Origin of the sequence: Streptomyces naganishii JCM 4654 (assembly GCF_014650575.1) — a bacterium.
Lineage (GTDB): Bacteria > Actinomycetota > Actinomycetes > Streptomycetales > Streptomycetaceae > Streptomyces > Streptomyces naganishii.
Map to the genome: position 1 here is coordinate 1 of NZ_BMVF01000012.1, position 115,343 is coordinate 115,343.

At 72.7% G+C, this 115,343-nt stretch carries 97 protein-coding genes, 2 tRNA genes and 1 pseudogene (1 of these 100 running past the window's edge); 63 read left to right on the forward strand and 37 right to left on the reverse strand.

All coding sequences use genetic code 11. The annotated features are described in order from the left end of the window. Window positions 1-257: 257 nt before the first annotated feature. Window positions 258-2,570 (reverse strand): bifunctional glycosyltransferase/CDP-glycerol:glycerophosphate glycerophosphotransferase, encoded by a 2,313-nt coding sequence (locus tag IE217_RS21730; RefSeq protein WP_190179591.1) that lies wholly within the window; start codon window positions 2,568-2,570, stop codon window positions 258-260. A gap of 622 nt (window positions 2,571-3,192) precedes the next feature. Between IE217_RS21730 and proB the strand changes: the two genes are divergently transcribed. The 5 genes from proB (at window position 3,193) to IE217_RS21755 (ending at window position 8,195) form a co-directional block, all read left to right on the forward strand. Continuing rightward, window positions 3,193-4,374 (forward strand): glutamate 5-kinase, encoded by a 1,182-nt coding sequence (gene proB / locus IE217_RS21735; protein ID WP_190179592.1) that lies wholly within the window; start codon window positions 3,193-3,195, stop codon window positions 4,372-4,374. Between the two features lie 133 nt (window positions 4,375-4,507). Next, window positions 4,508-4,936 (forward strand): DUF8830 family protein, encoded by a 429-nt coding sequence (locus IE217_RS21740; protein WP_190179593.1) that lies wholly within the window; start codon window positions 4,508-4,510, stop codon window positions 4,934-4,936. 89 nt (window positions 4,937-5,025) lie between these two features. Further along, the gene (locus IE217_RS21745) at window positions 5,026-6,312 is read left to right on the forward strand and encodes a glutamate-5-semialdehyde dehydrogenase (RefSeq protein WP_190179594.1); all 1,287 of its coding nucleotides are present in this window, start codon (window positions 5,026-5,028) and stop codon (window positions 6,310-6,312) included. 104 nt (window positions 6,313-6,416) lie between these two features. Beyond that, window positions 6,417-6,989 carry an SCO2584 family spore wall biosynthesis protein gene (locus IE217_RS21750; RefSeq protein WP_229865484.1) on the forward strand — a complete coding sequence of 191 codons (573 nt, stop codon included), beginning with the start codon at window positions 6,417-6,419 and terminating at the stop codon, window positions 6,987-6,989. A gap of 135 nt (window positions 6,990-7,124) precedes the next feature. Next, on the forward strand, window positions 7,125-8,195 hold the full coding sequence (locus tag IE217_RS21755; RefSeq protein ID WP_190179596.1) for an SCO2583 family membrane protein: 1,071 nt from the start codon (window positions 7,125-7,127) through the stop codon (window positions 8,193-8,195). Window positions 8,196-8,220: 25 nt separating this feature from the next. On the opposite strand, the gene IE217_RS21760 is transcribed toward IE217_RS21755, so the two are convergent. Further along, window positions 8,221-9,381 (reverse strand): M48 family metallopeptidase, encoded by a 1,161-nt coding sequence (locus tag IE217_RS21760; RefSeq protein WP_190179597.1) that lies wholly within the window; start codon window positions 9,379-9,381, stop codon window positions 8,221-8,223. 128 nt (window positions 9,382-9,509) lie between these two features. Between IE217_RS21760 and IE217_RS21765 the strand changes: the two genes are divergently transcribed. From IE217_RS21765 to IE217_RS21810, 10 genes are all read left to right on the forward strand, one after another. Beyond that, entirely contained in the window at window positions 9,510-9,674 is a 165-nt protein-coding gene (locus IE217_RS21765; RefSeq protein WP_189702699.1) for a hypothetical protein, read from the forward strand. A gap of 156 nt (window positions 9,675-9,830) precedes the next feature. After that, complete coding sequence (locus IE217_RS21770) at window positions 9,831-9,986, forward strand: hypothetical protein (protein ID WP_189702700.1); 156 nt, start codon at window positions 9,831-9,833, stop codon at window positions 9,984-9,986. Between the two features lie 79 nt (window positions 9,987-10,065). Further along, window positions 10,066-10,740, forward strand: coding sequence for a nicotinate-nucleotide adenylyltransferase (nadD, locus tag IE217_RS21775; protein WP_190179598.1), 675 nt, complete (start codon window positions 10,066-10,068; stop codon window positions 10,738-10,740). 16 nt (window positions 10,741-10,756) lie between these two features. Further along, window positions 10,757-12,535, forward strand: a complete 1,779-nt coding sequence (locus tag IE217_RS21780) for an LCP family protein (protein ID WP_190179599.1) — start codon at window positions 10,757-10,759, stop codon at window positions 12,533-12,535. 77 nt (window positions 12,536-12,612) lie between these two features. After that, entirely contained in the window at window positions 12,613-13,059 is a 447-nt protein-coding gene (gene rsfS, locus IE217_RS21785; protein WP_190179600.1) for a ribosome silencing factor, read from the forward strand. Beyond that, window positions 13,050-13,727: a histidine phosphatase family protein gene (locus IE217_RS21790; RefSeq protein WP_190179601.1), complete on the forward strand. Its 678-nt coding sequence runs from the start codon at window positions 13,050-13,052 to the stop codon at window positions 13,725-13,727. The genes rsfS and IE217_RS21790 overlap by 10 nt, the downstream gene beginning before the upstream one ends. A 136-nt stretch (window positions 13,728-13,863) precedes the next feature. Next, a tRNA-Ala gene (locus IE217_RS21795) sits at window positions 13,864-13,936 on the forward strand. A 289-nt stretch (window positions 13,937-14,225) separates the two neighbouring features. Further along, entirely contained in the window at window positions 14,226-14,399 is a 174-nt protein-coding gene (locus tag IE217_RS21800) for a hypothetical protein (protein WP_190179602.1), read from the forward strand. A 3-nt stretch (window positions 14,400-14,402) separates the two neighbouring features. Further along, the gene (locus tag IE217_RS21805; protein WP_006136074.1) at window positions 14,403-14,636 is read left to right on the forward strand and encodes a hypothetical protein; all 234 of its coding nucleotides are present in this window, start codon (window positions 14,403-14,405) and stop codon (window positions 14,634-14,636) included. A 137-nt stretch (window positions 14,637-14,773) separates the two neighbouring features. Then, window positions 14,774-14,846 (forward strand) — tRNA-Ala (locus tag IE217_RS21810). A gap of 137 nt (window positions 14,847-14,983) precedes the next feature. On the opposite strand, the gene IE217_RS21815 is transcribed toward IE217_RS21810, so the two are convergent. Then, on the reverse strand, window positions 14,984-16,597 hold the full coding sequence (locus IE217_RS21815; RefSeq protein ID WP_190179603.1) for an NADH-quinone oxidoreductase subunit NuoF family protein: 1,614 nt from the start codon (window positions 16,595-16,597) through the stop codon (window positions 14,984-14,986). Beyond that, window positions 16,594-17,856, reverse strand: coding sequence for a ferric reductase-like transmembrane domain-containing protein (locus tag IE217_RS21820; protein WP_229865485.1), 1,263 nt, complete (start codon window positions 17,854-17,856; stop codon window positions 16,594-16,596). Before IE217_RS21820 ends, IE217_RS21815 begins: the two co-directional genes overlap by 4 nt. A gap of 504 nt (window positions 17,857-18,360) precedes the next feature. Between IE217_RS21820 and leuS the strand changes: the two genes are divergently transcribed. The 8 genes from leuS (at window position 18,361) to holA (ending at window position 29,064) form a co-directional block, all read left to right on the forward strand. Continuing rightward, the gene (gene leuS, locus IE217_RS21825; RefSeq protein ID WP_190179605.1) at window positions 18,361-21,240 is read left to right on the forward strand and encodes a leucine--tRNA ligase; all 2,880 of its coding nucleotides are present in this window, start codon (window positions 18,361-18,363) and stop codon (window positions 21,238-21,240) included. A 152-nt stretch (window positions 21,241-21,392) separates the two neighbouring features. Then, a complete protein-coding gene (locus IE217_RS21830; RefSeq protein WP_190179606.1) occupies window positions 21,393-22,172 on the forward strand; it encodes a hypothetical protein in 780 nt (259 codons plus the stop codon). 72 nt (window positions 22,173-22,244) lie between these two features. Next, entirely contained in the window at window positions 22,245-23,090 is an 846-nt protein-coding gene (locus IE217_RS21835; protein ID WP_190179607.1) for a DegV family protein, read from the forward strand. A 492-nt stretch (window positions 23,091-23,582) separates the two neighbouring features. Next, window positions 23,583-24,380, forward strand: a complete 798-nt coding sequence (locus IE217_RS21840; RefSeq protein WP_308432756.1) for a ComEA family DNA-binding protein — start codon at window positions 23,583-23,585, stop codon at window positions 24,378-24,380. Further along, the gene (locus tag IE217_RS21845) at window positions 24,377-26,923 is read left to right on the forward strand and encodes a ComEC/Rec2 family competence protein (RefSeq protein WP_190179609.1); all 2,547 of its coding nucleotides are present in this window, start codon (window positions 24,377-24,379) and stop codon (window positions 26,921-26,923) included. The genes IE217_RS21840 and IE217_RS21845 overlap by 4 nt, the downstream gene beginning before the upstream one ends. 16 nt (window positions 26,924-26,939) lie before the next feature. Beyond that, entirely contained in the window at window positions 26,940-27,764 is an 825-nt protein-coding gene (locus IE217_RS21850) for an arylamine N-acetyltransferase family protein (protein ID WP_190179610.1), read from the forward strand. Between the two features lie 4 nt (window positions 27,765-27,768). Next, on the forward strand, window positions 27,769-28,014 hold the full coding sequence (locus IE217_RS21855; RefSeq protein WP_190179611.1) for a hypothetical protein: 246 nt from the start codon (window positions 27,769-27,771) through the stop codon (window positions 28,012-28,014). Window positions 28,015-28,074: 60 nt separating this feature from the next. Next, the gene (holA, locus tag IE217_RS21860; RefSeq protein ID WP_190179612.1) at window positions 28,075-29,064 is read left to right on the forward strand and encodes a DNA polymerase III subunit delta; all 990 of its coding nucleotides are present in this window, start codon (window positions 28,075-28,077) and stop codon (window positions 29,062-29,064) included. 194 nt (window positions 29,065-29,258) lie between these two features. Here the strand turns inward: holA and rpsT are convergent, their stop codons facing one another. After that, window positions 29,259-29,525 (reverse strand): 30S ribosomal protein S20, encoded by a 267-nt coding sequence (rpsT, locus tag IE217_RS21865; RefSeq protein WP_030042978.1) that lies wholly within the window; start codon window positions 29,523-29,525, stop codon window positions 29,259-29,261. Between the two features lie 209 nt (window positions 29,526-29,734). Between rpsT and lepA the strand changes: the two genes are divergently transcribed. From lepA to hemW, 4 genes are all read left to right on the forward strand, one after another. After that, window positions 29,735-31,603, forward strand: a complete 1,869-nt coding sequence (lepA, locus tag IE217_RS21870) for a translation elongation factor 4 (protein ID WP_190179613.1) — start codon at window positions 29,735-29,737, stop codon at window positions 31,601-31,603. Window positions 31,604-31,867: 264 nt separating this feature from the next. Further along, window positions 31,868-33,742 carry an AMP-dependent synthetase/ligase gene (locus IE217_RS21875; protein ID WP_190179614.1) on the forward strand — a complete coding sequence of 625 codons (1,875 nt, stop codon included), beginning with the start codon at window positions 31,868-31,870 and terminating at the stop codon, window positions 33,740-33,742. Window positions 33,743-33,974: 232 nt separating this feature from the next. Then, a complete protein-coding gene (locus tag IE217_RS21880) occupies window positions 33,975-35,927 on the forward strand; it encodes an ATP-binding SpoIIE family protein phosphatase (RefSeq protein WP_190179615.1) in 1,953 nt (650 codons plus the stop codon). 41 nt (window positions 35,928-35,968) lie between these two features. Continuing rightward, window positions 35,969-37,201, forward strand: a complete 1,233-nt coding sequence (gene hemW, locus IE217_RS21885) for a radical SAM family heme chaperone HemW (protein WP_190179616.1) — start codon at window positions 35,969-35,971, stop codon at window positions 37,199-37,201. 52 nt (window positions 37,202-37,253) lie between these two features. Here the strand turns inward: hemW and IE217_RS21890 are convergent, their stop codons facing one another. Continuing rightward, entirely contained in the window at window positions 37,254-38,057 is an 804-nt protein-coding gene (locus IE217_RS21890; protein ID WP_190179617.1) for a DUF3097 domain-containing protein, read from the reverse strand. A gap of 32 nt (window positions 38,058-38,089) precedes the next feature. Next, entirely contained in the window at window positions 38,090-38,830 is a 741-nt protein-coding gene (locus tag IE217_RS21895; RefSeq protein WP_190179618.1) for an MBL fold metallo-hydrolase, read from the reverse strand. A 146-nt stretch (window positions 38,831-38,976) separates the two neighbouring features. On the opposite strand from IE217_RS21895, the gene hrcA reads away from it, so the two are divergent. From hrcA to IE217_RS21945, 10 genes are all read left to right on the forward strand, one after another. Continuing rightward, window positions 38,977-39,993, forward strand: coding sequence for a heat-inducible transcriptional repressor HrcA (gene hrcA / locus IE217_RS21900; protein ID WP_190179619.1), 1,017 nt, complete (start codon window positions 38,977-38,979; stop codon window positions 39,991-39,993). Next, a complete protein-coding gene (dnaJ, locus tag IE217_RS21905; protein ID WP_190179620.1) occupies window positions 39,994-41,130 on the forward strand; it encodes a molecular chaperone DnaJ in 1,137 nt (378 codons plus the stop codon). It begins immediately after the preceding gene. A gap of 134 nt (window positions 41,131-41,264) precedes the next feature. After that, on the forward strand, window positions 41,265-42,353 hold the full coding sequence (locus tag IE217_RS21910) for a nitronate monooxygenase (protein ID WP_190179621.1): 1,089 nt from the start codon (window positions 41,265-41,267) through the stop codon (window positions 42,351-42,353). Continuing rightward, on the forward strand, window positions 42,350-43,090 hold the full coding sequence (locus IE217_RS21915) for a 16S rRNA (uracil(1498)-N(3))-methyltransferase (RefSeq protein WP_190179622.1): 741 nt from the start codon (window positions 42,350-42,352) through the stop codon (window positions 43,088-43,090). Before IE217_RS21910 ends, IE217_RS21915 begins: the two co-directional genes overlap by 4 nt. Before the next feature lie 31 nt (window positions 43,091-43,121). Further along, window positions 43,122-43,514 carry a VOC family protein gene (locus tag IE217_RS21920; protein WP_190179623.1) on the forward strand — a complete coding sequence of 131 codons (393 nt, stop codon included), beginning with the start codon at window positions 43,122-43,124 and terminating at the stop codon, window positions 43,512-43,514. Between the two features lie 754 nt (window positions 43,515-44,268). After that, window positions 44,269-44,817 (forward strand): hypothetical protein, encoded by a 549-nt coding sequence (locus tag IE217_RS21925; RefSeq protein ID WP_190179624.1) that lies wholly within the window; start codon window positions 44,269-44,271, stop codon window positions 44,815-44,817. A gap of 194 nt (window positions 44,818-45,011) precedes the next feature. Continuing rightward, window positions 45,012-48,203 carry a S41 family peptidase gene (locus IE217_RS21930; protein WP_190179764.1) on the forward strand — a complete coding sequence of 1,064 codons (3,192 nt, stop codon included), beginning with the start codon at window positions 45,012-45,014 and terminating at the stop codon, window positions 48,201-48,203. 68 nt (window positions 48,204-48,271) lie between these two features. Continuing rightward, window positions 48,272-48,625, forward strand: coding sequence for a histidine triad nucleotide-binding protein (locus IE217_RS21935; RefSeq protein WP_190179625.1), 354 nt, complete (start codon window positions 48,272-48,274; stop codon window positions 48,623-48,625). Between the two features lie 6 nt (window positions 48,626-48,631). After that, window positions 48,632-49,537, forward strand: a complete 906-nt coding sequence (locus IE217_RS21940; RefSeq protein WP_190179626.1) for a ribonuclease Z — start codon at window positions 48,632-48,634, stop codon at window positions 49,535-49,537. Window positions 49,538-49,557: 20 nt separating this feature from the next. Further along, window positions 49,558-50,550, forward strand: coding sequence for an adenosine deaminase (locus tag IE217_RS21945; protein WP_190179627.1), 993 nt, complete (start codon window positions 49,558-49,560; stop codon window positions 50,548-50,550). A gap of 17 nt (window positions 50,551-50,567) precedes the next feature. Here the strand turns inward: IE217_RS21945 and IE217_RS21950 are convergent, their stop codons facing one another. After that, the gene (locus tag IE217_RS21950) at window positions 50,568-51,818 is read right to left on the reverse strand and encodes an MFS transporter (RefSeq protein WP_190179628.1); all 1,251 of its coding nucleotides are present in this window, start codon (window positions 51,816-51,818) and stop codon (window positions 50,568-50,570) included. 328 nt (window positions 51,819-52,146) lie between these two features. On the opposite strand from IE217_RS21950, the gene IE217_RS21955 reads away from it, so the two are divergent. From IE217_RS21955 to IE217_RS21965, 3 genes are all read left to right on the forward strand, one after another. Further along, a complete protein-coding gene (locus tag IE217_RS21955; RefSeq protein WP_190179629.1) occupies window positions 52,147-53,436 on the forward strand; it encodes a glucarate dehydratase family protein in 1,290 nt (429 codons plus the stop codon). 287 nt (window positions 53,437-53,723) lie between these two features. Then, the gene (locus IE217_RS21960; protein ID WP_229865507.1) at window positions 53,724-54,845 is read left to right on the forward strand and encodes a carbohydrate kinase family protein; all 1,122 of its coding nucleotides are present in this window, start codon (window positions 53,724-53,726) and stop codon (window positions 54,843-54,845) included. 158 nt (window positions 54,846-55,003) lie between these two features. Next, window positions 55,004-57,115 (forward strand): glycoside hydrolase family 31 protein, encoded by a 2,112-nt coding sequence (locus IE217_RS21965; protein WP_229865486.1) that lies wholly within the window; start codon window positions 55,004-55,006, stop codon window positions 57,113-57,115. Window positions 57,116-57,774: 659 nt separating this feature from the next. On the opposite strand, the gene era is transcribed toward IE217_RS21965, so the two are convergent. Further along, a complete protein-coding gene (gene era, locus IE217_RS21970) occupies window positions 57,775-58,728 on the reverse strand; it encodes a GTPase Era (protein ID WP_190179631.1) in 954 nt (317 codons plus the stop codon). A 215-nt stretch (window positions 58,729-58,943) separates the two neighbouring features. On the opposite strand from era, the gene IE217_RS21975 reads away from it, so the two are divergent. Beyond that, window positions 58,944-60,269, forward strand: coding sequence for an ammonium transporter (locus IE217_RS21975; RefSeq protein ID WP_190179632.1), 1,326 nt, complete (start codon window positions 58,944-58,946; stop codon window positions 60,267-60,269). Next, window positions 60,266-60,604 carry a P-II family nitrogen regulator gene (locus IE217_RS21980; RefSeq protein WP_189702730.1) on the forward strand — a complete coding sequence of 113 codons (339 nt, stop codon included), beginning with the start codon at window positions 60,266-60,268 and terminating at the stop codon, window positions 60,602-60,604. The genes IE217_RS21975 and IE217_RS21980 overlap by 4 nt, the downstream gene beginning before the upstream one ends. 18 nt (window positions 60,605-60,622) lie before the next feature. On the opposite strand, the gene IE217_RS21985 is transcribed toward IE217_RS21980, so the two are convergent. Next, window positions 60,623-60,985 carry a cytidine deaminase gene (locus tag IE217_RS21985; protein ID WP_190179633.1) on the reverse strand — a complete coding sequence of 121 codons (363 nt, stop codon included), beginning with the start codon at window positions 60,983-60,985 and terminating at the stop codon, window positions 60,623-60,625. Between the two features lie 57 nt (window positions 60,986-61,042). Next, entirely contained in the window at window positions 61,043-61,864 is an 822-nt protein-coding gene (locus IE217_RS21990) for a helix-turn-helix transcriptional regulator (RefSeq protein ID WP_229865509.1), read from the reverse strand. A gap of 148 nt (window positions 61,865-62,012) precedes the next feature. Here IE217_RS21990 and IE217_RS21995 point away from each other — a divergent pair, with 148 nt between their 5' ends. After that, the gene (locus tag IE217_RS21995) at window positions 62,013-63,488 is read left to right on the forward strand and encodes an MFS transporter (protein ID WP_190179635.1); all 1,476 of its coding nucleotides are present in this window, start codon (window positions 62,013-62,015) and stop codon (window positions 63,486-63,488) included. Here the strand turns inward: IE217_RS21995 and IE217_RS22000 are convergent. The 8 genes from IE217_RS22000 to IE217_RS22035 form a co-directional block, all read right to left on the reverse strand. Continuing rightward, window positions 63,468-63,827 (reverse strand): MmcQ/YjbR family DNA-binding protein, encoded by a 360-nt coding sequence (locus IE217_RS22000; RefSeq protein ID WP_190179636.1) that lies wholly within the window; start codon window positions 63,825-63,827, stop codon window positions 63,468-63,470. The two genes, IE217_RS21995 and IE217_RS22000, sit on opposite strands and share 21 nt — an antisense overlap. Beyond that, complete coding sequence (locus IE217_RS22005) at window positions 63,824-65,134, reverse strand: hemolysin family protein (protein WP_190179637.1); 1,311 nt, start codon at window positions 65,132-65,134, stop codon at window positions 63,824-63,826. Before IE217_RS22005 ends, IE217_RS22000 begins: the two co-directional genes overlap by 4 nt. A 7-nt stretch (window positions 65,135-65,141) precedes the next feature. Beyond that, window positions 65,142-65,639 (reverse strand): rRNA maturation RNase YbeY, encoded by a 498-nt coding sequence (ybeY, locus tag IE217_RS22010; protein ID WP_190179638.1) that lies wholly within the window; start codon window positions 65,637-65,639, stop codon window positions 65,142-65,144. A 12-nt stretch (window positions 65,640-65,651) separates the two neighbouring features. Continuing rightward, on the reverse strand, window positions 65,652-66,734 hold the full coding sequence (locus tag IE217_RS22015) for a PhoH family protein (RefSeq protein ID WP_190179639.1): 1,083 nt from the start codon (window positions 66,732-66,734) through the stop codon (window positions 65,652-65,654). Window positions 66,735-66,889: 155 nt separating this feature from the next. After that, the gene (locus IE217_RS22020; protein WP_190179640.1) at window positions 66,890-68,146 is read right to left on the reverse strand and encodes an MFS transporter; all 1,257 of its coding nucleotides are present in this window, start codon (window positions 68,144-68,146) and stop codon (window positions 66,890-66,892) included. After that, complete coding sequence (locus IE217_RS22025; RefSeq protein ID WP_190179641.1) at window positions 68,143-69,477, reverse strand: GH1 family beta-glucosidase; 1,335 nt, start codon at window positions 69,475-69,477, stop codon at window positions 68,143-68,145. Before IE217_RS22025 ends, IE217_RS22020 begins: the two co-directional genes overlap by 4 nt. Before the next feature lie 69 nt (window positions 69,478-69,546). Beyond that, window positions 69,547-69,813 carry a protealysin inhibitor emfourin gene (locus IE217_RS22030; RefSeq protein WP_190179642.1) on the reverse strand — a complete coding sequence of 89 codons (267 nt, stop codon included), beginning with the start codon at window positions 69,811-69,813 and terminating at the stop codon, window positions 69,547-69,549. Between the two features lie 82 nt (window positions 69,814-69,895). After that, window positions 69,896-70,966 (reverse strand): M4 family metallopeptidase, encoded by a 1,071-nt coding sequence (locus tag IE217_RS22035; protein WP_190179643.1) that lies wholly within the window; start codon window positions 70,964-70,966, stop codon window positions 69,896-69,898. Between the two features lie 342 nt (window positions 70,967-71,308). Between IE217_RS22035 and leuA the strand changes: the two genes are divergently transcribed. Both leuA and IE217_RS22045 read left to right on the forward strand, forming a co-directional pair. Next, window positions 71,309-73,030 (forward strand): 2-isopropylmalate synthase, encoded by a 1,722-nt coding sequence (leuA, locus tag IE217_RS22040; RefSeq protein WP_190179644.1) that lies wholly within the window; start codon window positions 71,309-71,311, stop codon window positions 73,028-73,030. Window positions 73,031-73,237: 207 nt separating this feature from the next. Further along, window positions 73,238-73,942 (forward strand): tellurite resistance TerB family protein, encoded by a 705-nt coding sequence (locus IE217_RS22045; protein WP_190179645.1) that lies wholly within the window; start codon window positions 73,238-73,240, stop codon window positions 73,940-73,942. Window positions 73,943-73,972: 30 nt separating this feature from the next. Here IE217_RS22045 and IE217_RS22050 read toward each other — a convergent pair whose 3' ends face one another. Continuing rightward, a complete protein-coding gene (locus IE217_RS22050; protein WP_190179646.1) occupies window positions 73,973-74,911 on the reverse strand; it encodes a dihydrodipicolinate synthase family protein in 939 nt (312 codons plus the stop codon). 192 nt (window positions 74,912-75,103) lie between these two features. Between IE217_RS22050 and IE217_RS22055 the strand changes: the two genes are divergently transcribed. Next, complete coding sequence (locus tag IE217_RS22055) at window positions 75,104-76,225, forward strand: MFS transporter (protein WP_229865487.1); 1,122 nt, start codon at window positions 75,104-75,106, stop codon at window positions 76,223-76,225. Here the strand turns inward: IE217_RS22055 and IE217_RS22060 are convergent. Together IE217_RS22060 and IE217_RS22065 are read right to left on the reverse strand one after the other, a co-directional pair. Next, a complete protein-coding gene (locus IE217_RS22060; RefSeq protein ID WP_190179647.1) occupies window positions 76,222-76,503 on the reverse strand; it encodes a DUF397 domain-containing protein in 282 nt (93 codons plus the stop codon). The two genes, IE217_RS22055 and IE217_RS22060, sit on opposite strands and share 4 nt — an antisense overlap. Then, window positions 76,485-77,318, reverse strand: coding sequence for a helix-turn-helix domain-containing protein (locus IE217_RS22065; protein WP_190179648.1), 834 nt, complete (start codon window positions 77,316-77,318; stop codon window positions 76,485-76,487). The genes IE217_RS22060 and IE217_RS22065 overlap by 19 nt, the downstream gene beginning before the upstream one ends. 109 nt (window positions 77,319-77,427) lie before the next feature. Between IE217_RS22065 and IE217_RS22070 the strand changes: the two genes are divergently transcribed. Both IE217_RS22070 and IE217_RS22075 read left to right on the forward strand, forming a co-directional pair. Next, window positions 77,428-77,643 (forward strand): hypothetical protein, encoded by a 216-nt coding sequence (locus tag IE217_RS22070; protein WP_229865488.1) that lies wholly within the window; start codon window positions 77,428-77,430, stop codon window positions 77,641-77,643. Continuing rightward, window positions 77,640-77,867 (forward strand): hypothetical protein, encoded by a 228-nt coding sequence (locus IE217_RS22075; protein ID WP_190179649.1) that lies wholly within the window; start codon window positions 77,640-77,642, stop codon window positions 77,865-77,867. Before IE217_RS22070 ends, IE217_RS22075 begins: the two co-directional genes overlap by 4 nt. Window positions 77,868-77,900: 33 nt before the next feature. Here IE217_RS22075 and bla read toward each other — a convergent pair whose 3' ends face one another. Next, complete coding sequence (bla, locus tag IE217_RS22080; RefSeq protein ID WP_190179650.1) at window positions 77,901-78,767, reverse strand: class A beta-lactamase; 867 nt, start codon at window positions 78,765-78,767, stop codon at window positions 77,901-77,903. A gap of 302 nt (window positions 78,768-79,069) precedes the next feature. On the opposite strand from bla, the gene IE217_RS22085 reads away from it, so the two are divergent. From IE217_RS22085 to IE217_RS22105, 5 genes are all read left to right on the forward strand, one after another. Beyond that, window positions 79,070-80,293: a sensor histidine kinase gene (locus IE217_RS22085; protein ID WP_190179651.1), complete on the forward strand. Its 1,224-nt coding sequence runs from the start codon at window positions 79,070-79,072 to the stop codon at window positions 80,291-80,293. Next, window positions 80,293-80,979, forward strand: coding sequence for a response regulator (locus IE217_RS22090; RefSeq protein ID WP_190179652.1), 687 nt, complete (start codon window positions 80,293-80,295; stop codon window positions 80,977-80,979). Before IE217_RS22085 ends, IE217_RS22090 begins: the two co-directional genes overlap by 1 nt. Before the next feature lie 68 nt (window positions 80,980-81,047). Beyond that, complete coding sequence (locus tag IE217_RS22095; protein ID WP_190179653.1) at window positions 81,048-81,179, forward strand: recombination protein O N-terminal domain-containing protein; 132 nt, start codon at window positions 81,048-81,050, stop codon at window positions 81,177-81,179. Beyond that, window positions 81,176-81,925, forward strand: a complete 750-nt coding sequence (gene recO / locus IE217_RS22100; protein ID WP_190179654.1) for a DNA repair protein RecO — start codon at window positions 81,176-81,178, stop codon at window positions 81,923-81,925. The genes IE217_RS22095 and recO overlap by 4 nt, the downstream gene beginning before the upstream one ends. A 36-nt stretch (window positions 81,926-81,961) precedes the next feature. Beyond that, window positions 81,962-82,801 carry an isoprenyl transferase gene (locus IE217_RS22105; RefSeq protein WP_190179655.1) on the forward strand — a complete coding sequence of 280 codons (840 nt, stop codon included), beginning with the start codon at window positions 81,962-81,964 and terminating at the stop codon, window positions 82,799-82,801. 46 nt (window positions 82,802-82,847) lie between these two features. Here IE217_RS22105 and IE217_RS22110 read toward each other — a convergent pair whose 3' ends face one another. From IE217_RS22110 to IE217_RS22125, 4 genes are all read right to left on the reverse strand, one after another. Beyond that, complete coding sequence (locus IE217_RS22110) at window positions 82,848-83,264, reverse strand: Fur family transcriptional regulator (RefSeq protein WP_190179656.1); 417 nt, start codon at window positions 83,262-83,264, stop codon at window positions 82,848-82,850. A gap of 63 nt (window positions 83,265-83,327) precedes the next feature. After that, entirely contained in the window at window positions 83,328-84,230 is a 903-nt protein-coding gene (locus tag IE217_RS22115) for a metal ABC transporter permease (RefSeq protein ID WP_190179657.1), read from the reverse strand. Further along, window positions 84,230-85,027, reverse strand: coding sequence for a metal ABC transporter ATP-binding protein (locus IE217_RS22120; RefSeq protein ID WP_190179768.1), 798 nt, complete (start codon window positions 85,025-85,027; stop codon window positions 84,230-84,232). Before IE217_RS22120 ends, IE217_RS22115 begins: the two co-directional genes overlap by 1 nt. A gap of 17 nt (window positions 85,028-85,044) precedes the next feature. After that, a complete protein-coding gene (locus IE217_RS22125; protein ID WP_190179658.1) occupies window positions 85,045-86,010 on the reverse strand; it encodes a metal ABC transporter substrate-binding protein in 966 nt (321 codons plus the stop codon). 179 nt (window positions 86,011-86,189) lie between these two features. On the opposite strand from IE217_RS22125, the gene IE217_RS22130 reads away from it, so the two are divergent. The 3 genes from IE217_RS22130 (at window position 86,190) to IE217_RS22140 (ending at window position 89,356) form a co-directional block, all read left to right on the forward strand. After that, the gene (locus tag IE217_RS22130; protein WP_190179659.1) at window positions 86,190-87,572 is read left to right on the forward strand and encodes a glycine--tRNA ligase; all 1,383 of its coding nucleotides are present in this window, start codon (window positions 86,190-86,192) and stop codon (window positions 87,570-87,572) included. Between the two features lie 148 nt (window positions 87,573-87,720). Beyond that, a complete protein-coding gene (locus tag IE217_RS22135) occupies window positions 87,721-88,731 on the forward strand; it encodes an aldo/keto reductase (protein WP_373298095.1) in 1,011 nt (336 codons plus the stop codon). 25 nt (window positions 88,732-88,756) lie between these two features. Beyond that, window positions 88,757-89,356, forward strand: coding sequence for a TetR/AcrR family transcriptional regulator (locus IE217_RS22140; protein WP_190179660.1), 600 nt, complete (start codon window positions 88,757-88,759; stop codon window positions 89,354-89,356). On the opposite strand, the gene IE217_RS22145 is transcribed toward IE217_RS22140, so the two are convergent. Next, window positions 89,349-89,795: a hypothetical protein gene (locus IE217_RS22145; protein WP_190179661.1), complete on the reverse strand. Its 447-nt coding sequence runs from the start codon at window positions 89,793-89,795 to the stop codon at window positions 89,349-89,351. The genes IE217_RS22140 and IE217_RS22145 overlap by 8 nt on opposite strands. Before the next feature lie 230 nt (window positions 89,796-90,025). Continuing rightward, window positions 90,026-91,459 (reverse strand): MFS transporter, encoded by a 1,434-nt coding sequence (locus IE217_RS22150; protein WP_190179662.1) that lies wholly within the window; start codon window positions 91,457-91,459, stop codon window positions 90,026-90,028. A 101-nt stretch (window positions 91,460-91,560) separates the two neighbouring features. Between IE217_RS22150 and IE217_RS22155 the strand changes: the two genes are divergently transcribed. Continuing rightward, window positions 91,561-92,472 (forward strand): helix-turn-helix transcriptional regulator, encoded by a 912-nt coding sequence (locus IE217_RS22155; RefSeq protein ID WP_190179663.1) that lies wholly within the window; start codon window positions 91,561-91,563, stop codon window positions 92,470-92,472. A gap of 54 nt (window positions 92,473-92,526) precedes the next feature. Here IE217_RS22155 and IE217_RS22160 read toward each other — a convergent pair whose 3' ends face one another. Then, window positions 92,527-93,972 carry an MFS transporter gene (locus IE217_RS22160; RefSeq protein WP_190179664.1) on the reverse strand — a complete coding sequence of 482 codons (1,446 nt, stop codon included), beginning with the start codon at window positions 93,970-93,972 and terminating at the stop codon, window positions 92,527-92,529. Window positions 93,973-94,053: 81 nt separating this feature from the next. On the opposite strand from IE217_RS22160, the gene dusB reads away from it, so the two are divergent. Further along, window positions 94,054-95,196 (forward strand): tRNA dihydrouridine synthase DusB, encoded by a 1,143-nt coding sequence (dusB, locus tag IE217_RS22165; protein ID WP_190179665.1) that lies wholly within the window; start codon window positions 94,054-94,056, stop codon window positions 95,194-95,196. A gap of 29 nt (window positions 95,197-95,225) precedes the next feature. On the opposite strand, the gene IE217_RS22170 is transcribed toward dusB, so the two are convergent. The 3 genes from IE217_RS22170 to IE217_RS22180 all read right to left on the reverse strand — a co-directional run bounded on the left by IE217_RS22170 (window position 95,226) and on the right by IE217_RS22180 (window position 101,006). After that, window positions 95,226-97,043: an alkaline phosphatase family protein gene (locus IE217_RS22170; protein WP_373298104.1), complete on the reverse strand. Its 1,818-nt coding sequence runs from the start codon at window positions 97,041-97,043 to the stop codon at window positions 95,226-95,228. A gap of 613 nt (window positions 97,044-97,656) precedes the next feature. Beyond that, on the reverse strand, window positions 97,657-99,594 hold the full coding sequence (locus IE217_RS22175; RefSeq protein ID WP_190179666.1) for an amylo-alpha-1,6-glucosidase: 1,938 nt from the start codon (window positions 99,592-99,594) through the stop codon (window positions 97,657-97,659). After that, entirely contained in the window at window positions 99,591-101,006 is a 1,416-nt protein-coding gene (locus IE217_RS22180; RefSeq protein ID WP_190179667.1) for an MGH1-like glycoside hydrolase domain-containing protein, read from the reverse strand. Before IE217_RS22180 ends, IE217_RS22175 begins: the two co-directional genes overlap by 4 nt. A 121-nt stretch (window positions 101,007-101,127) precedes the next feature. Here IE217_RS22180 and IE217_RS22185 point away from each other — a divergent pair, with 121 nt between their 5' ends. The 3 genes and pseudogenes from IE217_RS22185 to IE217_RS22195 all read left to right on the forward strand — a co-directional run. Then, on the forward strand, window positions 101,128-102,357 hold the full coding sequence (locus IE217_RS22185; protein ID WP_190179668.1) for an ROK family protein: 1,230 nt from the start codon (window positions 101,128-101,130) through the stop codon (window positions 102,355-102,357). A 443-nt stretch (window positions 102,358-102,800) separates the two neighbouring features. Then, window positions 102,801-105,521 carry a pyruvate, phosphate dikinase gene (ppdK, locus tag IE217_RS22190; protein WP_190179669.1) on the forward strand — a complete coding sequence of 907 codons (2,721 nt, stop codon included), beginning with the start codon at window positions 102,801-102,803 and terminating at the stop codon, window positions 105,519-105,521. 259 nt (window positions 105,522-105,780) lie between these two features. Next, window positions 105,781-106,219: pseudogene (locus IE217_RS22195) on the forward strand (transposase); the annotation flags it as partial. A gap of 99 nt (window positions 106,220-106,318) precedes the next feature. Here IE217_RS22195 and IE217_RS22200 read toward each other — a convergent pair. Both IE217_RS22200 and IE217_RS22205 read right to left on the reverse strand, forming a co-directional pair. After that, complete coding sequence (locus IE217_RS22200; RefSeq protein WP_190179670.1) at window positions 106,319-106,897, reverse strand: hypothetical protein; 579 nt, start codon at window positions 106,895-106,897, stop codon at window positions 106,319-106,321. A 4-nt stretch (window positions 106,898-106,901) separates the two neighbouring features. Next, window positions 106,902-110,486: an ALF repeat-containing protein gene (locus tag IE217_RS22205; RefSeq protein WP_268249164.1), complete on the reverse strand. Its 3,585-nt coding sequence runs from the start codon at window positions 110,484-110,486 to the stop codon at window positions 106,902-106,904. 248 nt (window positions 110,487-110,734) lie between these two features. On the opposite strand from IE217_RS22205, the gene IE217_RS22210 reads away from it, so the two are divergent. Both IE217_RS22210 and IE217_RS22215 read left to right on the forward strand, forming a co-directional pair. Then, window positions 110,735-111,667 carry an oxidoreductase gene (locus IE217_RS22210; RefSeq protein WP_190179671.1) on the forward strand — a complete coding sequence of 311 codons (933 nt, stop codon included), beginning with the start codon at window positions 110,735-110,737 and terminating at the stop codon, window positions 111,665-111,667. 114 nt (window positions 111,668-111,781) lie between these two features. Beyond that, window positions 111,782-112,870, forward strand: a complete 1,089-nt coding sequence (locus IE217_RS22215) for a trypsin-like serine peptidase (protein WP_190179672.1) — start codon at window positions 111,782-111,784, stop codon at window positions 112,868-112,870. A gap of 16 nt (window positions 112,871-112,886) precedes the next feature. Here the strand turns inward: IE217_RS22215 and nirD are convergent, their stop codons facing one another. Both nirD and nirB read right to left on the reverse strand, forming a co-directional pair. Then, a complete protein-coding gene (nirD, locus tag IE217_RS22220) occupies window positions 112,887-113,237 on the reverse strand; it encodes a nitrite reductase small subunit NirD (RefSeq protein ID WP_190179673.1) in 351 nt (116 codons plus the stop codon). Next, window positions 113,234-115,343, reverse strand: partial view of a nitrite reductase large subunit NirB gene (gene nirB / locus IE217_RS22225; protein ID WP_190179674.1) — the 3' portion only. 500 nt of this gene lie beyond the right edge of the window; the window shows 2,110 of its 2,610 coding nt (coding positions 501-2,610); the start codon falls outside the window, past its right edge; the stop codon is at window positions 113,234-113,236. Before nirB ends, nirD begins: the two co-directional genes overlap by 4 nt.

The following is a 115,343-nucleotide window of genomic DNA, read 5'->3' on the forward strand; positions in this document are numbered from 1 at the left end:
CATCTCCTTGGGCGTGGCCTTCGTGGCCGGCAGGAACCGGGTACCGAGACCGGCCGCGGGGATGACAGCCTTGGTGAGTCGCTTGGCCATGGTGTGCGTGGATCTTCCTACGGGACGTCGTTGGGGACGGAGCGGCAGCGGACCGGCGCACCGGTCCGCTGCCGCTCGGACGAAGGACGGGGTCGGACGGAGGACGAGCCCGGACGGAAGGCCGGCCCAGGCCGGCCCAGGCCCAGTCAGGCCTGATCCAGACCTGGTCAGGCCTGGATCAGGCCGCGCTCATTCTCGCTCTCGCCGGTGCGCTGCCGCACGATGCGGGCCTTGAGCGCGGACGGGGCCGGCGCCGGGGTGCGCTCGTCCAGCGGCACCACCGCGGGGCTCGGCTCCTGTCCGAGGAACAGCCGGCGCACCACGCGCTCGGCGGCGTGGCCGTCGTCGAACTGCACGAACCGCTCCCGGAAGGCGGCCCGCAGCTCGGCCGCGCGGCCGCTGTTCCAGGCGCCGGAACGGAACACCTCGATGAGCTCGTCCTCGCTGGTCGCGGTCGCGCCCGGGGTCTCGCCCGGCTGCCCGGAGAGGATGTCGAAGTACACGCCGCGGGCCCGGCTGTAGACCTCCCAGTCGTCCGCGTAGGTGACGATCGGGCGGTCCAGGCAGGCGTAGTCGAACATGATCGACGAGTAGTCCGTGATCAGCGCGTCGGCGGCGAGGCACAGGTCCTCCACCACCGGGTAGCGCGACACGTCCTTGATCAGGCCGCGCTCCTGGAGCGCCTCCAGCTCGGGGTCGCCGCCGTAGAAGTAGTGGGTGCGGACCAGGACGACGTAGTCCGGGCCGAGTTCACGGCAGAAGCGCTCCAGGTCGATCCGGGGCACGTAGCCCTTCTGGTAGTCGCGCACCGTGGGGCAGTACAGGACGGCGGTCTTGCCCTCCTCGATGCCCAGCTCGCCGCGGATGCGCAGGACGTCCTCGGCGGTGGCCTTGAAGTAGACGTCGTTGCGCGGGTAGCCGTACTCGACCGCCTCGAAGGCGCAGGGGTAGACCCGCTCCCAGATCTCCGTGGAGTGCTGGTTGGAGGTGAGGCTCAGGTCCCACTTGTCGGCGCGCTCCAGCATCTTGCCGAAACTCATGTTTTTCGCGGCCGCGGGGAACCTCTGCTGGTCGATTCCCATCTGCTTGAGTGGAGTGCCGTGGTGGGTCTGGAGGTGCACCTGCTCCGGGCGCTTCACGAAGTCGTTCGGGAAGTTGACGTTGTTGACGAGGTACTTGGCGCGGGCCATGACCTCCCAGTAGCGAGGGGAGTTCGCCACGACGTAGTCCACACCCGCGGGGACGGTGTCCACCGCGTCGCGCTTGACGACCCACACGCCGTGCACGTTCGGCGCGAGTTCCTTCGCCTTGTGGTAGATGGCCGCGGGGTTGCAGGCCACGCCGCGGTTCCAGTAGGCGGCGTAGACCGCGAGGTTCTCGTCGACCGGGCGGCGCAGGTGCAGCCGGTAGAGCCGGTTGTAGGCCGTCTTGCCGAGCTTGGTCTTGGCCTTCCTGGCCCGCTGGATCACATCGCGGCGGGTGCTGGTGGCGTACGTCACCGCCGCGTAGGCGGTGTAGGAGCCGCGGTCGAGGAGCTGGAAGCGGATGCCCTGGGAGCCCTCGGGGACGACGAAGTTGCGCGGCTTGAGCCGCTTGTACTGCGCGGCCGACAGCTTGAAGAACTCGGCCCGGTCCTTGGGGACGATGCGGTCCTCGCGGGCCAGCGTGAACAGGAAGTGGCTGGCCATGCGCTCGAACAGCAGCGCGCGGACCGGCTCGAGGTGGGGACGCTCGTCGAGGAAGTCGAACAGGCGTGCGTACTGCTGGAAGATGCCGAAGTGCTTGCGCCCGGGGGTGCGCATGGAGTTGCCCTGGCGGCGCTGGCGGTACTCGACGCAGACGTGGTCGGTGGCGGCGATGCGCTCGGCGGTCAGCATGGTCTTGTAGACCATGAGGGCATCCTCGTAGATGCCGTCGGTGAAGGTGAAGTTGTGCTCGTCGACGTAGAACGCGCGGCGGTAGGCGCGGTTCCACACCACGGCGAACATGTTGAGGTACTCGGGGCGCTCCAGCGCCGTGAAGACGTCCGTGCCGGCCGCGGCGAGCATCTCGCCGGCCGCGCTCGCCTGGACGCGGTTGTTCCAGTACGTGCGGACGTGGTTGAGGAGCAGGATGTCCGGGTCGCCCGTGGCCTGGAGGCGGTCGGCGATCGCCTGGAGCGCGCCCTCGGCGAGGGTGTCGTCGCTGTCCAGGAAGAGGATGTACTCACCGCGGGACTTCAGCGCGCCGGCGTCGCGCGCCTTGCCTATGCCCTGGTTCTCCTCCAAGTGCAGGGGTATGACGCGGCTGTCCTGGGCGGCGTACTCGTCGAGGATGCGGCCGCAGGCGTCGGGCGAGCAGTCGTCGACGGCCACGATCTCGAAGTCGCCGTACGACTGGGACAGGATGGAATCCAAGCACGCGCGCAGATAACCCTGGACTTTGAATACGGGGACCACAACGCTGATTTTCGGCGAAGCGCTTCCATTCGCGACGGGCATGCTTGGGGCTCCTGGACTGGGTGGCAAGACTCGACCGCGTCCCGCGGCGGCGGGCCGGAGCGGGACGCGAGAGGCACAAGGAGTGCAGGTTAACGTTTGGGTAAGCGTAGCGCACGTGTTCGTGCCGTAACCGGGTCGAGTCGTTGCCCACTGCACCGACTTGCCCGGCTGCTCTCCGTAAACGGTGCTGGGCAGACGCCCCTTCGGGAACTCGGCCGGTGATCCGTGATCCGGCGGCGAGGCTGCTTCGTCCGATTCTGACGTTCTTGCCCGGTTCTTAACCGTGACGCAGGTGTTGCAGTCGGCCGGGCGGTCCGCCGCTCCCCGGACGCCCGTGGCGGCTGCTCCGGCGCGTGGGTCCGCCGGCTGCCGGGCGGCCCCGCGGCGGCGGCCGCCGGGAATGCTCAAGTTCGCGAACGGGTAATCCGCCGGTAAATCGCCGAAACAAATGCGTGGCATGATCACGCTTCATTTCCGCCGCGAATGCATTCCGGAATTCCTCTCGCCCCGCGTCCGGCTCCGGCAGGCCGTCCCGCCGGTCGGACGGGCGGGCGTGCGGTGAACGTCTTCGCGTAGATTCGTCGCCGGGCAGCGAACCTACGCAGAGGGGACGGACAGCAAGGTGGCAGGGGCAAGGCAGGCCGTGCGCGAGGCCCGCAGGATCGTCGTCAAGGTGGGTTCCTCCTCGCTGACCACCGCGGCGGGCGGCCTGGACGCCGACCGCGTGGACGCGCTCGTGGACGTACTGGCCAAGAGCCGGGAGGCGGGGGCGGCCCGCAGTGCCTCCGCCGAGGGCAGTGGCGGGAGACGGGCGGGCGGGGGAGAGCGCGAGGTCGTGCTCGTCTCCTCCGGCGCCATCGCCGCCGGGCTGGCCCCGCTCGGCCTGCGCCGCCGCCCCAAGGACCTGGCCCGCCAGCAGGCCGCCGCGAGCGTCGGCCAGGGACTGCTCGTGGCCCGCTACACCGCCTCCTTCGCCCGCTACGGCGTCCGCGTCGGCCAGATCCTGCTGACCGGGGACGACACCAGCCGCCGCGCCCACCACCGCAACGCCTCCCGCACCCTCGACAAACTGCTCGCGATGGGCGCCCTCCCCATCGTCAACGAGAACGACACCGTCGCCACCGACGAGATCCGCTTCGGCGACAACGACCGCCTCGCCGCCCTCGTCGCCCACCTCGTCCGCGCCGACCTGCTGGTGCTCCTGTCCGACGTGGACGGCGTCTACGACGGCGACCCGAGCCGGCCCGGCACCTCCCGGATAGCTGAGGTCCGCGGCCCCGGGGACCTGGCGCACGTCGACATCGGCAGCGCGGGCAAGGCCGGCGTCGGCACCGGCGGCATGGTCACCAAGGTGGAGGCGGCCCGGATCGCGGCCGCCGCCGGCATCCCCGTCGTCCTCACCAGCGCGGTGCACGCGGCCGACGCGCTGTCCGGCGCCGACACCGGCACCTACTTCCACCCCACCGGCAAGCGCTCCGCCGACCGGCTGCTGTGGCTCCAGCACGCCTCCGCGCCGCAGGGCTCGCTCACCCTCGACGACGGGGCCGTGCGCGCGGTCGTCGACCGCCGCAAGTCGCTGCTGCCGGCCGGGATCGCGGCCGTCGAGGGCGAGTTCACCGCGGGCGACCCGGTCGAACTGCGCGACGTGACCGGCCGCGCCGTGGCGCGCGGGCTCGTCAACTTCGACGCCAAGGAGATCCCCCGGCTGATCGGCCGCTCCACCCGCGAGCTCGCCCGCGAACTGGGACCGGCGTACGAACGCGAGGTCGTACACAGGGACGACCTGGTGATCCTGGAGCCGTAATGGGCCGAAACGTCCGTCCGCCCGTGCCGTGAAGGTGGGGGACGTTCCGCAAAACCGCCCCACGGAGCCGTGCGGCCTGCTCCACTTTGACTCAGGGACATGGGCGCGCGACCACTGGGAGAAGGAGGCCGTCGTGAGACGAGTACGCCCCGGGGCGGCGGCGTCCCGCGGTGGCCTGACGAGTGTCGCGGCCGGAGACGGCTACGAGGAGCCGAAGGACCTGCCCCGGCTCTGGCACATCACGCTGAGCGTCTCCGGGGCGCGGGCCCCGCTGGGCGAGGTGCGGCGCGGCCTCGAACAGCTCGCCCACGACCACCCCTTCCTGCTGACCAGCCGCTACGCCGACGACCACGCGGAGATCCGGTACTGGGAGGAGGCCCGCGACCTGCACGACGCGGCCGCCGTCGCGCTGCGGCTGTGGGGCGAGCACCGGCAGAGCGCCAAGCTGCCGCCGTGGGAGATCGTCGGCCTGGAGGTCATCGACCGCGCGACCTACCACCAGCGCCTCGCCGAGGGCTACGGCCCGCCGCCCGCCACACCGGTCGGTGTCCACCCCTTCTGACCGCGTCCGCCCCTTCTGTGCGACTTCGTCCCGTCTCGCGGTGTGGAACACGCCCCGGACGGGCCCGTACGGCGCACTACCCTTCCCCCATGACCACGCTCTCGCCGTACGACTCGATGTCCCCGGTCGCCCGGGCCGCCTACCGCGCCAAGGCCGCCGCCGCCGACCTCGCGCCGCTGCCGCGCGTCGAGAAGGACGACGCGCTGCTGGCCGTCGCGGACGCCCTCGAGGTGCGCACCGGCGAGATCGTCGAGGCCAACGCCAAGGACGTCGCCAAGGCCCGCGAGGCCGGCACCAGCGAGGCCATCGTCGACCGGCTCACGCTCACCCCGGAGCGGGTCCGCGCGATCGCCTCCGACGTGCGCGACGTGGTGGCGCTGCCCGACCCGGTCGGCGAGGTGGTGCGCGGCAGCACGCTGCCCAACGGCCTCGACCTGCGCCAGGTCCGCGTCCCCCTCGGCGTGGTCGGGATCATCTACGAGGCCCGCCCCAACGTCACCGTGGACGCCGCCGCCCTCTGCCTGAAGTCGGGCAACGCGGTCCTGCTGCGCGGCTCGGCCTCCGCCTACGAGTCCAACACCGCCCTGGTCCGCGTCATCCGCGACGCGGTCGGCGGGGCCGGGCTGCCCGCCGACGCCGTCCAGCTGGTGCCCGGCGAGAGCCGCGACAGCGTGCGCGAGCTGATGCGCGCCCGCGGCCTGGTCGACGTGCTGATCCCGCGCGGCGGCGCCTCCCTCATCCGCACCGTGGTCAACGAGTCGACCGTCCCGGTCATCGAGACCGGCACCGGCAACTGCCACGTCTACGTCGACGCCGAGGCCGACCTCGACATGGCCGTCGCCATCCTGGTCAACTCCAAGGCGCAGCGGCCCAGCGTGTGCAACGCCGCCGAGACGCTCCTGGTCCACCAGGACATCGCCGCCGACTTCCTGCCGCGCGCCCTGGACGCGCTCGCCGAGGCCGGGGTGACCGTGCACGCCGACGAGCGGGTCATGGCCTTCGCCAAGGGCTCCAAGGCCACCGTCGTCGAGGCCACCCCGGAGGACTGGGACACCGAGTACCTCTCCTACGACATCGCCGCGGCCGTCGTCGACTCCCTGGACAAGGCCGTCGCGCACATCCGGCTGTGGAGCTCGGGCCACACCGAGGCGATCGTCACCACCTCGCAGCAGGCCGCCCGCCGTTTCACCCAGCTGGTCGACTCCACCACGGTGGCCGTCAACGCCTCCACCCGCTTCACGGACGGCGGCCAGTTCGGCTTCGGCGCGGAGATCGGCATCTCCACGCAGAAGCTGCACGCCCGCGGACCCATGGGCCTGCCCGAGCTGACCAGCACCAAGTACATCCTCACCGGCGACGGCCACATCCGCCGCTGAGCCGGCCGGGCACGGCGGGCAGGTGGCCGAAACGGCCGTCTCACCAGGCGGATGAATTTCCATACCGTCTGCCCAAATTGACCCCCCAGGTCTACTCTGGACCCGTGCCGGAGGACGTGGGGGGCACGCCGTTCCCTGACGGCTGGGAGCCCGACGACGACCACGACCGCGGGGTGTCGGACGAAGAGTTCGCCTCCGTGGTCTTCGACGAGGCCTTCGTACGGGCGGCCGTGATCCACGAGCCGACCGCCGTCGAGCGCCTCCTGGCCGCCGCGCAGGCCAGAGCCGAGGCCTCCGAGGCCGAGGCCCGCCGCGCCCGCACCAGAGGCGACCGCTACGACGAGGGGTACGGCCCCGACGGCCCGGGCTTCGGTCCCGGCGACGAGTACGACGACCTGGACGACCCCGAGGTCCCCGACGGCCGCCACGGCGTCTTCGGCACCTTCGGCAAGCAGGTGCGCTGGCACCGGCCCGTGGCCTGGGTGCTCGCCCTCGTGATGGGCGTCGGCATGGTCGCGCTGGCCTTCGCGGCGGTCTACCGGGGCGGGTCCTCGGGCAGCCGCGACCAGGTGCCGCCGCCCGCCTCGACCGGACTGGAGCAGGGCAGCGCCGCGGCCCCCTCCGCGTCCGCCGACTACTCCCACCCGCCGGTTCCGGCGGCCCCGCGCACGCCCTGACGGACGGCGGCCGGGCGGGCGCGCGGGGAGCGGCCGGGCGGGCCTCGGAAGGGGTGGCCGAACTGGTGAGAACCTGTCAGAAGTTGGCGTACGGCCGGGCGTTTACCGGCGCTTCGCGAGACCTACCCTGAAGATATGGGAGGGCCTGGAGACCCACCTGAAGGGACCCCCGAGGGCGTTCCCGGAGGTGCGGAGGACGAATACCGATCCGTCGTCTTCGACGAGTCGTTCGTCCGCGCTGCCCGGCTCCAGGAGTACTCCGCGCACGAGCGGATGACCGACCACACCCCCGCCGTGCGGCGCAGACCGCCGCTGCACCGGGGCCTGTCCCGGCAGGCGCTCATCCTCGTGATGCTGATCGCCCTCGCCTTCGGCACCGCCGTCTACATGGGCGTACGCAACCCCTACCGGGCCCCCGAGGCCCAGCCGCCCGTCGAACCGCTCAGGGCGACCGTCGTCCCCCTCGTCCCCACGGGCAAGGTCCCCGGAGCCGCCGGCACCGCGTACCTCTACGCGCACAGCCCCGCCGCCCACTACGACGTCGGCGCCGAGGGGATACCACTGCCCGCCGTCCGGCGCACCGCGCACTTCTCCGAGAGCGAGGTCGTCGCCGCGCTGACCGCCGCCAAGGACTACATCGTCGCCTCCTCGCTCTACCCGGAGGTGCTCACCGGCGGCCAGGTGAACCCCGTGCGCGCGCTGGTGGACGCCGGTCAGCTCGACCAGTTCGACCAGAGCATCGGGCACCCCGCCGCCGACGGCCGGCACACGCCCACCGGGTGGCTGGTGCGCTTCGACGCGGCCCGCGCCCAGTTGGCCGACCGCGCGATCCGGGTGCGGGGCAGCCTCCAGGCCGCCGAGACCGACCCCGCGACCCTCGAGGTCAGCGCGGACCACACCTTCGTCTACGCCCTCAAACCGGCCGGCTCCGCCGCCGGGGCCCGCGCCTCGCTGTTCACCGTCCGCCGCGAACTGCGGTTCCGCTTCAGCCAGGACGACCTGCGGCTGCACCAGGTCCAGCTCGCCGCCTCCTACGCCGAGGCCGGCCCCCTGTCCTGTGCCGACGACTCCGCGAGCCGCTTCCGCCCCCTCCTGGCCGGCCAGACCGCCCGCGCGGGCGGCCCCCCGGCCACCGACCCCTACGCCACCGGCAGCGCGACGGCCCTGTGCGGCACCCTGGCCGCCGGCGCCCAGCCGAGCGTCTGAGCCCGGGTCGGGGCCCCGCTCGCGCTCAGTCGGTCCCGTCGGCCGGAGGGGTGTCCGTCGGGGGCCGGTCCTCGGGGGAGGAGTCCTTCGGCGAGGAGTCCTCGGTGGAGGTGCTCCTCGTGGGGCCGTCCTTCGGCGGGGGCGGGGAAGCGAAGCCGTTGAAGCCCCGGCGGACCCGGCCGCCGAGGTCGCCCGCTCCGCCCGCCAGGTCGCTGACCAGCTTCATCAGCGGGTCCTTCGAGGTCTTGACGTGGTTGGCGTAGTGCGCCGCCGACTCGCGGAAGGAGTCGCCCACCGAGGCGTCCTTGTCCTCCTCCCGGCGCGGGTAGTGCCCGTCCATCAGCCGCTGGTAGTCCCGCGAGGCGGCCCACTTCTTCAGCTCGGCCGCCCGCACGGTGGCGAAGGGGTGGGTGCGCGGCAGCACGTTGAGGATCTTCAGCACGGAGTCGCGCAGGTCGCCCCCCGCCTCGTACTCGTCGGCCTGCTCCAGGAAGGCGTCGACGTTCATCTCGTGCAGGTGGTTGCCGCCCGCCAGCTTCATCAGGCCCCGCATGGACGCCTTGAGGTCCTGGCCCGCCAGCAGACCGGCACGGTCCGCCGACAGCTCCGACTTGCGGAACCACTCCCGCAGCGCCGTGACGATCGCCATGATCGCCAGATTGCCCAGCGGTATCCACGCCACCCGGACGGCGAGCGTGGTCAGGAACAGCAGGATCGTGCGGTACACCGCGTGGCCGGACAGCGCGTGGCCCACCTCGTGGCCGACGACCGCCCGCATCTCCTCCTCGTCGAGCAGCTCGACCAGACCGGTGGTGACGACGATGATCGGCTCGTCCAGGCCGATGCACATCGCGTTGGGCTGCGGGTCCTGGTTCACGTACATCGGCGGGACCTTCTCCAGGTCCAGGATGTAGCAGGCGTCCCGCAGCATGTCGTTGAGGTGCGCGAACTGCTGGTCCGAGACGCGCACCGAGTCGGACAGGAACAGCAGCCTGAGACTGCGCTCGGGCAGCAGCCCGCTGAGGGCCTTGAACACCGTGTCGAACCCGGTCAGCTTGCGCAGGGCCACCAGCGCGGACCGGTCCGCCGGGTGCTCGTAGGCCCGCGAGGAGATCCCCGGGAAGCGCCTGCGCTGCCGGCTCGGCACCCGCTCGTGCCCGTTGTGCTCACGGCCGTCGTCGGACATGTGGTCCCCCATGCACGTGTGTGTCGTACGCCCGCGGCGTACGTCCTGTCTCGCCCAGTGCCCCCGAAGCAGCCCCCACCCTAGGCGGAGTTACCGTGGACGGGCAGTACAGCGAAGGAGTCCACGCCATGGAGCACTATTCCGCAGCCGCCCGGCTGACCGAGGCCGCGAGCGCCGCCGCCCGCCACCAGGGCTCGGGCGACCTGCTGCGCGTCGTCCTGGTCGTCATGATCCTGGGCTGCGTGCTCACCGGCTGGTTCCTGCTGCGCGGCTACAAGCGGAACGACGACTGAGCGTCCCGGAAGGTTCCCGGCGTTCCCTCCCAGCGGCTCCCCGTTGGTTCGCCAGCGGTTCCCCAATGGTGGAGTCGGCGTGAGGGGCGAACAGCCCGCCGCTTACGATGGGCCGACGTCTTATCCCGCCCACATACCGGATAGGTTCTGCCGAAGATGAGCATCCACAGCGCCGCTGCCCAGTTGGTCAACCTCGCCGAGGCGGAGGGCGGCAACCACGAAAGCCTCAACCCCGCGGTCACCGGCGGCTGCGCGCTCGCCATCCTGCTGATCCTGCTGTGGATCACCACCCGCTTCAACCGCGACCGCTGAGCCCCGCCGCGGCCCGCCCCGGCACTGCCCGGGATGCGTCGGCCAAAGCTCATGGGCCGGGCCGGTAGGGTCTGCACGCATGGGAGAGCAGGACATGCCTACCGGTCCGGCGAGCGACACGGTGAACCACTCCGCGGCCGGCCCCGGCCAGGCCCCCTCGGCGCCGGGCAGGCGCCGCCTCGGCGTCATGGGCGGAACGTTCGACCCGATCCACCACGGGCACCTGGTGGCCGCCAGCGAGGTCGCCGCGCAGTTCGACCTGGACGAGGTCGTCTTCGTCCCCACCGGCCAGCCCTGGCAGAAGAGCCACCGGCACGTCTCCCCGGCCGAGGACCGCTACCTGATGACGGTCATCGCGACCGCCGAGAACCCGCAGTTCTCCGTCAGCCGCATCGACATCGACCGCGGCGGCCCCACCTACACCGTGGACACCCTGCGCGACCTGCGCGCGCTCAACCCGGACACCGACCTGTTCTTCATCACCGGCGCCGACGCCCTCGGCCAGATCCTCACCTGGCGGGACTCCGAGGAACTGTTCTCCCTCGCGCACTTCATCGGCGTGACCCGGCCCGGCCACCACCTCAGCGACGCCGGCCTCCCCGAGGGCGGTGTATCCCTTGTGGAGGTCCCCGCCCTCGCCATCTCCTCCACGGACTGCCGTGCGAGAGTCGCCAAGGGGGACCCCATCTGGTACATGGTGCCGGACGGGGTCGTGCGCTACATCGACAAGCGCGAGCTGTACCGCGGCGAGTGAGCCGAGAGGGGCACCGGTGAACGACCGATACGACGCTGGATACGGGAGCGAGGAGTACGAGCTCGTCGGCTACGACGAGTACGGCCGCCCCGTCTACCGGCAGATCCCTGCCCAGCAGACCCCGCAGCAGACGTACGACGCGTACGGGCGGCAGCAGGGCTACGGCTACGACCCGTACGCGACCGGCCCGCAGGGCGCACAGGGCGGGCAGACGCAGTCCTACGGCGGTTACGACACCGGCCAGCAGCCCGCCGCCCCCTCCTACGACCCCTACGGCACCACCGGCGCGTACGACGCCTACGGCAGCGGCGCGCCCGGCACCGGCGCGACGGCGGCGCCGTACGACCCCTACGGCACGGACACGGGCGGTGGCCGGCAGACGCGGGCCGGCGGGCAGCAGCCCCGGCTCGCCGAGCAGACCGCCTACATCCCGCAGCAGGCAGGACCGGAGCAGGCGGACCCGGCCGGCGCCGGCCGGGCCGAGCAGGAGGCGGAAGGGGCGGACGACGGTGAACGGGAGTACCACACCGGCCAGTTCGCCTTCGTGGAGGAGCCGACCGACGACTCCGAGGACGTCATCGACTGGCTGAAGTTCACCGAGAACCGCACCGAGCGCCGCGAGGAGGCCAAGCGCCGCGCCCGCAGCCGGATCATCGCCCTGGCCGTCGTGCTGGCGCTGGTCGCGGCCGGCGGCGTCGGCTACCTCTGGTACGCCGGGAAGCTGCCCGGCCTGTCCTCCCCGGGCAGCCGGACGGACACCGCCGTCCCCGCGAGCGCCCAGAAGCGCGACGTGATCGTCGTCCACCTGCACAACACCGCCAAGGGCGGCACCTCCACGGCGCTGCTCGTGGACAACACCACCACCAAGCAGGGCACCACCGTCCTGCTGCCCAACTCCCTGGCCCTGACGGCCGACGACGGCACCACGACCACGCTGGCCAAGTCGGTCGGCGACGACGGCTCCTCCGGGACCCGCGACCAGCTCGACACCGTCCTGGGCACCAGCATCCAGGGCACCTGGCGGCTGGACACCCCCTACCTCCAGAACCTCGTCGACCTGGTCGGCAACATCGACCTCGACACCAACGCGGACGTCCCCGACCCGGACAAGAAGAAGGGCGCCGCGGTCCTGGTGCACCAGGGCAAGGACCAGACGCTCAGCGGCAAGATGGCCGTCGCCTACGCCACCTACCGCGCCCCGGGCGAGGCCCAGAACGCCCAGCTGGAGCGGTTCGGCCAGGTGATGCAGGGCGTGCTGCGCAAGATCTCCAGCGATCCGCAGGCCGCCACGGTCACCGTGCAGACCCTCGCGCAGATCCTCGACCCCTCGCTCACCGACAGCGACCTCGGCGCCTTCCTGGCCAAGCTCGCCGACCTCGCCAAGGGCGGCGACTACAGGACGGCGCTGCTGCCCGTGCAGAGCGACGGCACGCTGAGCGCGCGGACCAGCGCCAGCGTGGTCAAGGACATCCTGGGCGGCACCGCCAAGAGCCCCGACCAGGGCTCCGCCGTGCGCGTCTCCGTGCAGAACGCCTCGGGTGTCAAGGACGACACCGAGAAGGCCCGCGTGGTCCTGCTCAACGGCGGCTTCAGCTTCCTGGAGGCCGGCACGGCCCCTGCCGCGCGCTCCACGTCCCAGGTGATCTACGCCGACGCCAAGGACAAGCAGAACGCCACCGAGGTCGCCAAGACCCTCGGACTGCCCGCCGGCAGTGTGACCAAGGGCACGGTGACGTCCAACGCCGACGTCTCGGTCGTCCTGGGACGGGACTACAAGGCCACGTCAGGGCAGTGATCCCGTAATCACGTGGGGTGCCGTCGGCGGTCCGTGAGACCCTTGGTGTCAAGTGACCGCCGACGGAAAGCCCTGCAGTGACCGCGACCGACCGATCCCTCGAGCTCATCAACACCGCCGCGCAGGCGGCCGCCGACAAGCTCGCGCACGACATCATCGCCTACGACGTGAGCGACGTCCTGTCGATCACGGACGCCTTCCTGCTGGCGTCCGCCCCCAACGACCGCCAGGTCAAGTCCATCGTCGACGAGATCGAGGAGCGGCTGCTCAAGGAGCTCGGAGTCAAGCCGGTGCGCCGCGAGGGCGACCGCGAGGCCCGCTGGGTCCTGCTGGACTACGTCGACATCGTCGTCCACGTCCAGCACAGCGAGGAGCGCGTCTTCTACGCCCTGGAGCGGCTGTGGAAGGACTGCCCCGAGCTGGAGCTGCCCGAGGACGCCAAGGCCACCCGGGGCAAGGCCGAGGAGCACGCCAAGCTGCAGGCCGCCGAGGAGTCGGCGCAGCCGGGTGGTGAGTGGCGGTGAGCGGCGCCGGCGCGGGGGCCGGCCGGGCCGCGGGCCGGGGCCGCCGCATCATCCTGTGGCGGCACGGCCAGACCTCCTGGAACGTCGAGCGGCGCTTCCAGGGCTCCACGGACGTGGAGCTCACCGAGACCGGCGTCGGCCAGGCCCGCCGCGCCGCCCGGCTGCTGGCCTCCCTCGGGCCGGACGCGATCGTCTCCTCCGACCTCAGGCGGGCCGCCCGCACGGCCGGCGAGCTCGCCGCCCTCACCGGACTCGACGTCACCCAGGACGAGGGCCTGCGCGAGACCTACGCGGGCGTCTGGCAGGGCCTGACGCACGAGGAGATCATCGCCCGGTACGGCGAGGAGTACGCGGCGTGGAAGCGCGGTGAGCCGGTGCGCCGGGGCGGCGGCGAGCTGGAGACCGAGGTCGCCGACCGTGCCGCCCCGGTGGTGCTGCGGCACGTGGAGAAGCTGCCCGAGGACGGCACCCTCGTGGTGGTCAGCCACGGCGGGACCATCCGCACCACCATCGGCCGTCTGCTGGGCCTCGAGGCCCGCCACTGGGAGAGCCTGGGCGGCCTGTCCAACTGCTGCTGGTCGGTCCTCGGCGAGGGCCTGCGCGGCTGGCGCCTGCTGGAGCACAACGCCGGCACCCTGCCGGAGCCGGTGCTCGGCGACGACGACTGACCGCAAGCCGGCCCGGGCGCCGGCCGGCCCCGGGGTCCTCGCCGGGCCCCGGGGACCCGGGGACCGGATTTCACTTTCCGGCAGGTCGCAGGCTAAAGTTCTTCTTGTTCGCCCCGCCGGGCGGGAGAGAACGCAAGGGGCTATAGCTCAGTTGGTAGAGCGCCTGCATGGCATGCAGGAGGTCAGGAGTTCAATTCTCCTTAGCTCCACTGATCGGCACTCGGTCGAGTCGCCAATGATCGGTGATGAGGATCCCGTCCCTTCCGGGGGGCGGGATCTTCTGCGTTTCCCGGTTTCCGTCCCGGGCTTGAGTCAGTTGGGCTCCGCGGGCGTATACCTCTGCGAAGGCGCTCTCGGCGTGCGCGTACGCGCCGGCCGGGGCGGTCGCGGCGGGTGCCGTGGCCGGACTGGTACCGAGGCGTCGCTGACCGTATTGGCCCGGCCGTGGCAGAATCAAACGGCCGGAAGGGGGCGGCGGCCCGACGGGAGGGAGTAGCGATGCCTTCGAGCATCCTCGAGGAGGGCGGTCACCTCCTCGGCGCGGTGTTGGCACGGGACACGGTCACCCGCCTCGTCTGCCCTTCCTGCGGTTCCCTCCACGTGGCCCAAGTCCTCGGCGACAACGGCGGGATCTCTTACGTGTGCACGGCCTGCGGCCACAGCTGGAGCTGATCGATGGGTGCACACAGGCGAAAGTGCGACTGGTGCGGCAGCGGTACGCCGATCGTCCGCGACATGGAGCCGATCAACCCCGACTACCAGTACTGGTGCGAGGAGTGCGCGCGGGCGCTGATCATAAAAGGCGACCCCATCGAGACGTACCGGGAACTGGAGGGCGAGCCGATCTACGGCCGGCTCCTGGAGGAGCACTGCACGCTCAAGCGGTTCTACTCCTTCGTGACCGCCTAGCTCCGAAACCTCGGACCCGCCCTGGATACGCCCGGCATCCCGGACAAACCGGGCACCGGGAAAACCGATTTGGTGCTGCGCCGCCGGGGCCTGTAATGTTGGCGTCGCCGCCGGGGAAACCGGGCGGAACACAACAAGGGGCTATAGCTCAGTTGGTAGAGCGCCTGCATGGCATGCAGGAGGTCAGGAGTTCAATTCTCCTTAGCTCCACAGAAGTCGAGGGCGGTCATCCGGAAGGATGACCGCCCTCGACGTATGCGTACCGGCGAAAGCGCGGGCACGGAACACGCGTGCGGAAAGCGGAACGGCGGGTCACCCGGCCAAGGGGTGCCCGCCGTGCGCGTGCCTCAGCGGCCCAGGGCACGGCGGCCGCGGCCCTGGGAGAGGACCGGCAGGTTGCGCTGCGCGCCCCTGTCCCGCGGCGCCTCCTCCTCGATGCGCAGGGCCAGCGCCGGGCAGCGCCGCACGGCCCGCAGGGCCTTGGCCTCCGCGTAGCGCGGCACCTGCGCCTGGGCGACGGTCGGGAAGCCGTCGGCGCCCAGCTCGAACACCTCGGGGAGGATGTCCGCGCACAGCCCGTGGCCCCGGCACAGCGTCCAGTCGACGTAGATCTTCTGGCGGCTGGAACCGGTCTCCTCGGCCTCGGCGCCGCCCGGGATGCCCGTCGTGGCCCTGCCGCCCTCGAAGAGCGGCAGAACGCCCTCCACGGGCCGTCCGCAGCCGTTGCCGAGGACATGGGCGGCCAGGTCGTCGGTGAACGCCTTGATGGTCGACTCCAGGAACATCGCCGAGCCGTCCGGGTGCGAGCACGCGCCGCGCCGCTTGACGTTCCTGGCGACCTGCTTGAGCGCCTCCAGGGCGGCGGGTCCGCCGCCGCTCAGGATGTCCTCCATGCCGCGCGCGGCGGCCGGCAGGCCGAGGTAGCAGGGGCCGCACTGGCCCGCGCTCTCCTCCGCGAGCCACCTCGCCACCTGGAGCGACTCGCCCAGCGGGCAGGTCTCCTGACTGATCGGCAGGATCGCTCCGGCGCCGAGCGAACCGCCCACCGCGTCCAGGGAGTTGCGGGAGACGATCGCCTCGTTGACGGTGGCCGCGTCGATCCACTTGCCGTGGTAGCCGCCGGTGAGCACGCCCTGCGGCACCGGCGGGGCGCCGGCCAGCTGGAGGACGTAGCGCAGCGGCACGCCCGTGGGGACCTCGATCACCATCGGGCGGGCGACGGCGCCGGAGACCGTCAGCATGACGGTGCCCGGCTCGTCGTACAGACCGGTGTTGCCGTAGCGCTCCGGGCCGATCCGGGCGGCGATCGCCAGCTGGGCGAACGTCTCGGCGTTGGACAGCAGCGTCGGGGCTCCGCCGACGCCGTTCTGCGAGGCGCTGACCTTGCGGCCCGGCGGGATGGCCGGGCCGCCGTCGATGGAGCGGATCAGCGAGGACGCCGCTCCCGTCACCATCCGCACCGGGTTGCGCTGCACGCTCGCGCGCAGCGCCGACCTGCGGCTGTTGCTCAGGCCGCGCTCGGCGAGCGCGGCCTCCATCGAGCGCTGGGTGGACTCCCGGGTGACCCCCACCACGAGCGTGCGGGCACCGAGGGCCTCGGCGCACAGCAGCGCGCCGTCCAGGATCAGGTGCGGGGCACGGTTGATCAGCACCGTGTCCTTGCGGCAGGCCGGTTCGTCCTCGCTTCCGTTGACGACGACCACCGGCCGGACGCCGCGCTTGATCGCCGATTCGGCGACCGAGCGCAGCTTCCTGTGGAAGGGGAAGCCCGCGCCGCCGCGGCCCTTCAGGTTGATGGCCTCGGAGAGCTGCGCGAGCTGCTCCCCGCCCATCGGTTCAAGCGGCCCGTGCACCTTCAGGTGCATGGGCAGATCGAGTCGTTCGACAAGGTCGAAGCCCGACGTGAGCTGGGGAAGCCCGACCACGCGGACTTCCGGGACGTCGGGCAGGGCCTCGTTCACCTATAGCCTCCGGAAGGCGTGTTCCAAGGTTCGCCCGAACCCGGCGCGTCGAAGGGCGCACCGGGGCGTGATTCATTGGCGGGACCGCTCGTGTTGTACGTGTCGTTCGAGTTGTACGTGCCGTAGAGCGTGTTCGTCTCACCGGTGTCGTACACATCACGTCCGCCGTACCCGCTCGTGCCGGAATTGTTATAGGGCGGGATGGTGTACCCCGTGTCGTTCAGGGGGTCGTAGACCGACGGGGGAGCCTCGCCGACCGGCGGCGGGGACGGGATCGGCCAGCTGCCCGAGGGGCCGCCGGAGGCGTCCACGCGCGGCATCGCGGCCGTGGCCTGCGCGTCGAAGGGCGGCAGGTCCATGCGCGCGGTCTGGTCGGCGGCGTAGGGCTGCTGTCCGCGCGGGGGCGTCGACACGGCCCGGTAGGCGGCCGCGAACCCGGCGGCCGGCTCGGCGCCCGCGGCGGCCGCCGAGGTGTCGTAGAACGGCGAGGGCGGGCTCGGGATGCGGGGCAGTGACCCCGTGGTGTCGGCGCGGCCGGCCTGGGACGCGCGCGTGCCCTCGTAGCCCGGCAGCGCGGACTCCGGCGTACGGGCCCGGCTCGCGTCCAGGTCGTCCAGCTCGGGCCGCTCCCCCGAGCCGAGGACCGACACGATCCGGTCGGCGATCCTGCGCTTGACCGGGCGCGGCGCGGCGCGCAGCGCCAGGGCGGCCATGACGCCGACCAGGCACAGCTCGTAGGAGACCATGAAGAACGTCTTCGCCGGTCGGCCGGCGAACAGGCCGTGGATCAGCGCGGCGCACCAGGCGGGGTAGGCCAGCATGTGCATCGCGCGCCAGCGCGCGGCGACCGGCGCCGGGGAGGCGAACTGGTTGCGCAGCGCGCCGGTCACGCCCACGAAGATCATGAGCAGTCCGGCCAGGGACCCGAGGCCGATCAGGCCGGCGCTGCCGCTCACGCCCAGGCTGAAGGGGATGATCGCGGCGATGAGGACCGTGTGGCCCACGGCCAGCTTGATCGTGATGTGCACCAGCAGGAAGGCGATCGAGGCCACGGCGGTCACCCGGTGGATGCCCTGGGCCACGATCCGCTGCCGGATGTTGAGGAAGATCCGGTCCTGGGCGACCAGGCCCCAGATGACCGAGCAGGTCAGGGAGACCAGCGACAGCACTCCTGCACCGAAGTTCAGGAAGGCCTGGAGCCAGTCGCCGCCGAACAGCACGACCACGGGTATGAGGAGCAGGACGACAGCGGACGCCATCCCGTAGGCCGAGCGGCCGGGTTTGGGAAGCGAGCTGTTACTGCGACGAGGGTTCATGGGGGCGACTCCGAGCGGTTCGGGAAAGCGGTCCCGAGAACGAACTCTAAGTCGCTCCCAACCGAGCAGTAGCCCGTTTGAGTTATTGCGTTGTTATCAAAGTGAGGCCCGGGGCGCGCGATGTCCCGCGGCGTCCCGTTACGCCGGGTAAGCATTGAACTTCGTTCAAGTTCTCCGAACCTTCACAAGCGGCTCCCGGGCTCCAGGAACGGAGCCGTACGCTCCGCCGGCGGCCGCGGATGTCCGTCGCGGCGCACTCGACGGCTGCGGTACCCTGACGCCATGCGTGCCGTACGCCTTCTGCTTAGCGAGCCGCGCTGATCAGTCCCGACCTCCGGACGACTCGGACGGTCGGCATCGGCGCGGCGTCCCCTCCTGTGCGAGGGGATTTTTCGTTTCCGGGAAGTCGCAGCGCCGGCAGAGACGATCGATGGAGCTTTGAGGATCATGAGCGAGACGAACCCCGCTGCCGCCGCCACGCAGGCGGAGGCAGCGCCGCACCGCTACACGGCCGCGACGGCGGCCGGTATCGAGGCACGCTGGCAGGACTTCTGGGACGCCGAGGGCACCTACGCGGCGCCGAACCCCACCGGTGACCTGGCCGGCGACCCCGAGCTGGCCGCCCGGCCCAAGAAGTTCATCATGGACATGTTCCCGTACCCCTCCGGTGCGGGCCTGCACGTCGGTCACCCCCTGGGCTACATCGCCACCGACGTCTACGCCCGCTTCCAGCGGATGACCGGCCACAACGTCCTGCACACCCTGGGCTTCGACGCCTTCGGCCTGCCCGCCGAGCAGTACGCCGTGCAGACCGGCACGCACCCGCGCGTGTCCACCGAGGCCAACATCGAGAACATGAAGGCCCAGCTGCGCCGCCTGGGCCTGGGCCACGACAAGCGCCGGTCCTTCGCCACGATCGACCCGGACTACTACAAGTGGACCCAGTGGATCTTCCTGCAGATCTTCAACTCCTGGTACGACGAGGAGGCCGGCAAGGCCCGGCCCATCTCCGAGCTGGTCGCACAGTTCGAGTCCGGTGAGCGTCCCGTACCGGGGCACACGCGCGCGTGGGGCGAGCTGAGCGCCGCCGAGCGCGCCGACGTCCTGGGCGGCTTCCGCCTGGCCTACGCCTCCGACGCGCCCGTCAACTGGTGCCCCGGCCTGGGCACGGTCCTGGCCAACGAGGAGGTCACCTCCGAGGGCCGCTCCGAGCGCGGCAACTTCCCCGTCTTCAAGGCCAAGCTGCGCCAGTGGAACATGCGCATCACGGCCTATGCCGACCGGCTGCTGGAGGACCTGGAGGAGCTGGACTGGCCCGAGGCCATCAAGCTGCAGCAGCGCAACTGGATCGGCCGCAGCGAGGGCGCCCGCGTCGACTTCCCGATCGACGGCGAGCGCATCACCGTGTTCACCACCCGTCCGGACACCCTGTTCGGCGCGACCTACATGGTGCTGGCGCCCGAGCACCCCCTGGTGGAGAAGTTCACCCCGGACGCCTGGCCCGAGGGCACCCACCAGGTGTGGACCGGCGGTCACGCCACCCCGGCCGAGGCCGTCGCCGCCTACCGCGCGCAGGCCGCCTCGAAGTCCGACGTCGAGCGCCAGGCCGAGGCCAAGGACAAGACCGGCGTCTTCATCGGCGCGTACGCCACCAACCCGGTCAACGGCGAGCGCGTCCCCGTCTTCATCGCCGACTACGTCCTGATGGGCTACGGCACCGGCGCGATCATGGCCGTACCGGCGCACGACTCGCGCGACTTCGACTTCGCCCGCGCCTTCGAACTGCCCGTCCACTGCGTGGTCGAGCCGACCGACGGCCGCGGCACCGACACCTCGCAGTGGGACGACGCCTTCGACTCCTACGACGCGAGGATCGTCAACTCCACCGGTGACGGCGTGTCCCTGGACGGCCTGGGTGTCGTGGAGGCCAAGGCGCGCATCACCGAGTGGCTGGAGCGCCGGGGCATCGGCGAGGGCACCGTCAACTTCCGCCTGCGCGACTGGCTGTTCAGCCGCCAGCGCTACTGGGGCGAGCCCTTCCCGATCGTCTACGACGAGGACGGCGTCGCCCACGCGCTGCCCGAGTCGATGCTGCCCCTGGAGCTGCCCGAGGTCGAGGACTACTCGCCGCGCACCTTCGACCCCGACGACGCGGACACCCAGCCCGAGACCCCGCTGTCGCGCAACGAGGAGTGGGTCCACGTCACCCTGGACCTGGGCGACGGGCCGAAGAAGTACCGCCGCGAGACCAACACCATGCCCAACTGGGCGGGCTCCTGCTGGTACGAGTTCCGCTACCTGGACCCGCACAACTCCGAGCGGCTGGTCGACCCGGAGATCGAGCGCTACTGGATGGGCCCGCGCGAGGGCATGCCGCACGGCGGCGTCGACCTGTACGTCGGCGGCGCCGAGCACGCCGTGCTGCACCTGCTGTACGCGCGCTTCTGGTCCAAGGTCCTGTACGACCTGGGGTACGTCTCCTCCGCCGAGCCGTTCCACAAGCTGTTCAACCAGGGCATGATCCAGGCCTACGTCTACCGGGACGCCCGCGGCATCGCGGTGCCCGCCGCCGAGGTCGAGGAGCGCGACGGCGCGTACTACTACCAGGGCGAGCAGGTCTCCCGCCTGCTGGGCAAGATGGGCAAGTCCCTGAAGAACGCCGTCACTCCGGACGAGATCTGCGCCGAGTACGGCGCCGACACCCTGCGCCTGTACGAGATGGCGATGGGCCCCCTGGACGTCTCCCGGCCGTGGGACACGCGCGCGGTGGTGGGCCAGTTCCGGCTGCTGCAGCGGCTGTGGCGCAACATCGTCGACGAGACCACCGGCGAGGTCACCGTCTCCGGCGCCGAGCCCGGCGAGGACACGCTGCGCGCCCTGCACAAGGCGATCGACGGGGTCCGCCAGGACCTGGAGGGCCTGCGGTTCAACACGGCGATCGCCAAGATCACCGAGCTGAACAACCACCTGACCAAGGCGGGCGGGGCGGTGCCGCGCTCGGTCGCCGAGCCGCTGGTGCTGATGGTCGCCCCGCTGGCCCCGCACATCGCCGAGGAGCTGTGGCACAAGCTGGGCCACACCGGCTCGGTCGTCCACCAGGACTTCCCGGTCGCCGACCCGGCGTACGTCGTGGACGAGAGCGTGACCTGCGTCGTGCAGATCAAGGGCAAGGTCAGGGCACGTCTGGAGGTCTCGCCGTCCATCTCCGGGGAGGAGCTGGAGAAGGCCGCGCTGGCCGACGAGAAGGTCGTCGCGGCGCTGGACGGCGCGGGCATCCGCAAGGTGATCGTGCGGGCGCCGAAGCTGGTGAACATCGTCACGGCGTGAGGGCGCGGCACCGGGCGGCACGTGGTCGCGCCCGGTGTCGGGGTAGTCCCCTACGGGCAGGTTCGGGGTTCTTCCGGAACTCCGCACCTGCCCGTTGCGTTTACCGTTGAGGAGCGGCGCGTTCTGTGCCGCTGAGCCGGAGGAGGAGCGCCGTGGAAGCAGTTCTCACCGTTGTCGCCCTGCTCTTCGTGCTCTGCCTGGTCCTCGGGGCGTACGCGACCGTGAAGGTCGTCGGCGCCGCCAAGCGCGGCGTGGACCGCACCATCGACCAGGCCCGCCGCACCGTCGAGGACCACACCCTGCGCGCCAAGTCCTTCGGCCGGCCCGGCCCCGCCGGCGAGCTGGCCCAGCTGCGGCTCACGCTGCGCACCTCGATGCGGGCCACCCAGGACGCCCTGCACGCGGGCGCGCGCGAGGACGAGTCCCTCAAGGAGTCCCTCGCCCTGTTCGAGCGCCTCAGCGCGCACGGACGGGAACTGGACGGCGAGCTCAGGCGCCTGGAGGCCGAGCCCGACCGGGCCACGCTCGCCGAACGGCTGCCCGGCCTGCGCGAGCGCACCCGGCGCATCACGCACTCGGCCGACTCGCTGCGCTGGGCGGCCCGCGACCGGGCCCACCGCTTCGCCGACGACGACCTGGACGCGCTGAGCGCCCAGATCGACGTGGAGGCGGGCGCCCTGCGCCACTGGGCCAGTGCGGAGGACTCCCAGGCCGCCTCCGGCACCGGGCCCGCTGCCGCACCGCCGCCGTGGCCCGAGGCGCCGGCCGGTGAGGCGGAGGGACAGACCTGGCCGGGTGCTCAGGGGGAGGCCCCGGAGGGTGCTCGACGGAAGGGCCCGCGAGAGGAGCCCGTCCGGCCCGCCATCACACCGCCGGCGAGCCGTCCCGTGTATCCCTGGCAGAAGAAGCCCCGCCCGGAGAGCACGACTTGATCCGGCCACCCGGCCGCCCGGTGGGAGGGGCTGGGCTGCCACCCGGGCACTACGGCAGGTAACCTCCAGCTCATGTCCCGCCATGTCGCTATCGTCACCGATTCAACGGCCTACCTGCCGCCGCGGACGATGGCGCGTCACGGCATCACCGCGGTGCCCCTGACCGTCGTCCTCGGCGACCAGGCGCTCGAAGAGGGCACCGAGATCTCGACCCGCTCCCTGGCGCAGGCACTGCAGAAGCGACGGCCCGTCACCACCTCACGCCCCAGCCCCGAGCGGTTCGCCGAGACCTACCGCGAGGTCGCCGAGTCCGGCGCGAGCGGCATCGTCTCCCTGCACCTTTCCGCGGAGCTGTCGGGCACCTACGACGCCGCGGTCCTCGCCGCACGCGAGGCTCCGGTGCCGGTGCGGGTGGTGGACACCGGGATGATCGCGATGGCCCTCGGCTTCTGCGCGCTGTCCGCGGCCGCGGTCGCCGAGGCCGGCGGCACGGTGGACGAGGCCGTCACCGCCGCCGAGAAGCGCGCGGGCGGCACCTCCGCCTACTTCTACGTCGACACGCTCGACTATCTGCGCCGCGGCGGCCGCATCGGCGCCGCGCAGGCCCTGCTCGGCAGCGCGCTCGCCGTCAAGCCGCTGCTCCAGCTGCAGGGCGGCCGCATCGAACCGCTGGAGAAGGTCCGCACGGCCTCCAAGGCCATCGCCCGCCTCGAGGAGATCGCGGCCGAGCGGGCGTCCGGCGCCGACGTCGACATCGCCGTCCACCATCTGTCCGCCCCGGACCGGGCGTCGGCCCTCGCGGACCGGCTCCGTGCGAGGGTGTCCGGCCTCGCCGACCTGCACGTCAGCGAGGTCGGCGCGGTGATCGGGGCGCACACCGGGCCGGGGCTGCTGGGGGTCGTGGTCTCGCCGCGGTGAACTGACCGGCGAGTCGCGCGGCAGCACCGCCCAATCACTCGTGTGGGTGGCGGAGTTATCCACAACGGGGCCGTGATCCACGGAAATCGGCCAAGATCATCCTGATGTGGCGGATTGCCGGATGCTCGGCACATGGCACTTCGATCACGCACACGCAGTACGACGGCGACCAGCGGGCCGGGCCGCGGCCCCGCGTCGGACAGCCGCGTCCGCCACCGGCGTCCGCCCGTCCGGCGGGGACAGCGGCACCGGCATGTGCCGGCGGAGGAGTTGCGCCGGCGAGCGGAGGCGTTGTTCGCCGAACAGCCCGGCGGGGCACGGGAGTCGGGCAGCGGGCCGCCCACGGCCGCGGCCGTGCCGGGGCGGGTGGGACGGCGGTCGCCTTCGTGGGCGCGGGAGGAGGGGGAACGGGAACGAGGGCCGGTGCCGGTGCGTTCCGCGCGGGGTGCGGATCCGGGACCGGACGCCGGTGCCGGACGACCGGCGGAGGCGGTGCGTGCCGGGGTGGCGGGCGTCGCCGGTGCGGCGGGTGTCGCCGGGGCGCGGGCGGCCTGGCGGGAGCGGGCCGGGCTCGTGCTGCGGGAGCGGCTGCCGGTGTGGATGCAGACGCGGTGCGGTCTGGAGCGCCGCAACGTACTCGCCCTGTCGGTGGTGCTGGCCGTCGCCGCGGCCTTCGCCCTCCAGCACTTCTGGTCCGCGCGCAGCCGGCCGGTGCGGGCGCCGGAGGCGGTGCGCGCGGTCGCCCCGTACGACGAGAGCCGGGACAAGGGAGAGGGCGAGCGCGGGGGCAGAGGCGCCGGACCCGTCGGTCCCGCGGCCCCGGTCGCCGGGCCGGGTGCCACCGCCTCGCCCGGCGCGCAGATCGTCGTGGACGTCAGCGGCAAGGTCCGCGATCCCGGGATCCACCGTCTCGCGTCGGGCTCTCGGGTCGCCGACGCCCTGCTGGCGGCGGGCGGGGTCAAACCCGGCACCGACACCGGCGGCCTCAACCAGGCCCGCTTCCTCGTCGACGGCGAGCAGATCGTGGTCGGCGGCCCGGCGACCGCGACGGGCACCGGCCCGGGCGGCGACGGCGCGGCCGGTCCGGGCGGCCCCACCACACCGGTCTCCCTCAACACCGCGACAGCCGAGCAGCTGGAGGCCCTCCCCGGCGTGGGCCCGGTGCTGGCCCGGCACATCGTCGACTACCGCACCCAGCACGGCGGTTTCCGCTCGGTGGACGAACTCCGCCAGGTCAACGGCATCGGCGACCGCCGCTTCGCCGATCTGCGAAGCCTGGTGAGGACATGAACGCCAGTCCCCGCCCGGCGATCCACGCCGCCTCCGCCCATCCCCTCGGCGCCGCGCATCCCCGGCAGGAAGGACCCGCCGATCTACGTCTCGTCCCGCCCGCGCTGGCCGCCTGGGCGACGGCGGCCCTGGCGCTGGACGCCCCGCCGGGGTGGGTGACCGGCTCCTCGCTGGTCTGCCTTGCCGCGGCGGTCGTACTGCTGCTCTCCCGCGGGCGCCGAAGGCACGGACGGGCGGCCGCGCGGGTCGGGCCGGTCACCGCGACCTGGTGTGTCTCCGCCGCCGCGGTGCTGCTCGCCGCCGCCGCGGCGGCGATCTCCGCCGGCCTGCACGGGGCGGACGTGCGACGGGGCCCGGTGCCGGAGTTCGCGCGGCGGTTCGCCACGGTGACCGCCGAGGTGGAGCTGACCTCGGACCCACGGCTCACCCGCCCCCGCGTCAGCGGCGACCACATGGCACCGGCCTCGGTGCTGATCGAGGCCGAGGTCCGGCGCGTCGAGCGAGTGGGTGACTCCGTGGGCGCGCTCACCAGGACTCCGGTGCTGATGCTCGTCAACACCGGTGGCGGCGACGGCAGAAGGAGCGGCGGGTCGCCAACCGGCTCCGGTCCCTCACCCTGGCTCTCCCTGCTGCCCTCGACACGGCTGAGAGTGACCGCGCGGCTGGCGCCCCCGGTGCGCGGTGGCGACCGGGTCGCGGCGGTGCTGCGGGTCAGGGGCAGGGCCGCGCCCGAGGTGGTCGCGGGGCCGTCCGGTCCGCAGCGGCTGGCGGGCCGGCTGCGCGCCGGTCTGCGCGCGGCGACCGACGGCCTGCCGGCGGACGCGCGGGCGCTGCTGCCAGGACTGGTCGTGGGGGACACCTCGCGCATCACGCCCGAGCTGGACGAGGCGTTCAAGGAGACGGACCTCGCGCACGTCCTGGCCGTCTCCGGGAGCAACCTCACCATCCTGCTCGCACTGCTGCTGGGCCCGCCGGGCCTCGCCCAGCGGGCCGAGCGCCGCGGGCCGGCACCCGTACTCGGCCTGAGTCTGCGGGCGACGGCGGTGCTCGCGGGAGTGCTCACCGTGGGGTTCGTCGTCGTGTGCCGCCCGGACCCGAGCGTGCTGCGGGCGGCCGCCTGCGGAGCGGTGGCGCTGCTGGCCCTGGCCACCGGCCGCCGCAGATCCCTGCTCCCGGCCCTGGCCGCGACCGTCCTGCTCCTGGTCCTCTACGACCCCTGGCTGGCCCGCAGTTACGGCTTCCTGCTGTCGGTGCTGGCCACCGGCGCCCTGCTCACCCTCGCGCCCCGCTGGACCGAGTCCCTGCGCCGGCGCCGGGTGCCCGCCCGCCTCGCCGAGGCGCTCGGCGCGGCGGCCGCGGCGCAGGTGCTGTGCGCGCCGGTCGTCGCGGTGCTGTCGGCACGGGTGAGCCTGGTGGCGGTGCCGTGCAACCTGCTCGCGGAGGCGGCGGTGGCGCCCGCCACGGTGCTGGGCTTCGCCGCGCTCGCCGCGGCCCCGGTCGCCATGCCGGTGGCCAAGGCGCTGGCGTGGTGCGCGCGCTGGCCCGCCGGGTGGATCGCGGACGTGGCGCGGACCGGGGCCTCGCTGCCCGGCGGGGGAGTGGACTGGCCGGGCAGCTGGTTCGGGGCGCTGCTGCTGGCCCTGGTCACGCTGGCGGTCCTGACGGCGGGCCGGCTGTTGCTGCGCCGCCCCTGGCTGTGCGGGGTCTGCGGGGGGCTGCTCCTGCTGGCGGTGGTGCGGCCCCCGCCGCTGACCCGGGTGATCACGGGCTGGCCGCCGCCCGGCTGGCGGTACGCGATGTGCGACGTGGGACAGGGCGACGCGACGGTGCTCGCGGCCGGGCCGGGGGCCGGGGTCGTCGTGGACGCCGGGCCGGACCCGAGACGGGTGGACCAGTGCCTGCGCGCACTGGGCGTCACGAGGATCCCGCTGCTCGTGCTGACCCACTTCCACGCCGACCACGTGGCCGGCCTGACGGGCGTACTGCGGGGCCGCTCGGTGGGCGGAATCGAGACGACGGGGTACGAGGAGCCCGCGGACCAGGCGGAGTTCGTGCGCAGGGAGGCGGCGGCACACGGCATCCCGCTCACCCACGCGGTCGCCGGGGAGGAACGGCGCACCGGCGGACTGGCCTGGCAGGTGCTGTGGCCGCCGCCGCGCCCCTTCCCTGACCCGGACGGCCCCAACGACGCCAGCGTGACGCTGTACGTCCGCTCCGGCGGCCTGCGGCTGTTGCTGCTGGGAGACCTCGAACCCCCGGCGCAGGAGGCGCTGTCGCGCTCGCCCGCGGTCGCGCGCCTGGCCCGCGTGGACGTACTGAAGGTCGCCCACCACGGCTCGGCGTACCAGGACCCGGACCTGATACGCGTGGTGGCCCCGAGGCTGGCGCTGATCAGCTGCGGTGCCGGCAACCCCTACGGCCACCCGGCCCCGCACACCCTCGCGGCGCTGCGGGCCGAGGGTGCGATGGTGCTGCGTACCGACCGGGACGGGGCGCTCGCGGTGACCGGGGAGGGCACGAGCCTGGGGGTGGCGCTCGAGTGAGGGCGAGACTGGGGGCATGAACGCCGCACAGGCAGACGCCTACCTCAGCCGCCTCGGCGCCGGGCACCCGGCCGCGCCCACCTCCGGCGCCCTGCGGGAGCTGCAACTGCGGCACCTGGAGCACGTGCCCTTCGAGAACCTGTCGGTCCATCTCGGCGAGAAGATCGCGCTGGAGGAGGAGCGGCTGGTGGAGAAGGTGGTGGGCGCGCGCCGGGGCGGCTTCTGCTACGAGCTCAACGGGGCGTTCGGGGCGCTGCTCACCGCCCTGGGGTTCGACGTGACGCTGCTCGCGGCGCGCGTGTACGGGGAGGGGGGAAAGCTGGGCGTCCCCTACGACCATCTCGCGCTCAGGGTGCGGACGGTGGACGGCGGCGACTGGCTGACCGACGTGGGCTTCGGTGCACTGAGCCACCTCCCGCTGGCTTTCCGGGAGAGGGGGGAACAGGCGGACCCGGGCGGCACCTTGCGGATCACGGAGGCGTCCGCCCCCGCCCCGGAGCCGTACGCCGATCTCGACGTCGTCCGGGATGGGAAGCCGCAGTACCGGCTGGAGCTGAGGCCGCGCGTCCTCGGGGACTTCGCGGCCGGGGCCTGGTGGCACAGCACCTCGCCCGCCTCGCACTTCACACGGTCACTGGTGTGCTCCCGCCTCACCGGGGACGGCGGGCGGATCACCCTCAGCGGCCGCACGCTGACCACCACGGCCCTGGACGGCGCCCGCGAGGTGCGGGAGCTGGACTCGGACGAGGAGGTGCTCGCGGTCTACCGGGACCGGTTCGGCATCGAGCTGGGCTCCGTACCGGCCGTACGGGAACCCGTCGGCGGGGCTGCCGGAGAATGAGCGCGTGAGTGATGTGAGACATGTGCTGGTGCTGCCCGACCGCGAGGCGGCGGAGGAGGCCGCCGAGGCCCTGCCGGAGCGGTTCGCCCTCCAGGAGGAGCCGAGGATCCTCCGCGACGCCCTGGCCGGGGAGGACGACGCGGAAGACGCCCAGTGGCTCGTCCTCCTGCACGACGAGCAGGGCCGCCTGGACCCCGGTCGCCTGAACGACTTCGCCGCCGAATGGGAGGGCTGGCGCGAGGAGCCGTAGCGCCTGGGCGCCCGTGCGGACCCGGCCGGGTTGTCAGTGGGGCGTGGGATGCTTGTCGCGATGGCCAGGAAGAGTGTGAACGATGATCTCCTCGCCCCGGTGACGCTCGCCGTGGGGCAGGAGGAGCTGTTGCTCGACCGCGCCGTGCGGGACGTGGTGGCCGCCGCGCGGGCCGCCGACGCCGACACGGACGTGCGGGATCTGACCCCGGACCAGTTGGGGCCGGGCACGCTCGCCGAGCTGACCAGCCCGTCGCTGTTCGCCGAGCGCAAGGTCGTCGTCGTGCGCAACGCGCAGGACCTGTCGGCGGACACCGTCAAGGACGTGAAGGCGTATCTCGGGGCGCCCGCCGAGGAGATCACGCTCGTGCTGCTGCACGCGGGCGGCGCCAAGGGCAAGGGGCTGCTGGACGCCGCGCGCAAGGCGGGTGCCCGGGAGGTGGCCTGCCCGAAGATGACCAAGCCGGCGGACCGGCTGGCCTTCGTGCGGGGCGAGTTCCGGGGCCTGGGCCGGTCGGCCACGCCCGAGGCGTGCCAGGCGCTGGTCGACGCGATCGGCAGCGACCTGCGGGAGCTGGCGTCGGCGGTGTCGCAACTGGTCGCCGACGTCGAGGGCACGATCGACGAGGCCGTCGTCGGGCGCTACTACACCGGGCGTGCCGAGGCCTCCAGCTTCACCGTCGCCGACCGTGCCGTGGAGGGCAGGGCCGCGGAGGCGCTGGAGGCGCTGCGCTGGTCGCTGGCGACGGGCGTGGCACCGGTGATGATCACCAGCGCGCTGGCGCAGGGCGTGCGGGGCATCGGCAAGCTGATGTCCGCGCGCGGGGGGCGCCCGGCCGACCTGGCGCGGGAGCTGGGCATGCCGCCGTGGAAGATCGACCGGGTCCGGCAGCAGATGCGGGGCTGGACGCCGGACGCGGTGTCCGTGGCGATGCGCGCGGTGGCCGAGGCCGACGCGGGCGTCAAGGGCGGCGGCGACGACCCGGAGTACGCCCTGGAGCGGGCCGTCGTGACGATCGCCCGCGCGGCGCGCTCACGGGGACGGTCCTGAAAGAGCCCACGGGCCCTCGGGCAAGGCGAAGGCCCCGCCCGCGTCCCTGGGGAAGGGAGACGGCCGGGGCCTTCGATCACGCTCGTGGATCCATGCCCGCGTGGCGAACGCAGGCCGCGCATGGATCCGGGGTGCCGGTCGGGAGCGGATGAGAGAGGGCCCGCTCTGGTCCTCCCGGCGTCAAGTCGGGAAACTCAGCCCTTGAGCGACGCGACCTTGGAAGCAAGCGCCGACTTCTTGTTGGCGGCCTGGTTCTTGTGGATGACGCCCTTGGAGACGGCCTTGTCGAGCTGACGCGCGGCGGCGCGCTGGTACTCGGTGGCCTTCTCGGCGTCACCCGCGGCAGCGGCCTCGCGGGCCTTGCGGATCGCGGTCTTGAGGGAGGACTTGACGGCCTTGTTGCGCAGCCGCGCCTTCTCGTTGGTCTTGATCCGCTTGATCTGGGACTTGATGTTCGCCACGAATGAGCCTTCTCTTTCGAAATATTCCGATGTGCCTCGCGCTGAGAGGGCATGAGACACAGCCCCCCACACTACCAGCGGCCCATCCGGTGGCCCAAACCCGTCCCGGGTCCCCGTCCGTGGGACCATGGAAGCTACGTATCGATCCGACCCGAGACCGCAGACGCACAAGCACACGTATGCGGACGCCTCAAGAATCAGGACCCTGCGTGCCCGCGACCCCTCCCCATGTGCCCGAGCCGAGCCGTACCGACCCGGCTCTGATCCGCAATTTCTGCATCATCGCGCACATCGACCACGGCAAGTCCACGCTCGCCGACCGGATGCTCCAGCTGACCGGCGTGGTCGAGCAGCGGCAGATGCGCGCTCAGTACCTCGACCGCATGGACATCGAGCGCGAGCGCGGCATCACGATCAAGTCCCAGGCGGTGCGCCTGCCGTGGGCCCCCACCCACGACCCCGGCAACACGCACATCCTGAACATGATCGACACCCCGGGGCACGTCGACTTCACCTACGAGGTGTCGCGGTCGCTGGCCGCCTGCGAGGGGACCATCCTCCTCGTCGACGCCGCCCAGGGCATCGAGGCGCAGACCCTCGCCAACCTCTACCTGGCGATGGAGAACGACCTCACGATCATCCCGGTCCTCAACAAGATCGACCTGCCGGCCGCGCAGCCGGAGAAGTTCGCCGAGGAGCTCGCCAACCTCATCGGCTGCGACCCCGACGAGGTGCTCAAGGTCTCCGCCAAGACCGGGCTCGGGGTGGAGGCGCTGCTGGACCGGGCGGTCGAGAAGATCCCGGCCCCGGTCGGCGTCGCGGACGCCCCCGCCCGCGCGATGATCTTCGACTCGGTCTACGACTCCTACCGGGGCGTCGTGACGTACGTCCGTGTGATCGACGGCCAGCTCAACAAGCGCGAGCGGATCCGGATGATGTCCACCGGCGCCACCCACGAGCTGCTGGAGATCGGCACCAACTCCCCGGAGATGCTCCCGGCCGACGGCCTCGGCGTCGGCGAGGTGGGCTATCTGATCACCGGTGTGAAGGACGTGCGCCAGTCCAAGGTCGGTGACACCGTCACCAGCCAGGCCAAGGGCGCCCAGGAGGCGCTCGGCGGCTACAAGGACCCCAAGCCCATGGTGTTCTCGGGCCTGTACCCGCTGGACGGCTCGGACTACCCCGAGCTGCGCGAGGCCCTGGACAAGCTCCAGCTCAACGACGCGGCCCTCGTCTACGAGCCGGAGACCTCCGCCGCCCTCGGCTTCGGCTTCCGCGTCGGCTTCCTCGGCCTGCTGCACCTGGACGTGATCCGCGAGCGCCTGGAGCGGGAGTTCGGGCTCGACCTGATCGCCACCGCCCCCAACGTGGTCTACCGCGTGATCATGGAGGACGGCACCGAGTACACGGTCACCAACCCGAGCGAGTTCCCCGAGGGCAAGATCGACGAGGTGTACGAGCCGGTCGTGCGGGCCACGATCCTCGCGCCCACCGAGTTCATCGGCGCGATCATGGAGCTGTGCCAGACCCGCCGCGGCACGCTCCTCGGCATGGACTACCTCTCCGAGGACCGCGTCGAGATCCGCTACACCCTGCCGCTCGCGGAGATCGTCTTCGACTTCTTCGACCAGCTGAAGTCCAAGACCCGCGGCTACGCCTCCCTCGACTACGAGCCCACCGGCGAGCAGTCCTCCAGCCTGGTCAAGGTCGACATCCTGCTGCACGGCGACAAGGTGGACGCCTTCTCCGCGATCACCCACAAGGACCAGGCGTACGCGTACGGCGTCCGGCTCGTCGCCAAGCTCAAGGAGCTGATCCCGCGGCAGAACTTCGAGGTGCCCGTCCAGGCCGCCATCGGCTCCCGCGTGATCGCCCGCGAGACCATCCGCGCCATCCGCAAGGACGTCCTCGCCAAGTGCTACGGCGGTGACATCTCCCGCAAGCGGAAGCTGCTGGAGAAGCAGAAGGAGGGCAAGAAGCGGATGAAGATGGTGGGTTCCGTGGAAGTTCCGCAGGAGGCCTTCATCGCGGTGCTCTCCAGCGATGACAGTGCGGGGTCGGCCAAGGGCAAGAAGTAACGGGCGGTTACCCGCGGTCGCCCCGGCAAACCGGGTGGAAAAGGGGCCCGTCGTGCGAAAGCGCGGCGGGCCCCTGCGCGCGCGGCCCGTCGCTCTCTGTAGGAAGTGACAGGCCACAGCCCCTTACGCGGTGGCCGGTCGCGCTTTACTCTGATCCCCTGCTCGATAGTTACTCGCGAGTTAAACAAGCCCTGATCACCACCGTGAGTCAAACCAGCCGTACCTGAGCCAGCCGCCGCACTGTCGCGGGCCCCGGAGGATGTCGTGAGCGACGCACAGACCCTGATCGAGAACCGTCCGCCGTCCGTGGCGGCCCTCTTCCTGGAGCGCGTGGCGGCCACACCGGACGCCGAGGCCTACCGCTACCCGGTGCCCCCCGCCTCCGGCGAGGGCCCCGACGACTGGAAGTCGCTGAGCTGGGCGCAGGCGGCCCAGCGGGTCTACGCCATCGCCGCCGGGCTGATCGAACTGGGCGTACGTCCCGAGGAGCGCGTCGCGCTCGCCTCCTCCACCCGCGTGGAGTGGCTGCTGGCCGACCTCGGCATCATGTGCGCGGGCGCCGCCACCACCACCGTCTACCCGCAGACCAACGCCGACGAGTCCGCCTTCATCCTCTCCGACTCCGAGAGCAAGGTACTGATCGCGGAGAACGCCGAGCAGCTGGCCAAGGCCGTCGCCAAGCGCTCCGAGCTGCCCGACCTGCACCACGTCGTCGTCATCGACCCGGCCGGCGTCGAGACCGGCGACTGGGTCCTCACCCTGGCCGAGCTGGAGAGCCGCGGCGCCGCCTACCTGGAGAAGCACCCCGAGCTGATCAAGGAGCGGGTCGGCGCGATCACCAGGGAGCAGCTCGCCACCCTCATCTACACCTCCGGCACCACCGGCCGCCCCAAGGGCGTCCGCCTCCCGCACGACAACTGGTCGTACATGGCGAAGGCGATCGCCTCCACCGGCCTGATCGGCGCCGACGACGTGCAGTACCTGTGGCTGCCGCTCGCCCACGTCTTCGGCAAGGTCCTCACCTCCGGCCAGATCGAGGTCGGCCACGTCACCGCCGTCGACGGCCGCGTCGACAAGATCATCGAGAATCTGCCGGTCGTCCGGCCCACCTACATGGCCGCCGTGCCGCGCATCTTCGAGAAGGTCTACAACGGCGTCGCCGCCAAGGCCCGCGCCGGCGGCGGGGCCAAGTACAAGATCTTCCAGTGGGCCGCCGAGGTCGCCCGCGAGTACGCCAAGGTCACCCAGGACAACTTCAAGCGCACCGGCACCCACGCCGCGCCCTTCGCCCTGGCCGCCCGGCACAAGGTCGCCGACACCCTCGTCTACGCCAAGATCCGTGACGCCTTCGGCGGCCGGCTGCGCGCCTGCGTCTCGGGCAGCGCCGCCCTCGCCCCCGAGATCGGCTACTTCTTCGCCGGCGCCGGCATCCACATCCTCGAGGGCTACGGCCTCACCGAGTCCTCCGCGGCCTCCTTCGTCAACCCCGGCGAGGCCTACCGCACCGGCACGGTCGGCAAGCCCCTGCCCGGCACCGAGGTCCGTATCGCCGCGGACGGCGAGATCCTGCTGCGCGGCCCCGGCATCATGCAGGGCTACCACAGGCTGCCCGACAAGACCGCCGAGGTGCTGGAGTCCGACGGCTGGTTCCACACCGGCGACATCGGCGAACTCTCCCCCGACGGCTACCTGCGCATCACCGACCGCAAGAAGGACCTCATCAAGACCTCCGGCGGCAAGTACATCGCGCCCGCCGAGGTCGAGGGCCAGTTCAAGGCCGTGTGCCCCTACGTCTCCAACATCCTGGTCCACGGCGCCGACCGGAACTACTGCACCGCCCTCATCGCCCTCGACGAGCCGGCGATCCTCGACTGGGCCAAGGAGAACGGCCTGGACGGCAGGTCCTACGCCGACGTCGTCGCCGCGCCGCAGACCGTGGAGATGGTCGACGGCTACGTCAAGCAGCTCAACGAGGGCCTTCAGCGCTGGCAGACCATCAAGAAGTTCCGGCTGCTGCCGCGCGACCTCGACGTCGAGCACGGCGAGATCACCCCGAGCCTGAAGCTGAAGCGGCCGGTGGTCGAGCGCGAGTACAAGCACCTGATCGACGAGATGTACGCGGGCACCCGCGAGGCCTGACCACGCGCCTGGCCCGCGATCGGCACCCCCCGCCCGCGAGAGCCCCGCTCCTGACCCGCGCCCCGCGCCGCCTTCCGGCGCGGGGCGCGGGTCATGGTCCTTCGAACACTCCCGTAGCACAGATTTCCCGAACGGCTGCCCACTTCGGTAACTCGGTGCGTCCGCGCACTGCCGGTCTGTCACCCTGTCGGCATCGACCGATCCGATTCGCGCGCACGCCCGGGAGCAGCAGATGGGGGCCATTCCGACGCAGCGGGAGACCGTCTCCCGCGCGGGTGACGGGCCTGCGCGGCAGCAGCAGCCGCGCGCCGGGGCGCGAACCGACGCGCGCACAGAGGCGTGGACCACCCTGCCCGGGAGCCCCCTCGCGCCGGGCTCCGCCCGCGCACTGGTCCGCTCGGCCGTCGCCGAGTGGCGCGGCCTCGGCGCGGCGGTCGAGGACCGGCTGGCCGACGAGGTCCTGGTCGTCGTCAGCGAACTGGTCACCAACGCCGTGGTGCACGCGGGCACCGACGTCGAACTCGTCTGCCGGCTGGAGCCGGAGACCGGCGCGTGCGTCGTGGAGGTGTCCGACCACCACCCCTCACGCGCCCCGCGCGAGGGCGGCGCCGAGCCGCGGCACGAGCCCCCGGAGTACGGCCGCGGACTGCACCTGGTCGCCGCGCTGGCCGAGGCCTGGGGCGTCACCTACCGCACGGGCGTGAAGACCGTATGGGCGCGGCTGCCCGCCGAGCGGGAACGGGACGCCGAGGCGCACGGCACCGAGGAGCAGGGACCGGGCACGAGCGGCCTCGACGTCGCGGGAGTCCTCGCCCCCGAGCCGCTGCGCGCCGAACGCGACCGCGAGTGGCTCGGCCGCGGCGCGCTGTCCTTCCTCGCCGAGGCCTCCGACCTGCTCGCCGGGCAGCTCGACGAGGACCTGGTCGTCGCGCTCACCGGACAGCTCCTCGTGCCGAGGCTCGCCGACTGGTGCGCGGTGTGGCTGGAGGACGAGTCCACCGCCCGCTGGGGCGCCTCCCGCTGGGGGTCCGCCGCCGAGGGCAGAGGAGAGGCCGGTGCGGCCGGGCCGCGGCTCGCCCGGGTCTGGCACGCCAGCGAGAACCGCGCCGAGGAGCTGCGCCGCGCCCTGGAGAAGGACCCGCCCCGCCCGCCGGGGGAGGGCTGGGGGACCGGACCGGTTCCCTTCCCCTGGCCGGGCGAGGCGCTCGGCCCGCGCGGGGCGCACGGCTCGGCGTTCGCCCACCGCCTTCTCGCCGGCGGCCGCCCGCTCGGCACGCTCGTCGTCGGGCGGTGCGGACTGCTCCGCTTCCCCGACGAGATCACCGGGCTGGTGGAGGACCTAGGCCGCCGTGTCGCGCTCGCCATCGGCGCGGCCCGGCAGTACGCGCGCCAGGCCAACATCAGCGCCGTGCTCCAGCGCGGGCTGCTGCCCGGCGCGGTCGCCGAGATCCCGGGCATGCGCAGCGCCCTCGTCTACGAGCCCTGCGACCAGGGCGGCCCGAGCGGCGACTTCTACGACCTCTTCCCGGCCGGCGACGGCCGCTGGTGCTTCGCCGTGGGCGACGTGCAGGGCAAGGGCCCCGAGGCCGCCGTCGTCATCGGGCTGGCCCGGCCCTGGCTGCGGCTGCTGGCCCGCGAGGGCTACGGCGTCGCCGACGTCCTGGACCGCCTCAACCAGCTCCTCCTGGACGACGCCACCGAGGCCGCCGACGCCGCCGCCCGTGTCCTGGTCGCCGCGGGCGGCCGCACCCCGGCCCCCGGCGACGGCCCGCAGACCCGCTTCCTCTCGCTGCTGTACGGGGAGCTCGCCCCCTTCGACGGCGGCGTCCGCTGCACCCTCGCCTGCGCCGGGCACCCGCTGCCGCTGGTCCTCACCCGCGACGGCGACGTCCACACGGTCGCCCGCCCGCAGACCCTGCTCGGCGTGATCGAGGACGAGACGTACACCTGCGACACCTTCGAGCTCAGGTCCGGCGACACCCTGCTGTGCGTCACGGACGGGGTGACCGAGCGGCGCTCCGGCTCCCGCCAGTTCGACGACGGCGACGGCCTCGCCACCGCCCTGGCCGGCTGCGCGGGCCTGCACGCCGAACCGATCGCCGAGCGCATCCAGCGCCTCGTCCACGGCTTCGCCGACCACCCTCCCGAGGACGACCTGGCCCTGCTGGTGCTCCAGACCGAGTGACGGCGGCGGGGCGACCGCGCCGGTGCTGGACAATGGGACACATGCCTTCCGCACTCCCCGACGGCGAGCCCGTCCCCGCCGACGGCGCGCTGCCCGCGCGGGCGCTCGCCGGGGCCGCCGGCCGGCCCCTCGGGTTCTACCTGCACGTGCCCTACTGCGCGACCCGCTGCGGCTACTGCGACTTCAACACCTACACCGCCACCGAGCTGCGCGGCACCGGCGGCGTGCTCGCCTCCCGCGACAACTACGCGGCCACCCTCGCCGACGAGGTGCGCCTCGCCCGCAAGGTCCTCGGCGACGACCCGCGCGAGGTCCGCACCGTCTTCGTCGGCGGTGGCACGCCCACCCTGCTCGCCGCCGGCGACCTGGTGCGGATGCTGGCCGCGATCCGCGAGGAGTTCGGGCTCGCCGCCGACGCGGAGATCACCACCGAGGCCAACCCCGAGTCCGTCGACCCCGCGTACCTGGCGGCCCTCAGGGAGGGCGGCTTCAACCGGGTCTCCTTCGGCATGCAGAGCGCCCGGCAGCACGTCCTGGACGTCCTCGACCGCACCCACACCCCCGGCCGCCCCGAGGCCTGCGTGGCCGAGGCGCGCGCGGCCGGCTTCGAGCACGTCAACCTCGACCTGATCTACGGCACCCCCGGCGAGTCCGACGACGACTGGCGCGCCTCCCTGGACGCCGCCCTCGCCGCCGGACCCGACCACATCAGCGCCTACGCCCTCATCGTCGAGGAGGGCACCGGGCTCGCCCGCCGCATCCGCCGCGGCGAGGTCCCCATGACCGACGACGACGTCCACGCCGACCGCTACCTCATCGCCGAACAGACCCTGTCCGCGGCGGGCTTCGAGTGGTACGAGGTCTCCAACTGGGCCACCTCCGAGCCCGCCCGCTGCCTGCACAACGAGCTGTACTGGCGCGGCGCCGACTGGTGGGGCGCGGGGCCCGGCGCGCACAGCCACGTGGGGGGCGTGCGCTGGTGGAACGTCAAGCACCCGGGCGCGTACGCGGCGGCGCTCGCCCAGGGCCGCTCCCCGGGCGCCGGGCGCGAGATCCTCACGGACGAGGACCGCCGGGTGGAGCGGATCCTGCTGGAGCTGCGGCTGCGCGAGGGCGTACCGCTGGACCTGCTGCGCCCCGACGGCCTGGCGGCCGCCCGGCGCGCGCTGACCGACGGCCTGCTCCAGCCGGAGCCGTACCAGGCGGGCCGCGCGGTGCTCACCCTGCGCGGGCGGCTCCTGGCGGACGCGGTGGTACGGGACCTGGTGGACTGAGCGGACAGGGCGCGGGCCGGCGGACGCCCGGCCCCGCCCCGCGCCCCCCGCCCTACGCCGGTGCCGTCACGAAGTCGATCAGCTCCTCCACACACCTCAGCAGCTCCGGCTCCAGGTCCTTGTACGACCGCACGCGGGAGAGGATCCGCTGCCAGGCCGCGCCCGTGTTGTCCGGCCAGCCCAGGGCACGGCAGACGCCCTTCTTCCAGTCCTGGCCGTGCGGCACCCGGGGCCAGGAGGCGATGCCGAGCGAGGCGGGCTTCACGGCCTCCCACACGTCGACGTACGGGTGGCCCACCACCAGGGCGTGCTCACTGGTGACCGACTGGGCGATGCGCCATTCCTTGGTGCCCGGCACCAGGTGGTCCACCAGGACGCCGAGGCGCGCGTCCGGGCCGGGCGCGAACTCGGCCACGATGGACGGCAGGTCGTCCACTCCCTCCAGGTACTCCACGACCACGCCCTCGACGCGCAGGTCGTCGCCCCAGACCTTCTCCACCAGCTCGGCGTCGTGCCGGCCCTCCACGTAGATGCGCCCGGCGCGGGCCACGCGCGCGCGTGCGCCGGGGACGGCGACCGACCCGGACGCGGTACGGGTGGGGCGGGCCGGGCCCGAGGCGGGCCGCACCAGCGTGACCGTCCTGCCCTCCAGCAGGAAGCCGCCGGCCTGGAGCGGGAACACCCGGTGCTTGCCGAAGCGGTCCTCCAGGGTCACCGTGCCCGCCTCGCAGCGGATCACCGCTCCGCAGAACCCGGTGCCGGGCTCCTCGACGACCAGGCCCGGCTCCGCCGCGACCTCGGGCACGGCTTTCGGCTTCTTCCACGGAGGGGTCAGGTCGGGTGAGTACTGCCGCATTCGAGTGACGATATGGAGAAGGCCGTACGCGATCAGCGCGACACGCCGAAGCGGTCGGCCAGGGCATCGCGCTGGGCGCGCACGAACCCCGCGTCCACCACCGCTCCGTGACCGGGCACGTACAGCGCGTCCTCGCCGCCCAGCTCCAGCAGCCGGTCCAGCGCGGCGGGCCACGCCCCCGGCACGGCGTCGGGGCCGGCCTGGGGCTCGCCGGACTCCTCGACCAGGTCGCCGCAGAAGACCACGGCCGGCCCGCCCGCGAGCCCCGGCACCGCCACGGCCAGGTCGTGCGCGGTGTGGCCGGGCCCCACGTCCGCGAGGAGCGCCTCGCGGCCGCCACCGAGATCCAGGGTGAGCCGGTCGCGTACCTCGTGGCCGGGCCGCACCAGCGCGCGTGCGGCCTCGCCGGCCGCCTCCGCGTCCAGCCCGTTGCGCACGGCATCCGCGCGCAGCTCCTCCCGCGCGTGGGCGTCGCCGAACGCGGCACGCGCTCCCTCGGCGGCGAACACCTCGGCGTCCGGGAACCCGACCGCCCCGAAGACGTGGTCGAAGTGCGGGTGGGTCAGCGCGAGAAGCGTCACACGGTCACCGGCGAGCGCCCGCACCCCAGCGCGCAACCGCGCGCCCTCCGCGAGGCTCGAGCCGGCGTCCACGAGCAGCGCGCGGTCCGCCCCGAGGACCAGCCCCGCGGTGCAGTCCCACACCGGGAGCCGGACCCGGCCCACCCCGTCCGCCAGCGGCTCCCAGCCCAGCTCTTCCCAAGTCACCGTCATGCGAAGACGCTAACGGTGACCGGACCGTGGCGTGACCGGCCTTGCCCGGGGTGTACCCGACGGCCGTACACTGGGCCGGGGAAAGCTGGCACTCGAATGCGCCGAGTGCCAGGCGGAGACCGAGGACGACTCTGGAGGTGCGCGCGATGCTCAGCGAGCGACGGCTTCAGGTGCTGCGCGCCATCGTCCAGGACTACGTCGGCACCGAGGAGCCGGTGGGCTCCAAGGCCCTCACCGAGCGGCACAGCCTCGGCGTCTCACCGGCCACCGTGCGCAACGACATGGCGGCCCTGGAGGACGAGGGCTACATCGCCCAGCCGCACACCAGCGCCGGCCGCATCCCCACCGACAAGGGGTACCGCCTCTTCGTCGACAAGCTGGCCGGGGTCAAGCCGATGACCGCGCCCGAGCGGCGAGCCATCCAGAACTTCCTCGACGGCGCCGTCGACCTCGACGACGTGGTGGCCCGCACGGTGCGGCTGCTGGCGCAGCTGACCCGGCAGGTCGCCGTGGTGCAGTACCCCTCGCTGACCCGTTCCACCGTGCGGCACGTGGAGCTGCTGTCGCTCGCGCCCGCGCGCGTGATGCTGGTGCTGATCACGGACACCGGCCGGGTCGAGCAGCGGATGGTCGACTGTCCGGCGCCCTTCGGGGAGACGTCGCTGGCGGACCTGCGCGCGCGGCTGAACAGCCGGGTCGCCGGCCGCCGCTTCGCGGACGTGCCGCAACTGGTGGAGGACCTGCCCGACGGCTTCGACCCCGAGGACCGCGGTACGGTCGCCACGGTGCTGTCCACGCTCCTGGAGACCCTCGTCGAGGAGAACGAGGAGCGGCTGATGATCGGCGGCACCGCCAACCTCACCCGCTTCGGCCACGACTTCCCCCTCACCATCCGCCCCGTCCTCGAGGCGCTGGAGGAGCAGGTCGTGCTGCTGAAGCTGCTCGGTGAGACGCAGGATCCGGGCATGACCGTGCGTATCGGTCACGAGAACGCCCACGAAGGACTCAACTCCACGTCCATCGTGTCGGTGGGCTACGGTTCGGGCGGCGAGGCAGTCGCCAAGCTCGGCGTGGTCGGACCGACCCGCATGGACTACCCGGGAACGATGGGAGCGGTACGCGCAGTGGCACGGTACGTCGGACAGATCCTGGCGGAGTCGTAAGTGGCCACGGACTACTACGCCGTTCTCGGCGTGCGCCGCGACGCGTCGCAGGATGAGATCAAGAAGGCGTTCCGCCGGCTCGCGCGCGAGCTGCACCCGGACGTCAACCCCGATCCGAAGACCCAGGAGCGGTTCAAGGAGATCAACGCCGCCTACGAGGTGCTGTCGGACCCGCAGAAGAAGCAGGTCTACGACCTCGGCGGCGACCCGCTCTCGCAGTCCGGCGGCGCCGGAGCGGGCGGGTTCGGGGCGGGGTCCTTCGGCAACTTCTCCGACATCATGGACGCGTTCTTCGGCACGGCGTCGCAGCGCGGGCCGCGCTCGCGCACCCGCCGCGGCCAGGACGCGATGATCCGGCTCGAGGTCGAGCTGGACGAGGCGGCCTTCGGCACGACCAAGGACATCCAGGTCGACACGGCCGTCGTCTGCAACACCTGCAACGGCGAGGGCGCCGCGCCCGGCACCAGCGCGCAGACCTGCGACATGTGCCGCGGCCGCGGTGAGGTCTCGCAGGTCACCCGGTCCTTCCTGGGCCAGGTCATGACCTCGCGCCCGTGCCCGCAGTGCCAGGGCTTCGGCACCGTGGTGCCCACCCCGTGCCCGGAGTGCGCGGGCGACGGCCGCATCCGCGCCCGCCGCACCCTGACGGTGAAGATCCCGGCCGGCGTCGACAACGGCACGCGCATCCAGCTCGCCGGCGAGGGCGAGGTCGGACCCGGCGGCGGCCCGGCCGGCGATCTGTACGTGGAGATCCACGAGCTGCCGCACTCGACGTTCCAGCGGCGCGGGGACGACCTGCACTGCACGGTCACGCTCCCGATGACCGCGGCGGCCCTCGGCACCAAGGTGCCGCTGGAGACCCTGGACGGCATGGAGGAGGTCGACATCCGCCCGGGCACGCAGTCCGGCCAGTCGATCCCGCTGCACGGCCGGGGCGTCACCCACCTGCGCGGCGGCGGGCGCGGCGACCTCGTCGTCCACGTCGAGGTGCAGACCCCGACCAAGCTCGACCCCGAGCAGGAGCGGCTGCTGCGCGAGCTGTCCAAGCTGCGCGGCGAGGAGCGGCCGCAGGGCCAGTTCCAGCCGGGCCAGCAGGGTCTGTTCTCGCGGCTCAAGGACGCGTTCAACGGCCGCTGAGGCGGGGCGCCGGTGAGGCGCCCGGGCGCGCGGACCGGTCCGCGGAGGCGGCCGCGGGTTCCGTGGCCGCCTCCGGCGCGCGCCGGAGGCCGGGGCGGTTCGGCGCCGTGCGGGAGACGTGAAACCATGCGGTCATGTCCTCCGCACTGACCGATCTCTTCCCGCACCCGATCGTGCAGGCGCCGATGGCGGGCGGCCCTTCGGGGCCGCAGCTCGCCGCCGCGGTGTCCGACGCCGGCGGGCTCGGTTTCCTCGCCGCCGGCTACAAGACCGCCGACGGGATGTACCAGGAGATCAAGCAGCTGCGCGGACTGACCGGCCGCCCCTTCGGCGTGAACGTGTTCGTGCCCCAGCCCGAGAACGCCGAGTCCGGCGCCGTCGACCTCTACGCCCAGCAGCTCGCCGGTGAGGCCACCTGGTACGACACCGAACTCGGCGACCGTGAGCACGGCCGGGACGACGGCTATGACGCCAAGCTCGCCGTCCTCCTCGACGACCCCGTGCCGGCGGTCTCCTTCCACTTCGGCGTCCCCGCGCGCGAGGTCGTCGACTCCCTGCACCGGGCCGGCACCTTCGTCCTGGTCACCGCGACCACCGTGGAGGAGGCCCTCGCGGTGGAGCGCTCGGGCGCCGACGCGGTGATCGCCCAGGGCGTGGAGGCCGGCGGCCACCAGGGCTCCCACCGCAACGCGGTCGCGCACGACGGCGCCGGCATCGGCGTCCTCTCCCTCGTCGCCCAGGTCCGCGAGGCCACGGGCGTGCCGGTCGTCGCCGCCGGAGGCATCATGCGGGGCGGCCAGATCGCCGCCGTGCTCGCCGCCGGGGCCTCGGCCGCCCAGCTGGGCACGGCGTTCCTCGCCACCCCCGAGTCCGGGGCGCACGCCCTGCACAAACAGGCCCTGACCGACCCGCTGTTCACGCACACGGAGCTGACCCGCGCGTTCTCCGGGCGGCAGGCGCGCGGCCTGGTCAACCGCTTCCTGCGCGAGCACGGGCCCTACGCCCCCGCCGCCTACCCGGAGGTCCACCACCTCACCGCGCCGCTGCGCCGTGCGGCGGCCAAGGCCGGTGACCCGCAGGGCATGGCGCTGTGGGCCGGGCAGGGCCACCGGATGGCCCGCGCGCTGCCCGCCGGGCAGCTGGTGGAGGTGCTCGTCGCCGAACTCGGCGCGGCCGCGACAGCGTTGTCCGCCCGCTCCGCCTTCGGAGGTGACCCGCGATGACCGCACCGGTGTTCGTCGTCGACCGACTCGACCGCGTCGGGCCGGAGTTCGTGCTCGACGGCCCCGAGGGGCGGCACGCCGTCTCGGTGAAGCGGCTTCGGCCCGGCGAGGACGTGGTCCTCACCGACGGGCGCGGCCGCTGGGCCGAGGGCGTGGTCAAGGCCGCCGAGGGCAAGGACCGCCTGATCGTCACCGGTCTGGAGTCCGTCGTGGAGGAGCCGGCCGAGTCGCCCCGCATCACCGTCGTGCAGGCGCTGCCCAAGGGCGACCGCGGGGAGCTGGCCGTCGAGACCATGACCGAGGTCGGCGTCGACGCGATCGTGCCGTGGACCGCGTCCCGCTGCGTCACGCAGTGGAAGGGCGAGCGGGGTCTGAAGTCGCTCGGCAAGTGGCGGGCCGCCGCCCGCGAGGCCGGCAAGCAGTCGCGCCGGGTGCGCTTCCCGGAGGTCGCGGACGCCGCCGGCACCAAGGAGGTCGCCGCGCTTCTCGCCGGGGCCGACTTCGCCGCCGTACTGCACGAGAGCGGCGAGGAGCCCCTGGCCACCGCCCAGCTCCCCGCCGAGGGCGAGATCGTGCTCGTGGTCGGCCCCGAGGGCGGGATCTCCCCGGAGGAGCTGGCGCTGTTCCAGGGGGCGGGGGCGAGGGTGTGCGTTCTCGGGCGTACGGTGCTGCGTACATCGACCGCCGGGACGGCGGCGGCCGCGCTGCTCCTCGGGCGCACCGGCCGCTGGTCCTGACCGGCCGGTCCCGAACCACCGGGGGACGACCATGGAACTCGCCCAAGTCCGGCTGCTCGTCACGGACTTCGCCGCCTGCTACCGCTTCTACGCCGACGTCCTCGGCCTCAAGCCGCAGTCGGGGGCGGCGGGGGGACCGTACGAGAAGTTCAGCCCGGCCACCGGCTCGGCGGGGATCGCCCTCCAGGACCGCGCCATGATGGCCGGGGTGCTGGGCGAACTGGGCGGCACGGTCACCGGGCACCGCTCGCTGGTCGTGCTGCGCGTGGACGACCTCGACGCCTACTGCGCCGAGATAACGTCCCGCGGCGCCACCCTCCTCCACGGCCCGGCCCCCATGACCGACCGCATGAGAGTCGCCCACCTCAAGGACCCGGAGGGCAACGTGGTGGAACTCCAGGAATGGCTCCTCCTCCGCACCTGACCCGCCACCCGGCCCCGGCCACGCGCGCAGAACCGGCGGGCCGCGCGGGGCCGCCGGGCCGCACACAACCCGCCGGGCCGCGCGGGCCCGCCCGGTCGCGCGCGGGCGACGCCGGCCGCGCGCGACGCACGCGTCGGCGGGACCGCACCGGGTCCGCTGAGTCCGTGCGGGGCCGCCGGACTCGCGTGCGGGGCCGCTGGGTTGTGCGTGGGGTGCGGCGGCTGTGTGCGGCGCACGCGCCCGCGCCTGCCCTGCGGGGTCGGGCGGGGCGCGTCCGCGTGTGGGGCGCCGTACCGGGTGCCGAGGGCTGGGCGTTCGGGCGGGATCATCTGCCCCCGCGCGCGCCGGACTTGCGTGCGGGAGGCGGCCGTAGTCGCGGGGCGCGGCGGGCCGGACCCGCTCGCGCCCGCGCGTGTGGCCGTAGGCGGGGTCCGATGAGTCCGCGCCGGGCCACCCGGAGTCGCGTGCGGGGCCGCCGGGTTGTGCGTGGGGTGCGGCGGCTGTGTGCGGCGCACGCGCCCGCGCCGGCCTGCCGGATCGGGCGGGGGCGCGTCTGCGTGTGGGGCGCCGTACCGGGTGCCGAGGGCTGGGCGTTCGGGCGGGATCATCTGCCCCCGCGCGCGCCGGACTTGCGTGCGGGAGGCGGCCGTATGTGCGGCAATCGCGGGCCGCGGCGGGCCGGACCCGCTCGCGCCCGCGCGTGTGGCCGTATGTGCTCTTTCGCTCGGGGCGCGGGGGTGGGAGGCTGCCGGGTATGGGGGTTTTGAGGTGGGTGCCGCGTGGGCGGCGGGTGGTGGCTGTGGCGGGGCTCGTGGCGGTCGCCGCGGGCGGGGCCGTCGCGTGCGATCCCGGCGGGCTGAGCTCCGCCGCGGTGGCGTACACGACCGACAGGACCGCGACCGCCGAGCTGAACCGGCGGCACGCCTCCGTGAGCTGGCTCAGCTGCACGGCCGACTACGGCGGCGGCAAGGCCTACACACCGGGCAAGTCCACGCCCTCGGCGTCCGAGACCACCGTCGCCTCCGTGGACTGCCAGGGCCAGACCAAGGACGGACGGAGGATCACCGTCACCGGCAAGGTCACCCGGGCCGTGGACGGCGCCTGCGTGCGCGGGGACCTGACCGCCAAGGTGGGCGGCAAGGTGTGGTTCCACGTCGACGGCCTCGGCGACTGCAACGCGACCACGGGGCCGACGTACCAGCCGCCCACCCACGGGCAGCCCGGGCCGACCGTCACCGTGACCGTCACGCGGACCATCTGGTGCAAGGGCGACCCGACCTGCTGGCCGGTCGAGGGCAAGTGAGGCCTCCACGGGGCCTGGTGAGATCCCGAGGGTGCTCGGTGCGGCCTCGGCGGGGGCCCGGTGAGATCCCGGCGGTGCCCGGTGCGGCCCCGCCGCGGGCGTGCTCCGGCTCGACGTGATCCCGGCCCCTGTCCGCGGACGGTGCCGCTGCGTAGGGTGATCAGGTGACTCAGTCCGCATCGCCTCAGCCGCCCGTGCCGCCCGCGTATCTCCGCTATCCGCACCCGCACGGCGAGTTCGTCGCCTTCACCGCGGAGGACGACGTGTGGCTCGCCCCGCTGGACGGCGGCAGGGCCTGGCGGGTCAGCGCCGACAACGTGCCCGTCAACCACCCCCGTATCTCGCCCGACGGCACCACCCTCGCCTGGACCTCCACCCGCGACGGCGCTCCCGAGGTGCACATCGCCCCGCTCGCCGGCGGCCCCGCCAAACGGCTGACGTACTGGGGGAGTTGGCGCACCCAGGTGCGCGGCTGGACCCCGGACGGCGAGGTCCTCGCGATCAGCACCGAGGGCCAGGCGAGCCTGCGCCGCACCTGGGCCCGCGCTGTTCCCCTGGACGGCGGACCCGCCGCCGTCCTGCCCCACGGGCCGGTCGCCGACATCGCCCACGGCCCGCACACCGTGCTGCTGTCCGCGCCGATGGGCCGCGAGGCCGCCCACTGGAAGCGCTACCGGGGCGGCACGGCCGGCAAGTTGTGGATCGACCGCGACGGGGACGGCGAGTTCACCAGGCTCCACGAGGACCTGGACGGCAACATCGAGTACCCGCTGTGGGTGGGCGACCGCATCGCCTTCCTCTCCGACCACGAGGGCACCGGCGCCCTCTACTCCTCCCTCGCCGACGGCTCCGACCTGCGCCGCCACACCCCGCTCGACGGCTTCTACGCGCGGCACGCGAGCACCGACGGCACCCGCGTCGTCTACTCCAGCGCCGGTGAACTCCGGCTCCTGGACGACCTCGACGGCGCCGAACCGCGCCTGCTCGACATCCGCCTCGGCGGCCCCCGCGTCGACCTCCAGCCCCACCCGGTCAGCGCCGCCCACTGGTTCGGCTCCGCCGCCCCCGACCACACCGCGCGCGGCAGCGCCGTCGCCGTGCGCGGCGCCGTCCACTGGGTCACCCACCGCTCCGGCCCCGCCCGCGCGCTGGCCGCCGAACCCGGCGTACGCACCCGGCTGCCGCGCACCTTCCGCGCCGAGGGCGAGGAGTGGGTGGTGTGGGTGACGGACGCCGAGGGCGAGGACGCCCTGGAGTTCGCGCCCGCCACCGGCCTCGCCCCCGGCGCCACCCCGCGCCGGCTCGCCGCCGGACAGCTCGGCCGGGTCCTCGAACTGGCCATGGCGCCCGACGGCAGCCGCGCCGCCGTCGCCTCGCACGACGGGCGGCTGCTGCTCGTCGAGCGCGAGACCGGCGAGGTGCGCGAGGTCGACCGCAGCGAGGACGGCGACGTCGGCGACCTCGCCTTCTCGCCCGACTCCGCCTGGCTCGCCTGGTCCCACCCCGGCCCGCGCCCGCTCAGCCAGCTCCGCCTCGCCAGCACCACCGACCTGTCGGTCACCGAGGCCACCCCGCTGCGCTTCCAGGACTACGCCCCCGCCTTCACGCTGGACGGCAAGCACCTCGCCTTCCTCTCCCACCGCTCCTTCGACCCGGTCTACGACGAGCACGTCTTCGACCTGGCCTTCGTCGAGGGATCCCGCCCCTACCTGATCACCCTCGCCGCGACCACGCCCTCGCCGTTCGGGCCGCAGCGGCACGGCCGCCCCTTCGAGGCGTCCGACAAGGAGGAGACCCCCGACAGCGAGGGCACCCCGGCCACCCGCGTCGACCTGGAGGGCCTCGCCGAACGCATCGTCCCCTTCCCGGTGGAGGCCGCCCGCTACTCCAACCTGCGCGCCGCCCGCGACGGCGTGCTCTGGCTCAGACACCCCGTCACCGGCGTCCTCGGCGCGGGCCGCGCCACGCCCGACGACCCGGACCCCAAGACCGAGCTGGAGCGCTACGACCTCGCCCATCAGCGCGTCGAGCACCTCGCCGCCGACGCCGACCACTTCGAGGTCAGCGGGGACGGCAAGCGGGTCCTGCTGTGGACCGACGGCAAGCTCAAGGTCGTACCCAGCGACCGGCGGGCCTCCGGCGACGAGGACAGCGACTCCAACATCACCGTCGACCTCGGCCGCGTCCGCCAGAGGGTCGACCCGGCCGCCGAGTGGCGGCAGATGTACGAGGAGACGGGCCGCATCATGCGGGACCAGTTCTGGCGGGCCGACATGAGCGGCGTCGACTGGGACGGCGTCCTCGACCGCTACCGTCCCGTCCTGCGGCGCCTGGCCACCCACGACGACCTCGTGGACCTGCTGTGGGAGGTGCACGGCGAACTCGGCACCTCGCACGCCTACGTCGTGCCGCCCGGCGGCCACGGCCACGGCCACGGCCCCCGGCAGGGCCTGCTCGGCGCGGACCTCTCCCGCCACGAGGACGGCAGCTGGCGCGTCGACCGCGTCCTGCCCTCGGAGACCTCCGACCCCGACGCGCGCAGCCCGCTCGCCGCGCCCGGCGTCGCGGTGCGCGCCGGGGACGCGATCGTCGCCGTCGGCGGGCGGCCCGTCGACCCGGTCACCGGGCCCGGCCCGCTGCTGGTCGGCACGGCGGGCAGGCCGGTGGAGCTGACCGTCTCCCCGGCGGGCGGCGGCGACCCGCGGCACGCCGTCGTCGTGCCCGTCGCCGACGAGGAGCCGCTGCGCTACCACGCCTGGGTCGCCGGCCGCCGCGCCCACGTCCACGAGCGCTCCGGCGGCCGGCTCGGCTATCTGCACGTGCCCGACATGCAGGCGCCCGGCTGGGCGCAGATCCACCGCGACCTGCGCGTCGAGGTGGCCCGCGAGGGCCTGGTCGTCGACGTGCGCGAGAACCGCGGCGGCCACACCTCCCAGCTCGTCGTGGAGAAGCTGGCCCGCAGGATCGTCGGCTGGGCCGTGCCCCGCGGCATGCGGCCCTACAGCTACCCGCAGGACGCGCCCCGCGGCCCCGTGGTCGCCGTCGCCAACGAGTTCTCCGGCTCCGACGGCGACATCGTCAACGCGGCGATCAGGGCGCTCGGCCTCGGCCCGGTGGTCGGCACCCGCACCTGGGGCGGCGTCATCGGCATCGACAGCCGCTACCACCTGGTCGACGGCACGCTCATCACCCAGCCGAAGTACGCCTTCTGGCTGGAGGGTTACGAGTGGGGCGTGGAGAACCACGGCGTGGACCCGGACGTCGAGGTCGTCCAGCGCCCCCAGGACCACGCGGCCGGCCGCGACCCGCAACTCGACGAGGCGATCCGCATCGCGCTCGCGGCCCTGGAGGCGGCGCCCGCGAAGACTCCGCCCCCGCTGTCCTGACGTCCTCGGGCCGCCGCCCCCACCCCCGATAGCATGCCCACGTACTCGATCGACCCAGGAGGCACCGCATGGCAGGAGAACCCCAGGACGACTGCCTGTTCTGCAAGATCGTCGCAGGACAGGTACCGGCGACGGTCGTCCGGGAGACCGACACCACCGTGGCCTTCCGGGACATCAACCCCCAGGCGCCCACCCACGTCCTGGTGATCCCCAAGGCGCACTACCGGGACGCCGCCGCCCTCGCCGCCGGCGCCCCGGAACTGGCCGCGGACGTACTGCGCGAGACCAAGGCCGTCGCCGACGACGAGAAGCTGGAGAGCTACCGCACCGTCTTCAACACCGGCAGCGGCGCCGGCCAGACCGTCTGGCACGCCCACGCGCACGTCCTCGGCGGCCGCGGCCTGCAGTGGCCCCCCGGCTAGCCCGCCGTGTCCGTACGTGAACTGGTCGTCCTCGGCACGGCCAGCCAGGTTCCGACCCGGCACCGCAACCACAACGGCTACCTGCTGCGCTGGGACGGCGAGGGCATCCTGTTCGACCCCGGCGAGGGCACCCAGCGGCAGATGCTGCGCGCGGGGGTCGCCGCGCACGACCTGAACCGGATCTGCGTCACCCACTTCCACGGCGACCACAGCCTGGGCCTGGCCGGGGTGATCCAGCGCATCAACCTCGACCAGGTGCCGCACGAGGTCACCGCGCACTACCCGCGCTCCGGCAAGCGCTACTTCGACCGTCTGCGCCACGCCACCGCCTACCGCGAGACGGTCGAGCTGACCGAGGCCCCCGTCCACACCGACGGGGTCCTGGCGAAGACGCCCGCGTACACCCTCGAGGCACGCCTGCTCTCCCACCCCGTCGAGTCCTACGGCTACCGGCTCACCGAGCCCGACGGGCGCCGCATGCTGCCCGCCCGGCTCGCCGCCCACGGCATCAAGGGCCCGGACGTGGGCCGCATCCAGCGCGAGGGCCGGCTCGGCGGGGTGAGCCTGGACGACGTGAGCGAGGCGCGGCGCGGGCAGCGGTTCGCGTTCGTGATGGACACCCGGCTGTGCGACGGCGTGCACGCGCTCGCCGAGGGCTGCGACATGCTCGTCATCGAGTCCACCTTCCTCGACGAGGACGAGCGGCTCGCCGTCGAGCACGGCCACCTGACGGCCGGCCAGGCGGCCGCGGCCGCGCGCGAGGCGGGCGTGCGGCACCTGGTCCTCACCCACTTCAGCCAGCGCTACACCGACCCCGCCGAGTTCGAGCGGCAGGCGCGGGCCGCCGGCTTCGAGGGCGAGCTGACCGTGGCGCACGACCTCGTCCGGGTGCCTGTTCCGAAACGCCGGTGACCAGGCCGTACGATGCTCTGATGCCCCTGCCCAAAGCCGAACTGCACCTCCACGTCGAAGGCACGCTCGAGCCCGAGCTCGCCTTCGAACTCGCCGCGCGCAACGGCGTGAAGCTTCCCTACGCGGACACGGACGAACTCCGCGAGGCCTACCGGTTCCAGGACCTGCAGTCCTTCCTGGACCTCTACTACGAGCTCATGGCGGTGCTGCGCACTGAGCGCGACTTCGAGGACCTCGCGAACGCCTACCTCGCCCGGGCCGCCGCGCAGGGCGTGCGGCACGCGGAGATCTTCTTCGACCCGCAGGCCCACACCTCGCGGGGCGTGGAGATGGGCACGGTCGTCGAGGGGCTGTGGCGCTCGCTCGGCCGCAGCGTGGAGAACCACGGCGTCTCCACCCGGCTCATCATGTGCTTCCTGCGCGACCGGTCCGCCGAGTCGGCGATGCGCACCCTTGAGGACGCGCGGCCCCACCTCGGCCGGATCGTCGGCGTCGGCCTGGACTCCGCCGAGGTCGGGCACCCGCCGGTGAAGTTCCGCGAGGTGTACGAGGCGGCCGCCGCGCTCGGGCTGCGGCGCGTCGCGCACGCCGGCGAGGAGGGCCCGCCGGAGTACATCGGGCAGGCCCTGGACGTGCTCGGCGTGGAGCGCGTGGACCACGGCCTGCGCTGCGTGGAGGACCCCGCGCTGGTCGAACGCCTCGTGCGCGAGCGCGTCCCGCTGACCCTGTGCCCGCTGTCCAACGTGCGGCTCCGCACGGTCGACACCCTCGCCGCCCACCCGCTGCCCGCCATGCTCGACGCGGGCCTGATGTGCACGGTCAACTCCGACGACCCCGCCTACTTCGGCGGTTACGCCGGCGACAACTTCGACGCCGTGCGCACCACCCTGGGCCTGTCCGAGGAGCGGCTGCGCGAGCTGGCCCGCAACTCCTTCCTCGCCTCCTTCCTGGAGGACGACGAGGAGCTGCGGCAGCGGTACCTCGCCGAGGTGGAGGCGTACGAGTTCCCCTAGCAGGCCCCGGCCTCGCCTCAGAGGCCCGTGGCGCCCGTCCGGTGGGGGCCCGCCGTGCCGTAGGCCCGCCGGGCCGGTTCGGCGGCGCCGTCCACCGGGATCTCCACGACCGGTGTGCCACCGCGGCGGCGGACCACCCCCGGCAGCAGCCGGCGGCCGCCGGTGTGCAGGGCGACGGCGGTCATCGGCAGCGCGACCACCAGCAGGCCCGGGGCCAGGACGAGGCCCATGACCGGGAAGCCGGTCCGCGCGGCGAGCAGGCTGCCGGCCAGCGGGCCGGCCGCCGTGCCCAGCGAGGAGGCCGAGCCGACGAGCACCGCCCAGCGGCCGCGCGGATCGAGGGCGGCGGCCAGCCCGATGACGTACGACAGGACGACCGGGTAGACCGTGTTCCAGGAGATCTCGCCGGTCGCGAAGGAGGCCAGGCCGTTCGCGGACGCGCTGAGCGCGATGCAGCCGGCGATCAGCGCGGTGCCCGCGCCGATCGGCAGGGCCCGGCCCAGGCGCGGTCCGAGCGCGCTCGCGCCGATCACGCCGAGCAGCGCGGTGCCGAGCGCCACGGCGAACACCGCGCCCACGGTGGCCTCGCCCAGGTGCGCCTGCGCGAGCCCGATCCGGCCGCTGACGCCCCACAGCGAGTTCTGGGCGAGCGACCAGCAGAACATGGCGGCGGCCAGCACCGTCCCAGGACGGCGGTGGGGCAGCCCGGTCGCCCGCCCGCCCGGGGCGCGCACGGCGGTACGGCGGGGGAGGCGCGCGGTGAGCGGCCACACGGCGAGCGCGGTCAGCGCGATCGCGGCCAGGGGCTGCCCGTGGCCGGGACCGAGGTGCGGCACCGTCAGGTAGACGGCGCCGGCGAGTGCCGAGACGCCGAGCAGGCCGAGCGTGGTGGTGCGGTGCGGGTCGGGCCGGGCGGCGATCCCGGTGGCGGCGACCGTGGTGGCCGTACCGGACCCGAAGCCGCCGGCGACCAGCCCGGCGACGACCAGGGGCACCGCCCCGGACAGCGCGGCACCGCCGTAACCGAGGACGGCCAGGGCGAGTCCGGCGCGGGCGAGGGCGCGGGCGCCGATCCGCTCGGCCTTCGAGGCCAGCAGGAACCCGGCGGCCGCCGAACTCAGCAGCAGAGCGCTGCCGACCGCGCCGGCCTGCGTGGCCGACAGCGGCAGCCCGGCATCGAGCCGTCCGACGACGGTCGGCAGCAGATACGGGGCGAGGTACCCGGCCGTGAACAGGGCGACGAGGGGCAGGGAGCGGGGGGCGGACACGGGCGTTCCCGGGGCATGCGGAGGGAGCGGCTCCAAGGAGCGCGGGGGAGGGAGGGGCGCCGGACCGTCGACGGACGGGAGCGCGCGGGCAATTTGTATCAAGCACCGAGTCTGCTCAGGGAACTGAACGGGTGTGATGTGGATCACTTTCTGTTTGGGTCCCGGAAGTCCGGGTAGACGACCGCCTTTTCGCCCGCGGTTCATGCCGTCCGCCGCCCCTCGGGACGGCCCCTCCCGTCGTCCGCCCATTGACGGCTGCGGTTCGCCTATCTAATCTCTGTTCTCATACGTGGATGGCGACGATCCCGACCGCGCTAGGAGCCGCCCTGTGACCCGCGACCTCACCGTCACCGAGGTGCGTCTGACGCCGATCCTGGTCGCCGATCCGCCGCTGCTGAACACCCAGGGCGTCCACCAGCCCTACACCCCCCGCCTGATCGTGGAGGTCGTCACGGCCGACGGGGTCACCGGGCTCGGCGAGACCTACGGCGACACCAAGTACCTGGAACTGGCCCGTCCGCTCGCCGACCGGCTGACCGGCCGTCAGATCACGGATGTGAACGCCCTGTTCGGGCTCGACATCGCCGTGGACCCCGCCCGGGTCGACAGCTCCGTCGACGTCGGCGGGCTGCGCGGCGTCCTGAGCGCCGACAAGCTGCGCCTGTCCGTCCTGTCCGCCTTCGAGGTCGCCTGCCTGGACGCCCTCGGCAAGGCGCTCGGGCTGCCCGTGCACGCCCTGCTCGGCGGCAAGGTGCGCGACAGCGTCGAGTACAGCGCCTACCTCTTCTACAAATGGGCCGGCCACCCCAAGGGCGTGGCCGGCGAGAAGGACGACTGGGGCGCCGCCCTGGACCCCGCCGGGGTCGTCGAGCAGGCCCGGAGGTTCAAGGAGCGGCACGGGTTCACCTCGTTCAAGCTCAAGGGCGGCGTCTTCCCGCCCGAGCAGGAGATCGCCGCCGTACGGGCCCTGGCCGACGCCTTCCCCGGACACCCGCTGCGCCTGGACCCCAACGGCGCCTGGTCGGTGGAGACCTCGCTGCGCGTGGCGGCCGAACTCGGCGGCCTCCTCGAGTACCTGGAGGACCCCGCCCTCGGCACGCCCGCCATGGCCGAGGTGGCCGCCCGCACCGACGTGCCGCTGGCGACCAACATGTGCGTGACGACCTTCGCCGAGATCGAGGAGGCCTTCACCAGGGGCGCCGTCCAGGTCGTCCTCTCCGACCACCACTACTGGGGCGGGCTGCGCAACACCCAGCGACTGGCCGCGATCTGCCACGCCTTCGGCGTCGGGGTGTCCATGCACTCCAACACCCACCTCGGCATCAGCCTGGCCGCGATGACCCACGTGGCGGCGACCGTGGCGGACCTCGACCACGCCTGCGACAGCCACTACCCCTGGCAGTCGGAGGACGTCCTCGCCGAGCGCCTCACCTTCACCGGCGGCCGGATCGCCGTGTCCGACGCGCCCGGACTCGGAGTGGAACTCGACCGGGACGAACTGGCCCGGCTGCACCGCCGCTGGACCGAGGACGACGGCGCGCTGCGGGACCGCGACGACGCCGCCGCGATGCGCGTCGCCGAACCGGACTGGGTGACGCCCACGATGCCCCGCTGGTAGCCGGCCCACGGCACGGGCGTTCTTCCGGCGCGCGCCCGGCGTGACGGCCGACGTCCCGCCGCCGCTCTGGTGCACACTGGCCTGATCCGCACCATGCCAGGGAGCGCACCGTGACCGCGTCCAGCACCCCCGCCGGAGAAGGACCGGAACCCCCGCAGGACCGGGAGTACCCGCAGTACCGCGAGCAGCGGCAGGCCCACGACCGGCCGCAGGCCCACGACCGGCGGCAGTCCCACGAGCGGCGGCGGCCTCCCGCCGACGGCGCGTACCCGCACGACCGCGAGTACATCGTCGGGGCGCCGCACGCCCCGACGCATCCCCAGGTCGACCCGCTGGCCGCGCTGCGCACGGACGGCGACCCGCCCTGGGACGTCTACCTCACGGGCACCGTCTTCCTCGACATCGTCTTCACCGGTCTCGACTCCGCCCCGGTGCGCGGCACCGAGTCCTGGGCGCGCGGCATGGGCTCCAGCCCGGGCGGCGTGGCCAACATGGCGACCGCGCTGGCCCGCCTCGGCCTGCGCACCTCCCTCGCGGCGGCCTTCGGCGACGACCACTACGGCGAGTACTGCTGGGACGCGCTGGAGCAGGGCGAGGGCATCGACCTCACCCCTTCCCGGGTGGTCCCCGGCTGGCACTCCCCGGTCACCGTCTCCATGGCGTACGAGGGCGAGCGCACCATGGTCTCCCACGGGCACGAGCCGCCCCCCGAGGACGCGCTCGTGCAGGAGGTCGGCCCCGGCCGCCCGCCCCGCGCCCGCGCCGCCGTCGCCTCCCTCACCCCCGGCCGGCGCGCGCCCTGGATCGCGGACGCCGCGCGCAAGGGCACGCGCGTCTTCGGCGACGTCGGCTGGGACGAGACCGGCGCCTGGGACCTGGCCGGCCTCGCCGACCTGGAGTACTGCGAGGCGTTCCTGCCCAACGCCGAGGAGGCGATGCGCTACACCGGCACCGACTGCCCGCGCACCGCCGCCCACGCGCTCACCCGGCACGTGCCCTGCGCGGTGGTCACCCTCGGCGCGGAGGGCGCCTACGCGGTCGACCGGCGCACGGGGGAGAGCGCCGAGGTGCCCGCCATCGCGGTGGAGGCCCTGGACCCCACGGGCGCGGGCGACGTCTTCGTGGCCGGCTTCGTCACCGGCACCCTGGCCGGCTGGCCGCTGGCCGACCGGCTCGCCTTCGCCGGGCTCACCGCGGCCCTGTCCGTGCAGGAGTTCGGCGGCTCGCTGTCCGCGCCCGGCTGGTCGGAGGTCGCCGCCTGGTGGCGCCGGGTCCAGTCGGTGCCCGGGCAGGACCCGGCGGCGCTGCGGCGGTACGCGTTCCTCCAGCACCTGGTGCCGAAGGAGTGCGTCGAGCCGTGGCCGCGCCGCAGGGCCGTGCCGACCATCGGCTTCGGCAGGTCGGCGTGAGCGGGCGGTATCCGCGGCCGACGGGCAACGGGGCGCTCCGCATAGGCGGTTGAGCCCGGCCGCCATTGACAGCAGGTGACGTTCGCTGCTCAATTATCGGCGGAACCGAGCACGATTTTGCAAGCCCTCCAGACTCCCTCTGTCGAAGGACATGCGCCGTGCGCAGACCATCACGCAGCCCCAGAGTGCTCCTGGCCGTCCTCGCCGCGGCTCTCGCCCTTCCCGCCGTCGCCCTCGCCCCGCCGCAGAACGCGCAGGCGCAGGACGCCCGGACGCGGCCGAGACCGGCCACCGCCGCACCGCAATTGAGTCACTCCGCCACCGAACTCACCGTCAAGGTCCCGCGAAGCCGCAACGCCCCCGGCTACGAGGTGCACCTGACGAAGGCCCAACTCTCCCTGCGCACCACCCGCTCCGGCGCGACAGTCCTCTCCACCGCCGCCCCGGACACCGGCGCCCTCCGCTTCCGCACGGCCGGCGCCTGGCAGCACGCCACCCAAGTCACCGGCTGGAGCTGGAAGAAGGGCGTGCTGACCGTCACCGCCGCCACCACCGCGCCCGGCGCCACGGTCCGGGCCCGCCTGACCCCCGCCGCCGACCGCTACCAGCTCGACTGGCAGGTCACCGGAGTCACCCCCGAACGCCTCGGCCTGGCCTACGACTTGAAGTCGGCCGGCCACTGGTACGGCCACGGAGAGGCCCAGACGCCGAACGGCGGCCCCGGCACCGACCAGCCCTGGCCCCTGGACAGCGGGCAGGTCGTCCACCCGGCCTTCGGACCGGCGTCGTACTACATGATCGACCCCTTCTGGTACACCTCCACGGCCACCGGACTGCGCGTGGGCACCGGGCACGTCATGGACGTGGCGATCAACCAGGGCAAGGACGGCCTCGGCCGCTTCGACATCGAGTCGGCCGACCCCTACCGGGCCACGGTCTACGTCGAGTCGACGCCCCTGGACGTCTACCGCGACTACGTGGGCACGGTCGGCAGACCGGCCAAGAGCGACGCCACCTACCGCCAGTACGCCGAGCCGGTGTGGAACTCCTGGGCGCAGTTCTACACCCACGTCGACCAGGCCAAACTCCTCGGCTACGCCCAGGACCTGCACGACCACGGCGTCACCGGGCACGCCCTCCAGCTCGACGACAAGTGGGAGTCCGACTACGGGAACATGACCTTCGACCCGAAGGCCTACCCCGACCCCAAGGCGATGTCCCGCAAGATCCACGACCTCGGCTTCGACTTCGGCCTCTGGGTCACCCTGTGGATCAACCTCGACTCCGACCAGTACCGGTACGCAGCCGACCACGGCTACCTGCTCGCCGACGCGGCCGACCCCGCGGTCCCCTGCAAGGTCACCTGGTGGAACGGCACGGCCGGCATCGTCGACCTCGGCAACCCGGACGCGAAGGCCTGGTACGAGGGCCGCCTCAAGTCCCTGATGGACACCTACGGCGTCGACGGGCTCAAGTTCGACACCCGCTTCTTCGACGAGCGGTGCGCGCCGCACGAGGGCTACCAGCCCACCGACTACCAGCGGCTCGGCGCCCAGCTCGCCGACCAGTACGACCTCCAGGGCGTCGGCATCCGCGTCCACTGGAGCGGCGCCGCCCACCGGGCGGGCTTCGTCACCCGGCAGGTGGACAAGGGCACCGGCTTCGACTCCCTGCGGGCGTCGGTCACCCAGAATCTCGCCATCTCCACGATCGGCTACCCCTTCGTCACCACCGACATGATCGGCGGCTCCAGCGGCCGCCCGGCGCCCACCAAGGAGGTACTGGTCCGCTGGGCGCAGTCGGCCGCCCTGATGCCGCTGATGTACTCCTCGACCTCACCGGTGAGCACCGTCGACGTCACCACGGGCCGGAAGGTGGTGTACGACGCCGAGACGACCGCCCTCTACCGCGAGGCCATCGGCCGCCATGCCCGCCTCGCCCCCTACATCTGGGACCAGGTCCAGCACACCCTGAAGACCGGCGACCCGATCATGCGCCCCCTCTTCTTCGACTTCCCGCAGGACAAGGCGGCCTACACGATCACCGACGAGTGGATGCTCGGCCCCACCGTCCTGGCGGCCCCCCAACTGACCAGCGCCCCCACCCGCCCGGTCCACCTCCCCCCGGGCCGCTGGTACGACGTGACCCACCACCGCACGGTCCCGGGCAACCGGACAATCCTCGCCTACCCGACCCCTCTGAACACGACCCCGACCTTCGTGAAACTGGGCACCAAGGAAACGGAAAAGGCCCTGAAGGCCTTCCGCTGAACGGCCCCCCAGGGAGCCATGCAGCGCAGGCGGCGAAGCCCCGCGAGGCCGCAGGGGGTCCGCCGGTCCGCAGGGCCTGCGCCGGGCGGGGCCCCGCGAGGCCGCAAGGGGCTGCCCGGCGAGGCCGCAGGGCCCCCGCCGGGCGGCGGGGCCTGCGCCGGGCGGCGGGGCCTGCGCCGGGCGGCGGGGCCTGCGCCGGGCGGCGGGGCCTGCGCCGGGCGGCGGGCCCCGCCGCCCCCGCCAGAGTCCCCAGCGGGGCAGCCCCCCGCTCCGTCGGCCCATCTGGGGCCCCGCGAAGCCACAGGGGGAGAGGGGGGAGCGCCCCCGTGGGAGCGCGGGAGGCGGAGCCCCCACCGGGCCGCAGGGAAAGTCCCCCATGGGGGCGCAGGGGGCGGAGTCCCCGCCGGGGTGCGGGGCGGAGCCCCGGGACGGGGGCTTCTCAGCCCACCGAGTCAGGTGGGTGGGTGGGAGACGGGGTCTGGGGCGGAGCCCCAGGACGGGGCTTCTCAGCCCACCGAGCCGTGGGAGACGGGGTCCGGGCGGAGCCCCAGGGCGGGGCTTCTTGGTTCACCGAGCCGAGGGTGACGGGGTCCGGGGCGGAGCCCCGGGGCGGGGGCTCTCGGCCCACCGAGACGGGCGGGTGGGTGGGAAAGCCCCCCTCAGAACCCCAGCCGCCGCAACTGCTTGGGATCCCGCTGCCAATCCTTGGCCACCTTCACATGAAGATCCAGGAACACCGGTGTTCCGAGCAACGCCTCGATCTGCCGCCGCGACTTGATCCCGACCTCCTTGAGCCGCTTGCCCTTGGGCCCGATCACGATCCCCTTCTGGCTGGGCCGCTCGATGAACACGTTCGCGTGGATGTCGAGCAGCGGCTTGTCGGCCGGCCGGTCCTCCCGGGGCAGCATCTCCTCCACGACCACGGCGATGGAGTGCGGCAACTCGTCCCGCACCCCCTCCAGCGCGGCCTCCCGGATCAGCTCCGCCACCATCACCTGCTCGGGCTCGTCGGTCAGATCCCCCTCGGGATACAGCGCCGGCCCCTCCGGCAGCAGCGGGATCAGCAGATCCGCCAGCAGATCCACCTGCTTGCCCGCGGTGGCCGACACCGGCACGATCTCCGCCCAGGTGATCCCCAGCTCCTCACCCAGCCGGTCCACCGCGATCAGCTGCTCGGCCAGCGCCTTGGAGTCCACCAGGTCCGTCTTGGTGACGACGGCGACCTTCGGCGTCTTCTTGATCCCCGCCAGCTCCTTGGCGATGAAGCGGTCGCCCGGACCGATCTTCTGGTCGGCCGGCAGGCAGAAGCCGATCACGTCGACCTCGGCCCACGTGGCGCGCACCACGTCGTTCAGCCGCTCGCCCAGCAGCGTGCGCGGCTTGTGCAGCCCCGGCGTGTCCACGAGGATCAGCTGCGCGTCGGGCCGGTGCACGATGCCCCGTACGGTGTGCCGGGTCGTCTGCGGCCGGTTGGACGTGATCGCCACCTTCTGCCCGACCAGAGCGTTCGTGAGGGTGGACTTGCCCGCGTTGGGGCGGCCCACGAAGCAGGCGAAGCCGGCGCGGTGAACGGCCTCGGCCGACTGCTCGGATGTCTGGGTGCGAACGCTCATGGCGTTCATTGTCCCTGATCCACGAACCTCCGCCGCACCCCGAGCCGTCACGAGCCTTCCCGAGCCGCCCCGCACTCCCCGATCCGCCCGATCCGGGCCACCGTGAGCTCCCGGAAACCCCCGCGCAACACGAAACGTCACCGAAACACAGCCGTACGCGACCGGAAACGCGCGGCGGTGACCCTCTGACGAGCCCCCGGACCGTTGGAGAGACCGTGACCCTGGCCGCGTCCACGCCCCAGCCCCACCTCGACACCGGCGACACCGCCTGGTTGCTCGCCGCCACCGCGCTGGTCCTGCTGATGACCCCCGGCCTGGCCCTCTTCTACGGCGGCATGGTCCGCACGAAGAGCGTCCTCAACATGCTGATGATGAGCTTCGTCTCCATCGCCCTGGTCACCGTCGTCTGGCTGGTGTGCGGCTACTCCCTCGCCTTCGGCGGCGACGTCGCCGACGGCCTCATCGGCGGCCTGGACCACGCGGGCATGGCGGGCGTCGGCCCGGGCAGCCTGCACGGCACCGTGCCCACCGCCCTGTTCGCCACCTTCCAGCTCACCTTCGCGATCATCACCGCCGCTCTGATCAGCGGCGCCATCGCGGACCGCGCGAAGTTCGGCGCGTGGCTGGTGTTCGTACCCGTGTGGACGCTGCTCGTATACGTCCCGGTCGCCCACTGGGTGTGGGGCCCGGGCGGCTGGATCGCGCACGGCCTGGGCGCCCTCGACTTCGCCGGCGGCCTCCCCGTGGAGATCACCTCCGGCGCCTCCGGCCTCGCGCTCTGCCTGGTCCTCGGCCCTCGGCTGGGCTTCAAGAAGGACGCCATGCGCCCGCACAACCTGCCCATGGTGATGCTCGGCGCCGGCCTGCTCTGGTTCGGCTGGTTCGGCTTCAACGCCGGCTCCGCGATGGGCGCCGACGGCCTGGCGGCGGCCGCCTTCCTCAACACCCTCGCGGCCGGCTGCACCGGCCTGCTCGGCTGGCTCCTCGTCGAGCACCGGCGCGACGGCCACCCCACCACGCTGGGCGCCGCCTCCGGCGCGGTGGCCGGCCTGGTCGCGATCACCCCGTCCTGCGGCACGGTCTCGCTGATCGGCGCCCTCGTCGTCGGCCTCGCCGCCGGCGCCGTCTGCTCGTACGCCGTGAGCTGGAAGTTCAAGCTGAACTACGACGACTCCCTCGACGTCGTCGGCGTCCACCTCGTGGGCGGGATCATCGGCACCCTGCTCATCGGCCTGTTCGCGGTCCGCGCGATGACCGGCGGCGCGGAGGGCCTCCTCTACGGCGGCGGGCTCGCCCCGCTCGGCAGGCAGCTGCTGGCCGTGGCCGCCGTCGCGGTCTACGCCTTCTCCATGACGTACGGCCTCGGCAGGCTCCTCGACCGGGTGACGGGCCTGCGCGCGAGCGAGGAGCAGGAGCACACCGGGCTGGACCTTACGGTGCACGCCGAGACCGCCTACGATCACGGGGTCCTGGGGCACGGCGCCCCGGCCGGCGCGTCCCCCGTCGTCTCCTCCGCCCAGAAGGTCAGGTCGCAGGCATGAAGCTCATCACCGCGATCGTCAAGCCGTACCGCCTCGACGAGGTCAAGACCGCGCTCCAGGAGATGGGCGTGCACGGTCTGACCGTCACCGAGGCGAGCGGCTACGGCCGTCAGCGCGGCCACACGGAGGTCTACCGGGGCGCGGAGTACCGGGTCGACCTCGTGCCCAAGGTCCGTATCGAGGTCGTCGTCGAGGACTCCGACGCCGAGGCGGTCATCGACGCGGTGGTCAAGGCCGCGCACACCGGCAAGATCGGCGACGGCAAGGTGTGGGCGGTGCCGGTCGAGACGGTCGTACGCGTCCGGACCGGCGAACGCGGCCCGGACGCGCTCTGAGCCAGGGGCTTCCGGGAACTACTGCCCCGCCCCCGCCGGCCCGGTCAGCCTGACCGCGCCGTCCGGGCCGGCCAGGAGCACCGGGGTCCGCGGGCCGCCCAGGTCGGCGACCGCCGCCCGGTCCTCGGGCGCGATGTCCTCCGCCTCGCTCACCACGGCCGCCGCCTCCAGCGAGGTCGCACCGGAGGCCACCGCCATCGCCACCGCCGTCCGCAGGGCGCTCAGCTTCAGCGAGGCGAGGTCCACCGACCCGGCGGCGTACGTCCGTCCCGTCTCGTCGCGTACGGCGGCGCCCTCGGGCACGCTGTTGCGGGCCCGTACCGAGCGGGCCAGGGTGACGATCTTGCGGTCCTCGGGGTCGAGCCCGTTGCTGTCGGTCATGATCCGAGCATACGAAAGCCGCCCCCGCCCCCCCCGCGGCAGGAGCCGCCGCCCCGCTCAGCCCGCCACCGGGTACATCGTCCCGCGCCGTCCCTCCGGCGAGGCCAGCCACTCCAGCTTGGCCGCGGTGCCGGCCTCCTCCAGCGGGGTGTGCAGCACGATCGTCAGGTCGGGCCGGGCCGGCACCTTCATCGCGGTGGCCTCCACGCACAGCAGCCCCACCAGGGGATGGTCCAGCTCCTTGCGGATCTGCCCCGCGTCCTCGATGTCCCGCTCCGCCCACAGCGCCCTGAACTCCTCACTGGCCGCGCTCGCCTGCTCCAGCACGGCCCGGTACCCCTCGTCGTCGGGGCGGGCGAAGGACGCGGCCCGGAACTGCGCCACGACCGAACGGGCGTTGCTCTCCCAGCTCTTGCTGCGGGAGCGGTACAGCGGGTCGGTGAAGAAGTCGATGAGGCAGTTCTGCGTGGTGCCGGGCCGCATGCCGAGCACGACCGCGGCCGCGTCGTTGTACATCACGCAGTTGTAGTACAGGTCCATGATGTGCGCCGGATACGGCATCCAGGTGTCGATCAGCCGCCGCAGCCCCTCGCTCATGTCCTGCCGCTCAGGGGTGAGTCGGGGCGCGGGCGGGTTCAGTCCGGCGAGCACGTACAGATGGCGGCGCTCGGCGTCGCCGAGCCGCAGCACCCGGGCCACCGAGTCGAGGACCTGCGGGGAGACGGAGATGTCCCGGCCCTGCTCCAGCCACTGGTACCAGGACGCCCCGACCCCGGCGAGCACGGCCACCTCCTCGCGCCGCAGCCCGGGAGTGCGGCGCCGGGCCCCGCCGTCGGGCAGCCCCGCCTCGGCCGGTGTCACCCGGGCCCGGCGGCTCATCAGGAACTCGCGCAGTTCGCGCAGCCGTTGGCTCTTGTGCGTGTCCGTGTCAGGCACGTACGGATCCCCCTCGTCGTGTCCGGTGGTGCCACCACCACCATAAGTTCCCACTCCCCACGGTTGTTCCGGTCGCAGGAACCTCTTTGCCATGGCGATCGACACCACCACCTCATCCACCGCCCCGACCCGGGAACCGCTCGGCGCCCCACGGCTGTCGACGCGCGGCAAACTCGTCCTGTTCGTCCTGTGCGCGGCCCAGTTCATGGTCGCCCTCGACTTCTCCGTGCTGAACGTGGCGCTGCCCCGGCTGGGCGCGGACCTCGGCATGAGCCGCTCCGCGCTCCAGTGGGCGGTCACCGCGTTCTCGCTTCCCTCGGGCGGGTTCCTGCTGCTGTTCGGCCGCGCCGGCGACCTGTTCGGCCGCCGCCGGCTCTTCCTGTCGGGCCTCGCCCTGTTCGGCGCCGCCTCGCTGCTGGCCACCCTCGCCTGGGACCCGGCGTCCTTCCTCACCGGCCGGGCGCTCCAGGGCCTCGGCGCGGCGGCGATCGTGCCGACCGGCATGTCCCTGCTGACCACGACCTTCCCCGAAGGCCCGGCCCGCGACCGCGCCCTCGGGATCTCCGGCACCCTGCTGTCGCTGGGCTTCACCGTCGGCATGGTCGCGGGCGGCGTCCTCACCGACGCCCTCGGCTGGCGCTCCACGATGGCCCTGCTCACCGTGTTCGCCCTGGTCGTACTGCCTCTCGCCCCCGGCCTGCTGCCCGAGTCCCTCCCCCATAGCCTGGACGGCACGGGAGGTGCCCCCATCCCCGGCCGGCCCCGCCTCGACGTGCCCGGCGCGGTCACCGTCACCGCGGGTCTGCTGTCGCTGATCTACGCCCTGTCCACCGCCGCCGGACACGGCTTCGGCCGCGCGGACGTCGTCGCCGCGCTGATCGCGGGCCTCGCCCTGCTGGCCGCGTTCGCGGTCGTGGAGTCCCGCTCGGCCGCGCCCCTGGTCTCCCTGCCGATGCTGCGCCGCCGCACGGTCGCATGGGGCAACCTGGGCGGTCTGGTCACCTTCTCGATGATGTCGACGGTGATCTTCGTGCTGACCCTGTACCTCCAGGAGATCCTGCGCCTGTCGGCCTTCGAGACCGGCCTGGTCTTCGGCGTCCTGGGCGTGTTGTCGGCGCTCGCCGGGGCCCGCGCGCCGAAGGTCATCGGCCGGTTCGGCGCCCGCCGCACCCTCGTCGGCTCCCTCGCGGGACAGGGCGCGCTCATCGCCGCGCTGCTCGGCCTGAACGCCCACGTCTGGTCGGTGTGGCTCGCCACGGCCGCCGTCTCGCTGGCCGGCGTGTGCCACCTGGGCGCGATCATCTCCTACGGACTGACGGTCACCTCCGGGGTCCCCGACGAGGAGCAGGGCCTGGCCACCGGCCTGGTCACCACCACCCAGCAGGTCGGCGTCACGGTCGGCATCCCGCTGCTGGGCGTCCTCGCCACCACCTCGGGCGACCTGCTCTCCGGCGTCCGCACGGTCCTCGCGCTCGACGCGGTGATCGTCCTCGCGGCGGCCGCACTGGTCGCGCTCGGACTGCGCGGGCAGGGTGCGGAACCGGCGTCAGGGCCGGTCGAGCCGTAGACGCTCCGCGCGCGGCAGGCCGGCCACCACGAGGTCGTAGGAATCCTCCACCAGCTCCCGGACCAGCCGGTCCGGGAGCGAGCCGTCCGCGGTGACGGTGTTCCAGTGCCGCTTGTTCATGTGCCAGCCGGGGACGATCAGCCCCGGGTGCGCGGTGCGCAGCCGGATCGCGTCCTCGGGGTCGCACTTGAGGTTCACCGTCAGGGGCCGCGCGTCCAGGCCGGTCAGCGCGAACATCTTGCCCAGGACCTTGAAGACGGAGGTCTCCGGGTTGAAGGGGAAGTCCTCCACCGCCGCGTTGAACGACAGGCACAGGGCGCGCAGCTCCTGGGGCGTCACTCGGGCTCCTTCTCGCCGCCGTCCAGGGGGCCGGCGCTCTCCACCGGCTCCACCAGCACCGTCACGATCTTGTTCCGGCGGCCGGCGGCGGCCTCGGCGGTCAGCCGCAGGGCCCGGCCGTCCGGCAGGTCCACCACCGCCGACGCCCCGGCGATCGGGACGCGGCCCAGGGCCTTGGCGAGCAGCCCGCCGACCGTCTCCACGTCCTCGTCGTCGTACTCCTCCAGGCCGTACAGCTCGCCCAGGTCGGTGATGTCCAGGCGGGCGGTGACGCGGTGGCGGCCCTCGCCGAGGTCCTCCACCGGCGGCAGCTCCCGGTCGTACTCGTCGGTGATCTCGCCGACGATCTCCTCGAGGATGTCCTCGATGGTGACCACGCCCGCCGTGCCGCCGTACTCGTCGATGACGACGGCGACGTGGTTGCGGTCCTTCTGCATCTCGCGCAGCAGGTCGCCCGCGTTCTTGGTGTCCGGCACGAACACCGCCGGGCGCATCGCCGTGGACACCAGGTCGCTCTCGGCGTCCCGGCTGATGTGCGTGCGCCGGGCCAGGTCCTTGAGGTAGACGATGCCGACGATGTCGTCCTCGCTCTCGCCGGTGACCGGGATGCGCGAGAAGCCGGAGCGCAGGGCCAGGGTGAGGGCCTGACGGATCGTCTTGTACCGCTCGATGACGACCAGGTCGGTGCGCGGCACCATCACCTCGCGGACCAGGGTGTCCCCGAGCTCGAAGACCGAGTGCACCATGCGGCGCTCCTCGTCCTCGATCAGCGACTCCTGCTCGGCCAGGTCGACCATCGCGCGCAGCTCCGCCTCGGAGGCGAAGGGGCCGCGGCGGAAGCCCTTGCCGGGGGTGAGCGCGTTGCCGATGAGGATCAGCAGGGACGGGATCGGGCCCATGATCCGCGCCAGCGGCAGCAGCACGTACGCCGCCGCCGTCGCCGTGTTCAGCGGGTGCTGCCGGCCGATGGTGCGCGGCGAGACCCCGACGGCGACGTACGACACCAGCACCATGACGGCGATCGCGACGACCAGCGCCTCGGCCGTGGAGGTGAACTCCTCCAGGCAGGCGTAGGTGACCAGCGAGGCCGCCGCCATCTCGCAGGCCACGCGCACCAGCAGCGCCACGTTGAGATAACGCGTCGGGTCGGCGGCCACCTTCGCCAGCCCCGCGCTGCCCCGGCGGCCGGACTTGACCGCCTCCTCGGCGCGGAAGCTGGAGATGCGGGCGAGGCCCGCCTCCGCACAGGCGGCGAGCCACGCGACGACGACCAGGGCGATCGCCCCGACGACGATCTGCGGACTCATCGGCGGCTCACGAGACGGTCGGCGCGGGGGAGGGGCCCTCCAGGCCCCGCTCCGCGCGCCAGCCGTCCACGATCGCCGCCTGCAGACCGAACATCTCGGCCTTCTCGTCCGGCTCCTCGTGGTCGTACCCCAGCAGGTGCAGCACGCCGTGGACGGTGAGCAGTTGCAGCTCCTCGTCCATGGAGTGCCCCGTCTCGGCCTCGGCGCCCTGCTTGGCGGCGACCTCCGGGCACAGCACGATGTCGCCGAGCAGCCCCTGCGGGGGCTCCTCGTCGTCCTTGCCGGGGGGCCGCAGCTCGTCCATGGGGAAGGACATGACATCCGTGGGTCCCGGCAGGTCCATCCACTGGATGTGCAGCTGCTCCATGGCGTCGGCGTCCACGACGATCACCGAGAGCTCGGAGAGCGGGTGGATGCGCATCCGCGCGAGCGCGTAGCGGGCGATGTCGAGGATCGCCTGCTCGTCGACCTCGGTTCCGGACTCGTTGTTGACGTCGATCGACATGGCCGTGCTGGTCTACTTCCCCTTGTGCCCGTGCCCGGCCCTGCCGTGGCCGCCGCTCCGGGGAGCGCCGCCGTTCTCGGTGCCGTGCCTGCTGTCGTACTTCTCGTACGCGTCGACGATACGGCCCACGAGCTTGTGCCGTACGACATCGTGCGATGTCAGCCGGGAGAAGTGGACGTCCTCGACGCCCTCCAGGATCTCCTGCACCTGCCGCAGACCGCTCTTGGTGCCGCCCGGCAGGTCCACCTGTGTCACGTCACCCGTGATCACGATCTTGGAGTCGAAACCGAGCCGGGTCAGGAACATCTTCATCTGCTCGGGTGAGGTGTTCTGCGCCTCGTCCAGGATGATGAAGGCGTCGTTGAGCGTACGGCCGCGCATGTACGCCAGGGGGGCGACCTCGATCGTGCCCGCCGCCATCAGACGGGGGATCGAATCCGGGTCGATCATGTCGTGCAGCGCGTCGTACAGCGGGCGCAGGTAGGGGTCGATCTTCTCGTAGAGCGTGCCGGGCAGGAAGCCGAGGCGCTCGCCGGCCTCGACCGCCGGGCGAGTCAGGATGATGCGGTTGACCTGCTTGGACTGCAGGGCCTGCACCGCCTTGGCCATGGCGAGGTAGGTCTTGCCGGTGCCCGCGGGGCCGATGCCGAAGACGATCGTGTGCTTGTCGATGGCGTCGACGTACCGCTTCTGGTTGAGGGTCTTGGGGCGGATGGTGCGCCCGCGCGAGGACAGGATGTTCTGCGTCAGCACCTCGGCCGGGGTCTCCTGGCCGTCGCTCTCCCCCCTCTCGCTCGCCTTGAGCATGGCGATCGAGCGTTCCACAGCGTCCTCCGTCATCGGCTGCCCGGTGCGGAGCACCAGCATCATCTCGTCGAACACGCGCTGGATCAGGGCGACGTCCGCCGGGTCGCCGACCGCGCTGATCTCATTGCCCCGGACGTGGATGTCGGCCCCCGGGAAGGCCTTCTCGATCACGCGCAGTAGGGAGTCGCCCGAACCCAGGACGGTCACCATGGGGTGCTGGGCGGGGACGGTGAACTCTGCTCTGGCCTGCCCCTGCGCGGGGGTGCTTGCTGCGGGTGTCTGAGTCATGGGCCGGCACTCAAGGCCTGCGGTTCCTCCTCGTCAGGGCCGCACGGCTGAGGGCGGCCTCGCGTCTCCCAGGGTACGACGGGGAAGTGACAACGCCGTAGGGCTTTTCGGGGGCCGGGCGGACGCCCCGTGCGTGGGCCGGACGGCCCCGGGTCTCACTCCACGCCCCGGATGCGGCCCACCAGCAGCGCGCCGGCGAGCCCGATCACCGCCGCCAGCAGGTACAGCACCCGGTAGCCGCCCAGATACGTCACGACCGGCGCGGCCAGCGCCGGGGCCGCGACCTGGGGCAGCGCGTTGGCCACGTTGATCACGCCCAGGTCCTTGCCCCGGTCCAGCGCCCTGGGCAGCACGTCGGTCATCAGCGCGAAGTCGACGGAGGTGAACACCCCGAAGCCCACGCCCAGCACCGCCGCCGCGACGACCGCGCCCGGCCAGGTCTGCCATGCCGCGAGGCCCGCCGTCGCCACCGCCATCAGCACGCCCGACCACACCACGAACGGCTTGCGGCGCCCCACCCGGTCCGACCACACGCCCCCGGCCACCACCGTGGCCAGCAGCGTCGCCCCGTTCACCGCCGTGAGGACCAGCACGCCGCGGTCCGGGTCGGCGTAGTGCACGCGGTCGCGCAGGTAGTAGAGCAGGTAGAGCAGCACGAGCGCGTTGCTGAGGTTGATCAGGAAGCGCGTCAGCCAGGCCCAGCCCAGGTCCGGGTGGCGGCGCGGGCTGAGCCGGAAGCCCGCGAGGAAGCCCCGCCACGACCAGGCCGGCCGGTCCGCCGCCGCCAGCCGCAGGTCCCGGTGGCAGAGCACGTACGGCAGCACGCCCGCCACCGTGAACACCGCGCAGGCCGCGTACCCGGCCGCGATCCCCCCGGCCGCCGTCGCCAGCCCCGTACCGCCGACCACGCCGAGGATCTGCGCCGCGCCCAGCCAGCCGCCCACCGCGCCCCGCTGCCCGCGCGGTACCCGGTCCGGCACCGCCGCCGTCACCGCCGCGAAGGCCGCGTTCAGGGTGAGCTGGACCAGGCACCAGCCCGCCGCCATCGACCACACCCCGCCCGCGCCAGCGAGCAGCAGCAGCGACAGCGCGCCGCCCGCCGTGCCGGCCACGATCCACGGGGTGCGCCGGCCCCAGCGGGCGGTGGTGCGGTCCGACAGCGCCCCGAAGAAGGGGTTCGCGACCAGCGACACGGCCGCGCCCGCGCCCGTCACCCAGGCCAGCAGGGTCTCCTTGGACATGCCGGTGCCGGGCGCGAACTCCCTGGCCTGGGAGGCGAGCAGGATCTGCAGCGGGCCGTACCAGCCCACCCAGATCGCCCCGTTGGCCAGCGACAGCGACGCCGTCCAGCCGCGGCCCACCCGCCGTACCGGCTCGGCGAGCGCCTGCGACGGCAGCCGGGTCTCCGTCATCCCGAGGCCCGCCCCTGCGCCCGCAGCAGGTCGCGGTACCAGCGGTAGGAGGCCTTGGGCGTGCGCTCCAGCGTCTCGTAGTCGACGTGCACGAGACCGAAGCGGCGCGCGTACCCCTCCGCCCACTCCCAGTTGTCCAGCAGCGACCACACGAAGTAGCCGCGCACGTCCACGCCGGCCTCGACCGCCCGGTGCAGGGCGCGGATGTGGCCGTCCAGGTAGGCGATGCGGTCGGTGTCGTCCAGGCCCTCGTAGGAGCAGCCGTTCTCGGTGATCACCACGGGCGGGAGGCGGTCGCCGTAGCGGTCGCGGAAGCCGGTCAGCAGCTCGGTCAGCCCCTCGGGGACCACGGGCCAGCCGAAGTCGGTCACCGGGCGGCCCTCGATCTCCCGCACGGAGAAGGGCAGTTCGGCGGGGAGCGTCACCCCGCCGAACTCGATCTCGGCGCCCTCGGGGGCGCCCACGAGGGTGGGGGCGTAGTAGTTGATCCCGTACCAGTCCAGCGGCTCGGAGATGATTTTCAGGTCCGCCCGCACGTCTCCGGGCATCAGCTCGCCGAGCCCGGCCGGGTACTCGCCCAGCAGCAGCGGCTCCGCGAACAGGCGGTTGAGCAGCACGTCGTAGAAGTCGGCCGCCTCCACGTCCGCCGGTTCGGCGGAGGCGGCCCAGGTCGGGCCGTGGGAGTTGGCGATGCCGATGCCGGCGGCCCCGGCCGCGCGCAGCGCCCGTACCGCCAGACCGTGTGCGAGGAGCTGGTGGTGGGCGACGGGCAGCGCGTCGAACAGGAGCTTCCTGCCGGGGGCGTGCACGCCCAGGGCGTGGCCGAGGAGGGTGTGCTCGGCGGGCTCGTTGAGGGTGATCCACTTGTCCACCCGGTCGCCGAGGCGTCCGGCGACCACAGACACGTACTCGGCGAAGCGGGAGGCGGTGTCCCGCTCGAGCCAGTCCAGCCGGGCCGGCAGGTCCCAGTGGAAGAGGGTGGGGACCGGGCGGACGCCGGCCGCGAGCAGCTCGTCGACCAGGCGGTCGTAGAAGTCGAGGCCGCCGGGTGAGTTCACCCGGGGCCATGAGACGGAGAAGCGGTACGCGCCGACGCCGAGGCCGGCCAGGAGGGCCACGTCCTCGGCGTGGCGGTGGTAGTGGTCGCAGGCCACCTGTGCCGTCGAGCCGTCCTTGATGTGCCCCGGACCGGCCGTGAACGCGTCCCACACGGACGGCTCGCGCTCGTCGGCGGCTCCCTCGATCTGGTGCGCCGAGGTGGACACGCCCCACAGGAAGCCGTCCGGGAACCGGGGAGCCGCCGTGCCTGCAGTGCCTGCGTCAGTCGCCATGCGCGGATCATCCGTACCGGCGGTAACGGAAGTCAACGCCCTTGCGTCAGGCGGAGGTTGCGCGAACGCTCACGCCCCTTCCTTGAGCACTCTGGAGACCAGCTCCCGCTGGTCCTCGGTCAGCCGCGGGTCGGCCGCGTAGACGGTCCGGCCGTCCACGGTGATCTCGTAGCTGAAACCGTCGGGCACCCCGGCCGGCGGGGTGTCCGGCCCGGCGGCCAGCACCCGTTCGGCCAGGGCGCGCCACTCGGGGGCGTCGGGCCGCCCCGAGGTGTCGACCTCGGCGCGGCGCTCGATGCCCGCGAAACCTCCCGTACGCCTCACTCGAATCCGCATGGGTCCGTGTCTAGTACGGATCCGCCCGGAACCCCAGCGTCCGCGGCCGCCGCGGCCCCACGGCGTCCGAAAACCCCGTGGCCTACAGCGTCCGTACCCCGACCTGTTCCCAGCCCTTCTGGACGGCCTGGAGCTCGTCGCCCGCGCCGTAGCGCTCGCGGGCCGCCTTGACGGTGAGGGTCGCGAAGTCCGCGAAGAGGGCGTCCTCCTTGAGCTCGCCGCCGGTCAGCACGTCGTACCAGACCTGCCCGGCCTTCTCCCAGGCGTGGCCGCCGATCGCGGTGGCGACCAGGTAGAAGGCGTGGTTGGGGATGCCGGAGTTGATGTGCACGCCGCCGTTGTCGCTGCCGGTGTGGACGTAGTCGTCCATGGTGGCCGGCTGCGGGTCCTTGCCGAGCACGTCGTCGTCGTAGGCCGTGCCGGGGGCCTTCATGGAGCGCAGCGCGGTGCCGGTGACGCGCGGGGCGAGGAGTCCCGCGCCGATCAGCCAGTCGGCCTCGGCGGCGGTCTGGCCGAGCGTGTACTGCTTGATCAGCGAGCCGAAGACGTCCGAGAGCGACTCGTTGAGGGCGCCGGACTGGCCGAAGTAGGTCAGGTTGGCGGTGTGCTGGGTGACGCCGTGGGTCAGCTCGTGGCCGATGACGTCCACCGGGATGGTGAAGTCGAGGAAGATCTCCCCGTCCCCGTCGCCGAAGACCATCTGCTCGCCGTTCCAGAAGGCGTTGTTGTACTTCACGTCGTAGTGGACGCTGGCGTCGAGCGGGAGGCCGCTGCCGTCGATGGAGTGGCGGCCGTAGGCCTTCAGGTACAGCTCGAAGGTGGCGCCCAGGCCCGCGTAGGCGCGGTTGACGGTGGCGTCCTTGCCGGGCTGCTGCCCCTCGGAGCGGACCTTGTGGCCGGGCAGGTCCTGCTTGTGCCGCGCGTCGTAGACGGTCCGGTCCGGCTGGTCGGCGGACGCGCCCGCGGGGACGGCGACGGCGGGCGCGCCGATCACGGTGGTCAGCCGGCGGTGGGTGCGCTGGTAGGCGTCGTGCTCCAGGGACCGGCGGGCCGGACCGGAGAGCGCGGGGTCCTGGTGCCGCGCGAGGCGGTCGAGGACATGGGGCGGCACGATGGTGCAGAAGACGGGCTCGAAGCCCCCGTTGGTCGTCATGCCCGGCACCTTCGCACTGTGTGACGCACATGTCACTAGCTGCCACCATGATTGGTGAAATACCGGGACAGGAACGGCGACGCTGAGTGACGATGTGGTACAGGGCACTTTTGTCCTGTTTGTGACCGCGATCCCGCATACTGGAACGCGTCCCCGCCTCCCGGGTGGCTCGGCTAGGCTGCGCAGCATCATGCGTTTCGGGCTGCTTCTCCTTAGCTGCCGCGGCGAGGGCCTGTAGTCGAGGCCGACCCCCTCCCCGCGGAGTTCGGCGTTGCGCCGTCGGCCGTCCTTCCGGCACCCGCGGCACCGCGTCCGCGGAACTCTCGAGGAGCCCACGCAACCATGGCGAACCGCCAGCAGCCCAGTTCCATGCCGATCCACAAGTACGGCCGCTACGAGCAGGTCGACATCCCCGACCGCACCTGGCCCGACAAGCGGATCACCGTCGCCCCCCGCTGGCTCTCCACCGACCTGCGCGACGGCAACCAGGCCCTGATCGACCCGATGTCGCCCGAGCGCAAGCGCCGGATGTTCGACCAGCTGGTCAGGATGGGCTACAAGGAGATCGAGGTCGGCTTCCCCGCCTCCGGCCAGACCGACTTCGACTTCGTGCGCTCCATCATCGAGGAGGAGGGCGCGATCCCCGAGGACGTCACGATCTCCGTACTGACCCAGGCCCGCGAGGACCTGATCGAGCGGACCGTGGAGTCCCTGAAGGGCGCCCGCCGCGCCACCGTCCACCTCTACAACGCCACCGCCCCGGTCTTCCGCCGGGTCGTCTTCCGCGGCTCCAAGGACGACATCAAGCAGATCGCCGTCGACGGCACCCGCCTGGTGATGGAGTACGCCGAGAAGCTGCTGGGCCCCGAGACCGACTTCGGCTACCAGTACAGCCCGGAGATCTTCACCGACACCGAGCTGGACTTCGCGCTGGAGGTCTGCGAGGCGGTCATGGACGTCTACCAGCCGGGCCCGGGCCGCGAGATCATCCTCAACCTGCCCGCCACGGTGGAGCGTTCGACCCCGTCCACGCACGCGGACCGCTTCGAGTGGATGCACCGCAACCTGACCCGCCGCGAGTACGTCTGCCTGTCCGTCCACCCGCACAACGACCGCGGCACGGCGGTGGCGGCGGCCGAGCTGGCGCTGATGGCCGGCGCCGACCGCGTCGAGGGCTGCCTGTTCGGGCAGGGCGAGCGGACCGGCAACGTCGACCTGGTCACCCTGGGCATGAACCTGTTCTCGCAGGGCGTCGACCCGCAGATCGACTTCTCCGACATCGACGAGATCCGCCGTACGTGGGAGTACTGCAACCAGATGGAGGTCCACCCGCGCCACCCGTACGTGGGCGACCTGGTCTACACGTCCTTCTCCGGCTCCCACCAGGACGCCATCAAGAAGGGCTTCGACGCGATGGAGGCCGACGCGGCGGCCCGCGGCGTCACGGTCGACGACATCGAGTGGGCGGTGCCGTACCTGCCGATCGACCCCAAGGACGTCGGCCGGTCCTACGAGGCCGTCATCCGCGTCAACTCGCAGTCCGGCAAGGGCGGTGTCTCCTACGTCCTGAAGAACGACCACAAGCTGGACCTGCCGCGCCGGATGCAGATCGAGTTCTCCAAGCTCATCCAGGCGAAGACCGACGCCGAGGGCGGGGAGATCACGCCCAAGGAGATCTGGGCGGTCTTCCAGGACGAGTACCTGCCCAACCCGGACAACCCCTGGGGCCGCCTCCAGGTGCGGACCGGCCAGTCGACCACGGACACCGACGGCGTGGACACGCTGACCGTCGAGGCCACGGTCGACGGCGAGGACACCGTCCTCACCGGTTCCGGCAACGGCCCCATCTCGGCCTTCTTCGACGCCCTGCAGTCCATCGGCGTGGACGTACGCCTGCTCGACTACCAGGAGCACACGATGAGCGAGGGCGCCTCGGCGCAGGCCGCCTCGTACATCGAATGCGCGATCGGGGACAAGGTCCTGTGGGGGATCGGCATCGACGCGAACACGACACGTGCGTCGCTGAAGGCGGTCGTCTCGGCCGTCAACCGGGCGGCCCGCTGACGGCCCTCCGGCCCCTCTGACCGGCGCTTTCCAGGGCCCCGGCCGCCTGATCCGGCGGCCGGGGCCCTGTCGTGCACCCGTCGTATACCGGCCACAAGGGCCGTGGAGGTCACGGAAAGGTCTCCTCGGGGTACTGACGCGGGCTCACCGCTGTGGCTAACATCACGCCAGCGCGGCGATGTTGCCGCGTGGTTACGGAGGTGCGACGTGCTGCCAGTACGGGGACGAGACGGCCGTGCCACCCGGCTTGCCCGCATGCTGGGCACCCGTACGGCGTGGACACCCGTCGGCGACGGCGAGTTCTTCTGTCCGGGCTGCGGCGGGGACCGCAACTACCAGCGGCTCAACGGCCGCCGGCGCTTCACCGTCCTCGGCGTGCCCCTGCTGCCGCGCGGCACCGCCGGCCCGGTCGTCGAGTGCGCCGCCTGCCGGTGCCACTTCGGCACGGACGTCCTGGACCATCCGACCACCACCCGCTTCTCCGCGATGCTCCGCGACGCCGTCCACACCGTCGCCCTCGCGGTGCTCTCCGCGGGCGGCACCTGCTCCCGTACGGCCCTGGAGACCGCGGCCGCCGCCGTCCGCGCGGCCGGCTTCGCCGAGTGCACCGAGGAGCAGCTGGCCGCCCTCGTCGAGGCGCTGGCCGCCGACACCGGCCGCGTCTGCGAGGACGAGGACCGGCCCTGCACGGCGGGGCTGGCCATAGAGCTCCACGAGGCCCTCGACCCGCTGGCCCCGCACCTCGCCCCCGCCGGCCGCGAGTCCATCCTCCTCCAGGCCGCCCGCATCGCCCTGGCCGACGGCCCCTACACCCCCGCCGAACGCGACGCCCTCACCACGGTCGGCAGGGCACTGACCATCTGCACGGACGACGTAACCCGACTGCTGGCAGCGGCCCGGACGCCGTCGTAGACGGCGGGGGCGCGCGCCGTTCACCTTCGCCTAGAGCAGTCCGGCGGCGGTGAGGAAGGACCGTACGCGGGCCGTCTCTTCCAGGGACAGGGGGATCTGCGGGTCGGCCGTGGCGGGGCAGGCGATGATGCCGCGCAGGTGCAGGGCCGTCTTGAAGGCGCCGAGGGCGGAGGAGCCCGGGCCCATGCGGGCGGGGTCGCCGGCGCGGGTCATGCCGAACAGCGCGCACAGGCGGTCCTGCTCGGCGCGGGCGCCCTCCCAGTCGCCCGCGCGGGCGAGGCGGTACAGGCGCACGTACCCGTGCGGGTCCACGTTGGCGAAGCCCGGCACCGCGCCGTCGGCGCCCACGGCGAGCGCGGCGTCCATGATCACCTCGGAGCCGGTGAGCACGCTGAAGGCTGCGGTCGCCGGGTCCTTCCGCGCCCCCGTGACGACCTCCCGGAACCCCGCCAGGTCTCCGCTGGAGTCCTTCAGCCCCGCCAGCACGCCCTCGGCGGCCAGCTCCAGCACGAGGGAGGCGGGCAGTCTCGTGGGCACCGACACGGGGATGTCGTAGGCGACGACGGGGACGGGGCTGTGCTTCGCGATACGGCGGTAGTGGCGGGCGATCTCCGCCGGGTGGGCGGCGCGGGCGTAGAAGGGCGCGGTGACGACGACGGCCTGCGCGCCCGCCCCGGTGACGGCCTCGACGTGGTCGAGCACCCGCGCGGTGGCCATGTCGATCGCCCCGGCGAGCACCGGCAACTGCCCGCCCACGTGCCCCACCACGGCCTCGACGACCTGCCGCCGCTGCCGGTCCGTCAGATAGGCGGCCTCCGACGTCGACCCCAGCACGAACAACCCGTGCACCTCGCCCTCCACCAGATGCTCGACCAGCCGCAACAGCGACGGCACATCCACCTCCCCCTCCGCGGTGAGCGGCGTACACACGGGCGGCACGACACCGGTGAGCGGGGCGGGGAAGGTCATGGGGGCTCCCTGGGGTGGCGGTGACGGTGATGGTTCGCGGGTCGCTACAGATGCCTTGCAGTGCTCTGTATAGTCGCCGCTCCGCCCGGTAATTCGCTGGGCCCCGCACGGCGCGCTGCCTACCATGTACGCATGACCTGGCGACATTGATCCCGCATCCCCGCCGCGCGCGGCACCCGGCGGCTGGCCGCGGTGCTCTACTGCTACGCCTTCCTCGGCGACTTCGTCCTGCTCTACCCCGTGTACGCGCTGCTGTTCAGCGACGCCGGCCTGTCGTCCTGGGAAATCTCCTCCCTCTTCGCCCTCTGGTCGGCCACCGGCGTGGTCCTCGAAGTGCCCTCCGGCGCCTGGGCCGACGCCGTGTCCCGGCGGCTGCTGCTCGCCCTCGGCCCACTGCTCACCGCCGCCGGGTTCGCCCTCTGGGTGCTCCTGCCCTCCTACGGGGCCTTCGCGCTCGGCTTCCTCCTCTGGGGCGCGGGCGGAGCGCTCGGCTCCGGTGCGCTGGAGGCTCTCGTCCACGACGAACTCGGCCGTCTCGGTGCGGCGGAACGGTACGCCCACGTCATGGGGCGTGTCCGCGCGGCCGGGCTCGTAGGGGTGGTGGCCGCCATGGGGCTTGCCGGTCCCGTCTTCGCCCTCGGCGGCTATCCCGCCGTCGGCGCGGGCAGCGTGCTCGCCTGCCTGCTGGCCGCCGTCACCGCGACCCGGCTGCCCGAAGGGCGAACTCCCACCCAGGCCGAGGAGAGTTGGGCCGTCACCCTGCGGGCCGGGCTCGCCCAGGTCCGCGCCGAGCGGTCCGTGCGCGGCGCCCTTCTGCTGGTCCCGGCCGTGGGCGCCGTGTGGGGCGCGCTCGACGAGTACGCCCCGCTCCTCGTGCGCGGCACGGGCGTACCCGACGGCACCGAGCCCTACCTGCTCCTGCTCATCTGGGCCGGGGCCACGGCCGGCGGCCTGCTGTCCGGCCCCTGCGCCCGCCTCGGCCGCACCGGCCTCGCCGCCCTGCTCGCGGCCGCCGCCCTCGCCCTCGCCTTCGGCGCCGCGCTGCGGACACCGGCCGGGCTCGTCCTCGTCGCCCTCGCCTTCGGCGGCTTCCAGCTCGCCACGGTGCTCGCCGACGCACGGCTCCAGGCCCGCATCGACGACGCACGCCGGGCCACCCTCACCTCGGTCGCCAGCCTCGGCACCGACCTGTCGACGGTGGCGGTGTACGGGGCCTACGCCGCCGTCAGCTCCGCGAGTTCGCACGCCACGGCGTTCCTGTGGGCCGCGCTGCCCTACCTCGTGACCGCGCTGTTCCTACGAGTCCGGGGCTAGAACCCCGCCGCCCCCACGGCACCCACGAACCCGGCCCAGGCCGCGCCGCCGATCACCAGCACGTCCCCGTCCGGCACCTTGCTGTCCCGGACGGGGACGACTCCGGGGACGCCGTCCGCGACTTCGAGACAGTCGCCGCCCTCGCCGTTGCTGTGGCTGCTCTTCCGCCAGCGGGCGGCGCCGGGGAAGTCGTGGGCGACCTCTACGCAGCTACCGCCCTCGCCGTTGCTGTAACTGCTCTTGGACCAGTGGGCGTTGGTCAGGTCGTACTCACGCATAGTCTGAAGTCCTCCGCCGCCGACTCGACCATGGCCAGGGACGCCTCCGGCGACAGCGTGGCGACCCTGAGCAGATCGTATGCGCGGTGGGCCCGCTTCACCACGGCCGGTTCGTCCACCAACGTGCCCGAGAATGACGTCTCTGTGTAGGCGACCGGCGGTGCGTCTTGGAACTCCATGAGTTGCAGCATCCCGCCCATGGCCGCGTGCGCCCCAGCCGCGTACGGCAGTACCGTCACCACCGCCGTGCGCTCGCGCATCAGCCGCGCGATCCGCTCCAGTTGCTCCGCCATCGCCCCCGGCCCGCCCACCGGGATGCGCAGCACGTTCTCGTGGAGGGTCACCCAGTACTCGGGCCTGGCGGCGTCGTCGAGGATGCGCGAGCGTTCCAGCCGGGCGGTGACGATCTCGTCGACGTACTCGTCGGTCTTGAACGGGTTGGCCGCGATGGTGAACGCGCGGGCGTATTCCTGCGTCTGGAGCAGACCCGGCACCACCGTCGGCGCGAACTCGCAGATTCTCGTGGCCAGTCGCTCCAGCTCGACCACGTGGGCGAAATAATCCGCGTACCGCGGATCGTCAATCAGCTTCCTGCACAGCCGCTCGAAAATACCGTCGGTTTGCAGTACCTCGTCGATTCGCTGGGCCACGTCCAACTGTGGCTTCCTGATCGCCTGTTCGAACTGGCCGATGTAGCCGCCCGAGACGAAGACCCGCGCACCCAGCTCCACCTGCGTGAGCGCCGCGTCCTCGCGCCGTCGCTTCAGTTCCGCGCCGAAGAACTCCCACGCCGCCTGGCGTGAACCGTTGGCCATTGCCAACCCCCTTTTGCTGCCCCGCCGTTGTAGGGCCGGAAACCCTTCCGACTTTAGACGCGGAAGGTCACCGTGGAGACGCGAAGAGTGAAATGGAAGGAAGCGAACTGTGGCGACACCGAACCCGGTCCACTCGGCGGTATGCGTGACGGAGGCGGAGGAAACCCTCGCCGAATTGCGGGCCGCGCTCCAAAGGGCCGGAATCACCCTGCCCTCGCTGCGCCTCGACCCGGCGGGACTCGCCCGTGAGGCGCCCTGCCCGCTGGTCGAGCTGGGGCGCTGCTCCGTGGAGACGGCGGCCCGGCTCGCCGCGGTGCTGCGGTGAGCGGCGAGCCCCGGCCGCCGGTCGGTTCGTACGCCGTGGACACCGGGACCGCCCGGGTCGGGGTCGTCGTGGGCCACGAGGGGCCGTACGTGCGGTTACGGCCCCTCGGCCAAGGCCGCGAGTGGGACTGCGTACCGGACGCGCTGCGCGCCGCGACCCCGGCCGAGCGGCTGCGCGCCGCGACGGCGTACGCCAACGCCCGCAGCCGCGGCGAGGTGCCGTGAGGCGGCGGGCCGGGCCGGCCGGGGCCGCGGGTGTCAGGTCAGCGCGGTGGCGGCCACCCCGGCGGCCTCGGCGACCAGCGCGTCGTCGTACGGCGTGTCCGGGGTGGGCCCGGTGGTGAGCACCGCCAGGACCAGGGGAGTGCCGTTTTCGGTCCAGGCGACGCCGACGTCGTTGGCGGTGCCGTAGGAACCGGAGCCGGTCTTGTCGGCGATGGTCCAGGACTTGGGCAGGCCGGTGTGGAAGCGCTTGGCGCTGGTGGTGTTGCCCAGCAGCCAGTGGGTGAGCAGGGCGCGGTCGCGGCGGTCGAGCGCGTCGCCGAGGACGAGGCGGCCGTACGTGCGGCCGATGGCGCGCGGGCTGGTGGTGTCCGTGCGCCGCCACGGCTCGGCGGAGTTGAGTTCCGTCTCCCAGCGGTCCAGGCGGGTGACCCGGTCATCGAGCGAGCGGGCGAAGCGGGTGATCGCCGTCGGGCCGCCCAGTTCGCGCAGGAGCAGGTTGCCCGCGGTGTTGTCGCTGTAGCGGATGGCCACGTCGGCGAGTTCGGCGACGGTCATGCCCTCGGCCAGGTGGGCCTTGGTGTGGTCCGAGCCGTCGACCAGGTCGGCCTCGGTGTAGTGGATCCGCCGGGAGAGGACCTCGCCGTGGTGGTCCAGGTCCCGCAGGACGGCAGCGGCCGCCAGGGTCTTGAAGACCGAGCAGATCGGGAAGCGGTCGTCGACGCGGTGCCGGACGGTGCGGCGGGTGACGGGGTTGTGGGCGTAGACGCCGAGGCGGACGCCGTGTTGCTCCTCCAGAGCCCGCAGCCGGGCTTCCGGGCCGCGGTCGGGGGAGGGGGACGCGGCGTACGCGGGTGCCGCGGCGGCCGATGCGCCGAGGAGGCTGAGGCCGGCCGCGGTCATCACGCGGCGGCGGGTCGGGAGGTTCCTGGCCGTGGTCCGGATGGCGTTCTCCTTCGGTCGGCCGGGCCGAGTGCCCGGTCGGTACGGTCGGTCCGGTCGGTACGGTCGGTACGTGAGAAACGATCTCCGCATGATGTGACGCGGGACCGGGCCGCCGGGGTTGCGACACCCGGGGGCCGGGGCCGGGTCCGGCCGTCCGGGGCGTCGGCCGCCCGCGGGCAGTCCAACGGCCGTGCCGTCGACCGTGGTTGTACGTCCGCGGGCCGATGACCGGCCTCGGCCGCCCGGCCTACGATCCCGGCATGCCCGCCCCTGTGCCGCCGCCCCCGCTCAAACGCCTGCCGCCCAGCGCCTGGACGGTGCTCGTGTGGTGCGCGAGCACCCTGTTCACCCTGCTGACGACCGTCCGGCTGCCCGGTGAGACCGAGCCCGGCCGCTGGCCCGCGGCCCAGCTCTACCGCTGGGACGGACTGACCATGACGGTGCTGTCCACCGCCCTGGCGGTGTACGGGGCCCGGCTGCTGGGGCGCCGGCCGCTCGGTGGCCTGGCCGCGCTGATCGTGGCCGCCATCGGCGAGACGAGCACGCTCGGGGTGGGCGAACTGCCCATGGCGCAGTACCTCACGGTCATGGTGGGGCTGTACTTCGTCGCGGCGGCCCGGCCCCGGCGCACGTCGGCCGCCGCCCTGGCCCTGGCGGTCGGCACCCTCGCCGTCTTCATCGCCGTACGGCTGCTGCGCGGCTGGGCGGTCGGCATGTCGGCCGAACTGGCCGTGGCCCTGGTCACGGTGATCGCCTGGCTGCTCGGCCACTCCGCGCACCAGGCGCGCGAGCACGCGCGGCGGATGAACGAGCGGAGTGCCGCCCAGGCGGTGACGGCCGAACGGCTACGCATAGCACGGGAGATGCACGACACGGTCGCCCACAGCATCGGCATCGTCGCCCTCCAGGCGGGCGCGGCGGCCCGGGTGGCGGCGACCCAGCCGGAGGCGGCGCGCGAGGCGATGCGGGCGGTGGAGGCCACCGGCCGGGAGACGCTGGCCGGGCTGCGGCGGATGCTGGTCGCCCTGCGGGCGGCGGACGCGGGGGAGCCGGGCGCGGGAGACCGGGCGGCCGCGGAGGGAGCGGAGGCGGGGGTCGCCGGGCTCGACGACGTGGACCGGCTGGCCGCCGCGACGACCTCGGCGGGCGTGCGCGTGGAGGTGCGGCGCCTGGGCGAGCCGCGCCGGCTGCCGCCCGACGTCGACCTGTCGGCGTTCCGCATCATCCAGGAGTCGGTCACCAACGTCGTACGGCACTCCGGGGCGCCCTCCTGCCTGGTCACCGTCGACTACGGCGAGGACGTGCTCGCCCTGGAGGTCACCGACGACGGCCGGGGCCACGGCACCGCCACGGACACCGGGTTCGGGCTGGCCGGGATGCGTGAGCGGGTGGCGCTGCTGCACGGCGAGTTCTCCGCCGCGCCCCGTCCGGAAGGCGGGTTCCGGGTGGCGGCGCGGCTGCCCGTGCCGGCGGAGGCCTCCTGATGGCGGTCCGGGTGCTCCTCGCCGACGACCAGCAGCTCATCCGCACCGCGCTGCGCATGGTGATGGCCGACCTGCCCGACCTGGAGGTGGTGGGGGAGGCGGCCACGGGCGGCGAGGCGGTGGCGCTGACCGGGGAACTGGACCCGGACGTGGTGGTGATGGACATCAGGATGCCGGGCATGGACGGCATCGAGGCGACCCGCCGGATCACCGGGGGCGCGGGGGACGCGATCACCGGGGGCGCCGGGGACGCGCGGATCGTCGTACTGACGACCTTCGACGACGACGAGTACGTGTACGGGGCGCTGCGCGCGGGCGCGTCCGGCTTCCTCGTCAAGGACATGGCGCTGGACGACATCATCGGGGCGGTGCGGGTGGTCGCCGCCGGGGACGCGCTGATCGCGCCCAGCGTCACCCGGCGGCTGATCCAGGACTTCGCCGGCCGCACCGCACCGGCCGGCGGCCGCGCCCGGCGTGAGCTGACCGGCATCACCGAGCGGGAGCGGGAGGTGCTGACCCTGGTCGGCACCGGGCTGTCCAACGCGGAGATCGCCGACGAGCTGTGCATCAGCGTGGCGACCGCCAAGACGTACATGACCCGGCTGCTGACCAAGCTGGACGCGCGCGACCGCGTCCAGTTGGTGATCACCGCGTACGAGGCGGGGCTGGTGTCGGCCGGGCGGTGAGCGAGGTCTCGGCCACGGGCGCCCCCGCGCGGCCCACGGCACGGGCGCGGTGGGCGAGAATGGGTGCCATGAGTCTGTTCCGCGACGACGGCATCGTGCTGCGCACCCGCGAGCCGGGTGAGGCGGAGCGGATCGTGCCGTGCTCTTCCCGGGGGCGGGCGCTGGGCCTCCGTCCGGGCGGCCGCCGGGGGGCGCGATGAGTCTCTTCCGCGACGACGGCGTCGTCCTGCGTACGCAGAAGCTCGGCGAGGCCGACCGGATCATCACGCTGCTCACGCGCGGGCACGGGCGGGTGCGGGCGGTGGCCCGGGGGGTGCGGCGGACCAAGTCGAAGTTCGGGGCGCGGCTGGAGCCGTTCTCGCACGTGGACGTGCAGTTCTTCGCCCGGGGCAGCGAGCTGGTGGGGCGCGGGCTGCCGCTGTGCACGCAGAGCGAGACCATCGCGCCGTACGGCGGCGGGATCGTCAGCGACTACGCCCGCTACACCGCCGGCACGGCCATGCTGGAGACGGCGGAGCGCTTCACCGACCACGAGGGCGAACCGGCGGTGCAGCAGTACCTGCTGCTGGTGGGCGCGCTGCGCACGCTCGCGCGGGGGGAGCACGCGCCGCACCTGGTGCTGGACGCGTTCCTGCTGCGCTCGCTCGCGGTGAACGGGTACGCGCCGAGTTTCGGCGACTGCGCGCGGTGCGGGCTGCCGGGGCCCAACCGGTTCTTCTCGGTGGCGTCCGGCGGCTCGGTCTGCGCCGACTGCCGGGTGCCCGGCAGTGTCGTACCCTCGCCGCAGACGCTCGCACTGCTCGGCGCGCTGCTCACGGGGGACTGGGAGACCGCGGACGCGTGCGAGCCGCGGCACGTGCGGGAGGGGAGCGGGCTGGTGTCCGCCTACCTGCACTGGCACCTGGAGCGGGGGCTGCGCTCGCTCAGGTACGTGGAGAAGCGGTAGAGACCGCTCCGCAACACTCAGGGAGACGAGGAGCACATGGCCGTACGCGGGATCCTGGGGCGCCGGCGACGCGAGTACCGGGCGCCCGAGCCGCACCCGTCGGGCGCGCGTCCGCCGAAGCTGCCGGGGGAGCTGGTGCCCGAGCACGTGGCGATCGTCATGGACGGCAACGGCCGCTGGGCCAAGGAGCGGGGACTGCCGCGCACCGAGGGGCACAAGGTCGGCGCCGAGCGGGTGCTGGACGTGTTGCAGGGCGCGGTCGAGATCGGTGTGCGCAACATCTCGCTGTACGCCTTCTCCACGGAGAACTGGAAGCGGTCGCCGGACGAGGTGCGCTTCCTGATGAACTTCAACCGTGACTTCATCCGCAAGACGCGGGACCAGCTCGACGAGCTGGGCATCCGGGTGCGGTGGGTGGGGCGGATGCCCCGGCTGTGGAAGTCGGTCGCCAAGGAGTTGCAGGTCGCGCAGGAGCAGACCAAGGACAACGACCGGCTGACGCTGTACTTCTGCATGAACTACGGCGGTCGGGCCGAGCTCGCGGACGCGGCGAAGGCGATGGCGGAGGACGTGCGGGCGGGGCGGCTGGACCCGGCCAAGGTCAGCGAGAAGACGATCCAGAAGTATCTGTACTACCCGGACATGCCGGACGTGGACCTGTTCCTGCGGCCGAGCGGTGAGCAGCGCACGTCCAACTACCTGCTCTGGCAGAGCGCGTACGCGGAAATGGTCTTCCAGGACGTCCTGTGGCCGGACTTCGACCGCCGGGACCTGTGGCGGGCCTGCCTCGAATTCGCCTCCCGGGACCGCCGCTTCGGCGGCGCCGTCCCCAACGAGGAACTCCTGGCCATGGAGGGCCGCCCGGAGGAGGGCTGACACCCGGTCCGGCCGGGGGCCCCGGCCCCCGGCCGAGTCGCTCCGGTCAGGCGGAGGCCTCCGCGCAGTCCTTGCAGGTGCCGAAGATCTCCACGGTGTGGGCCACGCTCACGTAGCCGTGTTCCGCGGCGATCGCCTCCGCCCATTTCTCGACGGCGGGGCCCTCCACCTCCACCGCCTTGCCGCAGACGCGGCAGACCAGGTGGTGGTGGTGTTCGCCGGTGGAACAGCGGCGGTAGACCGACTCGCCCTCGGAGGTGCGCAGGACGTCGACCTCGCCGGCGTCGGCGAGGGACTGCAGGGTGCGGTAGACCGTGGTCAGGCCCACCGAGTCGCCCTTGTGCTTGAGCATGTCGTGCAGTTCCTGCGCGCTGCGGAACTCGTCGACCTCGTCGAGGGCCGCCGCGACAGCGGCGCGCTGCCGGGTGGCGCGGCCCTTCACGGGCGGTCCTGCCGTCGTCACCGGTTGCCTCCTTCGCCGTCCGGCATCTGCCGGGGCCATTGTGCCAGCCCGCGTCGCACGCGGTCAGGCGCCGGCCGCGCCGTCCGCCGCGCGCGTGGCCGGAATCGCGCACTCCGGCGGGTCCCCGTCGGGCCGCGCCGCGGCGAGCGCCCGGGCGCGGCGCCGGGCCAGCGGGGCGGCGAGCGCGGTGAGCGCGATGAACGCGGCGATGGTCAGCAGCACGATCGTCGCCCCGGGCGGCACGTCCTGGTAGTACGACGTGACCGTGCCGCCGAGCGTGACGCCCACCCCGATCGCGACCGAGATCGCGAGGGTCGCCGCGAAGCTGCGGCCGAGCTGCTGGGCGGCGGCCACCGGCACCACCATCAGGGCGGAGACCAGCAGCAGGCCCACCACCCGCATCGCGACCGTCACGGTCACCGCCGCCGTGACGGCGGTCAGCAGGTTCAGCGCGCGCACGGGCAGGCCCGTCACCCGGGCGAACTCCTCGTCCTGCCCGACCGCGAAGAGCTGGCGGTGCAGCCCGAGGGTGACCAGGACGACGAACGCGGCCAGCAGGCAGATCGCGGTGACGTCGGAGGGCGCCACCGTCGAGAGCGAGCCGAAGAGGTACGAGGTCAGGTTGGCGTTGGAGCCGCCGGGCGCGAGGTTGATGAACATGACGCCGCCCGCCATACCGCCGTAGAAGAGCATGGCCAGCGCGATGTCGCCGCGGGTGCGGCCGTACCAGCGGATCAGTTCCATCAGCACGGCGCCCACCACGGACAGCAGCGTCGCCATCCACACGGGCGAGGCGCCCAGCAGGAAGCCGAGGCCGACGCCGGTCATCGCCACGTGGCCGATGCCGTCGCCCATCAGGGCCTGGCGGCGCTGGACGAGGTGGATGCCGACGGCGGGCGCGGTGACGCCGACCAGGACGGCGGCGAGCAGGGCCCGCTGCATGAAGGCGTAGTCGAGGAGTTCCATCAGCTCAGCAGTCCAAGTCCGGTGCGGATCGGGCCGGCGCCGGCGGCGTCGTCGTGCGGGTGTACGTGGTCGTGGCCGGGCTGGGCGTGCTGGCCGACCGCCTTCGGCGGCGGGCCGTCGTGCACCACGCGGCCGTCGCGCAGCACGACCGCCCGGTCGATCAGCGGCTCCAGCGCGCCGAGTTCGTGCAGCACCACCAGCACCGTCGTACCGGCCGCGACCTGTTCCTCCAGGGTCCGCGCCAGCACCCGCTGACTGGCCAGGTCCACGCCCGCCATCGGCTCGTCCATGATCAGCAGTTCGGGTTCGGCGGCCAGCGCGCGGGCGATCAGCACCCGCTGGTGCTGGCCGCCGGACAGGGCGTGCACGGAGTCCTTCGCCCGGTCCGCCATGCCGACCAGGTCGAGGGCGCGGCGTACGGCCGCGTGGTCGGCCTTGCGGAACAGGCCGAAGCGGGTCCGGGAGAGCCGGCCCGAGGCGACGGTCTCGGTGACCGTCGCCGTCACCCCGCCCGCGGCGGTCGTGCGCTGGGGCACGTAGCCGACGCGGGCCCAGTCGCGGAAGGCGCGGCGCGGGGTGCCGAACAGCTCGATCTCGCCGGCCGTCACCGGCACCTGGCCGATGACGGCCCGTACGGTCGTCGACTTGCCGGAGCCGTTCGCGCCGAGCAGCGCGACCACCTCGCCGCGCCGCACGGTGAGGTCGATGCCGCGCAGGACGGGGCGGGGGCCCAGGTCCGCGCGCACGCCCCGCAGGGCGACGACCGGCCCTTCGGCGGCGGTGCCGGGGTTGTCCATGGCGTCCTCCCTGGCTGTCACTTCGCGCCCAGCGCCTTGCGCAGGGCCTGGAGGTTGGAGTCCATGACCTGGAGGTAGTCCGTGCCGCGGGACTTGGCGGTGATGCCCTCGATCGGGTCGAGGACATCCGTCCTCAGCCCGGCGTCCCCGGCCACGGTCCGCGCCGTCCTGTCGCTGACGAGCGTCTCGTAGAAGACGGTCGTGACGCCGTCGGCCTTCGTCATGCGCTCCAGGTCCCGCACCCGGGCCGCGCTGGGCTCGGACTCCGGGTCGAGGCCCTTGATGGCCTCCTCGGTCAGCCCGTAGCGCTCGGCGAGGTAGCCGAAGGCGGCGTGCGTGGTGATGAAGACCTTGCTCCTGGTGTTGCGCAGTCCGGTCTCGTACCGGGTGTTCAGCGCGTCGAGCTCCTTGACCAGGGCGGCGGTGTTCTTCCGGTAGTCCGCCGCGTGCGCCGGGTCGCCCTTCTCGAAGGCCTTGCCGACGCCCTGGGCGACCTGCGCGTAGCGCACCGGGTCGAGCCATACGTGCGGGTCCTTGCCGCCGTTCTCCTCGCCCGGGTGGGTGTCGTGGGCGGCCGCGTGGCCGCCGACCTCGTTGCCGTGCTCCTCCAGGGTGGTCAGGGAGGCCGCGTCGATCTTGGTTTTGATCCCCGACTGGGCGACGGCCCCGTCCACGGAGGGCTGGAGGCCCTTGAGGTAGAGGACGGCGTCGGACTCCTCCAGGCGCGCGGTCTGCCGGGCGCTGATCTCCAGGTCGTGCGGCTCCTGGCCGGGCTGCGTGAGACTGGTGACGTGGACGTGGTCACCGCCGATCCGCTCGGCGAGGAAGGCCATCGGGTAGAACGACGCGACGACGTCGTACGTGCCCTTGCCGCCGCCGGCCGCGGCGCCGGCGGAGGTGCAGGCGGAGAGGGTTCCCAGAGCGAGGGCGGTGGTGGCCGCGGCCGCGGACCCGGATATGAGGTGGCGCCGACGTACGTTCATGACAGTCATTTTCAACAAAAATGGAAACCGTTGTCAACAAGCGGGGGTGCCTTCTTACCGGCACCGATTTGATTGAGGGGGAGCCCCCGCCGGTACCCTGAAGCATTCGCTCTGAAGCGTCTCGCTTCGTCGAAGCGCACCGTCGCTTCGTCGCCCGTCGTCGTAATGAAGAGAGCACCGTGGCCGCCGACAAGATCGACACCATCGTCAGCCTGAGCAAGCGCCGTGGCTTCGTATTCCCCTGCAGTGAGATCTACGGCGGCCAGCGCGCCGCCTGGGACTACGGGCCCCTCGGTGTCGAGCTCAAGGAGAACCTCAAGCGCCAGTGGTGGCGCTACATGGTGACGTCCCGCGAGGACGTGGTCGGCATCGACTCGTCCGTGATCCTGGCCCCCGAGGTCTGGGTCGCCTCCGGACACGTCGCCACCTTCACGGACCCGCTGACCGAGTGCACCTCCTGCCACAAGCGGTTCCGCGCGGACCACCTGGAGGAGGCCTACGAGGCCAAGCACGGCCGCGTCCCGGAGAACGGCCTCGCGGACGTCAACTGCCCCAACTGCGGCAACAAGGGCCAGTTCACCGAGCCCAAGCAGTTCTCGGGCCTGCTCTCCACCCACCTCGGCCCCACCCAGGACTCCGGCTCGATCGCCTACCTGCGCCCCGAGACCGCCCAGGGCATCTTCACCAACTTCGCCCAGGTGCAGACCACTTCGCGCCGCAAGCCGCCGTTCGGCATCGCCCAGACGGGCAAGTCGTTCCGCAACGAGATCACGCCCGGCAACTTCATCTTCCGCACCCGCGAGTTCGAGCAGATGGAGATGGAGTTCTTCGTCAAGCCGGGCGAGGACGAGAAGTGGCACGAGTACTGGATGGAGCAGCGCTGGAACTGGTACACCGGCCTGGGCCTGCGTGAAGAGAACATGCGCTGGTACGAGCACCCCAAGGAGAAGCTCTCCCACTACTCCAAGCGCACCGCCGACATCGAGTACCGCTTCAACTTCGGCGGCAGCGAGTGGGGCGAGCTCGAGGGCGTCGCCAACCGCACCGACTACGACCTCTCCTCCCACGCCAAGGCCTCCGGCCAGGACCTCTCCTACTTCGACCAGGAGGCCGGCGAGCGCTGGACGCCGTACGTCATCGAGCCCGCGGCCGGTGTCGGCCGGGCGATGCTCGCCTTCCTGCTCGACGCCTACGTCGAGGACGAGGCGCCCAACGCCAAGGGCAAGATGGAGAAGCGCACCGTGCTGCGCCTCGACCACCGCCTGGCCCCGGTGAAGGTCGCGGTCCTCCCGCTGTCCCGCAACCCGGAGCTGTCGCCGAAGGCCAAGGGCCTGGCCCAGGCGCTGCGCCAGCACTGGAACATCGAGTTCGACGACGCCGGCGCCATCGGCCGCCGCTACCGCCGCCAGGACGAGATCGGCACGCCGTACTGCGTGACCGTCGACTTCGACACCCTGGACGACAACGCGGTGACCGTGCGCGAGCGTGACTCGATGAAGCAGGAGCGCGTCTCCCTGGACCAGATCGAGGGCTACCTGGCCGGCCGCCTCGTCGGCTGCTGACCCGCCCCACCGCTTGCGACGCCGTACGGCCGCCGGATCACTCCGGCGGCCGTACGGCGTTTCGCGTTTCCCCCGCCCGGGTCACCGGAAGAGTGAATGACGGATGACAGATATTGAAATTTGTCATTCGTCATGCGATGCTCGTGGCATGACGATGCGAACCACCACACTCGGAACCACCGGACCCCGGGTCTCCGCCCTCGGCCTCGGCTGCATGGGCATGTCCGCGCTGTACGGCGAGGCCGACCGCGCCGAGTCCATCGCGACCGTGCACGCCGCCCTGGACGCGGGCGTGACCCTGCTGGACACCGGCGACTTCTACGCCATGGGGCACAACGAGATGCTGGTCGGCGAGGCCCTGCGCACCGCCCCGGCCGCCGCCCGCGACAAGGCGCTGGTCAGCGTGAAGTTCGGCGCGCTGCGCGACCCGGACGGCAACTGGTCGGGGTACGACGGCCGGCCCGCCGCGGTGAAGAACTTCGCCGCCTACTCGCTCCAGCGCCTCGGCGTGGACCACATCGACGTCTACCGGATCGCCCGCCTCGACCCGGACGTCCCCATCGAGGAGACCGTCGGCGCGATCGCCGAGCTCATCGAGAAGGGGCACGTCCGGCACGTCGGCCTGAGCGAGGTCGGCGCCGACACCGTCCGCCGGGCCGCCGCCACCGTGCCCGTCGCCGACCTCCAGATCGAGTACTCGCTGATCTCTCGCGGCATCGAGCGGGAGATCCTGCCCGCCACCCGCGAGCTCGGCATCGCCGTCACCGCCTACGGAGTGCTCTCGCGCGGCCTGATCTCCGGCCACTTCACCCGCGACCGGCAGCTCGCCCCCACCGACTTCCGGGCGCACTCACCCCGCTTCCAGGGCGAGAACCTCCAGCACAACCTGAACCTCGTCGAAGCGCTGCGCGAGGTCGCCGACGGCAAGGGCGTGAGCGTCGCGCAGATCGCCATCGCCTGGGTGCTCTCGCGCGGCGAGGACATCGTGCCGCTGATCGGCGCCCGCACCCGCGAGCGGCTCGACGAGGCTCTCGGCGCGCTGGACGTCACGCTCGACGCCGCCGACCTCGCCGCGATCGAGGAGGCCGTACCGGCGGACGCGGCCGCGGGCGAGCGCTACCCGCGGGCGCAGATGGCACATCTGGACAGCGAACGCTGACCGGCGCGGCAGGTACCTTCTAGGCATGTCACCCACCACCGAGACCCTGACCGCCGAGCGCATCCTCGAGGCGACCGAGGAGGTGCTGCGCCGGCACGGGCCGGCGAAGGCCACCGTGGTGGACGTGGCCCGCGCGCTGGGCGTCAGCCACGGCAGCGTCTACCGCCACTTCCGCACCAAGGCCGCGCTGCGCGAGGCGGTGACCAAGCGGTGGCTGGACCGCACGTCGCAGGCGCTGGCCGGGATAGCCGCCGACGAGGGGCGCGACCCGGAGGCGCGGCTGCGCGACTGGCTGCGGGCGCTGTTCGAGGCCAAGCGCCGCAAGGCGGGTCACGATCCCGAGCTGTTCGCCACGTACTCGGTCCTGGTCGATGAGAGCGGCACGGTGGTCGAGGAGCACCTCGCCGAGCTGACCGCCCAGCTGACCGGGATCGTCGAGGCGGGCGTCGCCGCGGGCAGCCTCGCCTCAGCCGACCCCGCCGCCACGGCCGGCGCCCTCTTCCACGCGACCGGCCGCTTCCACGACCCCTGCTACGCCGGGGAGTGGAAGCGGCCGGAGATCGAGGGGGAGCTCGAGGCCGTCCTCGATCTCATGCTGCGCGGACTGCGGGCGCCCGTCAGGTGATCTTCAGGGTGACCGGCTGGGAGTGCACGGCACCGCCTGAGGTCGCCACCCGGACAACCTCGGTGCCCTTGTTGGTGAACTTGCGGACCACCGTGAAGGTGTTGCCCTTCTTGACCGCGGTGGTCGTGCGCAGCGTGTTCCACTTGCCGTTGACCTTGTGCTGGAGGACCAGCGTGCTGCCCGCCTTCAGGCCGACCGTGCGACCGGTGAACGTCACCGACTGACCGGCCTTGATGGTGGTGTGGTTGACCTTGACGGCGATCGACCGCATCGCCGTCATGCTGGGCTTGGAGGTCGGCTTGGCCGTGTGCGTCATGCTCGGGGTGGGCTTCGGCGCGGTGACGGCGTAGGCGCCGGCCGACCCGGCGGCCAGCAGGGCGGCGGACAGGGTGCCTGCGGCCAGTGTGCGGACGCAGCGGCTGTGGAGGGTGGACTTCATGGCGGACTCCCGCTCCTTTTCGACGAATTGCCCCCCTCTGCGCGATCGGGGCCCGCGGGGCCCGATCGCGCTCCTCCAAGGTCGCCCGAGGGCCGGGCGACGGCCACCCGAAAAGGGTTGCACTCAGGGTAGAAGTACCCCAACACACGGTGAAAAGGGCAGGTCAGAGGTGGTCGTGACGCTTACTTTTTTCTTACCTTTGATTCCGTTGGGCACACTGCCCGTCACGGTCAGCCGATCGTGCGCGGCAGGCGCAGGCTGAGCAGGCCCGTCAGGACCACTCCGGCCAGCTGGACCAGGAGCGTGGTGACCAGCGCGTCCCTCATGCCCAGGCCCTGCGCCAGGGACAGGAACAGCGTGCCCAGGGTGGCCACGCCCAGCGCCAGGGACGACTGCTGGGTGGTGACCATGACCCCGCTGCCCACGCCCGCGCGGGCGGCCGGCACCTCGGAGAGGACGATCCGGAAGATCACGGGCAGTTGGAGCGCCTGACCGGCGCCCGCCACCGCCGCCCCGGGCAGCAGTTCGACCAGGCCGAGGTGCGGCCAGGACCGCCAGGCGGCCAGCGCCAGCAGGCCCACGCCCACCGTCTGGATCAGCGCGCCCGCCGTCACCACACGGGTGCCGTACCGGGCGACCAGCCGGGGACCGGCCAGCGAGACGAAGAAGAAGACCACCGCCATCGGGGCCAGCGCCAGACCCGCCGGGACCGGGCCGAGTCCCGCGCCGCGCTGCAACGCCACCGCGATCACGAACATGAAGCCGCTGAACCCGATCGAGAACGGCATGATCAGCAGCAGCCCGCGCCGCAGGGACACCAGGCGGAACAGGCTCGGCGGCACCAGCGGCGTACGCCCGAGCCGGTCGGCCCTGCGCTCCACCGCCCAGAACACGCCCGCCACCAGCGGAAACGCGGCCATCGACAGCCACGTCCACAGCGGCCAGTGCGCCGCGCGGCCCTCGGTGAGCGGGACCAGCAGCGCCAGCAGGGCCGCCGCCAGCAGCACCGTGCCGGGGCCGTCGACCGGCTCCGGGTGCTGCGAGCGGGTCTCGGGCACCGCGCGGGCGGCCAGCAGCAGACCGGCGATCACCACCGGCACGTTGACCAGGAACACCGAACGCCAGCCCGTGCCCCAGACGTCCGCCGCGACCAGGACACCGCCGAGGATCTGCCCGGCCACCATGGACAGGCCGGCCGTCGCGCCGTACAGGCCCATCGCGCGGGCCCGGCGGGGGCCGGAGGTGGCGGCCTGGATGGTGGCCAGCACCTGCGGAAGCATCGCGGCGGCGGACGCGCCCTGCGCCACGCGCGCCGCGACCAGCGTCCAGGCGCCGGGCGCGAGCCCGCAGGCCAGCGAGGTCAGGCCGAAGGCGGCCATGCCGCCGAGGAAGAACCGGCGCCGGCCGAACAGGTCGCCGAGCCGGCCGCCGAGGACCAGCAGGACGGCGTACGCCACTCCGTAGCCGGCGACGACGAGTTCGAGGACGGCCTCGCTCGCGTGCAGGTCCCGCCCGATCGTGGGCAGGGCGACGTTGACGATGAAGAAGTCGATGAGGGGCAGTGCCGCGGCCAGCAGCACCGTGAACAGTCCGAGGGCGCCGAGCGCGGGTGGCGCCGCGGAGCCGGGGCGGACGAGGCGTGAGGAGATGGTTTCGGTCGTCACGCCTTCGAGCCTGCGGCCGCGCTCAGACGGGTACCAGAGTGTCCTTGTCCTGGTACCAGAAGTACCTGGAAACAGGGTCGGGGCGAGGGCAAGCTGTAAGCATGACGACCATGGCACGCGAGACGACGGTGCGGGAAGCGACCGCGAGCCGAGCGCGGCCCGAGCGGATGCGTGAGGCCGAGATCCGCAGGCACGAACTGGCCGCCTTCCTGCGCCACCGCCGCGAGCACACCGCCCCCGAGCGGGTCGGGCTGCCGCGCGGCCGCCGGCGCCGCACCCCGGGGCTGCGCCGCGAGGAGGTCGCGCAGCTCTCCGCGGTCGGCGTCACCTGGTACACCTGGCTGGAACAGGCCCGGGACATCCAGGTGTCCGGGCAGGTCCTGGACGCCCTCGCGCGCACCCTGCTGCTCGACCCCGGCGAGCGCGCCCACCTCTTCCAGCTGGCCGGCGTCACCGACCCGGCCCCGACGACCGTGTGCCCCTCGGTCACCCCCGCACTGCGGGCGGTCCTGGAGCAGATGGAGCCGTTCCCGGCCTGCCTGCAGAACAGCAGGTACGACATCCTCGCCTACAACCGCACCTACGGCCTGCTCTTCTGCGACCTCGACGCGGTGCCCGTGGAGGACCGCAACTGCATGATCCTCGCCTACACCAACGAGGAGTGGCGCTCCTCGATCGTGCACCTGGAGGACGCGCTGCGGCACATGGCCGCCCGCTTCCGCTCCGCGATGGCCGGCCACCTCGCCGAGCCCGCCTGGAAGACCCTGCTCAAGCGGCTGCGCGACCAGTCCCCCGACTTCCGCGAGGCCTGGGACCGGCACGAGGTGATGACCCCCGCCGGCAAGCGCAAGGAGTTCCGCAACCCGTACGTCGGCCGTCTCACCGTCGACCACACCGACCTGTGGCTCAGCCCTGAGCCCGGCCCGCGCATGGTCACCTACGTCCCGGCGGACGAGGAGTCGCGCGAGCGCCTGGAGAAGCTCCACGCGATCGCCCTGGAGCGCCGCTCCTGACGCGCCCGGCGGAGAGCCGGGGCCCCCGGAGAGCCGGGGCCCCGGTGAGCCGGGTCAGACGCCGGCGCCCGCCGCCTGGCGCACCTCGTTCTCCTGGAGGCGGTCGGCCGTGCGCTCCGCGGTGCGCCGGGCCCAGGTGCCGGAGGTGAGGGCGCCCAGGACCAGGACGGCCGCGCCGCAGGCGACCAGCACCCACCAGCCCGGGCGGGCGGCCGAGACGAAGGCCTGACGGTACGGGGAGGAGCCCACGCCCGAGGCGAGCAGCGCGCCGACGACCGCGACCCCGAGGGTCTGGCCGAGCTGGCGGCTGGTGGAGGCGACCGCGGCGGCGACCCCGGCCTGGGCGCGCGGCATGCCGGAGACGGCCGTGTTGGTGATCGGGGCGTTGACGAAGCCGAAGCCGATGCCGAACAGGACGTATCCGAGGGCGAGCGTCCCGTTCGACGTCTCGGCCTCGAAGGCGGCGAACAGGACCGCGCTCGCGGTCATCGCGGCCCCCGCGATCAGCAGGGGCAGGCGCGGGCCCCGGCTGCCGACCAGCCGTCCGGACAGCGGCGCGCACAGGAAGGCGGGGGTCGCCATGGGCAGCATCCACAGGCCCGCGTGCAGGGCGTTCAGACCGCGTACGTTCTGCAGGTACAGCGTGGACAGGAACAGGAAGCCGCCGAGGGCCGCGAAGGCGCTGACCGCGATGACGGTGGCCCCGCTGAACGGAGCCGAGCGGAAGAAGCGCAGGTCGATGAGGGGCTCGTCGCGGCGCGGCTCGTACCACAGCAGGCCGAGCAGGGCCGCGAGGGCGATGGCGGCGAAGGGCAGCACGGCGGTGAGGCCGGAGTCGGGGGCCTCGATGATGGAGTAGGTCAGCGCGCCGAACAGGGCGATGACCAGCGCCTGGCCGGCCGGGTCGGGGCGGCGGGCCTTCGGGGCGCGGGACTCGGGCACGAAGCGCAGGGTGAGCAGCAGCGCGGCCAGGCCCACGGGAAGGTTGACCCAGAAGATCGAGCGCCAGCCGACCGACTCCACCAGCAGGCCGCCCACCAGCGGCCCCGCGGCCATGGATATGCCGACCACGGCGCCCCAGGCGCCGATCGCCCGGGCCCGCTCGCGCGGGTCGGTGAAGGTGTTGGTGATGATCGACATGGCGACCGGGTTGAGCATCGAGCCGCCGACCGCCTGCACCATGCGGAAGACGACGAGCAGTTCGAGGCTGGGCGCCAGGGAGCACAGCAGTGATCCGAGGCCGAAGACGACCAGCCCCGCCATGAAGACCCGCTTGCGGCCGATGCGGTCGGCCGTGGAGCCGGCCAGCATCAGCAGCGAGGCGAGTACCAGCGTGTAGGCGTCGATGGTCCACTGCAGACCGGAGGTCTGCGCGTGCAGGTCGCGCTGGAGGGAGGGGAGCGCGACGTTGAGAACGGTGTTGTCGAGGCTCACGATCAGCAGGCTCATGCAGCAGATCGCGAGCACCAGCAGACGCCGGCGGTGGCTGAGCTCGGGCATGGGTTCCAGCCTAGCCGATATCGATAGTGCGGTTAACTAATGAGTGGTACAGGATCTTCGTCGATACGTGACAATGGGGGAATGCCCACGCCCGAGTCCCCCCTCCAGATCGGTCCGCACACCGTCGCGCCCCCGGTGGTCCTCGCCCCCATGGCCGGTATCACCAACGCGCCCTTCCGCACCCTGTGCCGGGAGTTCTCCGGTGGCAAGGGCCTGTTCGTCAGCGAGATGATCACCACTCGGGCGCTGGTCGAGCGCAACGACAAGACCATGCAGCTGATCAGGTTCGACGCCAGTGAGCGGCCCCGCTCCATCCAGCTGTACGGCGTCGACCCGGCCACCGTCGGCAAGGCCGTCCGCATGATCGCGGAGGAGGACCTCGCCGACCACATCGACCTCAACTTCGGCTGCCCGGTGCCCAAGGTGACCAGGAAGGGCGGCGGCTCGGCCCTGCCCTACAAGCGCAACCTGCTGCGCTCGATCCTGCGCGAGGCGGTCAGCGGCGCCGGCGACCTGCCGGTCACCATGAAGATGCGCAAGGGCATCGACGACGACCACCTCACCTACCTCGACGCCGGCCGCATCGCCGTCGAGGAGGGCGTCACCTCCATCGCGCTGCACGGCCGCACCGCCGCCCAGCACTACGGCGGCACCGCCGACTGGGACGCCATCGCCCGCCTCAAGGAGCACGTGCCGGAGATCCCCGTCCTCGGCAACGGCGACATCTGGTCCGCCGAGGACGCCCTGCGCATGGTGCGCGAGACCGGCTGCGACGGCGTGGTCGTGGGCCGCGGCTGCCTGGGCCGGCCGTGGCTGTTCGCCGACCTCGTCGCCGCCTTCGAGGGGCGCACGGACGCGTACGTACGCCCCACCCTGCGCGAGGTCGCCGACGTGATGGTCCGGCACGCCACCCTGCTCGGGGAGTGGCTCGGCGACGAGCAGCGCGGAGTCGTCGACTTCCGCAAGCACGTCGCCTGGTACCTCAAGGGCTTCTCGGTCGGCTCCGAGATGCGCAAGCGGCTCGCGATCACCTCGTCCCTGGAGGAGCTGCGCGGCGGGCTCGACGAGCTGGACCTCGACCAGCCCTGGCCCTCCGGCGCCGACGGCCCGCGCGGCCGCACGTCCGGCAACAACCGGGTGGTCCTCCCGGACGGCTGGCTCAAGGACCCGTACGACTGCGCGGGCGTCGGCGAGGACGCGGAGCTGGACACCTCCGGCGGCTGAGCCGCCTTCCGGCGGCCCCGCGTCCCGGGTCAGCCCTTGGAGGGGTGCGGGGTCGAGCCGTAGGCCGTCAGGAAGCGGTCGCGGAAGGCGCTCATCTTCCAGACCGGGGCGTCGTGCGCGGGGCGCAGGCCGTCGGTCCAGCCCCAACTCGCGATCTTGTCGAGGACCTTGGGGTCCTTGGCCACGATCGAGATCGGCACGTCACGGCTGGCGTGGTTGCCGCTGACCCGGGCGATCGGCTGGTGGTCGCCGAGGAAGACGAGCACGGTGTTGGCGTTGCCGTAGCGCTCCAGCCACTGGGTCAGGGCGGTCACCGAGTACTGGACGGACTTGCCGTACTCCTCCCGCGAGCGGGTGGGGTTGGTGATGATGTCCTGCGGCTTGGTGCCCGCCGCCTCGATGCCCTTGAAGACCGAGCCGTCGCCGAGCCGGTCCCAGGGGACCATCTTCGGGATCGGCGCCCAGGGCTGGTGGCTGGAGGTCAGGATGACGAAGCCCATCAGCGGCTTGTCCCGCTTCTTGCTGTGCTCAAGACGCTGGAAGGCCTCCAGGGCGTACTGGTCGGGCATGGTCGACCAGCTGAACTTCGGGCCCCTGTAGCCGACCTGGAAGGCGTTGTAGACCTTGTCCAGGCCGTACCACTTGGCTTCCGGCCAGCCCTTCTGCACGCCCGGCATCACGCCGACGGTGTCCCAGGCGCCGGTCTTCTGGAACGCCTTGGTCAAGGTGAGGTGGTCGCCCGAGGTGACGGTGCGGTAGCGGTTCTGGTTGTCGATCCACAGGCCCGACATGGTGGTGGAGTGGCCGAGCCAGCTGCCTCCGCCGTACGTCGCCGAGGTCAGCCAGCCGCTCTTGGCGTGGAAGCCGGCCTTGGCCAGGGCCTGGGTGCTGTCGGCCAGCGTGCGGTCGACGCCGGGCGCCTCGATCGGGTCCTCGATCGCGCTGCGGCCGTAGGACTCGATGAAGGTGAAGATCATGTCCTTGCCGCGCAGGCCGGGCACCAGCTGGCTGCCCGGGGTGTTGCCGAAGGCGTCGGCCCTCGCGGTCTTGGCGAACTCCCGCTCGTCCCTGATCGTCGAACGCAGCGCCTGTTCGTGGTACTTGAGCATCGTGATCGTGTGCTCGGAGGCCAGCGGGATGCCGGAGACCTGGAGGTTGAGGGTCGAGCACGTCATCCACAGCGCGCTGACCAGCAGCAGGCCGCGGGTGGAACGGGCCTTGTCCCGGCCGAGGAAGTTGCCGACGCGGACCACGGCGAGGGCCATCACCGCGAGCACGGCCAGGACGAGGAGCACCGCGCCCACGGCGGCGAGGAGGGCCACGGTGCCGCCGAGGGTGTCCGCGAGGTAGGAGCGGGCGTCGTCGAGCAGCTGCCAGTCCAGGATCACGTTGAAGCTGCGGCCGAGGTACTGGTTGAACTCGATGTCGGTCAGATTCAGCACGGTCAGCACACCGAGGCACGCCCCACCGAGCACGGCGACCGCGATGCGCGGCCTGCGCGGCAACGCGATCAGCACGGCCGCGCCGAGCAACGCCTCCACGGGTATCCGCGTGAACGCCGCCAGGTGGAGCTGCTCCTGCTTGTTGGGCAGCAGCAGAGCCACGACCACGAGCCCGAGGGCCAGCAGGGTGACGGCGAGCGAGAGCACCCGCGCGGGCACGGGATGCCCGTCCTTCCACCCGGCCCAGGCCCGCCGAAGGGCCCGGGGACGGGCGGCCCGGAGGACCCGGAGGGCGCGGGGGGCGAGAGGGGAGCGGGGGGTGGCGGAGGCGGCCGGTGTGGCGGGCTCGGGGGATGCGGTGGGCTCCGGCGATGTGGTGGGTTCACCGGGCGTGGTGGAGCCGATGGGTTCGCCGGGCGTGCTGGGCGCGGGGGCGTCGGCGTCGGCGTCGGCGGCTTCGCCGTCCTCGCCGCCCGGGCCCCGGCCCGCCTCGGCCTCGGCCTCGTTCGGGCCGGTGCCGGTGCCGGTGCCGGTGCCGGTGCCGGTGCCGGTGGGGGTGCCGGTGGCGGTGACCGCTTCCGTGCGCGGTGACGCGTTCGCGGCGGACGCGGACCCGGGCCGCGGCTCGTCCGGGTCGGCGGCCTCACCGGGCCCGGAGGCCCCGGGCTCCTGGGCCGGCGTACCGGTGCCGGGCTGTTCGGGCCGGGGCGCCGGGATCCGGGCCGCCGAGTCCCCGTCGGCCGAGTCCCCGTCGGCCGGGTGACCCGCGGCCGGGGCTTCAGGGGCCGGGTCCGTCTGGGGCCTGTCGGTCGGGGTGTCGTCCTCGGTCGGGCCAGTCTCGGGAGGTGACTGGTGTGTGCTCGTGTGCTGAGGCACCCCGGGGTCCTTCCGTACGCGGTGTCGCGGAGTGGCGGATCCGCTGGGGAGGCGAGGATCCGCCGTACTCCCGTACGGCCTGCCCGCCTCCCCCGTTCACGGTGCTCGGCAAACACCCGGCAAACCGCTCACCAACCGCGGCTCACGCCCCGCCCACCGCCGTGAGCAGCGCCAACGGCGCCGCCGCCGAGCGGGACTCGCGCACGCAGGCGTGCGGGTAGGGCACCGGCTCGGCGTGGGTGTCCCGGCCGTAGCCGGCGAGGACCTCCGGCAGCCGGTGCCCGGTGACCGCGGCCGCGTCGACCAGGGCGTGCGCGACCGTGCGCGCCTCGTCGTGCAGGCCGTAGCGGGCGAGGCCGAGGGCGATGAGCGCGTTGTCGTGCGGCCACACCGAGCCGCGGTGGTACGACAGCGGGTGGTACGCGCCCTGGCCCGCCGCCAGCGTGCGCACACCCCAGCCGGAGAAGAAGTCCGGCTCCAGCAGCCGGCGGCCCACCACCTCGCCGTACTCCTTGTCGAGCAGTCCCGACCACAGCAGATGGCCCGCGTCCGAGGCCAGCGCGTCGACAGGGCGGCCGTCGCCGTCCAGCGCGAGGGCCGGGAAGGACCGCTCCGGCATCCAGAAGTCCCGCTGGAAGCGGTCGCGCAGGTCGGCGGCGGCCTGCTCCAGCAGCGCCGCGTACACCTCGTCCGCCCACACCGTGCGCGCCAGCCACGCGGTGCGGCGCAGCGCGTCGTAGGCGTACCCCTGCGCCCCCGCCGCCGTCACCGGGCCGGAGGGGCGGGTGCCGTCGGCCGAGCAGATGGCGCCGGGGGAGTCCTTCCAGTTCTGGTTGGCGAGGCCGCCCTCGTCGGCGCGGTAGACGAGGTAGCCGCGCGAGGTCAGGCCGCCGTGGTCCAGCATCCAGCCGATCGCCGCGCGGGCGTGCGGCTGGAGCCTGCGCGCGATCGCGGTGTCGCCGGTCCGCTCGGTGTAGGCGCCGAGCAGGACCAGGAAGAGCGGGGTGGCGTCCACGGAGCCGTAGTAGCGCCGGAAGGGAACCTGCCCGAAGTGGGCCAGCTCGCCGTGGCGCACCTCGTGCACGATCTTGCCGGGCTGGGCGACCGGTCCGGCGGCGGTCCCGGTCGCCTGTGTCGCGGCCAGGGCCAGCAGCGTGCCGGCTGCCGGGCCGGGCCGGTAGGGCAGCGTGAACAGCGAGGTGAGCAGCGCGTCCCGGCCCAGCAGGGTCAGGAACCAGGGGGCGCCGGCCGCCGGCACGCGCAGTTCCTCGCCGTCCGGGCCGGTCGCCGGGACCTGGAGCGCGGCCAGGTCCGCGAGGCCCCGCGCGCAGGCCGCCGCCAGTTCGGGCCAGCCGGTGGGGAAGGCCACGCCCTCGACGAACCGGCCCTCCGCGGCGCGGAGCCGCTCGTTCACCGCGGCCGGGGAGCGCGGTACGCGCACCGCGCGCCGGTCCCCGTGCGGGCGGGCCACCACGCGCAGGGTGAGCTCGGCCGTGGCGTGCGGTTCGAGGTCGAGGGCCCAGACCAGGCGGCGGGCGCCGGTGCCGGTCTCCTCCACGCCGTCCGGCGCGGGCTCGGCCGTCACCGTCGTGCAGGAGACCCATTCACCGCGCCGGTAGCGGAACTCCACGCCGTCGTCCATCACTTGGCGCGAGCGCACGACACCGCTCTTGAAGTACGTGCGGTGGTCGGAGCGCAGCTCGAACTGGTCGGCGAAGTCGGCGTCCACGGTGAGCGCGAGCCGTACCGTGGACGGCACCGGCCGGTTGCCGGTCACCCGCAGGCACTCCACGAACGCGCTGTCGCAGACGGCCTGTTCACGGAAGAGCGTGTACGCGGGCGGCTCGGTGCGCCCGCCGCGCGGGACCAGCACGCAGCGGGCGCCGGCGCCGTCCGCCACCGGCGCCAACGTGTCGGGCACCGCCCCGTCGACGGTGAGCTGCCAGCGGCTCAGATGCCGGGCGTCGCGCACGAACAGCCCGTCGGGCGAGCCGTTCCCGCGTACGCCGGTGATGTCGCCGCCGTCTCCCACGGCCGCGAACGTCGTGCCGTGCACGAGCAGATGATGCCGGTCCGTCATGCCCGGTTCCCTCCCTTGAAACCGCCGGTGCCGCTCATGTCCATGGCGCTCTCGGCGCCCTTCGGGTCGTGCAGCAGGTCGAGGGTGAGCGCGGCGGTCCAGCCGAAGCCGAGCGCGCCGCACGCCTCGCCGGTGTACGGGTCGACGTACTCGGCGAAGCCGCTCGACCCCGCGACGCCCAGGAACGACTCCCTGAGCGCGTCGGCCCGTTCGAGCTCGCCGTGCGCCCGCAGCCCGCGCTCCACCAGCCAGGCGGTGTTGAACCACGCCGGTCCGCGCCAGTAGCGGTGCGGGTCGAATGACTCGCCGAGCAGGTCGTAGCTCGGCACGAGAAGGGTGGTGCCCCCGAGTCCGAAGTGCGGGCCGCCCAGGGTGCGTACGAGCGCGGCGGCGACCTCGCGGGGCAGCTCCGGCAGCAGCAGCGGGACCAGGCCGGAGACGCCGAGCTCGGGGATCAGCTCGCCGGCGCGGACGTCCCGGCACAGGAACGCTCCGGCCGCCGGGTCCCACAGGCGCTCGACGAGCGACGCCGTCAGGCGCCCGGCGCGCGCGTGGCGCGCGGTGCCGGTCGCGCCGAGTTCGCGGGCGATGCGGGCGAGGGCGTGCTCGGAGGCGATGAGCAGGGCGTTGAAGGCGGGGTCCTCCACCGCGAACTCGCCCTCCCCGTCGGCGTATCCGCGGTCGCGGTAGCCGGCGGCCAGGCGGACGTAGCGCCCGTAGTCCAGGTCGGTCGGCCGGTCCTCGGGGGCGCCGTGGTCGAGGTCGGCGCGGCGGAAGGAGCGGGCGGGGGCCGGGCGGACCCGGGAGAGCGGGGCGTCCCAGCAGGGGCTGTTGTCCATGCCCTGCTCCCAGGGGTGGACGACCGACGCCAGCCCGCCGCCGCCCAGGTCACGGCGGTGCAGCAGATAGCGGTGCCAGGCGGCGAGCCGGGGGTAGAGACGGGAGAGGAAGCCGCGCGCCCGGGACAGCTCCGGGTCGGCGCGGTGCACCAGCCAGGCCGCCAGCGCGTGCACCGGCGGCTGCACGATCCCAGAGGTCTGCGCGGTGCGCGGGGCGCCCGCGGCGCGTCCCGCGGTGGCAGAGCGCCAGAAGTCGGGGCTCGGGAAGTAGGCGTCGAGCGGGACGGAGGGGCTGAAGACGATGTGCGGGATCCGCCCGTCGGCCCACTGGGCGGCCAGCAGCGTCTCCAGCTCCGTCTGGGCCCGTAACGGCGAGACGTGCCTCAGTCCGATCGCGATGAACGCCGAGTCCCAGGACCACTGGTGGGGGTACAGCCCGCGCGAGGGCACCGAGGAGGCGCCGGTCCAGTTCTCCTCCAGCACCCGGACGGCGCGGGCGTGCAGGGGGTCGTACGCCTCGTGTGCGAGGGTCGGTGCCGTGCGGTCGGCGGTGAGTTGGGCGGTGCGCTGCACTCGGGGCTCCCCGAAGGACGTCCGGCCCGGCCGGTTCGGCCGCGGCCATCGTAGAGTTACGTCTATTTAACACGCAAAACCCAATATGTAATGCAGGATTGAGGAACACAAGGGGGTGCGCATGACCGGACGGCCCGGCAGACCGGTGAGGACGGGGCGGGGTGGCAGTCAGGCGAGCGCCGGGGAGCTGCTCGAACTGGTGCGCAGCGGACGCGCGACGACACGCGGCGCCCTCCAGCAGGCCACCGGGCTGTCCCGGGCGACGGTCGGACAGCGCCTGGACCGGCTCTTCCGCGCGGGCTGGCTGCGCGAGGGCGCGGGCGGGCCCGTGGACTCCCCGCTCGGCGGACGCCCCTCCATCACCCTGGAGTTCGACGACGCCCACGCCGTCGTGCTGGCCGCCGACCTCGACACCCGGCACGCCCGCGCCGCCGTCCTGACGCTCACCGGCGAACTGCTCGCCGAGCACTCCGGGGTCCTCGCCGTCGAGGACGGACCGGACGCCGTGCTCGGTGAACTCGGACGCTGGTTCGGCGAGTTGCTGCTCAGGACCGGGCGCGACGCGCGCGAGGTGTGCGGGGTCGGGCTGGCCGTGCCCGGACCGGTCGACAGCGAGAGCGGACGGGTGGTGCAGCCGCCGATCATGCCGGGCTGGGACGGCTACGACATACGCGGGCGTCTCGCCCGTGCCGTCACCGAGCACACCGGCGCGCCGCCCGTCCCCGTCCTCGTGGACAACGACGCCAACCTCATGGCCTATGGCGAGCAGCGCACCGGGCACCCCGGCTGCTCGGCCTTCGTGCTCGTCAAGGTCTCCACCGGCATCGGCGCCGGGGTCGTGGTCGGAGGCTCCATCTACCGGGGCATCGACGGGGGCGCCGGCGACATCGGGCACATCCGCGTCGGCGCGGACGCGCTGTGCCGGTGCGGGTCCCGGGGGTGCCTCGCGGCGGTCGCCAGCGGTGGGGCGGTGGCGCGCCGGCTGGCGGAGGCGGGGGTGCCGGCGGCCTCCGGCTCGGACGTACGGGAGCTGCTGGCGGCCGGGCATCCGCAGGCCACGGCGCTCGCCCGGGAGGCGGGGCGGCGGGTGGGGGACGTGCTGGCGACCGTGGTGACGCTGCTGAACCCGGGTGTGCTCATGGTCGCCGGCGATCTCGCCGGGACGCCGTTCCTGACCGGGGTGCGGGAGCTGCTGTACCAGCGGGCGCTGCCCCGGTCCACCGCCCATCTGGACGTGGTGACCTCCCGGCTGGGGGAGCGGGCGGGGCTGGTGGGGGCGGGGGCGCTGGTCGTCGAGTACCTGTACTCGCCGGAGCGGGTGGAGGAGCGGCTGGCCGCGCTGGGGGTGTGAGGGCCGGGGCTGTGACGCGCCCCCACCGTCCCTTCCGCCGGTGGCTCCGTGCGGCTCTCGGTCGTCCGCATGGTGGAATTCGGGGCGCTGTGGCAGCGTGATTCTCACCACCCTTGATAAGGGATGCGCTCAGATGAGCGGATCTTGAGCGGCTGCACTTCCTCAAGGGGTGGCACTGGGTGCCACCCCTTGATCGTTCATCGATCGAAATCAGACGTCTCAGGAGTCGCTCATGTGAGCGCCCGACCGCCCCTGTGGGCGGCAGTGTATTCAAGAAGTGAAAACATCGAGGCCACTTCGCTTGTCAAGCCTTGACTTTCAATCCACTGGCGGACGCCCGGTTACAGGCACATGACGTACAAGTAGACGTACCCAGGTGCCTTCGATCTGGGTATGTTCCTCGCCGTCAGGGCAGCCACCGCGGCCTCAAGGAGTCGAGACCCGTGTCGGAAAACAAAGAACCCCACGTAGCGAAGTTCGTTTACGACTTCACCGAGGGCAACAAGGACCTCAAGGACCTCCTCGGCGGCAAGGGCGCCAACCTCGCCGAGATGACGAACCTCGGCCTCCCCGTCCCGCCCGGGTTCACCATCACCACCGAGGCCTGCAAGGTCTACCTCGACAGCGGCGAGGAGCCGGCGGCACTGCGTGACGAGGTGAGTGCGCACCTCGACGCGCTCGAGCAGAAGATGGGCAAGAAGCTCGGCCAGGCCGACGACCCGCTGCTCGTCTCCGTCCGCTCCGGCGCCAAGTTCTCCATGCCCGGCATGATGGACACCGTCCTGAACATCGGCCTCTCCGACAAGTCGGTGCAGGGCCTGGCCAGGCAGGCCGGCGACGAGCGCTTCGCCTGGGACTCCTACCGCCGCCTCATCCAGATGTTCGGCAAGACGGTCCTCGGCGTCGACGGCGAGCTCTTCGAGGAGGCCCTCGACAAGGCCAAGGACGCCAAGAAGGTCACCGTCGACACCGACCTCGAGGCCGCCGACCTGAAGAAGCTGGTCACCACCTTCAAGAAGATCGTCAAGAAGGAGGCCGGCCGGGACTTCCCGCAGGACCCGCGCGAGCAGATGGACCTCGCCATCAAGGCGGTCTTCGAGTCCTGGAACGGCGAGCGCGCCAAGCTCTACCGCCGCCAGGAGCGCATCCCGCACGACCTCGGCACCGCCGTCAACGTCTGCTCGATGGTCTTCGGCAACCTCGGCCCCGACTCCGGCACCGGCGTCGCCTTCACCCGCGACCCCGCCTCCGGCCACCAGGGCGTCTACGGCGACTACCTCCAGAACGCGCAGGGCGAGGACGTCGTCGCGGGCATCCGCAACACCGTGCCGCTCGCCGAGCTGGAGCGCATCGACAAGAAGTCGTACGACCAGCTCATGCAGATCATGGAGACCCTGGAGAACCACTACAAGGATCTCTGCGACATCGAGTTCACCATCGAGCGCGGCCAGCTGTGGATGCTACAGACCCGCGTCGGCAAGCGGACGGCCGGCGCCGCGTTCCGCATCGCCACGCAGCTCGTGGACCAGGGACTCATCGACGAGGCCGAGGCGCTGCAGCGGGTCACGGGCGCCCAGCTCGCCCAGCTGATGTTCCCGCGCTTCGACGACAGCGCGAAGGTCGAGCAGATCGGCCGGGGCATCGCCGCCTCCCCGGGCGCCGCGGTCGGCAAGGCGGTCTTCGACTCCTACACCGCAGTCAAGTGGTCCCGCTCGGGCGAGAAGGTCATCCTCGTCCGCCGCGAGACCAACCCCGACGACCTGGACGGCATGATCGCCGCCGAGGGCATCCTCACCTCGCGCGGCGGCAAGACCTCCCACGCGGCCGTCGTCGCGCGCGGCATGGGCAAGACCTGTGTCTGCGGCGCCGAGGAGCTCGAGGTCGACACCAAGCGCCGCCGGATGACCGTGCCCGGCGGGCACGTCGTCGAGGAGGGCGACGTCATCTCCATCGACGGCTCCTCCGGCAAGGTCTACCTGGGCGAGGTCCCGGTGGTCCCCTCCCCGGTCGTGGAGTACTTCGAGGGCCGTATGCACGCCGGCGCCGACGACGCCGACGAGCTGGTCGCCGCCGTGCACCGCATCATGGCCTTCGCCGACCGCAAGCGCCGGCTGCGGGTGCGCGCCAACGCCGACAACGCCGAGGACGCGCTGCGCGCCCGCCGCTTCGGCGCCCAGGGCATCGGCCTGTGCCGCACCGAGCACATGTTCCTCGGCGACCGCCGCGAAATGGTCGAGCGGCTGATCCTGGCCGACACCGAGGCCGAGCGCGAGGAGTCCCTCAAGCAGCTCCTGCCGCTGCAGAAGAAGGACTTCGTCGAGCTGTTCGAGGCGATGGACGGCCTGCCGGTCACGGTCCGCCTCCTCGACCCGCCGCTGCACGAGTTCCTGCCCGACATCACCGAGCTGTCGGTGCGCGTGGCCCTGGCCGAGTCCCGCCAGGAGCCGCACGAGAACGAGCTGAGGCTGCTCCAGGCCGTGCACCGCCTGCACGAGCAGAACCCGATGCTCGGCCTGCGCGGCGTACGCCTCGGACTGGTCGTGCCCGGACTGTTCACCATGCAGGTCCGCGCCATCGCGGAGGCTGCCGCCGAGCGCCGCAACGCCAAGGGCGACCCCCGCGCGGAGATCATGATCCCGCTCGTCGGCACGGTCCAGGAGCTGGAGATCGTGCGCGAGGAGGCCGACCAGGTCATCGCCGAGGTCGAGGCCGCCACCGGCACCTCGCTCAAGCTGGCGATCGGCACGATGATCGAGCTGCCGCGCGCCGCGCTGACGGCCGGCCAGATCGCGGAGGCCGCGGAGTTCTTCTCCTTCGGCACCAACGACCTGACCCAGACGGTGTGGGGCTTCAGCCGCGACGACGTGGAGGCGAGCTTCTTCACGGCGTACCTGGAGAAGGGCATCTTCGGCGTCAGCCCGTTCGAGACCATCGACAAGGACGGCGTCGGCTCCCTGGTGAAGGCGGCGGCCAAGGCCGGCCGTGCCACCCGCCCCGACCTCAAGCTCGGCGTCTGCGGCGAGCACGGCGGCGACCCCGAGTCCGTCCACTTCTTCCACGAGGTGGGCCTGGACTACGTCTCCTGCTCCCCCTTCCGCATCCCGGTCGCCCGCCTCGAGGCCGGCCGCGCGGCCTCCCGGTCGGAGGGCAGCGACCACCGGTGATCCGGTGACAGACCCCGGAGTCCTCGGCGTGGTCCCCGACCCTCAATACCGATTACGCCGAGGACTCCGGTCCACGAGAAGAAGGCGGCGCCCTGTGCGGGGGCGCCGCCTTCCCGTGCATCATCAGCGGTGACTGTCAAACCACGTTGCTGACCAGGACACTTGACGTTTGCTGGCGTTGGCTGCCGTTGAGCCCGCGCGAGGGCGTAGCGCCCCCGCTGTGCCCTGTGGGGACGGAGATCGCCGAGCCGTTAATCCCTCCGTTCACGTGCGGGCCAAGAAAGGGGGCGACTCACAGGTCCGAGCTCCGTGGACCGAGGTAAGCCGGGTTCCAAGATGCACGTCCTGTCGGACGCGAACGGACTGCCCCTGGTCGAGGGTCACCAAACGAGACACGACCCCCAACGCGGCTGCCGCTTCAAGCCCCGGCGTCTGCACGCTGACAAGGCGTGTGACATCCCCACCTGCGGAAGTGGTTACGAGGCAAGCGCATCGGCGTGCGCATCGCCCGCAAAGGCATCGAGTCCAGCGAACGGCTGGGCCGCCGCAGGTGGGTGATCGAGCGGACGATCTCGTGGCTGTCCGGCTACCGCAGACTCAGCCCCCACTACGAGCGTCATCCCCGCAACCACCTGGCATTTCTCGGGCTTGCCGCGGCTATCTGCTGCTACAAGCGCCTCGTCCGCCTCACCACGTAGGACACCGTCTTAATAGCCACACTGTGCCGTCACGGCGTGGCGACGGCACAGTGTGGCTCGATCGTCTCGGGTCACACTGTGCCGTCGAGCATCAACAACTCAAGTCGACAGTGACGTCACTCTCACCAAGGAGTCTTCTGTCACAGTGCCGCAGAGTCGTGTTGAATCCGAAAGGATCCGTCTCGAAATTTCTGGACTCAGGAGCAGGGGATCAACAACCCCTGGGATTTCTGCGCCACCATACAGGATTGCAGAATCCCAGTCGTCGGCGTCAGTGATTCCCTGATGATCGCACACGAGAGCGCGCGTCGGCGTCGAAACTCGAGACATGGTCGACATGACGGCAGAATTGAAAGCTCGCGCTTCTTCTGCTGTCAGTCCATCCACCCAGAAAGTCTGAATTTCACAGCCGAGTGGTTCGTGTGTATACGAGCTCACGACGTTGGTGTCTGCCGAGATCCACCAATTGATGCTGACGGATGGAAGCCTGAGGTCGATGATCAGGCTGAGCGCCTCGAAATCGATGGGGATATCGTCGCCATCCACGTTGATTACGGTAGCGACACCGGTTGCAGGATGGGCGAGAGTGATGCCGTGCTGTTCAAAGACATCCACCTGGTCGCGAAAGATGGATTCCGCGCCCGCCTCGCGGTACCAGCGAATGAATCCGTCTGCCATTTCTTCACCCCTTAGGCATGTTGAAAGTGTGGACGTTTTCCATGCCGAACACCTTGCGTGCCTGATTGATTGCCGATTCGGGGGTGTTGGATGCGTCCAGGTAGTAGATGGCCGGCACGCCCGCCTCGTCGGCGGCATACTTGTTTATCTTGAGCGCCTTTCCGAATTTGGCAGGATTGGCTGCTTTCGCTCCTCCGCCCACGTAGACGTATTCTCCGTTTGGCCCTATTACGTCAATTCCGCTGGATCCAACGTTGGGCATGACAATCTTAATGTCTTGCCCGTTTGGACCCTTGGCGACCTTTCCGCCGATCAGGTCTGCCACATATTCTTCCCGCCGGTCCCCCAGAGCACCTGCCTCAGCTCCGCCTCCGCCTGGTGCGCTGTCAGCTTCGCTGGCCTCGCGAAGTGCCTGTCCGAGTCCGTCACTGAAGCGGTCGATTCCGTCTGCGGTGCCGTAGGCGCCGCCGACTATCAGTGTGGTGCTTGCAGCGATGGCCGGCACGCCGACCAGGCAGCCGACTCCCGTGAGGCAAAGCACGCCACCGGCGAAGTCGCCGGACGCTCCGAAGCCGATCGCCCCGAGGCTGATGAAGGTTTCGGCGAGTCCGCCGAAGATCGGGGTGGCGTGGTCGAGTATCGCTGATCCGTAGGTGGCGACGGTGTTGGCTGCGCCCTTCAACCAGCCGGGTACCCAACTGCCGTCGTCATCCCGCTGCTTTTGCTTCTGCTGTTCCTCGTACCACTGTCGCCACTGCTGGTCCTCTTGCTGCTGTTTGGTGACTGCGGTGCGGTAGGCCTCTGTTGCCGCATGGTTGGCTGCGGTGGCGTCCTTGCCGGCGGCTGTGGCGGAGGCGCGTGCCTGCTGGGCTGCTGTCCAGGCGGAGTCGGCGGAGTCGCGGGCTGAGTCGGCCGAGTACTGGGCGGAGGTGGCGGAGGTGATTGCTTCGGTTGCGGCGTTTTCGGCGGTCTGCTGGGCGTTGCGGGCGGTCTTGGCCGAGGCGGCGGCGTCCTTGGCGGACTGTTCGGCCTGGGTGGCGTAGCCGTTGGCCTGGGCGGCGTACTTCTGGGCGTCGTTGGCCGCTGCTTGGGCCTGTTTGCGGTAGCCCTCGGCTTCGGCCGCTGCCTTGGCGGCGGTGGCTGCTGCCCTGCCCGCTTCGGCAGCGTTCTTCTGGGCGGTGGCGGCGATGCCCGCTGCCTGGGCGATCAGCTGCTGGATCTGCCCCTCGTGGGTGGCGGCGAGCTGGTCCTGCCGCTGGGCCTTGTACTGGCCGACCGTGATGAAGCCGTGCAGCAGGTCGGAGGGGCCTTCCAGCGCGATGCGGGCGGCGGCCTTCAACTGGGCGCCGTTGCTCTTGTTGTTGGTGTCGGCGAGTTGGGCGGCGCGGACGCGTTCGTCCTGTGTGCGTGCCTGGGCATCGTCGGAGGTGATGAACTGGCGCAGGGCGTCCGGTGTGTCAGTGTTGAGTGCGGTGCGTCCGGCCTGTTGTTCGATCGGGCCGGCGTTGGCGATGGTCCGGGCGACGACGAGGCGCATGTCCTGCTTCATGGCCTCGTACTGGCCGGTGGTCAGGAACGCGCTCACCGCCGAGTCGTCGCCGGCGAGGGCGTTGGCGGCGGCGGCGCGCACGTCGGCGGAACCGGCGGTAGCCGCGAGGCGCCCGACGTCCTCGCGGTCGTCCTGGGCACTGGCTTCCTGGCGGCCGGTGCGGATGTAGGTGGTGATGTCCGCATCGGAGCCGGCGAGCGCCACCAGGGCTGCGCTCTGGCTCCATGGGCGGCCGGTCTTGGCGGTGGCCAGGGCTACCTTGCGGGCTGCGGGAGCGATCTTTGAGGGGTCGGTGCTGGGCTGGGCGGCCTGGTCGGCGAGCTTGGCCGCTTGGGCTTGCAGGTCCTTGGCCTGCTGTTGGGCTGTTTGCTGTGCCGCGGTGCGCTGCTCCTCCTGCGCCTTGAGGTCCCGCGCGCGGGCGATGCCCTCGTTGGTGCGGGCGGTCAGCTGCTCGGTGTCGATACGGACCGCGAGGTCGTGGACCTTCTGGGCCTTGGCGACGGCCGCGCTGGCGGCGTCGGCGTCCTTCTTGGCCTCCTTGGCGTGCGCGGCGGACTGCTTTGCGGCGGTCGCCGCCTCACCCGCGTGCTTGGCCGCGTCGTCGGCGTCCTTGGCCGCGTTTTCCGCGTGCGTGGCCGCGTCGTTGGCGGCGTCACGGGCCTCACCGGCGGCGGAGGCGGCCTCCTGTGCCAGCGCCTGGGCGGCGTCGGCGGCGCGGGCCGCCTCCCGGGCATGCCGGTGCGCGGCGGCTGCGGCGTTCTGCGCTTCGGCGGAGTGGGCCCCGGCCTGGTCGGCCAAGGAGTTGGCCTGGTCGGCCGCGTCCGCCGCGTCGTTGGCGTCGCTGCCGGCGCCGCTGGCCGCCTTGGCCGCATCTACAGCCGACGCGGCGGCGGTTCGCGCGGAGTCGGCGGCTTGGGCGGCGGCGTGCGCGCCTGCGGCGGCGTCCCGGGCGTTTTGGGCGGCCTTGCGTGCGGCTCCTGCCTGGCCGGCGTCGACGGCCGCGTTCGCGGCTGCGTCACGGGCCTGGGAGGCCGCCTCGGCGGCACCGTCAGCGGCCGCTGCGGCGGCCGAGGCCGCGTTGGCCGCGACGCGGGCGGAATCGGTGGCCGCGTTCGCGGCGCTGATCGCGGTCTGTGCGGCGGTGGCGGCCTGCTGGGCGGCGGACGCCGCGCGGGCGGCGGATGCTGCCGCGTGCTGGGTGTCCTTGTGGGCGGCCTGTGTTTCCGCGGCGGCCTTCTGCGCGGCTTCCTTGGCCAGCTTCGCCGCGGTCACCGCACGGGCGGAGGCGTCCTTGGCGGCCCGGGTCTGCTGCCCGGCGAGCTTGCCCGCCTTCGCCGCCTGATCGGCCAGCTGCGCGATGGTGGCGTGTTCCTGGTCGTGCGCGCGGGCCACATACTGCCCGACCTGGAGGAACTCGTGGATGTCGTCCGGGCTGCCGTTGATGGCGATACGACCGGCTGCCTGGACGTTCGGCCCGCCGGCATCGATGATCTGTGCGGTCTCGACCCGCTCGTCCTGTTCCCGCTCGGTGTACTGGTCGTTGTCGAGGAACTTCTTGATGTCCTCAGGGGTGCCGTTCAGCGCGGCCTCGCCGGCCTTCTTCACCAGAGGGCCGCTGACGTCGATGATCTGTGCGACCCGGATGCGCTGGTCCTGCTCGAGCGGTGCCTTCCAGCCGTCCTTCAAGAAGGCCTGCAGCTGGTCGGGCGAGTTGCTGTCCAGGGCGGCGCGGGCGGCCTGCTGGAGGTAAGTTCCGCCGACACTGGCGACCTGAGCGGTGGCGACACGTTCGTCCTGGAACTGGATGTCGGAGGCCTGAGCCAGGAAGTTCCTGACGTCGTCGTCACTGCCGACCAGGGCGGCCTCGGCGGCGGCTCGCACGCCGGGGCCGCCGGTCTCCCACAACCGCACCACCTTGGCGCGGTCGGTGTCCGGAAGCGGACTACCCGTTGCGGTTGCCGGTGGGGTTGCGTCGGCTCTGGCCGGGGAGGGTGCGGGTCCCAGCAGGCCCAGTACCAGCGCGCTGGGCAGCAGGCCCAAACACAGCAGGTCTGGCGTCGTTCTTCGACTGGTCCTGGCCGCCGGCGCCGATCCCGACGCCGGCGAAGAGGGCCAGCGCGAGCGCGGGGAGCGCGTAGCGCTTGCGGGCCCAGCGCGGAGCGGGACGGGACGGCCGTGGCGTGGGTGGCGTGGCGTACGGGTTGGTCATATGGTCCCCCAAGGTGTGACAGGTGCGGACGACCGTAATGCCCGGCTGCGGTGCGTGAAGGAAGGGTAATGGTTCTGTGATGAGGCGATCCGGCTGGAGCGTGCGTGACATCCCTGATCTCGGTGGCCGGACCGCCGTCGTCACCGGGGCCAACAGCGGTCTCGGGTACGTCACCGCGCGGGAGCTCGCGCGCCGGGGTGCGCGGGTGGTGCTCGGGTGCCGCAGCCGGGCGCGGGGCCGGGCGGCTGTGGAGCGGCTGACCGGCGAAGTGCCGAAGGCGGACGTGGAGTTGGGTGAGCTGGACCTCGGGGACCTGGCGTCCGTGCGGCGGTTCGCCTCGGAGTTTGCCCACTACCGGCTCGATCTCCTCGTGAACAACGCCGGTGTGATGGCGCCGCCGTACGGGACGACGGCGGACGGCTTCGAGACGCAGTTCGGGGTCAACCACCTCGGGCACTTCGCCCTCACCGCGCTGCTGCTGCCCAGGCTGACCGCCGCTCCCGGCGCGCGGGTGGTGACCGTCTCCAGCATGGTGCACGTGCTGGCCAACATCGATCCGCACGACCTCAACAGCGAGCGGCGCTACCGGCGTTGGACCGCCTACGCCCGCTCCAAGACCGCCAACCTGCTCTTCACGCATGAGCTGGCCCGCCGCCTGGCGGCGACCGGCGCCGACGTGGTCGCGGCGGCCGCGCACCCCGGGTACGCGGCCACCAACCTCCAGACCGCCGGGCCACGGGCCGAGGGCCGCAGGACCGCCGAGCGCCTCATGGAGCTCGGCAACCGCGTCTTCGCCCAGTCCGCCGAGGCCGGCGCCCTCCCCACCCTGTACGCGGCCACCGCGCCGGACGTGCGGCCCGACTCCTTCACCGGCCCGTCCCTCGCCATGTGGCGCGGCGCCCCCGCCCCGTCCTGGCGAGCCCCCTGGACCCTGAACGACACCGCGGGCGAGCGCCTGTGGGCGGCCTCTCAGGAGCTGACCGGAGTGGCGTACGACGCCCTGAAGGCGTGAGCCCGCCGACAGGCGAGGGGCGAGCTGCGAGCGCACGATGGTTATGAGGACGGCGCACCCGCCGAGTACCTCCCGATCAGTGCGCCGTCCGCGCACGAGGAGGAGGAACCGAGCATGGCTGAGCAGCACAAGGGGCCGGACTCTCCGTTCACGCTGGAGGAGTTGGCGCTCCGCGACGACCTGCCCGCCGAGCAGAAGGTGCCCGACGACGTCAGAGCCGGGCTCGCCAGTAACCGGGTGACGGTGACCGTGCCGCCCGGACAGCAACTCGCGCCGAGCACCGGTGGAACGCTGACTCTGCCCGAGGGCTCGTTCTACGGATGCGCCGTGAAGGAGGCCCGCCTGCACGAACGCGGTTCACTGCGGGCCCCGGACGGGCCGCAACAGGCCGCGCGGCCGATGTGGCAGCCCTATCTCCACCACCCCCGTCCCGCCCCGGTCCGGCGGCTGGAGATGCGCCGGATCAAGGGAGGCACGGTCACCCCGTTCGCCGGTCCGGTGTACGGCGAATATCCGCCCCGCCAGGTCTTCTACCCCCGCGGGTATCCCTGGGTCTGCATCGGACGGATCTTCGTGTGGCGGGACATCAGCGCGCCGAACTGGGATTACTCGGGCACCGGGGTGCTGGCCGGCGCCCGTACCGTGCTGACGGCCTCGCACGTGGTGCCCTGGGGCTCCACGCACTGGGGCGCGAAGTTCGTCGCGGGCTACTACGACGGCGCGTCGACCGCCGGACCCGGAGGCTGGTCGTGGGTGACCGACGCCCACGGGTACGGTCCGCAGAACGTCTCGGCGCACGACATGGCGGTCTTCCGGCTCGACACACCGCTCGGCAACCAGCTGGGCTGGTTCGGGACGAAGGGCTGGGACTCGAGCTGGGAGGGCCGCAACTACTGGACCCTGGTGGGTTATCCGGGAGCCGTGTCCCCCGAACGCCCCAGCTACCAGGCGGCCATTCACGTCATCGACACGGACACCGACAGCGACGCCCGTGAGCTGGAGCACCACGCGGACGCCGGCCCGGGGGACTCCGGGGGACCGTTCTTCGGACAGTGGAGCGACGGCGCCTACGCCATCGGCACCCTCAGCGGATACGAGGTGATCCACGGCCCCCTCGGCATCGGGAGCGAGGACAACAACATCTCGGCCGGTGGCAACGCTCTCGGAGCCCTCGTCAAGTTCGGACGGGACAACTGGCCGTGAGCGCCGGACGTCCGTGTCAGGCCGCCTTGACCTCGTAGCAGGCGACGCGGACCGAGTCGTCGTCCAGGCAGTGACCGGAGGTGAGGTCGAAGCGCTGCTTGAGGAGGGGGGAGGCGACGAAGGGGCGGCCGTGGTGGGTGCCGGTCAGGCCCCGGGAGAGGACGGCGGCGCCGGTGAAGGGGTCGCGGTTGTCGATGCCGTACAGGTTGCCGCCGCGGTCGCGGAACAGGGCGACCTGGCGGCCGTCCGGCAGCAGCGCGGCCACGCCGCGGCCCGGGGTCAGGGTGCTGAGGTCGCAGACGGTGAGCCAGCCCTCGTCGAGCCGGAGCCGGACCTTCACTTCGGTGGTCTCGGGTGCCAGGGTCATCGCTGGGCGCTTCCTTCCATGACGTCGTCGGCGGGGCGCGTGCCGATGGACAGCAGCGGCAGGTCGGGCTTTATCTGGTCGCGTTCGGGGACGAAGCCCACGACCGGGTCGGGGGTGTCCGGGGCGTTGACGAAGGATACGAACCGGGCGAGTTTCTCGGGGTCGTTGACCGTCTCGGCCCACTCGTCGCGGTAGCCCGCCACGTGCGCGGCCATCAGGGACTCCAGCTCGGCGCAGATGCCGAGCGAGTCGTGCACGACCACGTCCCGTACGTGGTCCAGGCCGCCCGGGACGCGCTCCAGCCAGACGCTGGTGCGCTCCAGGCGGTCGGCGGTGCGGATGTAGAACATCAGGAACCGGTCGATCAGCCGGACCAGTTCGGCGTCGGAGAGGTCCTGGGCGAGCAGGTCGGCGTGGCGCGGGGTGGCGCCGCCGTTGCCGCCGACGTAGAGGTTCCAGCCGCCCGCGGTGGCGATCACGCCGAAGTCCTTCGACCGGGCCTCGGCGCACTCGCGGGCGCACCCGGACACGGCGGACTTGAGCTTGTGCGGGGAGCGCAGACCCCGGTAGCGCAGCTCCAGGTCGATCGCCATGCGGACGGAGTCCTGGACGCCGTAGCGGCACCAGGTGGAGCCCACGCAGGACTTCACCGTGCGCAGCGACTTGCCGTAGGCGTGCCCGGACTCGAAGCCCGCGTCCACCAACCGCGCCCAGATGGACGGCAGTTGTTCGACCCGCGCGCCGAACATGTCGATGCGCTGACCGCCGGTGATCTTCGTGTAGAGGCCGAAGTCGCGGGCGATCTCGCCGATCACGATCAACTTCTCGGGCGCGATCTCGCCGCCGGGGACGCGCGGCACGACGGAGTAGGAGCCGTTCTTCTGGAGGTTGGCCAGGAAGTGGTCGTTGGTGTCCTGGAGGGCCGCCTGCTCGCCGCCCAGGACGTAGCCGTCGGCGCCGATCGCCGGGGCGAGGGAGGCGATGACCGAGGCGATCGCCGGCTTGCAGGTCTCGCAGCCGTCCCCGCCCCGGGCGCCCTCGCGGCCGTAGCGGTCGAGCAGGTCCTGGTAGGAGGTGATGCGCAGGGCGAGGACGATCTCGTACAGCTCCTCGCGGGTCCGCGCGAAGCAGCCGCACAGTCCCTTGTCGGCCTCGACGCCGCTCGCCTCCAGCTCGGCGGTGACCAACTGGCCCAGCACCTTTACGCAACTGCCGCAGCCGGTACCGGCCTTGGTGCACTTCTTCACCTCGGGCACGGTGGTGCACCGGTGCTCGGTGACCGCCCCCCGGATCGCGCCCTTGGTGACGTTGTGGCAGGAGCAGACCACCGCCTCGTCGGGCAGCGCGGACGGGCCGAGCCGGGGTGCCGCGCCGGCGCCCGCGGGCAGGACCAGCGATTCGGGGGCGACCGGCGGCACCGAGCCCGTCAGGGCGCGCAGCGTGCCGTACGCCTCCGCGTCGCCGACCAGGATGCCGCCGAGCAGCGTGCCGTCCCGGCCGATCACCAGCTTCTTGTACAGGCCCGCGCGGGAGTCGGAGTAGACGACGTCCAGGCTGCCCTCGGCGGTGCCGTGCGCGTCGCCGAAGGAGGCCACGTCCACGCCGAGCAGCTTCAGCTTGGTGGACAGGTCCGCGCCGGTGAACTCGGCCTCGTCGGCGGCGATCGTGGCCGCCGCCGTCTCGGCCTGCTCGTAGCCGGGCGCGACCAGCCCGTACACCCGGCCGTCCACCGCCTGCGCGCACTCGCCGATCGCGAACACGCGCGGGTCGGTGACCGTGCGGCACTGCGCGTCGACGGCGACGCCGCCGCGCTCGCCGACCGCGAGGCCGCAGTCGCGGGCCAGTTGATCGCGGGGGCGGACGCCCGCGGAGAACACCACCATGTCGGTGGCGAGTTCGGAGCCGTCCGACAGCCGCACGCCGGTGACCGCGCCGTCCTCGCCGGCCGTGATCTCCTGGGTGCCCGTGCCGGTGTGCACGGTCAGGCCCATCTCCTCGATGGTGCGCAGCAGGGCCGCGCCGCCGCCGTCGTCCACCTGCACGGGCATCAGGCGCGGCGCGAACTCCACGATGTGGGCGGCCAGTCCGAGCCCCTTGAGCGCGCCG

Bases quoted from the DNA above. Each gene is read 5' to 3' on its own strand.
- IE217_RS22125 (WP_190179658.1), bottom strand. From the start codon at position 86,010: ATGAACGTACGTCGGCGCCACCTCATATCCGGGTCCGCGGCCGCGGCC.
- IE217_RS21755 (WP_190179596.1), top strand. From the start codon at position 7,125: ATGGGAGGGCCTGGAGACCCACCTGAAGGGACCCCCGAGGGCGTTCCC.
- hrcA (WP_190179619.1), top strand. From the start codon at position 38,977: ATGCTCAGCGAGCGACGGCTTCAGGTGCTGCGCGCCATCGTCCAGGAC.
- holA (WP_190179612.1), top strand. From the start codon at position 28,075: ATGGCCAGGAAGAGTGTGAACGATGATCTCCTCGCCCCGGTGACGCTC.
- recO (WP_190179654.1), top strand. From the start codon at position 81,176: ATGAGTCTCTTCCGCGACGACGGCGTCGTCCTGCGTACGCAGAAGCTC.
- IE217_RS22090 (WP_190179652.1), top strand. From the start codon at position 80,293: ATGGCGGTCCGGGTGCTCCTCGCCGACGACCAGCAGCTCATCCGCACC.
- IE217_RS22050 (WP_190179646.1), bottom strand. From the start codon at position 74,911: ATGACCTTCCCCGCCCCGCTCACCGGTGTCGTGCCGCCCGTGTGTACG.
- IE217_RS22185 (WP_190179668.1), top strand. From the start codon at position 101,128: ATGACCGGACGGCCCGGCAGACCGGTGAGGACGGGGCGGGGTGGCAGT.
- bla (WP_190179650.1), bottom strand. From the start codon at position 78,767: ATGACCGCGGCCGGCCTCAGCCTCCTCGGCGCATCGGCCGCCGCGGCA.
- IE217_RS22020 (WP_190179640.1), bottom strand. From the start codon at position 68,146: ATGACGGAGACCCGGCTGCCGTCGCAGGCGCTCGCCGAGCCGGTACGG.
- IE217_RS22095 (WP_190179653.1), top strand. From the start codon at position 81,048: ATGAGTCTGTTCCGCGACGACGGCATCGTGCTGCGCACCCGCGAGCCG.
- IE217_RS21895 (WP_190179618.1), bottom strand. From the start codon at position 38,830: ATGACGGTGACTTGGGAAGAGCTGGGCTGGGAGCCGCTGGCGGACGGG.
- IE217_RS22145 (WP_190179661.1), bottom strand. From the start codon at position 89,795: ATGAAGTCCACCCTCCACAGCCGCTGCGTCCGCACACTGGCCGCAGGC.
- IE217_RS21935 (WP_190179625.1), top strand. From the start codon at position 48,272: ATGGCAGGAGAACCCCAGGACGACTGCCTGTTCTGCAAGATCGTCGCA.
- IE217_RS21920 (WP_190179623.1), top strand. From the start codon at position 43,122: ATGGAACTCGCCCAAGTCCGGCTGCTCGTCACGGACTTCGCCGCCTGC.
- IE217_RS21850 (WP_190179610.1), top strand. From the start codon at position 26,940: ATGAACGCCGCACAGGCAGACGCCTACCTCAGCCGCCTCGGCGCCGGG.
- leuA (WP_190179644.1), top strand. From the start codon at position 71,309: ATGGCGAACCGCCAGCAGCCCAGTTCCATGCCGATCCACAAGTACGGC.
- IE217_RS21995 (WP_190179635.1), top strand. From the start codon at position 62,013: ATGGCGATCGACACCACCACCTCATCCACCGCCCCGACCCGGGAACCG.
- IE217_RS22030 (WP_190179642.1), bottom strand. From the start codon at position 69,813: ATGCGGATTCGAGTGAGGCGTACGGGAGGTTTCGCGGGCATCGAGCGC.
- dusB (WP_190179665.1), top strand. From the start codon at position 94,054: ATGCCCACGCCCGAGTCCCCCCTCCAGATCGGTCCGCACACCGTCGCG.
- IE217_RS22085 (WP_190179651.1), top strand. From the start codon at position 79,070: ATGCCCGCCCCTGTGCCGCCGCCCCCGCTCAAACGCCTGCCGCCCAGC.
- era (WP_190179631.1), bottom strand. From the start codon at position 58,728: ATGAGCGTTCGCACCCAGACATCCGAGCAGTCGGCCGAGGCCGTTCAC.
- IE217_RS21745 (WP_190179594.1), top strand. From the start codon at position 5,026: ATGACCACGCTCTCGCCGTACGACTCGATGTCCCCGGTCGCCCGGGCC.
- IE217_RS21890 (WP_190179617.1), bottom strand. From the start codon at position 38,057: ATGCGGCAGTACTCACCCGACCTGACCCCTCCGTGGAAGAAGCCGAAA.
- IE217_RS21915 (WP_190179622.1), top strand. From the start codon at position 42,350: ATGACCGCACCGGTGTTCGTCGTCGACCGACTCGACCGCGTCGGGCCG.
- IE217_RS21800 (WP_190179602.1), top strand. From the start codon at position 14,226: ATGCCTTCGAGCATCCTCGAGGAGGGCGGTCACCTCCTCGGCGCGGTG.
- IE217_RS22065 (WP_190179648.1), bottom strand. From the start codon at position 77,318: ATGGCCAACGGTTCACGCCAGGCGGCGTGGGAGTTCTTCGGCGCGGAA.
- nirD (WP_190179673.1), bottom strand. From the start codon at position 113,237: ATGACCCTGGCACCCGAGACCACCGAAGTGAAGGTCCGGCTCCGGCTC.
- leuS (WP_190179605.1), top strand. From the start codon at position 18,361: ATGAGCGAGACGAACCCCGCTGCCGCCGCCACGCAGGCGGAGGCAGCG.
- IE217_RS21925 (WP_190179624.1), top strand. From the start codon at position 44,269: ATGGGGGTTTTGAGGTGGGTGCCGCGTGGGCGGCGGGTGGTGGCTGTG.
- IE217_RS21820 (WP_229865485.1), bottom strand. From the start codon at position 17,856: ATGGCGTCCGCTGTCGTCCTGCTCCTCATACCCGTGGTCGTGCTGTTC.
- IE217_RS22140 (WP_190179660.1), top strand. From the start codon at position 88,757: ATGTCACCCACCACCGAGACCCTGACCGCCGAGCGCATCCTCGAGGCG.
- IE217_RS22005 (WP_190179637.1), bottom strand. From the start codon at position 65,134: ATGAGTCCGCAGATCGTCGTCGGGGCGATCGCCCTGGTCGTCGTCGCG.
- IE217_RS21980 (WP_189702730.1), top strand. From the start codon at position 60,266: ATGAAGCTCATCACCGCGATCGTCAAGCCGTACCGCCTCGACGAGGTC.
- IE217_RS21805 (WP_006136074.1), top strand. From the start codon at position 14,403: ATGGGTGCACACAGGCGAAAGTGCGACTGGTGCGGCAGCGGTACGCCG.
- IE217_RS22200 (WP_190179670.1), bottom strand. From the start codon at position 106,897: ATGGCAGACGGATTCATTCGCTGGTACCGCGAGGCGGGCGCGGAATCC.
- IE217_RS22135 (WP_373298095.1), top strand. From the start codon at position 87,721: ATGACGATGCGAACCACCACACTCGGAACCACCGGACCCCGGGTCTCC.
- IE217_RS22060 (WP_190179647.1), bottom strand. From the start codon at position 76,503: ATGCGTGAGTACGACCTGACCAACGCCCACTGGTCCAAGAGCAGTTAC.
- IE217_RS22025 (WP_190179641.1), bottom strand. From the start codon at position 69,477: ATGGCGACTGACGCAGGCACTGCAGGCACGGCGGCTCCCCGGTTCCCG.
- IE217_RS21760 (WP_190179597.1), bottom strand. From the start codon at position 9,381: ATGTCCGACGACGGCCGTGAGCACAACGGGCACGAGCGGGTGCCGAGC.
- nadD (WP_190179598.1), top strand. From the start codon at position 10,066: ATGGGAGAGCAGGACATGCCTACCGGTCCGGCGAGCGACACGGTGAAC.
- IE217_RS21880 (WP_190179615.1), top strand. From the start codon at position 33,975: ATGGGGGCCATTCCGACGCAGCGGGAGACCGTCTCCCGCGCGGGTGAC.
- IE217_RS22120 (WP_190179768.1), bottom strand. From the start codon at position 85,027: ATGGACAACCCCGGCACCGCCGCCGAAGGGCCGGTCGTCGCCCTGCGG.
- IE217_RS22175 (WP_190179666.1), bottom strand. From the start codon at position 99,594: ATGACGGACCGGCATCATCTGCTCGTGCACGGCACGACGTTCGCGGCC.
- IE217_RS22105 (WP_190179655.1), top strand. From the start codon at position 81,962: ATGGCCGTACGCGGGATCCTGGGGCGCCGGCGACGCGAGTACCGGGCG.
- IE217_RS21990 (WP_229865509.1), bottom strand. From the start codon at position 61,864: ATGAGCCGCCGGGCCCGGGTGACACCGGCCGAGGCGGGGCTGCCCGAC.
- IE217_RS22115 (WP_190179657.1), bottom strand. From the start codon at position 84,230: ATGGAACTCCTCGACTACGCCTTCATGCAGCGGGCCCTGCTCGCCGCC.
- IE217_RS22015 (WP_190179639.1), bottom strand. From the start codon at position 66,734: ATGACTCAGACACCCGCAGCAAGCACCCCCGCGCAGGGGCAGGCCAGA.
- IE217_RS21765 (WP_189702699.1), top strand. From the start codon at position 9,510: ATGGAGCACTATTCCGCAGCCGCCCGGCTGACCGAGGCCGCGAGCGCC.
- IE217_RS21945 (WP_190179627.1), top strand. From the start codon at position 49,558: ATGCCCCTGCCCAAAGCCGAACTGCACCTCCACGTCGAAGGCACGCTC.
- hemW (WP_190179616.1), top strand. From the start codon at position 35,969: ATGCCTTCCGCACTCCCCGACGGCGAGCCCGTCCCCGCCGACGGCGCG.
- IE217_RS22155 (WP_190179663.1), top strand. From the start codon at position 91,561: ATGACGACCATGGCACGCGAGACGACGGTGCGGGAAGCGACCGCGAGC.
- IE217_RS22035 (WP_190179643.1), bottom strand. From the start codon at position 70,966: ATGACGACCAACGGGGGCTTCGAGCCCGTCTTCTGCACCATCGTGCCG.
- IE217_RS21770 (WP_189702700.1), top strand. From the start codon at position 9,831: ATGAGCATCCACAGCGCCGCTGCCCAGTTGGTCAACCTCGCCGAGGCG.
- ybeY (WP_190179638.1), bottom strand. From the start codon at position 65,639: ATGTCGATCGACGTCAACAACGAGTCCGGAACCGAGGTCGACGAGCAG.
- IE217_RS22210 (WP_190179671.1), top strand. From the start codon at position 110,735: ATGAGGCGATCCGGCTGGAGCGTGCGTGACATCCCTGATCTCGGTGGC.
- IE217_RS21910 (WP_190179621.1), top strand. From the start codon at position 41,265: ATGTCCTCCGCACTGACCGATCTCTTCCCGCACCCGATCGTGCAGGCG.
- IE217_RS21835 (WP_190179607.1), top strand. From the start codon at position 22,245: ATGTCCCGCCATGTCGCTATCGTCACCGATTCAACGGCCTACCTGCCG.
- IE217_RS21730 (WP_190179591.1), bottom strand. From the start codon at position 2,570: ATGCCCGTCGCGAATGGAAGCGCTTCGCCGAAAATCAGCGTTGTGGTC.
- IE217_RS22160 (WP_190179664.1), bottom strand. From the start codon at position 93,972: ATGCCCGAGCTCAGCCACCGCCGGCGTCTGCTGGTGCTCGCGATCTGC.
- IE217_RS21845 (WP_190179609.1), top strand. From the start codon at position 24,377: ATGAACGCCAGTCCCCGCCCGGCGATCCACGCCGCCTCCGCCCATCCC.
- IE217_RS22215 (WP_190179672.1), top strand. From the start codon at position 111,782: ATGGCTGAGCAGCACAAGGGGCCGGACTCTCCGTTCACGCTGGAGGAG.
- IE217_RS21985 (WP_190179633.1), bottom strand. From the start codon at position 60,985: ATGACCGACAGCAACGGGCTCGACCCCGAGGACCGCAAGATCGTCACC.